This is a genomic window from Sphingomonas sp. 2R-10 (genome assembly GCF_030062225.1).
Classification (GTDB): Bacteria; Pseudomonadota; Alphaproteobacteria; order Sphingomonadales; family Sphingomonadaceae; genus Sphingomonas.
In genome coordinates this window covers 1-115,343 of the sequence record NZ_JASCXF010000001.1, presented here as the reverse complement: position 1 = coordinate 115,343, position 115,343 = coordinate 1, and the positions used below count along the sequence as shown (strand labels likewise).

98 protein-coding genes and 1 pseudogene (1 of these 99 running past the window's edge) are annotated in these 115,343 nt (G+C 67.8%); 53 read left to right on the top strand and 46 right to left on the bottom strand.

The genetic code is table 11. The annotated features are described in order from the left end of the window. From QLH51_RS00485 to QLH51_RS00475, 3 genes are all read left to right on the top strand, one after another. A protein-coding gene (locus tag QLH51_RS00485) for a phosphoserine transaminase (protein WP_125654885.1) crosses the window boundary here: on the top strand, positions 1 to 359 show its 3' end. It extends 772 nt beyond the left edge of the window; only the last 359 of its 1,131 coding nucleotides appear in the window; its start codon lies off the left edge, out of view; it ends in the stop codon at positions 357 to 359. Positions 360 to 445: 86 nt separating this feature from the next. Continuing rightward, entirely contained in the window at positions 446 to 2,023 is a 1,578-nt protein-coding gene (gene serA / locus QLH51_RS00480) for a phosphoglycerate dehydrogenase (protein ID WP_125654887.1), read from the top strand. Between the two features lie 316 nt (positions 2,024 to 2,339). After that, on the top strand, positions 2,340 to 3,446 hold the full coding sequence (locus QLH51_RS00475) for an ATP phosphoribosyltransferase regulatory subunit (RefSeq protein WP_125654889.1): 1,107 nt from the start codon (positions 2,340 to 2,342) through the stop codon (positions 3,444 to 3,446). A gap of 35 nt (positions 3,447 to 3,481) precedes the next feature. On the opposite strand, the gene QLH51_RS00470 is transcribed toward QLH51_RS00475, so the two are convergent. Beyond that, positions 3,482 to 3,988 (bottom strand): MucR family transcriptional regulator, encoded by a 507-nt coding sequence (locus QLH51_RS00470; protein WP_125654891.1) that lies wholly within the window; start codon positions 3,986 to 3,988, stop codon positions 3,482 to 3,484. 264 nt (positions 3,989 to 4,252) lie between these two features. Here QLH51_RS00470 and QLH51_RS00465 point away from each other — a divergent pair, with 264 nt between their 5' ends. Beyond that, a complete protein-coding gene (locus QLH51_RS00465) occupies positions 4,253 to 5,593 on the top strand; it encodes a sensor histidine kinase (RefSeq protein ID WP_125654893.1) in 1,341 nt (446 codons plus the stop codon). Between the two features lie 118 nt (positions 5,594 to 5,711). On the opposite strand, the gene QLH51_RS00460 is transcribed toward QLH51_RS00465, so the two are convergent. Beyond that, on the bottom strand, positions 5,712 to 8,426 hold the full coding sequence (locus QLH51_RS00460) for an Rne/Rng family ribonuclease (RefSeq protein ID WP_125655082.1): 2,715 nt from the start codon (positions 8,424 to 8,426) through the stop codon (positions 5,712 to 5,714). Positions 8,427 to 8,958: 532 nt separating this feature from the next. Here QLH51_RS00460 and QLH51_RS00455 point away from each other — a divergent pair. Further along, a complete protein-coding gene (locus tag QLH51_RS00455) occupies positions 8,959 to 10,188 on the top strand; it encodes an N-acetylmuramoyl-L-alanine amidase (protein WP_125654895.1) in 1,230 nt (409 codons plus the stop codon). 104 nt (positions 10,189 to 10,292) lie between these two features. Here the strand turns inward: QLH51_RS00455 and QLH51_RS00450 are convergent, their stop codons facing one another. The 4 genes from QLH51_RS00450 to QLH51_RS00435 form a co-directional block, all read right to left on the bottom strand. Then, positions 10,293 to 11,021: an energy transducer TonB family protein gene (locus tag QLH51_RS00450; protein ID WP_283514177.1), complete on the bottom strand. Its 729-nt coding sequence runs from the start codon at positions 11,019 to 11,021 to the stop codon at positions 10,293 to 10,295. Between the two features lie 11 nt (positions 11,022 to 11,032). Further along, complete coding sequence (locus QLH51_RS00445; protein ID WP_125654898.1) at positions 11,033 to 13,534, bottom strand: TonB-dependent siderophore receptor; 2,502 nt, start codon at positions 13,532 to 13,534, stop codon at positions 11,033 to 11,035. Positions 13,535 to 13,658: 124 nt separating this feature from the next. Continuing rightward, on the bottom strand, positions 13,659 to 14,636 hold the full coding sequence (locus QLH51_RS00440; protein ID WP_125654900.1) for a FecR family protein: 978 nt from the start codon (positions 14,634 to 14,636) through the stop codon (positions 13,659 to 13,661). Between the two features lie 90 nt (positions 14,637 to 14,726). Beyond that, positions 14,727 to 15,236: an RNA polymerase sigma factor gene (locus QLH51_RS00435; RefSeq protein WP_164516061.1), complete on the bottom strand. Its 510-nt coding sequence runs from the start codon at positions 15,234 to 15,236 to the stop codon at positions 14,727 to 14,729. 352 nt (positions 15,237 to 15,588) lie between these two features. On the opposite strand from QLH51_RS00435, the gene QLH51_RS00430 reads away from it, so the two are divergent. After that, positions 15,589 to 17,688 (top strand): TonB-dependent receptor, encoded by a 2,100-nt coding sequence (locus tag QLH51_RS00430; protein WP_164516062.1) that lies wholly within the window; start codon positions 15,589 to 15,591, stop codon positions 17,686 to 17,688. 124 nt (positions 17,689 to 17,812) lie between these two features. On the opposite strand, the gene QLH51_RS00425 is transcribed toward QLH51_RS00430, so the two are convergent. Both QLH51_RS00425 and QLH51_RS00420 read right to left on the bottom strand, forming a co-directional pair. Next, entirely contained in the window at positions 17,813 to 18,952 is a 1,140-nt protein-coding gene (locus tag QLH51_RS00425; RefSeq protein WP_125654906.1) for a sensor histidine kinase, read from the bottom strand. Then, positions 18,942 to 20,189: a sigma-54-dependent transcriptional regulator gene (locus QLH51_RS00420; RefSeq protein ID WP_125655084.1), complete on the bottom strand. Its 1,248-nt coding sequence runs from the start codon at positions 20,187 to 20,189 to the stop codon at positions 18,942 to 18,944. The genes QLH51_RS00425 and QLH51_RS00420 overlap by 11 nt, the downstream gene beginning before the upstream one ends. Before the next feature lie 147 nt (positions 20,190 to 20,336). Between QLH51_RS00420 and QLH51_RS00415 the strand changes: the two genes are divergently transcribed. From QLH51_RS00415 to QLH51_RS00385, 8 genes and pseudogenes are all read left to right on the top strand, one after another. After that, positions 20,337 to 21,572, top strand: coding sequence for an efflux RND transporter periplasmic adaptor subunit (locus tag QLH51_RS00415; protein WP_125654908.1), 1,236 nt, complete (start codon positions 20,337 to 20,339; stop codon positions 21,570 to 21,572). A gap of 11 nt (positions 21,573 to 21,583) precedes the next feature. Further along, entirely contained in the window at positions 21,584 to 22,261 is a 678-nt protein-coding gene (locus QLH51_RS00410) for an ABC transporter ATP-binding protein (protein ID WP_125654910.1), read from the top strand. Positions 22,262 to 22,274: 13 nt separating this feature from the next. After that, positions 22,275 to 22,805: a GIN domain-containing protein gene (locus QLH51_RS00405; RefSeq protein WP_125654912.1), complete on the top strand. Its 531-nt coding sequence runs from the start codon at positions 22,275 to 22,277 to the stop codon at positions 22,803 to 22,805. Positions 22,806 to 22,830: 25 nt separating this feature from the next. Next, positions 22,831 to 25,248 carry an ABC transporter permease gene (locus QLH51_RS00400; RefSeq protein ID WP_125654914.1) on the top strand — a complete coding sequence of 806 codons (2,418 nt, stop codon included), beginning with the start codon at positions 22,831 to 22,833 and terminating at the stop codon, positions 25,246 to 25,248. Beyond that, positions 25,241 to 26,491 carry a TolC family outer membrane protein gene (locus QLH51_RS00395; protein WP_125654916.1) on the top strand — a complete coding sequence of 417 codons (1,251 nt, stop codon included), beginning with the start codon at positions 25,241 to 25,243 and terminating at the stop codon, positions 26,489 to 26,491. The genes QLH51_RS00400 and QLH51_RS00395 overlap by 8 nt, the downstream gene beginning before the upstream one ends. Positions 26,492 to 26,709: 218 nt before the next feature. Continuing rightward, on the top strand, positions 26,710 to 27,132 hold the full coding sequence (locus QLH51_RS19905; protein ID WP_443018806.1) for an aspartyl protease family protein: 423 nt from the start codon (positions 26,710 to 26,712) through the stop codon (positions 27,130 to 27,132). Then, positions 27,033 to 27,416 (top strand): annotated as a pseudogene (locus QLH51_RS00390) (N-acetylmuramoyl-L-alanine amidase family protein); the annotation flags it as partial. The gene QLH51_RS19905 and the pseudogene QLH51_RS00390, both read left to right, overlap by 100 nt. 547 nt (positions 27,417 to 27,963) lie before the next feature. After that, on the top strand, positions 27,964 to 28,386 hold the full coding sequence (locus QLH51_RS00385) for a hypothetical protein (RefSeq protein ID WP_125654923.1): 423 nt from the start codon (positions 27,964 to 27,966) through the stop codon (positions 28,384 to 28,386). Positions 28,387 to 28,683: 297 nt separating this feature from the next. Here the strand turns inward: QLH51_RS00385 and QLH51_RS00380 are convergent, their stop codons facing one another. From QLH51_RS00380 to QLH51_RS00370, 3 genes are all read right to left on the bottom strand, one after another. Then, positions 28,684 to 29,217: a SixA phosphatase family protein gene (locus QLH51_RS00380; protein ID WP_125654925.1), complete on the bottom strand. Its 534-nt coding sequence runs from the start codon at positions 29,215 to 29,217 to the stop codon at positions 28,684 to 28,686. Then, positions 29,214 to 31,916 (bottom strand): ATP-dependent DNA helicase, encoded by a 2,703-nt coding sequence (locus QLH51_RS00375; RefSeq protein WP_125654927.1) that lies wholly within the window; start codon positions 31,914 to 31,916, stop codon positions 29,214 to 29,216. The genes QLH51_RS00380 and QLH51_RS00375 overlap by 4 nt, the downstream gene beginning before the upstream one ends. Before the next feature lie 85 nt (positions 31,917 to 32,001). After that, positions 32,002 to 32,895, bottom strand: a complete 894-nt coding sequence (locus tag QLH51_RS00370; RefSeq protein ID WP_125654928.1) for a bestrophin family protein — start codon at positions 32,893 to 32,895, stop codon at positions 32,002 to 32,004. A gap of 81 nt (positions 32,896 to 32,976) precedes the next feature. Here QLH51_RS00370 and QLH51_RS00365 point away from each other — a divergent pair, with 81 nt between their 5' ends. Continuing rightward, positions 32,977 to 34,545, top strand: coding sequence for a lysine--tRNA ligase (locus QLH51_RS00365; RefSeq protein WP_125654930.1), 1,569 nt, complete (start codon positions 32,977 to 32,979; stop codon positions 34,543 to 34,545). A 266-nt stretch (positions 34,546 to 34,811) separates the two neighbouring features. Here the strand turns inward: QLH51_RS00365 and QLH51_RS00360 are convergent, their stop codons facing one another. Beyond that, positions 34,812 to 35,675, bottom strand: coding sequence for an LOG family protein (locus QLH51_RS00360; protein ID WP_125654932.1), 864 nt, complete (start codon positions 35,673 to 35,675; stop codon positions 34,812 to 34,814). Positions 35,676 to 35,735: 60 nt separating this feature from the next. Next, positions 35,736 to 36,428: an extensin family protein gene (locus QLH51_RS00355; protein WP_125654934.1), complete on the bottom strand. Its 693-nt coding sequence runs from the start codon at positions 36,426 to 36,428 to the stop codon at positions 35,736 to 35,738. A gap of 218 nt (positions 36,429 to 36,646) precedes the next feature. On the opposite strand from QLH51_RS00355, the gene QLH51_RS00350 reads away from it, so the two are divergent. The 3 genes from QLH51_RS00350 to QLH51_RS00340 are packed head-to-tail and all read left to right on the top strand — an operon-like array spanning position 36,647 to position 38,623. Next, positions 36,647 to 37,300 (top strand): GntR family transcriptional regulator, encoded by a 654-nt coding sequence (locus QLH51_RS00350; protein ID WP_125654936.1) that lies wholly within the window; start codon positions 36,647 to 36,649, stop codon positions 37,298 to 37,300. Between the two features lie 43 nt (positions 37,301 to 37,343). Beyond that, the gene (locus QLH51_RS00345; RefSeq protein ID WP_125654938.1) at positions 37,344 to 38,198 is read left to right on the top strand and encodes an SGNH/GDSL hydrolase family protein; all 855 of its coding nucleotides are present in this window, start codon (positions 37,344 to 37,346) and stop codon (positions 38,196 to 38,198) included. Further along, complete coding sequence (locus tag QLH51_RS00340; RefSeq protein WP_125654940.1) at positions 38,198 to 38,623, top strand: c-type cytochrome; 426 nt, start codon at positions 38,198 to 38,200, stop codon at positions 38,621 to 38,623. Before QLH51_RS00345 ends, QLH51_RS00340 begins: the two co-directional genes overlap by 1 nt. Positions 38,624 to 38,676: 53 nt before the next feature. Here QLH51_RS00340 and ribA read toward each other — a convergent pair whose 3' ends face one another. The 4 genes from ribA to glpX form a co-directional block, all read right to left on the bottom strand. Further along, positions 38,677 to 39,738, bottom strand: a complete 1,062-nt coding sequence (gene ribA, locus QLH51_RS00335; RefSeq protein ID WP_125654942.1) for a GTP cyclohydrolase II — start codon at positions 39,736 to 39,738, stop codon at positions 38,677 to 38,679. Next, positions 39,735 to 40,529: an exodeoxyribonuclease III gene (locus tag QLH51_RS00330; protein ID WP_125654944.1), complete on the bottom strand. Its 795-nt coding sequence runs from the start codon at positions 40,527 to 40,529 to the stop codon at positions 39,735 to 39,737. The genes ribA and QLH51_RS00330 overlap by 4 nt, the downstream gene beginning before the upstream one ends. A 292-nt stretch (positions 40,530 to 40,821) precedes the next feature. Next, on the bottom strand, positions 40,822 to 41,454 hold the full coding sequence (locus QLH51_RS00325; protein ID WP_206428829.1) for a LolA family protein: 633 nt from the start codon (positions 41,452 to 41,454) through the stop codon (positions 40,822 to 40,824). A gap of 329 nt (positions 41,455 to 41,783) precedes the next feature. Further along, a complete protein-coding gene (gene glpX / locus QLH51_RS00320) occupies positions 41,784 to 42,743 on the bottom strand; it encodes a class II fructose-bisphosphatase (RefSeq protein ID WP_125654946.1) in 960 nt (319 codons plus the stop codon). Between the two features lie 113 nt (positions 42,744 to 42,856). Here glpX and QLH51_RS00315 point away from each other — a divergent pair, with 113 nt between their 5' ends. After that, the gene (locus QLH51_RS00315) at positions 42,857 to 43,216 is read left to right on the top strand and encodes a hypothetical protein (protein ID WP_125654948.1); all 360 of its coding nucleotides are present in this window, start codon (positions 42,857 to 42,859) and stop codon (positions 43,214 to 43,216) included. A gap of 65 nt (positions 43,217 to 43,281) precedes the next feature. Next, positions 43,282 to 43,554, top strand: coding sequence for a hypothetical protein (locus QLH51_RS00310; RefSeq protein WP_125654950.1), 273 nt, complete (start codon positions 43,282 to 43,284; stop codon positions 43,552 to 43,554). Between the two features lie 164 nt (positions 43,555 to 43,718). Here QLH51_RS00310 and QLH51_RS00305 read toward each other — a convergent pair whose 3' ends face one another. Both QLH51_RS00305 and hisN read right to left on the bottom strand, forming a co-directional pair. After that, on the bottom strand, positions 43,719 to 44,234 hold the full coding sequence (locus QLH51_RS00305; RefSeq protein ID WP_125654952.1) for a YciE/YciF ferroxidase family protein: 516 nt from the start codon (positions 44,232 to 44,234) through the stop codon (positions 43,719 to 43,721). Between the two features lie 72 nt (positions 44,235 to 44,306). Then, the gene (gene hisN, locus QLH51_RS00300; RefSeq protein ID WP_125654954.1) at positions 44,307 to 45,089 is read right to left on the bottom strand and encodes a histidinol-phosphatase; all 783 of its coding nucleotides are present in this window, start codon (positions 45,087 to 45,089) and stop codon (positions 44,307 to 44,309) included. A 101-nt stretch (positions 45,090 to 45,190) separates the two neighbouring features. Between hisN and QLH51_RS00295 the strand changes: the two genes are divergently transcribed. From QLH51_RS00295 to QLH51_RS00285, 3 genes are all read left to right on the top strand, one after another. After that, on the top strand, positions 45,191 to 46,198 hold the full coding sequence (locus QLH51_RS00295) for a phospholipase A (RefSeq protein ID WP_125654956.1): 1,008 nt from the start codon (positions 45,191 to 45,193) through the stop codon (positions 46,196 to 46,198). A gap of 68 nt (positions 46,199 to 46,266) precedes the next feature. Continuing rightward, the gene (locus tag QLH51_RS00290) at positions 46,267 to 46,818 is read left to right on the top strand and encodes a peroxiredoxin (RefSeq protein WP_125654958.1); all 552 of its coding nucleotides are present in this window, start codon (positions 46,267 to 46,269) and stop codon (positions 46,816 to 46,818) included. 120 nt (positions 46,819 to 46,938) lie between these two features. Then, positions 46,939 to 48,066, top strand: coding sequence for a GGDEF domain-containing protein (locus QLH51_RS00285; protein WP_125654960.1), 1,128 nt, complete (start codon positions 46,939 to 46,941; stop codon positions 48,064 to 48,066). Between the two features lie 343 nt (positions 48,067 to 48,409). Here the strand turns inward: QLH51_RS00285 and QLH51_RS00280 are convergent, their stop codons facing one another. Then, positions 48,410 to 50,035, bottom strand: coding sequence for an NAD(P)/FAD-dependent oxidoreductase (locus QLH51_RS00280; RefSeq protein WP_125654962.1), 1,626 nt, complete (start codon positions 50,033 to 50,035; stop codon positions 48,410 to 48,412). Positions 50,036 to 50,116: 81 nt separating this feature from the next. On the opposite strand from QLH51_RS00280, the gene QLH51_RS00275 reads away from it, so the two are divergent. After that, a complete protein-coding gene (locus QLH51_RS00275) occupies positions 50,117 to 52,513 on the top strand; it encodes a DUF3772 domain-containing protein (RefSeq protein ID WP_125654964.1) in 2,397 nt (798 codons plus the stop codon). After that, complete coding sequence (locus tag QLH51_RS00270; RefSeq protein ID WP_125654966.1) at positions 52,510 to 53,262, top strand: dienelactone hydrolase family protein; 753 nt, start codon at positions 52,510 to 52,512, stop codon at positions 53,260 to 53,262. The genes QLH51_RS00275 and QLH51_RS00270 overlap by 4 nt, the downstream gene beginning before the upstream one ends. Positions 53,263 to 53,560: 298 nt before the next feature. On the opposite strand, the gene QLH51_RS00265 is transcribed toward QLH51_RS00270, so the two are convergent. Together QLH51_RS00265 and QLH51_RS00260 are read right to left on the bottom strand one after the other, a co-directional pair. Further along, positions 53,561 to 53,983 carry a CoA-binding protein gene (locus QLH51_RS00265; RefSeq protein WP_125654968.1) on the bottom strand — a complete coding sequence of 141 codons (423 nt, stop codon included), beginning with the start codon at positions 53,981 to 53,983 and terminating at the stop codon, positions 53,561 to 53,563. A gap of 1 nt (position 53,984) precedes the next feature. Next, positions 53,985 to 54,956 (bottom strand): Mrp/NBP35 family ATP-binding protein, encoded by a 972-nt coding sequence (locus QLH51_RS00260; protein ID WP_125654970.1) that lies wholly within the window; start codon positions 54,954 to 54,956, stop codon positions 53,985 to 53,987. Between the two features lie 69 nt (positions 54,957 to 55,025). On the opposite strand from QLH51_RS00260, the gene hflK reads away from it, so the two are divergent. The 5 genes from hflK (at position 55,026) to QLH51_RS00235 (ending at position 61,378) form a co-directional block, all read left to right on the top strand. After that, positions 55,026 to 56,177 (top strand): protease modulator HflK, encoded by a 1,152-nt coding sequence (hflK, locus tag QLH51_RS00255; RefSeq protein WP_125654972.1) that lies wholly within the window; start codon positions 55,026 to 55,028, stop codon positions 56,175 to 56,177. Next, a complete protein-coding gene (gene hflC, locus QLH51_RS00250) occupies positions 56,174 to 57,043 on the top strand; it encodes a protease modulator HflC (RefSeq protein ID WP_125654974.1) in 870 nt (289 codons plus the stop codon). Before hflK ends, hflC begins: the two co-directional genes overlap by 4 nt. Before the next feature lie 93 nt (positions 57,044 to 57,136). Continuing rightward, positions 57,137 to 58,666: a Do family serine endopeptidase gene (locus QLH51_RS00245; RefSeq protein WP_125654976.1), complete on the top strand. Its 1,530-nt coding sequence runs from the start codon at positions 57,137 to 57,139 to the stop codon at positions 58,664 to 58,666. A 111-nt stretch (positions 58,667 to 58,777) separates the two neighbouring features. Beyond that, a complete protein-coding gene (locus tag QLH51_RS00240) occupies positions 58,778 to 60,445 on the top strand; it encodes a helicase HerA-like domain-containing protein (protein WP_125654978.1) in 1,668 nt (555 codons plus the stop codon). A 6-nt stretch (positions 60,446 to 60,451) separates the two neighbouring features. Beyond that, positions 60,452 to 61,378, top strand: coding sequence for a helix-turn-helix domain-containing protein (locus QLH51_RS00235; RefSeq protein WP_125654980.1), 927 nt, complete (start codon positions 60,452 to 60,454; stop codon positions 61,376 to 61,378). 154 nt (positions 61,379 to 61,532) lie between these two features. On the opposite strand, the gene QLH51_RS00230 is transcribed toward QLH51_RS00235, so the two are convergent. The 3 genes from QLH51_RS00230 to queF all read right to left on the bottom strand — a co-directional run bounded on the left by QLH51_RS00230 (position 61,533) and on the right by queF (position 65,703). Next, the gene (locus QLH51_RS00230) at positions 61,533 to 62,813 is read right to left on the bottom strand and encodes a glycoside hydrolase family 130 protein (protein WP_125654982.1); all 1,281 of its coding nucleotides are present in this window, start codon (positions 62,811 to 62,813) and stop codon (positions 61,533 to 61,535) included. A gap of 37 nt (positions 62,814 to 62,850) precedes the next feature. Then, complete coding sequence (locus QLH51_RS00225) at positions 62,851 to 65,118, bottom strand: glycosyltransferase family 4 protein (protein WP_125654984.1); 2,268 nt, start codon at positions 65,116 to 65,118, stop codon at positions 62,851 to 62,853. Between the two features lie 141 nt (positions 65,119 to 65,259). Further along, entirely contained in the window at positions 65,260 to 65,703 is a 444-nt protein-coding gene (gene queF, locus QLH51_RS00220) for a preQ(1) synthase (RefSeq protein WP_125654986.1), read from the bottom strand. A 29-nt stretch (positions 65,704 to 65,732) separates the two neighbouring features. Between queF and QLH51_RS00215 the strand changes: the two genes are divergently transcribed. The 5 genes from QLH51_RS00215 (at position 65,733) to QLH51_RS00195 (ending at position 71,962) form a co-directional block, all read left to right on the top strand. Continuing rightward, positions 65,733 to 67,280 (top strand): cryptochrome/photolyase family protein, encoded by a 1,548-nt coding sequence (locus QLH51_RS00215; RefSeq protein WP_125654988.1) that lies wholly within the window; start codon positions 65,733 to 65,735, stop codon positions 67,278 to 67,280. A 184-nt stretch (positions 67,281 to 67,464) separates the two neighbouring features. Continuing rightward, positions 67,465 to 68,295: a sulfurtransferase gene (locus QLH51_RS00210; protein ID WP_125654990.1), complete on the top strand. Its 831-nt coding sequence runs from the start codon at positions 67,465 to 67,467 to the stop codon at positions 68,293 to 68,295. Further along, positions 68,292 to 69,485, top strand: a complete 1,194-nt coding sequence (gene metC, locus QLH51_RS00205; RefSeq protein WP_125654992.1) for a cystathionine beta-lyase — start codon at positions 68,292 to 68,294, stop codon at positions 69,483 to 69,485. The genes QLH51_RS00210 and metC overlap by 4 nt, the downstream gene beginning before the upstream one ends. Before the next feature lie 17 nt (positions 69,486 to 69,502). Beyond that, a complete protein-coding gene (locus tag QLH51_RS00200; protein WP_443018805.1) occupies positions 69,503 to 70,762 on the top strand; it encodes a mechanosensitive ion channel family protein in 1,260 nt (419 codons plus the stop codon). A 69-nt stretch (positions 70,763 to 70,831) separates the two neighbouring features. Next, positions 70,832 to 71,962 (top strand): GNAT family N-acetyltransferase, encoded by a 1,131-nt coding sequence (locus QLH51_RS00195; RefSeq protein WP_125654994.1) that lies wholly within the window; start codon positions 70,832 to 70,834, stop codon positions 71,960 to 71,962. 148 nt (positions 71,963 to 72,110) lie between these two features. Here the strand turns inward: QLH51_RS00195 and QLH51_RS00190 are convergent, their stop codons facing one another. Genes QLH51_RS00190 through QLH51_RS00180 form a run of 3 tightly spaced genes read right to left on the bottom strand, consistent with a single transcriptional unit; the run spans position 72,111 to position 75,892 of the window. Continuing rightward, a complete protein-coding gene (locus QLH51_RS00190; protein WP_125654996.1) occupies positions 72,111 to 72,437 on the bottom strand; it encodes a hypothetical protein in 327 nt (108 codons plus the stop codon). Next, entirely contained in the window at positions 72,437 to 74,080 is a 1,644-nt protein-coding gene (locus tag QLH51_RS00185; RefSeq protein WP_206428831.1) for a hypothetical protein, read from the bottom strand. Before QLH51_RS00185 ends, QLH51_RS00190 begins: the two co-directional genes overlap by 1 nt. 9 nt (positions 74,081 to 74,089) lie before the next feature. Continuing rightward, positions 74,090 to 75,892 (bottom strand): hypothetical protein, encoded by a 1,803-nt coding sequence (locus QLH51_RS00180; RefSeq protein ID WP_125654998.1) that lies wholly within the window; start codon positions 75,890 to 75,892, stop codon positions 74,090 to 74,092. A 94-nt stretch (positions 75,893 to 75,986) separates the two neighbouring features. On the opposite strand from QLH51_RS00180, the gene QLH51_RS00175 reads away from it, so the two are divergent. Further along, on the top strand, positions 75,987 to 77,189 hold the full coding sequence (locus QLH51_RS00175; protein WP_125655000.1) for a glycosyltransferase family 2 protein: 1,203 nt from the start codon (positions 75,987 to 75,989) through the stop codon (positions 77,187 to 77,189). A 30-nt stretch (positions 77,190 to 77,219) separates the two neighbouring features. Here the strand turns inward: QLH51_RS00175 and QLH51_RS00170 are convergent, their stop codons facing one another. Continuing rightward, positions 77,220 to 78,437 (bottom strand): argininosuccinate synthase, encoded by a 1,218-nt coding sequence (locus QLH51_RS00170; RefSeq protein ID WP_125655002.1) that lies wholly within the window; start codon positions 78,435 to 78,437, stop codon positions 77,220 to 77,222. Between the two features lie 139 nt (positions 78,438 to 78,576). On the opposite strand from QLH51_RS00170, the gene QLH51_RS00165 reads away from it, so the two are divergent. Beyond that, entirely contained in the window at positions 78,577 to 78,909 is a 333-nt protein-coding gene (locus tag QLH51_RS00165) for an EF-hand domain-containing protein (RefSeq protein WP_125655004.1), read from the top strand. Between the two features lie 61 nt (positions 78,910 to 78,970). Here QLH51_RS00165 and QLH51_RS00160 read toward each other — a convergent pair whose 3' ends face one another. From QLH51_RS00160 to QLH51_RS00145, 4 genes are read right to left on the bottom strand one after another with little or no spacing between them, the layout of a single operon-like run. Continuing rightward, positions 78,971 to 82,435, bottom strand: a complete 3,465-nt coding sequence (locus tag QLH51_RS00160) for a chromosome segregation SMC family protein (RefSeq protein WP_125655090.1) — start codon at positions 82,433 to 82,435, stop codon at positions 78,971 to 78,973. Between the two features lie 46 nt (positions 82,436 to 82,481). Further along, positions 82,482 to 83,210: a thioredoxin domain-containing protein gene (locus tag QLH51_RS00155; protein WP_125655005.1), complete on the bottom strand. Its 729-nt coding sequence runs from the start codon at positions 83,208 to 83,210 to the stop codon at positions 82,482 to 82,484. Positions 83,211 to 83,235: 25 nt separating this feature from the next. Further along, positions 83,236 to 83,910 carry a thioredoxin domain-containing protein gene (locus QLH51_RS00150; RefSeq protein WP_125655007.1) on the bottom strand — a complete coding sequence of 225 codons (675 nt, stop codon included), beginning with the start codon at positions 83,908 to 83,910 and terminating at the stop codon, positions 83,236 to 83,238. After that, the gene (locus QLH51_RS00145) at positions 83,910 to 84,443 is read right to left on the bottom strand and encodes a DUF721 domain-containing protein (RefSeq protein WP_125655009.1); all 534 of its coding nucleotides are present in this window, start codon (positions 84,441 to 84,443) and stop codon (positions 83,910 to 83,912) included. Before QLH51_RS00145 ends, QLH51_RS00150 begins: the two co-directional genes overlap by 1 nt. 28 nt (positions 84,444 to 84,471) lie before the next feature. Between QLH51_RS00145 and QLH51_RS00140 the strand changes: the two genes are divergently transcribed. The 3 genes from QLH51_RS00140 to nudC are packed head-to-tail and all read left to right on the top strand — an operon-like array spanning position 84,472 to position 87,703. Beyond that, on the top strand, positions 84,472 to 85,503 hold the full coding sequence (locus QLH51_RS00140) for an A/G-specific adenine glycosylase (protein ID WP_206428833.1): 1,032 nt from the start codon (positions 84,472 to 84,474) through the stop codon (positions 85,501 to 85,503). Between the two features lie 14 nt (positions 85,504 to 85,517). Further along, positions 85,518 to 86,831, top strand: coding sequence for a serine hydrolase domain-containing protein (locus QLH51_RS00135; RefSeq protein ID WP_164516063.1), 1,314 nt, complete (start codon positions 85,518 to 85,520; stop codon positions 86,829 to 86,831). Next, a complete protein-coding gene (nudC, locus tag QLH51_RS00130; protein ID WP_125655015.1) occupies positions 86,828 to 87,703 on the top strand; it encodes an NAD(+) diphosphatase in 876 nt (291 codons plus the stop codon). Before QLH51_RS00135 ends, nudC begins: the two co-directional genes overlap by 4 nt. 105 nt (positions 87,704 to 87,808) lie before the next feature. On the opposite strand, the gene QLH51_RS00125 is transcribed toward nudC, so the two are convergent. Next, positions 87,809 to 88,699, bottom strand: a complete 891-nt coding sequence (locus QLH51_RS00125) for a prephenate dehydratase (protein ID WP_125655017.1) — start codon at positions 88,697 to 88,699, stop codon at positions 87,809 to 87,811. Positions 88,700 to 88,814: 115 nt separating this feature from the next. Between QLH51_RS00125 and QLH51_RS00120 the strand changes: the two genes are divergently transcribed. Then, positions 88,815 to 89,510, top strand: coding sequence for a c-type cytochrome (locus QLH51_RS00120; protein WP_125655019.1), 696 nt, complete (start codon positions 88,815 to 88,817; stop codon positions 89,508 to 89,510). A gap of 902 nt (positions 89,511 to 90,412) precedes the next feature. Here the strand turns inward: QLH51_RS00120 and QLH51_RS00115 are convergent. Beyond that, positions 90,413 to 91,096 carry an HAD family hydrolase gene (locus QLH51_RS00115; protein WP_125655021.1) on the bottom strand — a complete coding sequence of 228 codons (684 nt, stop codon included), beginning with the start codon at positions 91,094 to 91,096 and terminating at the stop codon, positions 90,413 to 90,415. 13 nt (positions 91,097 to 91,109) lie between these two features. Next, complete coding sequence (locus tag QLH51_RS00110) at positions 91,110 to 91,769, bottom strand: YggS family pyridoxal phosphate-dependent enzyme (protein ID WP_125655023.1); 660 nt, start codon at positions 91,767 to 91,769, stop codon at positions 91,110 to 91,112. A 22-nt stretch (positions 91,770 to 91,791) separates the two neighbouring features. Here QLH51_RS00110 and QLH51_RS00105 point away from each other — a divergent pair, with 22 nt between their 5' ends. Both QLH51_RS00105 and QLH51_RS00100 read left to right on the top strand, forming a co-directional pair. Next, entirely contained in the window at positions 91,792 to 92,328 is a 537-nt protein-coding gene (locus QLH51_RS00105) for a thiamine phosphate synthase (RefSeq protein WP_125655025.1), read from the top strand. A gap of 49 nt (positions 92,329 to 92,377) precedes the next feature. Further along, on the top strand, positions 92,378 to 93,442 hold the full coding sequence (locus tag QLH51_RS00100; protein ID WP_125655027.1) for an AI-2E family transporter: 1,065 nt from the start codon (positions 92,378 to 92,380) through the stop codon (positions 93,440 to 93,442). Here QLH51_RS00100 and QLH51_RS00095 read toward each other — a convergent pair. The 5 genes from QLH51_RS00095 to crtY are packed head-to-tail and all read right to left on the bottom strand — an operon-like array spanning position 93,433 to position 97,985. Beyond that, positions 93,433 to 94,359 carry a phytoene/squalene synthase family protein gene (locus tag QLH51_RS00095; RefSeq protein ID WP_125655029.1) on the bottom strand — a complete coding sequence of 309 codons (927 nt, stop codon included), beginning with the start codon at positions 94,357 to 94,359 and terminating at the stop codon, positions 93,433 to 93,435. The two genes, QLH51_RS00100 and QLH51_RS00095, sit on opposite strands and share 10 nt — an antisense overlap. After that, a complete protein-coding gene (locus QLH51_RS00090; RefSeq protein WP_125655031.1) occupies positions 94,356 to 94,937 on the bottom strand; it encodes a TIGR00730 family Rossman fold protein in 582 nt (193 codons plus the stop codon). The genes QLH51_RS00095 and QLH51_RS00090 overlap by 4 nt, the downstream gene beginning before the upstream one ends. Further along, the gene (locus QLH51_RS00085; RefSeq protein ID WP_125655033.1) at positions 94,934 to 95,350 is read right to left on the bottom strand and encodes a surface-adhesin E family protein; all 417 of its coding nucleotides are present in this window, start codon (positions 95,348 to 95,350) and stop codon (positions 94,934 to 94,936) included. Before QLH51_RS00085 ends, QLH51_RS00090 begins: the two co-directional genes overlap by 4 nt. Then, entirely contained in the window at positions 95,347 to 96,825 is a 1,479-nt protein-coding gene (locus QLH51_RS00080; RefSeq protein WP_125655035.1) for a phytoene desaturase, read from the bottom strand. The genes QLH51_RS00085 and QLH51_RS00080 overlap by 4 nt, the downstream gene beginning before the upstream one ends. After that, on the bottom strand, positions 96,822 to 97,985 hold the full coding sequence (crtY, locus tag QLH51_RS00075; RefSeq protein ID WP_125655037.1) for a lycopene beta-cyclase CrtY: 1,164 nt from the start codon (positions 97,983 to 97,985) through the stop codon (positions 96,822 to 96,824). The genes QLH51_RS00080 and crtY overlap by 4 nt, the downstream gene beginning before the upstream one ends. Before the next feature lie 230 nt (positions 97,986 to 98,215). On the opposite strand from crtY, the gene QLH51_RS00070 reads away from it, so the two are divergent. From QLH51_RS00070 to QLH51_RS00060, 3 genes are all read left to right on the top strand, one after another. Then, positions 98,216 to 99,025 (top strand): sterol desaturase family protein, encoded by an 810-nt coding sequence (locus QLH51_RS00070; RefSeq protein ID WP_125655092.1) that lies wholly within the window; start codon positions 98,216 to 98,218, stop codon positions 99,023 to 99,025. Then, positions 98,970 to 99,380, top strand: a complete 411-nt coding sequence (locus QLH51_RS00065) for a DUF2141 domain-containing protein (protein WP_125655041.1) — start codon at positions 98,970 to 98,972, stop codon at positions 99,378 to 99,380. Before QLH51_RS00070 ends, QLH51_RS00065 begins: the two co-directional genes overlap by 56 nt. 68 nt (positions 99,381 to 99,448) lie before the next feature. Continuing rightward, positions 99,449 to 100,315: a MipA/OmpV family protein gene (locus tag QLH51_RS00060; protein ID WP_206428835.1), complete on the top strand. Its 867-nt coding sequence runs from the start codon at positions 99,449 to 99,451 to the stop codon at positions 100,313 to 100,315. 13 nt (positions 100,316 to 100,328) lie between these two features. On the opposite strand, the gene ppk2 is transcribed toward QLH51_RS00060, so the two are convergent. Next, positions 100,329 to 101,087 (bottom strand): polyphosphate kinase 2, encoded by a 759-nt coding sequence (gene ppk2 / locus QLH51_RS00055; RefSeq protein ID WP_125655043.1) that lies wholly within the window; start codon positions 101,085 to 101,087, stop codon positions 100,329 to 100,331. Between the two features lie 448 nt (positions 101,088 to 101,535). On the opposite strand from ppk2, the gene QLH51_RS00050 reads away from it, so the two are divergent. Continuing rightward, positions 101,536 to 101,814, top strand: a complete 279-nt coding sequence (locus tag QLH51_RS00050; RefSeq protein WP_206428836.1) for a helix-turn-helix domain-containing protein — start codon at positions 101,536 to 101,538, stop codon at positions 101,812 to 101,814. After that, a complete protein-coding gene (locus tag QLH51_RS00045; protein WP_125655047.1) occupies positions 101,814 to 103,142 on the top strand; it encodes a type II toxin-antitoxin system HipA family toxin in 1,329 nt (442 codons plus the stop codon). Before QLH51_RS00050 ends, QLH51_RS00045 begins: the two co-directional genes overlap by 1 nt. A 299-nt stretch (positions 103,143 to 103,441) precedes the next feature. On the opposite strand, the gene QLH51_RS00040 is transcribed toward QLH51_RS00045, so the two are convergent. From QLH51_RS00040 to QLH51_RS00030, 4 genes are all read right to left on the bottom strand, one after another. After that, entirely contained in the window at positions 103,442 to 103,531 is a 90-nt protein-coding gene (locus tag QLH51_RS00040) for a hypothetical protein (RefSeq protein WP_283514196.1), read from the bottom strand. Positions 103,532 to 103,566: 35 nt separating this feature from the next. Then, positions 103,567 to 103,953, bottom strand: a complete 387-nt coding sequence (locus QLH51_RS00035) for a hypothetical protein (RefSeq protein WP_206428840.1) — start codon at positions 103,951 to 103,953, stop codon at positions 103,567 to 103,569. 146 nt (positions 103,954 to 104,099) lie between these two features. Then, entirely contained in the window at positions 104,100 to 104,264 is a 165-nt protein-coding gene (locus tag QLH51_RS19900; RefSeq protein WP_443018804.1) for a DUF6538 domain-containing protein, read from the bottom strand. Between the two features lie 364 nt (positions 104,265 to 104,628). Beyond that, positions 104,629 to 106,113, bottom strand: a complete 1,485-nt coding sequence (locus QLH51_RS00030; protein WP_283514132.1) for a sigma-54 interaction domain-containing protein — start codon at positions 106,111 to 106,113, stop codon at positions 104,629 to 104,631. A 257-nt stretch (positions 106,114 to 106,370) separates the two neighbouring features. Here QLH51_RS00030 and QLH51_RS00025 point away from each other — a divergent pair, with 257 nt between their 5' ends. Genes QLH51_RS00025 through QLH51_RS00005 form a run of 5 tightly spaced genes read left to right on the top strand, consistent with a single transcriptional unit; the run spans position 106,371 to position 114,939 of the window. Beyond that, the gene (locus QLH51_RS00025) at positions 106,371 to 109,619 is read left to right on the top strand and encodes a DEAD/DEAH box helicase family protein (protein ID WP_164516064.1); all 3,249 of its coding nucleotides are present in this window, start codon (positions 106,371 to 106,373) and stop codon (positions 109,617 to 109,619) included. Next, entirely contained in the window at positions 109,616 to 111,091 is a 1,476-nt protein-coding gene (locus tag QLH51_RS00020) for a type I restriction-modification system subunit M (protein WP_125655053.1), read from the top strand. Before QLH51_RS00025 ends, QLH51_RS00020 begins: the two co-directional genes overlap by 4 nt. Further along, on the top strand, positions 111,088 to 112,290 hold the full coding sequence (locus tag QLH51_RS00015) for a restriction endonuclease subunit S (protein WP_206428838.1): 1,203 nt from the start codon (positions 111,088 to 111,090) through the stop codon (positions 112,288 to 112,290). The genes QLH51_RS00020 and QLH51_RS00015 overlap by 4 nt, the downstream gene beginning before the upstream one ends. 1 nt (position 112,291) lies before the next feature. Then, positions 112,292 to 114,019: an AAA family ATPase gene (locus QLH51_RS00010; RefSeq protein ID WP_125655055.1), complete on the top strand. Its 1,728-nt coding sequence runs from the start codon at positions 112,292 to 112,294 to the stop codon at positions 114,017 to 114,019. Beyond that, entirely contained in the window at positions 114,019 to 114,939 is a 921-nt protein-coding gene (locus QLH51_RS00005) for a hypothetical protein (RefSeq protein WP_125655057.1), read from the top strand. The genes QLH51_RS00010 and QLH51_RS00005 overlap by 1 nt, the downstream gene beginning before the upstream one ends. Positions 114,940 to 115,343: the final 404 nt, after the last annotated feature.

Here is a 115,343-nt window from a genome sequence, read left to right as displayed (position 1 = left end):
TCTTCAGCCTCGAATGGGCCAGGTCGCTGGGTAAGGATGGCCTGATCGCGCGCAGCGACGCCAATGCCGCCGCGCTCGACGCGATCGTCGAGGCACGCGACTGGTTGGGGCACCTCGCCGCCGATCCGGCCACCCGGTCGAAGACCAGCGTCTGCCTGACCGTAGAAGGTGCCGACGAGGCGCTCATCAAGAAGATGGCGGCGCTGCTGGAGGCCGAAGGGGCCGCCTATGACGTCGCGGGCTATCGCGATGCTCCGGCTGGCCTGCGCATCTGGTGCGGCGCGACGGTCGATACCGCCGATATCGAGGCGCTCGGGCCATGGCTCGACTGGGCCTACGCGACCGCCAAGGCGGCTTAAAGCCCCCTCCCCTTCAGGGGAGAGGGTTGGGAGAGGGGCTGTCGCGCTACCTCTCCCCTGAAGGGGAGAGGGAGAAGGAACGAAACATGCCTAAAGTTCTGATTTCCGACAAGATGGACCCGAAAGCCGCCCAGATCTTCCGCGAACGCGGGGTCGAGGTGGACGAGATTACCGGCAAGACGCCCGAAGAACTGATCGCCATCATCGGCGACTATGACGGCCTCGCCATCCGCAGCTCGACCAGGGTGACGAAGGCGATCCTCGACGCGGCCACGAACCTCAAGGTCGTCGGCCGTGCCGGCATCGGTGTCGACAATGTCGACATTCCCGCCGCATCGGCCGCCGGTGTCGTCGTGATGAACACCCCGTTCGGCAATTCGATCACCACCGCCGAACACGCCATCGCGCTGATGTTCGCGCTCGCCCGCCAGCTGCCCGAGGCCGATGCCTCGACCCAGGCGGGCAAGTGGGAGAAGAACCGGTTCATGGGCGTCGAGCTGACCGGCAAGACGCTCGGCCTGATCGGCGCGGGCAATATCGGGTCGATCGTCGCCGACCGGGCGCAGGGGCTGAAGATGAAGGTCGTCGCCTTCGATCCGTTCCTGAGCCCCGAACGCGCGATCGAAATCGGCGTGGAGAAGGTCGAGCTGGACCAGCTGCTGGCCCGCGCCGATTTCATCACGCTGCACACACCGCTGACCGACCAGACCCGCAACATCCTGTCGGCGGAAAATCTGGCGAAGACCAAGAAGGGCGTGCGCATCATCAACTGCGCGCGCGGCGGGCTGATCGACGAAGCGGCGTTGAAGGCGGCGCTCGACAGCGGCCATGTCGCGGGGGCCGCGCTCGACGTGTTCGTGTCCGAACCGGCCAAGGAATCGCCGCTGTTCGGCACGCCCAACTTCGTGTCGACCCCGCACCTAGGCGCCTCGACCAGCGAGGCGCAGGTCAATGTCGCGATCCAGGTCGCCGAGCAGATGGCCGATTTCCTCGTGTCGGGCGGCGTCACCAACGCGCTGAACATGCCGTCGCTGTCGGCGGAAGAGGCGCCGCGCCTGAAGCCGTACATGGCGCTGGCCGAAAAGCTGGGCTCGCTGGTCGGGCAACTCACCACCGGCGCGATCGCCCGCGTTTCGGTGCACAGCGAAGGCGCGGCGGCCGAGCTGAACCAGAAGCCGATCGTCGGCGCGGTGCTCGCCGGGTTCCTGCGCGTGCAGTCGGACACGGTGAACATGGTCAACGCCCCGTTCCTCGCCAAGGAACGTGGGATCGAGGTGCGCGAAGTGCGCAACGACCGCGAGGGCGACTACCACACGCTGATCCGGGTCAGTCTCAAGACCGATGCCGGCGAACGTTCGGTCGCGGGCACGCTGTTCGGCAACGCCCAGCCGCGGCTGGTCGAACTGTTCGGCATCAAGGTCGAGGCCGATCTGGCCGGCCACATGCTGTACGTCGTCAACGAGGACGCGCCGGGCTTCATCGGCCGTATCGGCACGACGCTGGGCGAGGCGGGCGTGAACATCGGTACCTTCCACCTCGGCCGCCGCGATACCGGTGGCGAGGCGGTGGTGCTGCTGTCTGTCGACGAAGCGGTGACGCCGGAACTGGTCGCAAAGGTCCGCGCGCTGCCGGGCGTCAAGACGGCGATGCCGCTGAAGTTCTGATCGGACTACTACCGTGAGCGGACGGGCTGTCGGAGCGATCCGGCAGCCCGTTTGCGTATCTGCCACCCGCCGAACAGTTTCCCGAAGCCGTCGCCTGAAACGTCGTTTCAAAAAGCCGCCCCGATCGTCGCCCCAGCGAAGGCTGGGGCCTCTCTCTCGGCTACAGCGCATCGTGCCATCATGGGGATACCCCAGCCTGCGCTGGGGTGACGAAAATGGCGAACGGCAACTGAAACCTGCGCCGGGGTGACCTGTGTGGCGGACGGCGTTCCGTCCGTGCTTCCCCGCCCGCCTCGCACCCGCTAGGGGAAACGCCATGAACGACACCGGCCTCCTGCCCGAAGGGTTTCACGACCGCCTGCCCCCCGCCGCCGACGGCCTGCGCCGGTTCGAAGGGGCGGTGCTGGGTGTCGCGCATGGCTATGGCTATGAGCAGGTCGACCCGCCGCTGGCCGAGTTCGAGGCGGGGCTGGTGGGGCGTCTGAAGGGCACGGCGGCGACCGATGCGGTGCGTTTCGTCGATCCGGTCAGCCAGCGTACACTGGCCATCCGCCCCGACGTCACCGCGCAGGTCGCACGCATCGCCGCGACGCGCATGGGCCACCATCCGCGACCGGTGCGATTGTCCTATGCCGGGCCGGTATTGAAGCTGCGCGCGGGCGAACTGGCCCCGCGCCGGGCGCTGCGCCAGATCGGCGCGGAGTTGATCGGGCTCGACAGTGTCGGCGCCGCGACCGAGATCGTGACCGTCGCGGTCGAATCGCTGCGCGCGGCGGGCGTGACCGGCATCTCGATCGATTTCACCCTGCCCGATCTGGTGGCGACGCTGGCGGGCGATCCGCCGGGCCCGCATCACGACGCGCTGATCGCCGCGCTCGACGGCAAGGACGCCGGGCGCGTCGCGGCGATCGATCCCGCCTATCTGCCGCTGGTGGAGGCCGCCGGACCGTTCGCCACGGCGCTGCCGCGGCTGCGCGCGACCGACACCGCCGGGCGGCTGACGTCACGGCTGGACGCGATCGAGGCGGTGGCGGCGGCACTCCCGGGCGATGTCGGCGTCACGCTCGACCCGACCGAACGCCATGGCTTCGAATATCAGAGCTGGCTGGGCTTTTCGTTGTTCGCGCAGGGCGTGCTGGGCGAGGTAGGGCGCGGTGGCACCTATGCCGTATGCCATGCCGACGGGCGCGAGGAACCGGCGGTCGGATTTTCGCTCTATGCCGATGCGCTGCTGGATGCGGGGCTCGGCACGCAGGAGCGGCGGCGGCTGTTCCTGCCCGCCGGGACGGCACCGGCGGTGGCGGCCCGGCTGCGCGGCGAGGGCTGGGTGACGGTCGCGGCGCTGACCGCCGACGATACGCCGCAGGCGCAGCTATGCACCCACAGGTGGCACGGCGACACGGCGGTCGCGATCGCCGGATAGAGAAAGGGGCGACCGATCGGCCGCCCCTTCCTCGTTTACTCCGCCGCCTTGGGCTTGCGTCCGCGACGGCGCGGCGCGTCGCCCGCGTCGTCGGCGACATCCGTCGTGGCTTCGGTCGTGCGAGCCTTGCGACCCAGGCCGATGCGCTTCGCCATGTCGCGACGGCTCTGCGAATAGGTTTCGGCGACCATCGGATAGTCGGCACGCAGGCCATAGCGCTCGCGATAGGTTTCCGGGGTCAGGCCGTGGCCCGCCAAGTGACGGCGCAGCGTCTTGTACGACTTGCCGTCGATCATCGAGATGATGTGGTCCTTCGACGCCAGCGACTTGCGCACCGACACGGCCGGAACATGGTCCTGCTGCGGCGCCGCTTCTTCCGGCTCCGACGCACCGGACGCCAGTCCCAGAACGGTCGCGTGCATCGTCTGCAGGAATGCCGGAACATCCTCCGCCGCAACGCGGTTGTTGCCGTTGTTCAACCAGGCGATGGTAAGTTCAGTGGCCAGTTCGATCGCGTTCAGTTCGGAACCGTCTTCGGTCATGGAAATCTCCCTTGATTGTTGCGAAATGCGGCGTACCCGACGGCAGGTCAATAGAGATGAATCCAGTATTGGCCCTTTTTCGATAATTAATCTTCGAAAGCGCATTGATGTGGTGGTCGGATACGAACTGTTTATCATCGATCTTGCCCGATCGTCGCGAAGTATGGCGTGCGATATCGGGACGCCACGATATGGCGATGGCGCGACGTTTGCAGGCTTTCCGGCAGCACATCACCGTGCGGTCGATGTTGGACGGATGATGTGATGACCGAAACCGTCGCGATCGATGCGACCGATCCGATCTGGCACGATATTGCCGAAACGCTGCCGATATTGGCCTGCATCGTCGGTGACGACGGGCAATTATTATGGGCCAACCGGTGCTGGCGGATCGATATCGGTGTCGAAACGCCTGATAATCTTTGGACATTCTGCCCCGATGTCGACCGGGACGACGTGCGCGCCGACTGGCGGACGGGGGTGGCGACCGGCCGGCCCTTCACATTGGCGTTGCCGCTCCCGGCCGGGACGACGGGCTTCGCCGTTCGACCGGCTGGCGCCGGGCGCTGGATCGCGATCGGATCGGACGCGGAGACGCAGCGACGGGCCGAAACCGCGCGCGAAGCGACCCAGGCCGAACTCGACACGTTGACCAACGCTATGCCGCAAATGGTGTGGGCGACGCGGCCCGACGGCCATCACGACTTCTACAACGCCCAATGGTATCGCTTCACTGGCATGCCCGAAGGATCGACCGACGGCGAAGGATGGAACGGCATGTTCCATCCCGACGACCAGGAGCGCGCACGGGGCCGCTGGCGCCAGAGCCTGACGACCGGCGAGGATTACGAGATCGAGTATCGACTGCGCCACCGCAGCGGGCAATATCGCTGGGTGCTGGGCCGGGCGCTGCCGGTGCGCGACGCCGACGGCGCGATCGTCCGCTGGATCGGGACCTGCACAGATATCGATTCGGCGAAGCGTGCCGCCGAACAGAACGACATCCTCAGCCGCGAGCTGAGCCACCGTATCAAAAACATCTTCGCGATCGTCAGTGGCCTCGTCCGCATGTCGGCGCGGCAGATGCCCGCGGTGCGCGGCTTCGCCGACGATCTGGCGCGGCGGATCGCGGCGCTGGGTGCGGCGCACGATCTCGCGCGACCGCATAGCGACATCTCGCGGCCGGTGATCGGCGATGCCACGCTGCACCACATCCTGCGCGAGCTGCTGTCGCCCTACGCCACCGACCAGTGGCGGATCGAGGGCGACGACGTACCGATCGACGATCGCGGCGCGACGCCGGTCGCGCTGATCTTCCACGAACTGGCGACCAATGCCGCCAAATACGGCGCATTGTCGACGCCCGAGGGGCAGGTTTCGGTCCGTACGGTCCGCCACGACGGCATGCTCGGCATCGACTGGCGCGAGGTCGGGGGGCCGGCCATCCCCGGTGCGCCGCAGGCTACCGGCTTCGGCACGCGGCTGGCAGCGCTCAGCATCGAACAGCAGCTCGCAGGCCGGATCGAGCGCGACTGGCGGCCCGAGGGACTGGCGGTGCGGATCGAGGTCGCGTGCGACGCACTGGTCCGCGACGCCCCGACCTGACATTTGCTTCGGTCGATTCGATCCAGAATCGTCCCGGCGCAGGGCGGGTGGCACGGACAAACAAAAAGGGGCGGCATCCGTCGGGATGCCGCCCCTTTTGCGTTCTGCACCCCGGCGATCAGTTGCCGAAGGTGCGCTGCCACCAGCCCCGGCGCGGCGACGGCGTTTCGCCATCGGTCGCGTCGCCGGCATTGTCATCCGCCGGTTCGGCCGCTTCGGGTTCGGCGACTGCCGGCTCCGCGACGGGTGCTTCCTCGACCGGAGCCGCTTCGGCTGCCTTGCGGCGCGGCGCACGGCGCTTCTTGGGTGCAGGTTCTGCCTCGGCCTCGGCCGGCGCGGGTTCGGCGACCACCGGTTCCTCGACAACCGCTTCGACATCGGCCTTGCGACGGCGGGTGCGCTTGGGCTTGGGCGCTTCGGCGGCGGCTTCGACCGCGACCTTCGGCGTCTCGACCGGCTGCGGCGTCACGATCGGCGCGGCATCGCCGGCTTCGACCGTGACCGGTTCGGCAGGGGCGGCGTCGACGGTCGGTTCGACCTTGGCGCGGGCGCTCGGCCGGCGGCGGGTGCGCTTGGGCGCCGGGACCGGTTCGGCCTCGGGTTCGACCGCATCGGCTTCGACCGGGGTTTCGACGACCGCGTCGGTCGCCACATCGTCCTCGGCCGGCAAGTCGGCGACGGTGCCGGCGCCATCGGCCGCGTCGAACGCGCCCTCGCCGCGACGTCCCCCACGCCGGCCGCGACGGCGGCGCTTGCGCTTGCCGCTGTCGTCGCCCTGCGCGGCATCCGGCGCATCGCTCGCCCCGTCGCTGTCGACCGTCGCGTCGGTATCGGCGTCGTCGGCGACCTCGTCCTCACCGTCGTCGCTGTCGTCGGCCTCGCCGGTTTCGGTTTCGTCCTGGCCGTCCTCGTCCCGGTTGCGACCGCGACGCCCGCGGCGGCGGCGGCGGCGCTTGCCGCGGCCTTCGCCGTCCTCGTCGCTGCGGGCCGGACGTGCGGTCTCCTCGACCGCCGCGTCCTCGACCTCCTCGTCGATCTCGTCCTCGACATCGTCATAGGCGTCGTCCTCGTCGTCGACGACGACCAGCGGCTCGATGCGGGGCGGGTGCGCCGGCGGCGGGCCCGACGCCTCGACCGCCATGCGCGCGCCCTCGATCTCGGCATCGGGCACGATCTCGACGGTCACGCTGTAGCGGTCCTCGACCTCGGCGATGTCGGCGCGCTTCTTGTTCAGGACATAGAACGCTGCCTCCTGGCTGGCGCGCAGCACGATCAGCGACCCGCGACCGCGTGCGGCCTCGTCCTCGATCAGGCGCAGCGCCGACAGCCCGGCCGACGACGCCGTGCGGACGAGGCCGGTGCCCTCGCAATGCGGGCACTGGCGGGTCGATGCCTCCAGCACGCCGGTGCGCAGTCGCTGGCGGCTCATTTCCATCAGCCCGAAGGCGGAGATGCGGCCGACCTGGATGCGGGCGCGATCGTTCTTCAACGCCTCCTTCATCGCCTTCTCGACCTTGCGGACGTTGGACGAGTGATCCATGTCGATGAAGTCGATCACGACGAGGCCCGCCATGTCGCGCAGCCGCAGCTGGCGCGCGATCTCCTGCGCCGCTTCCAGGTTGGTCGCGGTCGCGGTCTGCTCGATATTGTGTTCGCGGGTCGACCGGCCCGAGTTGATGTCGATCGACACCAATGCCTCGGTCGGGTTGATGACCAGATAGCCGCCCGATTTCAGCTGCACGACCGGATTGTACATCGCGGCCAGCTGGTCCTCGACATGTGCCCGCTGGAACAGCGGCACCGCGTCGGCATATTGCTTCACCCGGCGCGCATGCGCGGGCATCAGCAGCCGCATATAGTCCTTGGCGTGGCGGAAGCCGCCCTCGCCCTCGACGATCACCTCGTCGATATCCTTGTTGTAGATGTCGCGGATCGCGCGCTTGATCAGGTCGCTGTCGCCATAGACCAGCGCCGGCGCCGACGACGTCAGCGTCTGGTCGCGGATACCGTCCCACAGCCGCGCGAGATAATCGAAGTCGCGCTTGATCTCCTGGCGCGAGCGCTGCAGCCCGGCGGTGCGGACGATACAGCCCATCGACGCCGGCAGCGTCAGTTCGGCCATGATCGACTTCAATCGCTTGCGGTCGGCCGCCGAGCTGATCTTGCGGCTGATCCCGCCGCCATGGGCGGTGTTGGGCATCAGCACGCAATAGCGGCCGGCCAGCGACAGGTACGTGGTCAGCGCCGCGCCCTTGTTGCCGCGCTCTTCCTTCACGACCTGCACCAGCAGCACCTGCCGGCGGCGGATGACGTCCTGGATCTTGTAGCGTCGGCGCAGGTTCAACCGGCGCTGGCGCAGCGCCTCGACCGCGGCATCGTCGCCCCCGCCCTTGCGCGCGGGACGGGCCGGGGCCTCGCCTTCCTCGTCGTCGTGATGGTCGTCCTCGTCCTCGTCGCGTTCGACGATCTCGACGCCGCCTTCCAGCTCGTCGTCATGATCGTCGTAATCGACGTCGTCGTCATGGTCGCCGGCGCGCAGTGCGGCTTCCTCGGCGGCGTGCGCGGCCTCCTCGGCCAGCAGCGCGTCGCGGTCTTCCTTCGGGATCTGGTAGTAATCCGGGTGGATTTCCGAAAAGGCGAGGAAGCCGTGGCGGTTGCCGCCGTAATCGACGAACGCCGCCTGCAACGACGGTTCGACCCGGGTCACCTTGGCAAGGTAGATATTGCCCTTGAGCTGCTTGCGCTCGGCCGATTCGAAATCGAATTCCTCGATCCGGTTACCCTTGACGACGGCGACCCGGGTTTCCTCCCGGTGGCGTGCGTCGATCAACATCCGCGTGGTCATGATAGTGTCTCCGGGCGCGCGGGACGGCTCGGCCAGTCGGCGCGCCTAAACGCGCGGCGGGGGACATGCCCGGTGCCTGCGCGCGATTGCTGGGATATGCGTCTGCTGGCATGGGCAGTCCGGAAAGCTCCGGACGGACAATCGTCGCCCCGACGCCGGCCGCGACAGCGGCACAGGCGGTACGGGACGGAACTTGCCACATGCAAACATCAACCTGATTAGACCCCCCCGGGGCGGGTACGCTTTGGGGGGGTGTCGCATCGGTTTCCCCGAACCAGGTTCGGGACCGACGTAACCGGGGGCGTAGCACCCGGCATCGCTAACGGCAACAGCCTCGGCGGTTCGTTACGCTAGCGGTGCAAGCTGCAATAAATGGTTAAAATCGGATTCAGCGTGTTGGTTCACCGTAGGTTGAGCCCCCCGGGCATAGCGTTGCCGCTCGAAAACAAACGAAGATCGGGCTGTATTTCCCATGGATTCGCGCTGGACCGGAACGGCGGTTGGAAGGCATAGCGCGCCGATGGGCGCGTTCCTGGCCTTTCTGTCGATCTGGTTCGGCGTGCCCGTCGCGGCCCAAAGCGTCGACGCCGTCGATGTCGGGCGCGACCGCATCACCATCCGCCTCGACACGCCTGCCGCCGGTGCTGCCAGCTTCGCGCTGGGCGGTCCCGACCGGCTGGTCGTCGACCTCGACGGCGTCGGGCCGGGCGGGCGCAGCGACCCCGGCGGGGTGGTCCGCGCGGTGCGGCAGGGCGCGCGCAGCGGCGGCAGCCGGATCGTGTTCGACCTGGACGTGCCCTCGGTCGTCACCGAAGGGCGGTTTTCCGACGACGGCCGAAAGCTGACGCTGACCCTGCGGAGCGTGGCCCCCGATCGCTTCGCGCGCGCGACCACCGCCGGGCGGATGCGGTTCCGGCCGCACCTGGCGCTGGCGACGATCGTGCCTGCATCGTCGTCGGCGGCGATGATCGTCGACCGGCGGCAGCGGGCGACGGCTTCGGTCCCGGTCCCGCGCAGCCGCCGCGGACAGCGGCTTCCCCGGGTCGAGGGCGATGCCGACCGGCCGCTGGTGGTGATCGATGCCGGGCATGGCGGGCACGATCCCGGCGCGATCTCCCCGCATGGCGGCATGCGGGAAAAGGACCTGACGCTGAAGACCGCGCGCGCGATCCGCGATTCGCTGCTGGCCAGCGGGCGGGTGCGGGTGGCGCTGACCCGCGACCGCGACGAGTTTCTCGTGCTACAGGAACGCTATGCGATCGCCCGGCGGCTGGGGGCCAGCCTGTTCATCTCGGTCCATTGCGACAGCGCCGAGAATCCGGACGCGACCGGTGCCAGCATCTACACCCTGTCGGAGGTCGCATCCGACCGCGAGGCCGCCCGGCTGGCCGCGCGCGAGAACAAGGCCGATATCCTCGCCGGGGTCGATCTCGGCCGGCAGAGCGCCGACATTTCGTCGATCCTGATCGACCTGACCCAGCGCGAGACGATGAACGCCTCGGCCGGGTTCGCCCGGCTGCTGGGGCGCGAGGCGACCGGGGTGATCCCGCTCAAACCGAACTATCACCGCATGGCGTCGCTGATGGTGCTGAAAGCGCCTGACCTGCCCTCCATCCTGTTCGAAACCGGCTATCTGTCGAACGATGCCGATGCCCGTCGGCTCGATTCCGCCGAAGGCCGCCGCGCCATCGCCAGGAGCGTGGAGCGCGCCGTCGAGGTGTATTTCGCGCGGCGGCTGGCGGCGCGTTGACGCGGGCGGTTTCCCGGAAAAGAATGGTATTCTGGGAGACGGGTGTTTTCCCCGAAACCCGTCAAACATGATGTTGCGGGAAAGCGGTCCTCGTTGAACATGCCTCAATGCATGAAGAACTCGACCGGTACGACCAGTTCGATCGTATTCCCTCGAACCTCTTCCGGCGGCCTGGGTAGTGGTTCCGCACGCTTGGGCAGGCTCATCGCCTCACTGTCGAGCGAGCGGATGCCGGATGGCCGCTCCAGCCTTGAAGACAACACTCGGCCGTCGCGGTCCATGACGAACCGGATGTATGGCACGCCTTGCTGCCGCCGCAAGCTCGCGTCGCGCGGGTAGCGGCGGACCTTGTTGAGCGCGGCCAGAACCTGCCCCTGCCACGTCGGCACGGCGTTCGACGACTGCGGGGCGGGTGGAACGGGCTTCGCCTCGGGTGCGGTCGTTTCCTTGACCTGGGTGTCAGGATCGGGCGCAGGCTTTGCCACCGTGGCCGGGGGCGCGGTTGCGATCGGCATCCGCACCACTGGCGGCTCCCTCCTTGGTTGCTGTGCTTGCGGTTGAGAGCGTTCCTTGCGCTGCTGCTTGGGGCCTGGTTTCGCCTCACGTGCCGGTTCGGGCGGGGCGGCGGGCGGTGCCACGTCGAATACCGCCAGCGCCGGAGCCGATTGCGCTGCCCGATAGGTCGTCCAGGTGAGCAGCGCGCCCGCGATCAGGGCAAGCGCGACGATCGCCACGCCGCAAGTCGCGAACAGCCGGGCACGCAGGCTGGTCGGCTGATCGGAATAGCGGCTGGTACTTCGCTCCGAGACGGCCGCGTGGCACTGCTCGATCAAGGCGGCGACTGCTATTGCAGACGGTAGCGAAGCGTCGCGAGAACGTTACGCGGTGCGCCAAAAATCTCGTGCGCCGAGAATCGATATCCTTGCCCGATGCTGCGATAATATGCCTTGTCCAGAAGGTTGTTCACTTCCAGTTGCACGCTCAGCCGCTGCGCGGGGCGGTAGGTCGCGGACAGATCGATCACGGCATAGGCCGGTTGCTGATTGCGCACGGCGACCCCGCTGACATTCTCGAAGTCGTAATAAATCCGGCTCTGCCAATTCACCCTGCCGCCCAGTGTCAGGCGGTTCAAGGCACCCGGAAGCCGGTACTGGGTACTCAGCTTGAACTGCGTGGTCGGGCTACCGGTATCCAGCCGATCCCCCGCCGCACCATAATCCTCGTCCCTGACGTATCGCGTGTCGGCGAAGGTGAAGCCTGCGCCGATCTGCCATCCGGGAGCAACTTCGCCCTGAACCTCGCTGTCTATACCCCAGGTACGCACCAGTCCGGTCGCCGCAGAGCATTCGGAGATCGGCGCGGTCACGCAACCGTTCTGATCGAGCAGCAGGACGGCACGGTTGGTTTCGTCGGTGCGGAACAGGATCAGACCCGTGTTGAGCGCACCGTTCAGATACTCGCCCTTGATCCCGGCTTCGTAATTCCTGCCGATCACGGGCGGCAGGAGGCTGCCATCGATGCCGGTGATCGCCTGCGGCTGGAACACGTCGGTATAACTGACATAGGCGGAATGGTGCGCTTCGAAATCCCAGGTCAGGCCGGCATATTTGGTCAGCCGTCCGTCGACCGATCCACCGCCAGCATAGAAAACGGTGCGGTCGTACCAGTCGAGCCGTGAGCCGAGCACCAGGGCGAGCCGGTCGAGAATGCTGAAACGGCCGGACGCATAGAGACTGTCCTGATTGTTGTGCGTCCTGTCGCGGAACGTGGGTTCGCCGATGTTCGGATAGCGTGCGCGGTGATTCCACGCCGCCAGATCGACGCCGGTCGTCAGCACATCATCGAACCCCCTGAACCACTGGACATCGCGACTTGTTTCGCGATCGACGGTGCCGCCGAACACGATCTGGTGGTCGCGTCCGAACAGCGAGAGCGGCCCCGACGCATAGGCGTCGACCGCCTTCTGGTCCCGATCCTTGTTCACCTTCCACCACGCATGGCTGAGCGTCGCGACGCTGTCGTCCAACGGGCGGAAGTTGGTGGCCAGCATGTCCGTCGCGCTGTCGACGTAGGTGGCGTTGACCTGAAGCGACCATCCCGCGCCGAAGTCATGCGCCAGACTGGCATAGACCGTGTGCACCCGGTTATCGCCATATTCCCAATCGGTGCCGGGGTAGGTCGATCGTGGCAGGGAGCGGTGCGTCCCATTGGGGTTGAGCGGGATGGCACCCCATATCGAATTCTGATGCGTGTAGAGATAGGAATAGCCGATGTTCATCGTGGTGCGATCGGCCAGATCGATATCGACCGTCAGATAGCCGAGCCGGCTGTCGTTGAACTCGATGTCCCGAAAGTTTCCGGCCTCCTGAAAGAAGCCCACGGCTCTCGCCCGGATCCGGCCGTCCGCCGTAAGCGGGCCGCCGATGTCCGCGGTCAGGCGATAGTCGTTCCAGCTTCCGGCGCTCGCGGAAGCCATCGCCACGAACTGGCGCGTGGGGCGTTTGCGGATCAGGTTCAGCGCGCCGGATGGATTGCCGCCGCCCTGCATCAGCCCGGTCGCCCCGCGAACGACCTCCACCCGGTCCTGCATCGCCATATTGCCGAGCGAGGATGGGATAGTCGTATCATGCAGGATCGGAATGCCATTCTGCGTCAATCGGTCGATCTCGCGTCCGCGCGCCGTGAACACCGGCCGCGCGTTGAAGTAATCGACGAAGACGCCGGGAACGATGGTGGCGATATCCACCAGATCGACCAGATTTTCCTGTTCGATCCGGGCGTTGGTGATGACCGTCACGGCTTGCGGCGTTTCCCGTAACGTAAGCGGCATCTTCGTCGCGCTGGACATGCGCCGGGTGGTGAACGAGCCTGTGGCCTCGGTAGCGTCCGGGTCGGACGTAACGCTGGCGGCGATGCCTGAACCTGCGATGCCGTTCGTGTCGCCTTCGACCCGCACCGGGCCAAGCTGGATCGCATCGCCGGTAACCTGAGGTGCGCGTTCGAGGGTCACCGTGTTGGCCCCCGTGAAGCGATAGGTCAGGCCTGTGCCCGTCAGCAGACGCGAGAGTGCCTCGGCCGCGCTGAACGATCCCCGGACGGTCGCGGTCGTGATGCCCTCCCCGATCTCGCTCGGAAAGCCGACCTGGACGCCGGATTGCCGCATATAGTCGCGCAGAGCGCTTCCCAATGGCTGTGCCGGAATATCGTAGGACCGCGCGACCTGACCCGATCCCGACTGCGCCCGCGCCGGCAAAGCGCCACCGGCAAGTGTTACGAGCAACGCGCCTGACGCCATAAGGAAAATGCGGGTGGCACCGGTACGGCAGCCAATGGATTCATGCTTCATCTATATCTTCCCCCACGCCTGGACGCAGGATGCGGCGCCCCAATGTGAGAGTGCGCCGCAATAGCGACACCCTCTTCCTTATCTGACGATGGCGGGGCCAGTGTTCCTAACACCTCGCCTGAAATTATTCGTGGTGGGCTGGACGTAGCACGGCGACACTGCCGAGCCGGTAGACGGCAAGACCGTTCATGCCGGCAATCGCATCGATGGCCTCCTCCGGGCGGTGGATGCGGAAGGCGCCGCTGATGCGGCGGGGGGACGGGGGTGTTCCCATGATGAAGACAGGGCCCGAGCGATAGCGGCCGATCGTGGCGATGGCGCTGCGCACATCGGCCCGGTCGAACAGGATTTCACCCTTTCGCCACGCCGCGATCGTATCGGGAGCAGCCTTTGGCATTCTGACTGGTGCCGCACCTTCGGTGTAGCGGGCGCTCTCGGAAGCGCGCAGCGACATGCTGCCGGCGACGCCCGATGAACGCACCTGGACACTGCCTTGTGTCACGGCGACCGAAACGGCGGCGTCCTCGCGCCGGACCTCGAAAGCGGTGCCGACATCCTGCGTCTCGCCGCCCAATGCCGCGACCCGGAATGGACGCCGATCGCCATGGGCGACCTCGAACCAGGCGTCGCCGCGCAGCAGCTCGATCCGGCGCTTGTTTCGGTCGTAGGAGACGGCGATCGCAGTATCGGCATTGAGCACCGCCCGACTTCCGTCCGCCAGCGTGACGCTCTCAACGGTCGTGCCGGTGCGATGATCGGCGCGCAGCATCACCGACAGATCGTCTCCCAAAATCAGCCCTGCCACGATCGCGGCAGCTGCGCCTGTCATGGCCATTCGGTGGACGGGACTCCTGAAGAGCCGCCGCCGGGTCCACCCAGAATGACTTGGCAAGGGCAATGCCCTGCCATTCGGGCTACCTGCCGCGACGCGCCAGATCGCGCGAGCTTCCTCGAAGGCGCGATCATGAAGTGGATCACCGGCGCGCCAGGCCTTGAACTGATCGAGTTCCTCGGGACGCATATCGCCGGACGCCATACGCACGATCCATCGTCTCGCCTGTTCGGCCGCCCGCTCCTCTCGATCGCGCACGCTTTCAGTCATGCCGCATCCTGACTGCCGACCGTGAATGGGCGGCTATAAGGTTCGACGGTTGGAAACAGGCTCTTCCTAACAGGACGGTCGAAAATAAAGTCACTCCGCCATGCGAACATCGGAAAGGATGCGCAGCGCACGGCGGATGTGGCGTTCCACGATCGTCGTGGAGATGTCGTAGCGCGCGGCGATTTCGCGTTGCGTCGTGCCGTGGACGCGGTTCAAGCGGAAAATGCTGCGCGTCGGTTCGGGAAGCGCTTCCATGGCTGCCCAGATTCGTGCGACCATGTCACGGCCCAGTACGATCCTGTCCTGTGCAGGGCGGTCGTCCTCAACCCACAGAAGCTGGTCGATCTCTTCCTTCGCTTCCTCCTTCCGTCGAGACGCTGTGCGAAGCTCGTCGGTCGCGGCGTTGACAGCCAGGCGATGCAAATAGGCGCGGGGATCGTCGATCGGCGGATCGTCGCGCACCGTCTGCACCTTGAACCACAGCCCTTGGGTGACATCCTCGGCAGCCGACCTGTCCCGCACGACGCGCTCCACCGTGCGAAGCCAGGTCGAGTGTTCGCTCAACAGCAAGCGAGAAAGGGCAATGGCGTTGGTCGGCATCGAACATGCCCATAGCGCGAGATGCGAATTACTCGCAATAGAGTGCCTTCGTCTGTCTTCCCCATTGGGAACAGCAAGCGAGGCGGCATCCGCGTTCTCGGAATCGATAGTGGAGAATGCTCGGATCGGGCCGCCATCCGCAGATTGCCGAGAGCGGAACGCTGACAGCTGGCGCATCGCTTGTAATGATACGTTATATCGATATCTGTCGGTGGTAGAGTGGGGTCGTACCGGGCAGGGGCACAGGATGAATTACGGGAACCATGCACATAACAAGTATGTGCGTTCCGCGGCCTTGGCGGTGGTTGCCTGGATGATCGTTGCGTCGTCACCTGCATGTGCGCAGCAAACGATGAATGCCGATCCACGTGATACCACCACGACCGCCGAATCGACGACGGTCGATACCGATCCTGCAACGATCGTCGTCACCGCCCGGCCACTGAACGACGCATTCGAGGTGAACGTCGGCGCGTTCGGCGACAAGGATCCGCTGGACGTGCCGCTCGCCATCCAGCTCTACGATGCCGAGGTGATCCGGTCGATCACCCCGCGGACGGTGCGCGACGTGCTGGTGCTCGATCCGGCGGTGCAGAGTTCGGCCTATGGCGGTGGCTTCGACAATTTCCGTCTGCGCGGCTTCGCGATGGACAATTTCAACACGATCCGCCGCGACGGCCTCGCGCTCGCGCCCCATTACGACATGCCGGTAGAACTGGTCGAGCGGATCGACGTGCTAAAGGGACCGTCCGGGTTCCTCTACGGCTTCAACTCGCCGGGCGGCACGATCAACTACATCTCCAAGCGGCCGACGCGCGATCCGTTCGCGACCGTGACCGTACGGGGGTCCACGCTGCGCAGCGGCTATGTCGCGCTGGATGCCAGCGGTTCGACCCTAGGCGGGGCGCTTGGCGTGCGCATCAACGCTGGCCATGAGAAGGTCGGCGGTTTCGACCATCTGGGCGACCTCGAACGGAGTTTCGTCGGCGTCGCCGCGGACGTACGGCTTGGTGAGCGGGCGCTGCTCCAGCTCAACGCCGACTGGGCGCGCAAGAGCAACATGAGCGATCCGCTGCTGCGCGCCGACCAGAGCCCGCGTGCCGACCCGCTCGATCCTGCCACCTATATCCTGCCGCCGCGCATCGATCGCCGCGATTCGTTGTCACCCTCATGGTATCGGCATCGGACCGAAGCCTACAACGTCGAGGGCAAGTTCGATTACGACCTCGGCGGTGGCTGGACCTCGATCACCCAGGCAAATTATTCGCAGGTCAATCGCCACGGCGGCTACATGGACCTGTTCGACATTCGTGCCGACGGCGCGATCGGTCGCGCCAGTCTGTACCAGTCGCGAGGGGAGGTCTTCACCACCTGGTCGGTCCAGTCGTATCTGTTAGGGCGGTTCGATATCGGCCCGGTCTCCCACCAGATCTTCGCCGGCGCTTCCCATCGCCAATTCCGCGACAAGAGCCCGTTCTGGGACTTCATCGAGAGCGGCAACGGCATTCCGGTAAGCCGCATCTCGGTCGGCAACGTGCTGCGCCCGGTGCAGCCGCCATCCTGGAATTTCGGTCCCCGCAACACGATCGAGTTCCACTCGCGCATCGAAGAGACGTCGATCTTCGCCAGCGACCTCATCAGGCTGACCCCGCAATTCGAGGTGCTGCTGGGGGGACGAAACATCTGGTACAAGGCGCGCGACCTGTCCGCGACCGCGGCGCCGCAGGACAGGACCGTGTTCGTTCCGACCGGTGCCGTCTTGTACCGCCCGGCACGCGGCGTCATGGCGTACGGCAGTTACTCGCGTGGTCTCGAAAAGGGCGACTACGCTCCCTTCAACGCCGTAAACGCCAACCAGCCCACCGGTACGATCGAATCCAACCAGGTCGAACTCGGGTTCAAGGCGACGCTTCGCGAAGGCCTGAACGCCGGCATCGCACTGTTCCGGATCGAGCGCGACGCGAGCTACCTCAACGGTGCGAACGTCTTCGTGAACGACGGTCGCTTCCGCCATCGCGGTGTCGAGGTGGACATCAACGGACAGGTGACGTCCGACCTGACGATACTGGGCGGTCTCGCCTTCCTCGACACCCGGCTTCGCGACGTGATCGACCCGACGACACTGGACAAGCGCAGCGAGGGCGCGCCGCGGTGGAAATGGTCGCTCGGCGCCCGTCACGCGATCACCGCGGCACCCGGCCTGTCGGTCGATACCCTGGTCAACTATGTCGGCCGGCGCCCGGTGGACGCGCAGAACAGCGGCTTTGTCCCGCGATATGCGACATGGGACGCGGGGATCGCCTACGACACGCGCATCGGTGGCACTCCGGTGAACGTCCGGCTTCACGGTAAGAACCTGACCAACGCCTATTACTATCCCGGTGTGTCGTTCGGCGGCCTCGACGTAGGACGCACACGCGAGGTCTTCCTGTCGGCCGCCACCACCTTCTGACGCGATGACGGCTTCGGAAGGAGTGACGCGCTGTTTCTCGATTGAGGATGCTATTTCGGGGAAACAGAAGGCTTTTCAAAAGCCGTTCATGCCAGTGCATGAGAATATCGCCGGGACCAAACATCTAAGGCCGTGCGCCAGGCACTTGCGCGCGGAACGTCGCCGGAAACGGGTGAACCAGTGTCAGCGTACCGCCATGTGCCTGCAAGACCTGACGCGCCAAGCTAAGTCCGATACCGCTCCCACTGAGTTTGGAGGTGTAGAACGGGCGGAATATGCCATGTGTGCGATCCGCCGGAACGCCAGGTCCGTTATCACTTATCTCGATTGTGAGAACGGCATCGTTTGAGTTGACTTGGATGTCGACCTTTCCGGATGATACGGTGCCCTGCTCGATCGCCTCGACGGCATTCTGCAACAATGCCCACAGCGCCTGGTTCATCTGGTCGCGGTCGATCTCGCCGGACAAGCCGGGTTCGATCTCGATCGAAAGACCGATTTCCGGCCAACGGCTGGCGAACAGCCGGGCAAGATCGTCGATCATCTCTCCGATCGACACGATCTGGCGCATGGGAGGCGGCAGGCGCGCGAGTTCGCGATAGGCTTCGGTAAACCGTCGCAGCCCGTCGGCTCGCCGGGCAAGCGTCGTGAGGATCTCTGACAGCAGTGCCGGATCGTTGTCACGGGCTTCAGCCGCTGCGATGCCGCACTCGGCCAGCGACACGATGGGCACCAGCCCGTTGAGCATTTCATGGCCGAGCACCTGGATCATCTCGGCGCTGGCGCGTGCCTCGGCGGTGCGCTCCTCGCTTTCAACATCGATCAGCGCCACCACCGATCGATCGCCAACCTCGACCCTGTCGGTGCGCCAGTTCCTTCCGGCGTGGCTCAGGTGCGTCGCGTCGCGATCGAACAGCGGTGCGGGGGGTGGCAATATGCGATCGTCGGTCGCGAAGAGCCGGCGTGCCGCCCGGTTCATCGTACGCGCGGTAGCTCCGTTGACCAGTACGAGCGGGGTAGGCGAGGCATCGAGCAGCAAGTGATGCGCGATCTGCGCTTCGTCGGGCGGGCCTGGCCGCGTAACCGGCACCGCCTGGTGATGCCTGACCAGCAGTAGGTTGGCGGCGATCAGCCACAGCAGCAGCAGGATCGTGCCGCACAACGCCAGCCACAGACCATGCGCCGCAGCCGCCCCGGTCGCGGCTCCACACAGGCCCAGCGCCGACGCTATCAGGAGGGCGTTACGATCCCGCCTAGAGACCATGCTGCGCCATGCGTCGGTAGAGGGTGCCCCGGCTCAGTCCCAATGCCGCAGCTGCCCGGGACACGTTGTGGCGATGCTCCTTCAGCGCAGCCTCGATCATCAGCTTCTCGGCATCCTGCATCGCGAACGTCGATGTGGCTTCGCCCACTGGATCGATGACCTGCGTGGCCGGTCGGATCGCGGCGACGTCGATCATGCCGTCGTCGGACAGCAGTACCGCGCGCTCGATCGCCAGCGCCAGTCCGCGGACCTCATCGGGCCAGTCGGCGATGGCGACGAACGCCTCCGCCGCCGGCGTGAGCCGCGGCGTGGCGCGGCCGTAGGTTTCACCGGCGACGCTGGCGAAGTGTCGCGCGAGCAGCACCGCGTCGTCGCGTCGTTCCGCGAGCGGCGGCATCGCGATCTCGACCGTACAGAGCCGCCGGCGCAGCGCGGGCGAGAGCGGCATGACGCTATCGACGATGGTGATGCAGCGCAGGCCTGGCACCAGCCGGTCGAGCAGCCGCGCTTGTGCCTGCGCGTCCAGGCGATCGACGTGGCGCAACACGATCGTATCGGCGGCATGGTCCAGCGCGGACCATTGATCGGGATCGGTCAGGTCGATCCGTGCCGCAATGGTTCCGGCGGTCGGCGACACCGCGTGCAGCGCCTCGGCGACCAGCGAGCGTCCGACGCCGGATACCCCGGTGATGCATACCGAGGCGACCGTCGGTCCGACCCGTCGTACGAGCGCACGGACCCGCTCGATCGCAGCCGACGTACCGAGCAGGGCGCTGCCCCCCGACGTGCCGACGGCGGCGGGTCGGTGTACCGCGCCACCGCCGACGCTGCGCATGATCGCGGCATCGACCTTGGCGAGCAGATCGTCCTTGCGCCACGGCTTCATGATGAAATCGCGCGCGCCAGCCTGCATCGCCGCCACGGCGATCCTGATGCCGCTGTGCGCCGTGATGACCACGACGCAGGCGTGGGGGTCGTCCGCGACGATCCGGGCGAGACAGGCCAGCCCCTCCTCGCCGTCCGACCGCCCCGGCGTGAAGTTCATGTCGAGCAGGATCGCGTCGTAGCGACGCCGCGCGAGCAGCGAGAAGGCACCGGCGGGGTCGGTCACGATCTCGAGACGGTGCCCGGCAAGGCGGAAGAGAATCTCCGTTGTGCGTGCGACGACCGCATCGTCCTCGATCAGCAAGATCTCGCGGGGGCTTGACTCGCGATCGGCGTGTCCGCCGGCGGACATATTGTTCAACGGCGATCGATCATCTGTCCGCGACGCCGGTGAAATCGGTTCATTCATAACGACTTGGCTTTTTGTTTCGTGGGCAGTGACATGTTCCCCATCATGACCGAACAGCCCGCATACGCAACACCCGCACCCGGCGCCGCGATGGATAGCAGGATCCAACGCACCCGGCGGCCGTGGTGGCGGGGTCGACCGGCGATCATCCTGCTGGTCCTGTCGATCGTCGCGCTCGCGATCTGGCGCTTCCTTCCCGAAAGCGGATCGACCGACATCGCCGCCGCCGACGTGGAGACGGGCGCGGTTGTGCGGGCGCCGTTCGACGATTACCTGCCGGTGCGGGCCACGGTCGCGCCCGAGATTACCACGCTGGTCGGCGTGCTGTCGGGCGGACAGGTCGAGCGGCTGCTGGTGCAGGACGGCGCGATCGTGACGGCAGGGGATTCGCTTGCGACGCTCGCCAATCCCGAACTGAAACTCGACGTGCTGACTCGCGAGGCGCAGATCGCCAGCCAGCTGGGCCAGGTCGCTGGCGAGGGGCTGGGGATCGAGCGCAATCGCCTCGACCGGGCGGGGCAGGTGGCACAGGCCGAGTACGACCTCATCAAGGCCCGCCGCGACCTCGCCATCCGTCAGCAGCTCCACGATCAGGGCTTCCTGTCCGACACCGGGGTGAAGAGCTTCCAGGAAGAGGCAGCCTATCAGGAGAAGCGGCTGAATCAGCTTCGCGCAGGCCGCAGTACCGAGGCCGGGATCACCGCCACGCAGGGGCGGCGGCTGGCCGATACGCAACGGCGCCTGTCGGGCAATCTTGCGGCGGTCCGCGCGGGGCTCGACGCGCTGACGGTCCGCGCGCCGGCGACCGGCCGCCTGACCAACTTCACACTGCAACCGGGCCAGACGCTCAAACCCGGCGATCCCGCCGGCCAGGTCGACAGCGAAGGCGCGTGGAAGCTGACCGCCGATGTCGACGAATATTATCTGGGCCGCGTCGCCGTGGGGCAAAGCGCGCGGGCGGGCGATACGCGCGCGACGGTCAGCAAGGTGCTGCCGGCGGTCAAGGACGGACGCTTTCGCGTCGAGCTGACCTTCGATGGTCGCGCTCCGACCGGGCTGAACCGGGGGCAGACGCTGGACATCCGTATCACGCTCGGCGCCGCATCACGCGCGATCGTGGTGCCGGTCGGTGGCTGGCTGGAGACCGGCGGCGGCGCGTCCGCCTTCGTGGTCGTCGATGGTGGTGACCATGCGCGTCGCCGGACCATCCGCACCGGACGCCGCAACCCCGACCAGGTCGAAATCCTGTCCGGCCTCGCGCCGGGCGACCGCATCGTCACCTCGAACCTGTCGTCCGTGAAAGGTGACACCCTCAACCTCCGCTGAAAGGCCCGTCCATGATCCGTCTCGAGAACATCCAGCGCCGCTACGTCTCCGACGAAGTGCAGACCACCGCGCTCCACGATATCGACCTGCATGTCGCGGAAGGCGAATTCCTCGCCATCATGGGGCCGTCGGGCTGCGGCAAGTCGACGCTGCTCAACACGCTGGGCACGGTCGATCGCCCGACCGGCGGACGTTACCTGTTCGGCGAGCGCGACTTGGCCGCCATGGACGAGAAGGAACTGGCGAAGTTCCGCGGCAGCACGCTCGGCTTCGTGTTCCAGAGCTTCAACCTGATCGACGAACTGACGATCGAGGAGAATGTCGCGCTCGGCCTCGCCTATCGCGCCGACGCTGGGGACCGACGCACGCGTGTCGCCGCGGCGATGGACAAGGTCGGCATCGCCCACCGCGCCCGTCACTATCCGCACCAGCTGTCGGGCGGCCAGCAGCAGCGCGCCGCCATCGCCCGCGCGATCGTCGGCGCGCCGAGGCTGATCCTGGCGGACGAGCCGACCGGCAACCTCGACACCGCAAATGGCGAGCAGGTGATGAACATCCTCGCCGGCCTCAACGAGGAAGGCGCGACGATCGTGATGGTCACCCACTCGCCCAGCCACGCCGACATGGCGAAGCGCCGCATCGACATGCTCGACGGTCGCATCGTCGCCAGCGCCCTGCGCGCGATCTGAAAGGAGCAAGGACATGAAGATTCCTCCCCCCGTCATCCTGCCCGCGCTCGCGCTCATCGCCGCGACCTTCGCCAGTGAAGAGCGACGCTATCCCGTGACGTCGTTCCGGACCGTGGATGTCGCCAGCGCCGATGACGTGACGATCCGCCGCGGCCCGACCGCATCGGTCGTGGCGAACGGCCCGCCCGATATACTGCGCGACGTGAACGTCGCAGTACGCGACGACACGTTGTTCATCCCGCGCGGTGCCGGGGCGCATCGGCGCGGCGTTCGCGTCGCCGTGACGGTGCCGGACCTGGCGTCCGTCCGGGCTGCCGGGGCGGGCGTCGTCACCGTCGTGGTCGCGAAGGGGCAACCGTTCGCCGGCGAGATGGCGGGGACGGGACGGCTGGTCGTCACCGGATCGGAACGAACCGATGCCTCGTCGGCGTCACGCGGCGATGACGCGCGCGTACCGGCGACCGGCTCCGATCGCGTCGCCATCACCGACGGCGCGCGCTGCACCGTCGAAGGCGGCGCGACCACGCGCGTCACGTGCGGCTGACCTTCCTCCTGTCCGGATATTCGCGATGAACCGCTTCGCCCTGACCTCGCTCTACCGCTCGCTCACTCGCCACAAGCTCTATTCCGCGCTGAACATCGGCGGACTGGCGGTGGGGATCGCCGTCTTCCTCGTCCTGTCGCTCTACGTCCGGTTCGAGACCGGCTACGAGAAATGGCTGCCCGATCACGACGGGATCTACCGCGTCCGGAGCGAGTGGAACATTCCTGGCAGCCCCTTCGACGGGGTGACGCCGCAGACGGCGGGCGGGGTGCTCGACATGATGAAGGAGGATTTTCCCGGCCTCCGGGGAACGCGCATCAGCACGGGCGGCAAGGTCATCCGGGGTGGGATCGGTGCGGAGGAGAAGATCGCCCGCGTCGATCCCGATTTCCTCGACGTGTTCCGCCTCGACGTGGTGCAGGGTGATGCGCGCAGCGCGCTGCGCCAGCCCTCGGACATGGTGCTGACGCAGGCCGCGGCGCGCCGGTATTTCGGATCGGCGGACCCGATCGGTCGCACGCTGACGATCCAGACGGGCAAGGAGCCTGCCGTCTACCGCGCGGTCGCGGTCGTCCGCGACCTGCCCGCGAACACCGACCTCGACGTCGCGATCCTGATCCCGATCAGGCAGCCGCCACCCGCCGGACAGGCGCTGTGGCGCAATCTCGGCGCACCCAGCCTGGAAACCTGGCTGCGGTTCGACACGCCCGACGCCGCGCGTGCCTTCGCACGGAAACTGCCCGGTTTCGTCGACCGCCACGGCGCCGATCTCGGGAAGGCGCCGTCCGATACGCTCCGCCTGCCGCTCACGCCCATCGCCGACATGCACCTCGCGCCGGTCGGCAAGGGGCAGGACAGCCGGCGGCTGACGGTGGCGACGCTGGGGATCGTCGGCATGCTCACTCTCCTGATCGCGATCGTCAACTATGTGAATCTCGCGACCGCGCGCGCCGGCCTGCGCGCGCGAGAGGTAGCGATGCGCAAGGTGCTGGGGGCCGACCGGGCGGCGCTCGTGCGCCAGTTCCTCGGCGAGGCGATGCTGATGGTCGGCGTCGCCGCGCTGATCGGCGGCATCCTTGCAGAGCTCGGGTTGCCGCTTGTCAACGCCGCGGGCGGGCTGTCGCTGTCCATGCCCTATGGCGTCGTGGTGCCGGGGCTCGTCGCTCTGACGATCGTGGTCGGGCTGCTCGCGGGCTTCTATCCGGCGTTGCTGCTGTCGCGCTTTCCCGCCGCCAGCGTACTTGCCTCTTCCCGCACGCCGGGCGGTGGTCGCGCGGGCACCCGGACACGCGAAGCGCTGGTCGTCTTCCAGTTCGCGCTCGCCATCGCCTTCATGATCGGAACGGCGGTGCTGTTCGCGCAGATGCACCACGTTCGCCAGACCGACCTGGGCTTCGATCGCGAGGGATTGATCGTCGTTCCCGCGATGACCGATTCCGGTCTGACCCCCGCCGACCGCGCCTCGCTGATGGCGGCGTTCCGCGAGATGCCGAACGTTACCAAGGTCACCGCCGCCACGATCGCGGCCGGGGGGTCGTTCAGCCATGCGGCGGTCAACATGCCGGTGCCCGGGCGTCCCGGCGACGGCCCGACCCTCAGGATGATCGAGGTCGGTCCGGACTTCTTCGACACCTACGGCATGCGCCTGCTCGCGGGCCGGGTTTTCGATCCGCGCTACGGCGGTGACGACTCCACCGACAAGAATGACGGCGGATCCTACAACATCATCATCAGCCGCAAGGCGGTGTCCGCGCTGGGCTTCGCCTCGCCGCAGGCGGCGATCGGCAGGACGGTGGGTGCGGGCGACCGGCTCCGCACCATCGTGGGCGTGGTCGACGATGCCCGCTTCCTGTCGCCGCGCGTCGCGATCGACCCGACCTTCTATGCCTACAAGGCGCGCCTGCCCGACTGGGCGATCGCGACGCTGCGTGTTCACGGTGACCCTCGCGCCGTCATGGACCGCATTCGCGCCAAGTGGCGGCAACTGGCACCGGCGGTGCCATTCGAGGCCGCCTATGCCGACCGCCGGGTCGCCCAGATGTACGCCGACGACGACCGCGCAACACGGCTGTTCGGGATCGGCGCAGGACTTGCCGTGCTGATCGGCTGCGTCGGGCTGTGGGGTCTCGCCTCGTTCAACACCGCGCGACGCGTCAAGGAGATCGGCATCCGCAAGACGCTCGGCGCGTCGTCGGCGGACATCGTGAAGCTGCTCGTCGGCCAGTTCCTGCGACCGGTGCTGATCGCCAACCTCGTTGCCTGGCCGCTCGCCTTCGTCGCGATGCGGACATGGCTGACGGGGTTCGACGACCGGATCGCGCTGTCGCCACTGTTCTTCGTCGGGGCGGGGCTGCTCGCGCTCGTCATCGCGGTCGTGACCGTGCTCGGCCAGGCGCTGCGCGCGAGCCGCGCCGCCCCCGCCTGGGCGCTGCGCCATGACTAGGCGCTGGCTGTTCGTGGCGGCGCTGCTGCTATGCGCCGCCCCCGCATCGGCGCAGACGCTGCGCGAGGCGATTGCGCAGGCATATGTCAGCAATCCCGAGCTCGCCGCCGCCCGCGCCCGGCAGGAGGCATTGGAAGAGACACCCGAACAGGCCCGCGCCGGCGGCCGCCCCGTCGTGGCGGTGACGGGGAACGGCGGTTACGATCGACTGGGCCTGGGGTCCGCCGCCTCCGCCACGGTCACCGGCACGATGCCGATCTGGACCGGCGGGCGTGTGTTGTCGGCGGTACGTGCCGCGAACGGCGACGTGGCGGCGGGGGCGGAAGCCCTGCGCGATGTCGAGGCGGTGATCCTTCAGCGCGTCGTCGGCGCCTATGCCGATCTGTTGTTCAGCCAGCAGGCCGTCGACGTGGCGCGGGTCGGGATCGAGCGGCTCGATCGCCAGGTCGCCGAGGCCCGCTCGCGCTTCGGCCTGGGGCAATCGACACGGACCGACGTCGCCCAGCTGGAAGCACAGCGTGCCAGCGTCGTCGCCAACCTGGCCGATGCGGAGGGCGCGCTGGCAACGGCAGCGGCCGTCTATCGCGCGACGGTGGGGCAGGATGCCGGCACCTTGTCGGCGGAGGTGGCGGCGCCGACCGCGCTGCCAACGACGCTGGCGGATGCGCGCGCGCAGGCCGAAACGAATAATCCGTTGCTGATGCGCCAGCGCCGCATCGTCGCAGCGGCCGGTGCCCGCATCGATCTGGCACGCGCCGAACGTGCGCCGTCGCTCGATCTGACGGGCAGCTACGGTCGCGGCACAGGGCTCGTCGATGGCGACATGCGTGGCTTTCCGGCCGCCACCTCGGCGGGGTTGGTCCTGCGCGTGCCACTGCTTACCGGCGGCCTCGTCTCCTCCCGCGTGCGCCAGGCGCAGGCGACCGCACGCGCCGAACGGTATCAGGCCGATGCCGCTTCCCGCGAGGCCCGCCGCGACGCCGATACCGCCTGGGCCGCCTTCACCGCCGCGCAAGGCCGCCTGCGCGCCTCGATTGACGGGCTGGCGGCGGCCGAGCTCGCGCTTCAGGGTGTGCGCGCCGAATATGGTTTCGGCCTGCGCTCGACCATCGACATCCTGGTCGCCGACCAGAGCCTGCGTGCCGCACAACTCTCGGTCGCGTCATCCCGTGCCGATGTTCTCGTGGCACAGGCGGCGTTGCTTCGGGCAACCGGTACGCTCAGGCCTGCTGCCTATGGATAAGCGTGGTAGCTGCCACTCTAAGTTGGGATCGAATTTCGGGAACGTCTGAGGCTGTGCATTATCAGCATTAACTGCGCTTCTGGATCGCGATCGACGCCGGTCGAGCGGCAGCGAGGCCGCCTAACACCCGGGCGGAGAGCGATGGTTGAAACTGCCGGTCGAGGCGCTAGCTTCGACGAGGAGTTTGGAGGGGCGATCACGTGGCTGGCAGCACCGGGATGCGACTCATTGCGCTGCTCGCCTTGGTCTGTGGCGCGCCCGCCATCGCACAGCCCGATGCGCCGCTTGTGACGCCGGCCACCGGGGAAGGCTGGATACCCTTCGATGATTCCACTGACGCAATCATCGTAAGGATCATGGTGGACGGTCGCCCGCTCGATGCCGTCGTCGACACGGGCGCACCAACGACGGTGATCGACCGCGCCTGGGCGTCTCGGAATGGCCTCACCGTGGAACCGTTTGAAGCTGCCGCCACGCGGGGGGCGGCGGCGCAACGCCGAACGGGGTCACGCGATTTCGCTGTTTCACGCTGGGTCGGTTCGAACAGGCGGCCGCCCGGCTGGCCGCGCGCAAGAACAAGGCCGATATCCTCGCCGGGGTCGATCTCGGCCGGCAGAGCGCCGACATCTCGTCGATCCTGATCGACCTGACCCAGCGCGAGACGATGAACGCCTCGGCCGGGTTCGCCCGGCTGCTGGGGCGCGAGGCGACCGGGGTCATCCCGCTCAAACCGAACTATCACCGCATGGCGTCGCTGATGGTGCTGAAAGCCCCCGACCTGCCCTCCATCCTGTTCGAAACCGGCTATCTGTCGAACGATGCCGATGCCCGTCGGCTCGATTCCGCCGAAGGCCGCCGCGCCATCGCCAGGAGCGTGGAACGCGCTGTCGAGGTGTATTTCGCGCGGCGGCTGGCGGCGCGTTGACGCAGGCGGTTTCCCGGAAAGGATGGTGAAACGGGAATGGTCTGGGGCGTAATGAACGGTATTGATACGTATTCACCCTGTGGTTTGATGCCACTTTAGCAACGTGTCCGATTCAATGGAGCTGGGGCTGATATGGTTCGATTTTCCATCGCCTTGTGTGCTCTTCTGTCTTCAACGATGGCAGCGTTCGCCCAAAATGCCACAGACCGGCCGGCATCAAACGCGGCAATTGTAACGCAAGATCCTGACCGCACGTCGCGTGCTGATGCCGCGTCTGAGCAGGTAGATATCGTTGTCGTGGGAAAGCGCCCCGGCGCGAACGTCGCTTCACCTCCGGTCCCGCCTCGCTGCGTGAAGAGACCCGGTGATCCTGCCGATCTGGTGCAGGTCAGCCTGTCCAAAACATCTCAGCGTGTGATTGCTCCTGATCGCAAAGGCATACTGGCTTTGCGAGATGACAGGGGAGGAGATATCCGGACCTATCTGGCAGCGTGCTGGCACTGGTGTAGGCCAATACGTCTTTAGAGTTACCGATGACGGAACACCTATGTGTATCGGTGCGGCCAAAATCAAACCTGACGGATGGGGGCAGCTACGCCAGATCTTAAAGACTACGAGGGACATGCGTGGTCGTTATGTGCATTTCACGACTCTCGTTGCAGCGCGGGACGCAGACTTGATCCGATTTTGGGTCGCTATAGGCGGAACTGGCGCACGCGTGATGGGTGGCGATACGAATCAGACACCAGTGCATGGAACATTTAGGTGGCTTCAGGCCGATATCGTGGTTGGACCGGTTCCACTCGGCGCCGATCATATCAGCTATGGCTTTTTACTGTGGGGAAAGGGCGACGTATGGGTTCTTGATCCCCACATCGAAGTGAATACACATGACGAAGTACGCAACATCCCCACTCTTCCAGTGACATTGAAAACTCCGTTAGGCGAGCAGACGCATGATCCCTTTTGATTGCAGACGCACTCCGATGATCGATTGATTGGGGCGTGGTCGTCTAGTTTGTATCCGGCAGCTGCTTACCGACCTTTCCCGATTGGGAACCCGTGACGGGACCCCGGTCGCACCGATCGCGTTGACGGTCGCCTGCGGGTTCCACTTTCCCGAAATGCCGCGTCGGACATGGCGTTTCGGGAACGTTGCAAGACGTCTGCTGCGGCGGCGTTCGGGGTCTGTAACGGGTCGGACGGGGCAACGCAGACGTTCGTCCAGTTCGCAGCCGCCCATGCAGCACGCTTTCGGAATCCGCCTTCAATCGTGCCCCGGCCCGAGCGACGGGTCGAGGTCGCGCGGGCGGACGAAGGTCGTCAGGTGTCCGCATCCGTCGCAGGCGCTCGCCCAGTCGCCGTCGAGTTCGAGCACCGCGACGCTGGCGGTCGGGAATTTCTCCTCCACCGCGCCGCGCAGCGGATTGCTCTCCGCCGACAGCAGCAGCACGAGGTCCTCGAGCCCCGGATTATGCCCGACCAGCAGCGCGCGGTCGGCGTCCGCCGGCAGCGCGCGGATCGCGTCGAGCAGCGTGCCGGCAGAAGCGAGGTAGAGCGTGCGGTCGTGCCGCGCCTCGGGCAACGTGCCGTACCCGCGGCGGAAATGGTCGAGCGTCTCGACTACGCGACGGGCCGAGCTGGCCGCGAGATGATCGAATTTCAGGCCCAGATGCCGGACCTGCGCGCCCATCGCGGTCGCGGCGCGCGCGCCCTTGGCATTCAGCGGCCGTTCGTGGTCGCTGAGTGCCGGATCGTCCCAGCCCGACTTGGCATGGCGCAGCAGCGTCAGCGTCTTCATATGGGCGGCTCCATCGGCAGGGCGTGAGCGCCATGCCCGACTTCGGCGTCCAAGGAAAGGGCGCGCGCGACCGCTTCGTCCAGCGTGCAGCGCGTGATCGGCGTTCCTTCCGGAAACGCGCCCAGCAGCCGCGACGGCATGGCGGCGGACAGCAGCACGAACAGCCCGCGATCGTCGGCGCGGCGGATCAGCCGGCCGAACGCCTGCGCGAGGCGCGCGCGCACCATCCGGTCGTCATAGGCGCTGCCCCCGCCCGCCAGCCGCCGCGCGGCGTGGAGCACGCCCGGCTTCACCCACGGCACCCCCTCCATCACCACCATCCGCAGCGAATGGCCGGGCACGTCCACCCCGTCGCGCAGCGCATCGGTCCCGATCAGCGACGCGCGCGGATCGTCGCGAAAGATGTCGACCAGCGTGCCGGTATCGATCGGGTCGACATGCTGGGCATAGAGCGGCAGCCCGTCGCGGGCGAGGCGGTCGGCGATCCGCGCATGGACGCCGCGCAGCCGCCGGATCGCGGTGAACAGCCCCAGCGTGCCGCCGCCCGCCGCGACGATCAGCCGGCCATAGGCATTGGCGAGCGCGGGCAGGTCGCCGCGCTTCACGTCGGTGACGATCAGCACCTCGGCCTGGGCGGCATAGGCGAACGGGCTCGCCGCCTCGAAATGGCTCGGCGGACGCATCAGGTGCGGCGCGCCGACCCGCGCATCGGCCATGTCCCAGTCGCCGCCGGCACGCAGCGTCGCCGACGTCACCAGCACGCCATGCGCCGGTTTGAGCACCGTTTCGGCGAACGGGCGGGTGGGGTCGAGCCAGTGGCGGTGCAGCCCCATGTCGTATTCGCGGCCCTCGACCCGGTCGACCGTCAGCCAGTCGACGAAATCGGGATCGACCGGCCCGCCGATCCGCGCGAGCAGCCGGCCCCATGCCGCGACCGTTTCCGCCCGCCAGCCCAGCGACGCGATCGCGCCTTCGATCCGGGCGCGCGCGGGACCGTCCATCCAGTCCGGCCCCTCGGTCAGTACTGCCTCCAGCCGCTTGCCGAGCGCGATCAGCGGGCGCAGCAGCGCATCCAGCGCCTGTGCGGCCGGGCCGGCGGCGTCGATCAGCTCGGCCGGCGGTTCGCTCAGTTCGGTTTCCAGCCCATAGCCCGCCTCGCCATCCTTGGCCCGCGCGAACACCGCGCCGCGCACGCACGCCAGCAATTCCTCGACCGGACCGAACGGATCGCCCTCCTGAATCCGCGCCAGCCAGCCATCGGCGGGCAGCGCGCGCGCGGCATCGACGGCGGCGGCGACCGCCTCGCCCCCCGCCGCATCATAGCTGGCGACGTCGGACAGCCGCGCGGCAAGGCCCCGTCGCCGCCCGCGCCCGCCGCCTTCGGGGCCCAGCACCCAGCGGCGGATCTCGATCGCCTCCATGCCGGTCAGCGCGGCGGAGAACATCGCGTCGGCCGCCTCGAACAGATGATGGCCCTCGTCGAAGACGTAGCGGGTCGGGCGCGTGCCGGTTTCCCGCCCCCGCGCGGCGTTGACCATCACCAGCGCATGGTTGGCGATGACGATATCGGCCTGCGCCGACGCCCGGGCCGCGCGTTCGATGAAGCATTTGCGGTAATGCGGGCAACCGGCATAGATGCACTCGCCGCGCCGGTCGGTCAGCGCGGTCGATCCGTTGCGGCGGAACAGCGTCGGCAGCCATCCGGGCAGGTCGCCGCCGATCATGTCGCCATCGGCGCTGTATGCCGCCCAGCGCGCGACCAGCTGCGCCAGCACCGCCGCCCGCCCCTGGAACCCGCCCTGCAGGGCATCCTCGAGGTTGAGCAGGCACAGATAATTCTCGCGTCCCTTGCGCGTCACCACCTTGGCACGGCGCTCGGCGTCGTCGGGAAACACGCGGACGCTTTCCTGCGCCAGCTGGCGTTGCAACGCCTTGGTAAAGGTCGACACCCACACCGCGCCATCCGCCGCCGCCGCCCACAGCGAGGTCGGCGCCAGATAGCCAAGCGTCTTGCCGATGCCAGTTCCAGCCTCCGCCAGCACCATGTTGGGCGTATCGCGCGCGGCGCGCGGCGCGAATGCCTGCGACGCGGCGGCGGCGAAGGCGCGTTGCCCCGGCCGCGCCTCGGCCGTGCTGCCGGTCAGCTCGGCCAGCCGTGCGGCGACCGCGTCGGGCGCCAGCGTCACCGTGCGCGGGTTGGCGCGCGGCGGCGCCTCTTCCCATTCGGGCAGCTTGCTGAACAGCCAGCGCTCGGCGGTCTCCGGTTTGGGCAGCACCTGCCCCAGCGCCGGCGCCCATGGCCAGCGCAGGCGGAACAGCGATTGCGCCGCGGTCCACGCCCCTTCCTGTTCGGGCCATGGCTTCGACGCGGTCGCGATCAGCGCCGCCGCCGCCCGGCGCAGCAATTCGGCCACATGCGCCTCGTCGGTGGGCGGGGGCAGCGCCAGCGCCTGCGCGATCCCCTTGGGCGTCGGCACCGCGAATCGCGCGGGATGGACGAAGGCGAACAGTTCGAGCAGGTCGAGCCCCGACAGCTCGGCATAGCCCAGCCGCTGCCCGATCAGCGCGGCGTTGAGCACGATCGTCGGCGTGTCCGCCACGCACGCGATCGCTTCCCCCCGGCTGACTTCGCGCGTGCCGTCGGCGGTCGCGATCCAGACGCCCGAATGGCTGGCGTGGAGGGCAGGGTAGGGGAGCATCGAACTGCCTTACCGCCACGCGCTCGGGAACGGAAGTGGAACGCGCCGGATCCATCCCATATCAGGGGGAGGATTCAGCGCGCACTCACCACAGCACGCCCTTGACCGGTTTGAGCGGTTCGGGCGCCGGATCGCCGATCGCCTGCAACAGGTCGATCTCGATCGTCCGGCACATCGCGGTCAGCGGCAGGTCGTGCACCGTATCGGCGAACGGATCGGCCAGGTCTTCGCCGATCTGCAACACGGCGAGGAACATCAGTCCCGCCAGCCCGGAACCCAGCGGCGTGGCGATGCCCAGCGTCTCGACCAGGCCGATGGGCAGCACGACACAGAACAGCCGGGTGAACAGCGACGGCAGGAAGCGATATTGCACCGGCAGCGGCGTGTTCTTGATCCGCTCCATGCCACCTTGCGCATTGGCGATGTCGATCATCACGCTTTCGAGGCTGGTCTGCTGGATGCTGTCGATCCAGCCGCGGCGCTGCGCCTCCGCGACGCGCTCGCCGGTCCCGTCGAGCAGCCCGTTGGCGACGTTTGTCCGGCCCAGCGGATCGCCCGCCTCGTCCCGCGACAGGAAGCGGTGGACCTCGTCCTTCGAATCCTGCCGCCGCAACTGGCAACGCAGCGCGTGGACATAGGCGATGTGGCGCAGCACGATCGACCGCTTGAGATCGCGCTTCTGTCCGCTGTCCTCCGGCCCGATGAACGCGATCGCGGCACGCGCCAGGTTGCGCGACGCGTTTATCATCAGGCCCCACAGCGATCGGCCCTCCCACCAGCGCGCATAGGCCGAATTGACGCGAAAGCCGAGGAACAGCGCCAATGCCGAACCGAACAGCGTCAGCGGCAACGATGGTGCCTTGAACGGCCATACGAGGAAGATGACGGTGACGATCACGTCCCAGATGAACAGGCCCAGTGCGGGCTTCCAGACTTCCGAAACGATGCGGGACAGGCGGGGTGCGTCGGATACGATCATCGACCACGCCTACGTCCAGCGCGGCAATAGGTTGCATCGCAACAGGTGGAAATTATGCGCCCGACCGCGTATCGGAAAGCGATGACCGACCCCGATATCCGCGATGCAGCATTGGTTTCAAAGGCTTGGCCGTATGAAGAGGCGCGCAAGCTCCTGAAGCGCTATCCCGACGGAAAGCCGGGCGGCGCGCCGGTCCTGTTCGAAACCGGTTATGGGCCGTCCGGTTTGCCGCATATCGGCACGTTCAACGAAGTGCTGCGCACGACGATGGTGCGCAAGGCGTTCATGGAACTGTCGGACCAGCCGACCCGGCTGATCGCGTTTTCGGACGACATGGACGGCCTGCGCAAGGTGCCGGACAATGTGCCGAACGGCGACCTGCTGCGCGAACATCTCGGCAAGCCGCTCAGCGAAATCCCCGATCCGTTCGGCACGCATGGCAGTTTCGCCGCGCACAACAACGCCCGGCTCCGCGCGTTTCTCGACCAGTACGGCTTCGACTATGAATTCGCGTCGTCGACCGACTATTATCGGGGCGGCCGGTTCGACGATGCGCTGCGGAACGTCCTGCGCAACATGGCTGCGATCCTCGACATCATGCTGCCGACGCTGGGTGCCGAACGCCGCGAAACCTATTCGCCGGTGCTGCCGATCTCGCCGACCAGCGGCATCGTGCTGCAGGTGCCTGTCGAGGTGCTCGACGCCGACACCGGCATGGTGGCGTTCATGGACGGCGACACCCGCGTCGAACGATCGGTCCTGTCGGGTGGGGCCAAGCTGCAATGGAAGGTCGACTGGGCGATGCGCTGGGCGGCGCTCGGCGTCGATTACGAGATGGCGGGCAAGGACCTGATCGATTCGGTCACGCAATCGTCGAAGATCGCCCGCGTGCTGGGCGCACGCCCGCCCGAGGGCTTCAATTACGAGATGTTCCTCGACGAACAGGGCCAGAAGATTTCGAAGTCGAAGGGCAACGGCCTCAGCCTCGAACAATGGCTGACCTATGGCCCGCCCGAAAGCGTCGCCTTCTACGCATATCGCGAACCGAAAAAGGCCAAGCAGCTCCATCTGGGCGTGATCCCGCGCGCGATCGACGAATACTGGCAGTTCCGCGCCAACTATGCCGGCCAGCCGGTCGAACAGCGGCTCGGCAACCCGGTCCACCACATCCATGGCGGTCCGCCGCCGGCCGAGACGCTGCCGGTGACGTTCGGGTTGCTGCTCAACCTCGTCGGCGTGATGGGCGACGCGACCAAGGCGCAGGTGTGGGGCTATCTCGCCAACTATGTCGCGGATGCGTCGGCCGGGCGTTATCCGGCGCTCGACGCGCTGATCGACCATGCGCTGGCCTATGTCCGCGACGTCGCCGACAAGCCCGAGCGCCGCGCCCCGACCGGGGTCGAGCGCGCCGCGCTGGAACGGCTCGATGCCGACCTCGCGGCGATGCCGGCGGACGCCACGCCCGAGGATATCCAGAACGCGGTGTACGAGATCGGCAAGACCGCCGGGTTCGACAGTTTGCGAGACTGGTTCAGGGCCTGCTACGAAACGCTGCTCGGCACGCCCCAGGGCCCGCGCATGGGCAGCTTCATCGCGCTCTACGGCATCGACAATAGCCGGAAACTGATCGCGGAGGCACTGGCGCGGTAGGGGCCGGGGCAATCCCGGCGATGCCGTTCGATTGTCGTCATTCCCGCGCAGGCGGGAATCCTTAGCCGCCGAGGTTTCGGCTCGATTCGCGACGACAGTGCATATGGACTCCCGCCTGCGCGGGAGTGACGCGGTTGGCGAAGGAGAGGGGGAGCCCCCGGAATCGTCACCCCAGCGCAGGCTGGGGTCTCCCGCGGCTCCTGCGGTGCCCTCTTACACGGAGACCCCAGCCTGCGCCGGGGTGACGTTGGGGCGGGAAGAGCCCCCTACTTCCGCTCCTCGTAGAACGTCTTCACGACATTCCACCCTTCCTCCGCCGTCTCGACGAAGGTGATGAGGTCGAGGTCGCGGGCCGAGATCACCCCCTCTTCGACCAGCGCGTCCCAGTTCACCACCCGCTCCCAGAATTCGCGGCCGTAGAACAGCACCGGGATCGGTTCGATCTTGCCGGTCTGGATCAGCGTCAGCAGCTCGAAGCTTTCATCGAACGTGCCGAACCCGCCGGGGAACACCGCGACCGCGCGGGCGCGCAGCAGGAAATGCATCTTGCGCAGCGCGAAATAGTGGAACTGCATCGACAGCGCCGGGGTGACGTACGGATTGGGCGCCTGTTCGTGCGGCAGGACGATGTTCAGCCCGATCGATTCGGCACCGGCCTCGTTCGCGCCGCGATTGGCGGCTTCCATGATCGACGGGCCGCCGCCCGAACACACGACGAAGTGCCGCTTGCCGTTGACGTCGTTGGGAAACTGGCTGGCATGGAACGCCAGTTCGCGTGCCACGTCGTAATAATGCGCCTTGGCGACGATCCGTTCGGCGATGGCGCGCGATGCGTCGTCCTGCGCCAGGTCGAGCAGCATCTCGGCCTTGTCGGGCTCGGGAATGCGCGCCGAGCCATAGATGACGAAGGTCGAGGCGATGTTCGCCTCGTCGAGCAGCAGCGAGGGTTTCAACAGCTCCAGCTGGAACCGCACCGGCCGCAGGTCCTCGCGCAACAGGAACTCCATGTCCTGGAACGCCAGTCGATAGGCGGGGTGTTCGGTCTGGGGGGTCGACAGCTGCGCGCGGGCCGCTTCGGCTTCCTGCTTGGCCCCGCGGAACACGCGGGACGGTACTTTTGTATCGGTCATAGGTGACAGGGTTGTAGGCACGGCCGCGAAAACCGGCAAGCGGGATGCGTCGGTGGCAGATCAGCGGCACAATGGCCGCCCGCCCATGTCGAAATGAAAATGGTTGTGGTGCGCGGCGTTGTAGTCGGGACCGAGCGTGGTGACGAACCGCTTGCACGCCGACCGGTGGACGATGCGCAGGAATTCGCGGACCTGCGGGTCGGCGCTGTTCCAGTCGCGTTCCAGCACGATCCGCCGTCCGTCGGCCAGCGTGAAGCCGCCGATATCGATCGCGTTGGCAAGGCCGTGTTCGGACACCCGCCCGGCCGAGCGCGCACCGCCGCCGATGATCCCGCGACAGGCATAGGTGCCGTAGCTGTCGATGCGCGTCACCTCGCTGCCCAGTATCTGTCGCGCGGCGGGGCGCACGCCGTGGCGGACCCAGCCGACCAACGCACGGGCGGCGGGGCAGCGAATCGCCTTGAGACCGTTTACCGGCACGCCGATGTCGAGCAGCTGCACCGCGCCCAGCACGACGCAGCCCGACCCGTAATCGCGGTCGGGCAACGGGCTGAAACGGACATCGGCCTTCGACAGGTCGGCGAAGCATTGCTGCGTATCGCGCGAGGTGATCGTCGGCAGCGTCACCGGCCCGGGTGGCCGCGGGGCTGCCGGCCGGGCACGCGGCGGCGGTGCCGCGCGGCGGTCGTCGCCACCGACGCAGCTCGCCAGAATCAGGCAGCAGGACAGGAGCAGCCGGCGCGGCAGGGTCATCGGATGGCCGGCTCCCACGTCGCGTCGCGACCGGCAAGCGGCGATGCGACGGATCGTGCTTTCCCCCGGTGGAACACGAATAAGGTAACCGCTGTCACGGAAAGGATTGCTCGCACTAGTAGTTTTTGAATATGTACTACTTTCGTATGACCCGGCAGCGGGTCGCCATCCTCACCTCCACGTTCCGGCAACGGACCGCTTCGCAAAGGGAATGCAGCGTGACCATCGTCGTTCGAACCCTGTCTGACCGTGTGTTCGAGATCGTGCGGGAGCGGATCGTCAGCGGGGCGCTCGCCGAAACCGTGCCGATCCGGCAGGACGCGCTCGCCAGCGAATTGGGTGTCAGCAAGATCCCGCTGCGCGAGGCGCTGGCGCGGCTGGAACAGGAAGGGCTGGTCGCCGGACAGGCGAATCGCGGCTATACCGTACGGCCGATGTCGGCGTCGCAGGCCGACGAGATCTACGAGCTGCGCCTCGCCGTCGAACCCAGTGCCGCCGCCTATGCCGCGCGCCATGCCGACGACCGGTACCGCGCGGCCGCCGTCGAGGCGTTCGAGCGGATCGGGGAGGGGGCGGGCGACGACCTGCTCGACGCCGCGGCACGCAACCGGGCGTTCCATGCGGCGCTGGTCGCCGCGGCCGGGCGCGACCTGACGATCGAGCTGGTGCAGCGCCTGTCGGTGCTTGCCGAACGCTATGTGGTTGCACATCTGCGTCCCGCAGGCCGCAACAACCGCGCCCACACCGAACACCGCGCGCTGCTCGACGCGTGGCTCGCCCGCGATGCCGATGCGGTGCGGGCGATGCTCACCCGTCACCTGCTGATGACGATCGAGGACCTGCGCAGCGAATTCGCCGCCGCTGCCGCCTGACCTGCGGGTGGGCGGGGTGCGATCGATCGGGTAGGGGGTGCCCATGGTCCGTTTCGTCCTCAGCCTCTTCGCGCTGTCGCTTGCCGCCGCCCCCGCCGCGGCACGCGACATCCTGTTCGTCGGCAACAGCTTCACCTTCGGCGCGGGCTCTCCGGTCGAGCGCTACCGACCCGACAGTGTCACCGACCTGAACGGCGAGGGGATCGGCGGCGTGCCGGCACTGTTCCGTGCCTTCGCCGAACAGTCCGGGCTCGACTGGACGGTGTCGCTCGAAACCTCGCCGGGCAAGGACCTGGCGTTCCACTATGCCCGCAAGCGCGCCGCGATCGACCGGCGCTGGGACGTGGTAATCCTGCAGGGCTATTCGACGCTCGATGCCGAACGTCCGGGCGATGCCACCCGCCATGGCGAGGCGGCGGGAAGGCTCGCGGCATTGGTGCGGGCGCGCAATCCGCAGGCGTCGGTGAAGCTGGTCGAAACCTGGTCGCGCGCCGACCTGACCTATCGCCCCGGCAGCCGCTGGTCGGGCAGGCCGATCGTGGCCATGGCGCAGGACCTGGCCGACGCCAACCGGCAGGTCGCCCGGACCACGCCCGGCATCGCCGGTACGATCCCCGTCGGCAGCGCGTGGAACCGCGCGATCGCGCGCCGGGTGGCCGACGCCAATCCTTATGACGGGATCGATCCGGGCAAGCTCGGCCTCTGGGCCGACGATCATTATCATGGCAGCAGCGCGGGCTATTATCTCCAGGCGCTGACGATCTTCGGCAGCGTCACCGGCTACGACGTCCGTCGGCTGGGCACCGGCGAGCGCGCCGCCGCCGACCTCGGCCTGACCGGCGATCAGGCGGTGGCGCTGCAACGGATCGCGTGGAAGACCCTGCGCGCACACCGTTGATGCGGGTCGTGGTCGCGGCGTTGTTGCTGGCGGGGTGCGGCGCTGGCGACGGTGATCGCGCGGCCCGGCTGGCCAGTGCCGGTCCGAACCCAGACCTGCCCGCGCTGCTGCGCGCCGCCGATGTCGGTGCCGGGCGGCGGGCATTCGGACAGTGCGCCGCCTGCCATACCATCGGCAAGGGGCGGCAGGCGCTGGCCGGCCCCAATCTGCACGGCATCCTCGGCCGCGCGGTCGCGGGAGATCCGCGCTTTGGCTATACCCAGGCGCTCAAGGACCATGGCGGGCGCTGGGACGATGCGCGGATGGACGCATGGCTCGCCGCGCCGATGCAGGTGGTGCCGGGCACGCGCATGGCGTTCGCCGGCGTGCGCGACCCAATGGAGCGCGCCGACCTCATCGCCCATCTCCGGTCGGAGAGTCGGTAGGCGCACCACTCGCCCGATACGTCACCGGCCTGCGCCGGGATGACGCTCGCATCCTAAAACTGGTGGCCGGTGCGGTTGCGTTTGGTCGCCAGATATTCAATGTTGTGCGGGTTGGGCGGCAGGTGATGTGGCACCCGTTCGACCACGGTGATGCCGGCCGTGGCCAGCCCCGCGACCTTCGCCGGGTTGTTGGTCAGCAGGCGGATGCGGTCCTGTCCCAGCAGCGTCAGCATCCGCCCGGCCACGCCGAAATCGCGCGCATCGATCGCGAAGCCCAGCCTGATGTTCGCATCGACCGTATCGAACCCCTGGTCCTGCAAGGCATAGGCGCGCAACTTGTTGACCAGCCCGATGCCGCGCCCTTCCTGCCGCAGGTACAGCAGGATGCCCCAGCCAGCATCGGCGATGGCATGGATCGCGGCATGCAGCTGCGGCCCGCAATCGCATTTCAGGCTGCCCAGCACATCGCCGGTCAGGCATTCGCTGTGCAGCCGGACCAGCGGTTCGCGCCCGTCGGGCTGGCCGATGACCAGCGCGACATGCTCGCCCGCCGCATCGGGGGTGCGGAACGCCACGATCTGGCTGTGTTCGGCTCCGGCGACCGGCAGCTTCGCGCGCGCGACGATGGTCAGACGGTTCGCATCCTCGTGCGCGTCGATCGCCGCCGGCGTGATCGTCACCTCCGCACCCGTGCCCCCTGCGACGAACGCCGGCAGCAACCCGGCGATCCGCGCAAGGCGCAGCGCGGCGGCGGCGGCGAGCGGGGCGGGCGAGTCGATCCCGCGGAACGGCCCCTTCATCGGCGTGGCGAGGTCGAGCTGCGGATCGGCCAGCGCGGTCGCGGCGGCGAAGTCGGTCCAGCGCTCGCGCCGGATCGACACCGGCTGGTCGGGCTCGGCCGCCGCGCGCTGGTTGACGATGCGCAGCGTTTCCGCGCGGCCGAACGACAGCAGAACATGCGCCGTCCCCGCCGGATCGAACGCATCGAGCCGGGTCGCATCGGCGGTCTCGATCGGCAGCAGCGTCAGCGGCGGCTCGCCCGGCGCATGGATCGCGATGGCCCAGCCGCGGCGCAGGGCGTCTATCGCACGGGCAACGTCGCGGGTTTCACTCAAAACCGGAACTCCGTGACGATCGGGATATGGTCGCTGGGTTTGAGCCAGCTGCGCGCATGTTCGTACACGCGGTGCGCGGTCGCGCGGGCGGCCACGTCGCGGCTGGCCCACATATGGTCGAGTCGCCGCCCGCGGTCCGACGCCGCCCAGTCCTTCGCGCGGTAGCTCCACCAGGTATAGAGCCGCGCCGGTGCGGGCACGAAATGGCGGCCGAGATCGACCCAGTCGTTCGCCGCCTGCAACCTCGCCAGCGCCGCGACCTCGACCGGCGTATGGCTGACGACGTCGAGCAGCTGCTTGTGGCTCCACACGTCGCTTTCGAGCGGGGCGACGTTGAAGTCGCCGACCAGCAGCGTGGGCACGCCCGCCAGCCCCGCCGACCACGTCGTCATCCGCTCCAGAAAGTCGAGCTTCTGGCCGAATTTCGGATTCACCTGCCGGTCCGGCACGTCGCCGCCCGCCGGGATATAGACGTTCTCGATCCGCAGGCCGTTCGCCAGCCGCACGCCGATGTGGCGCGCCTCGCCATTGGCCTGCCAGTCGAACCGGTCGTCCTGCGCCAGCGGCACCTTCGACACGACGGCGACGCCGTGATGCATCCGCTGCCCGTTGATCGCAATGTGCGTATAGCCCAGCCGGCGCAACGGATCGTGCGGGAAGTCGCGGTTCTCGACCTTCGTTTCCTGCAGGCACAGGATGTCGGGTTGCGCGTCGCGCAGGAACTGTTCGACGATGTCCATGCGGAAGCGGACCGAATTGATGTTCCACGAAGCGACCGAAAGCGTGTCCATGGCGATGCCTGTATCGTCGTCAGCGCGGCGGCGCCAGATGGCGGGCGGCAGGCCGGACCGGCGCCGTGGGGCCGGACATGGAAAGGCCCCCGCTCCGGGGGCATGGAGCGAGGGCCGACCTAGCGTTGGTCACGCAGGCGGGCGTTGGAGACCCGGGCAACAGGGGGGAAAATCCCGGACGCGCCCCAACGCCGCGTCAGCAGCAATAGGGCCGCGAACCTGTCGCCAACATGAACGCATACGGTTTTCTTGAAATTCCGTATTCGATTGGTCGCATTCCGACCACGGATCGTCAGCGCCGGACGCGGCGCGGTTCGTTGAAGCGGAACGCGCTGTCGGCGACGGGCACGTTGAAGCGCTGGTTGGTCAGCCGCACCGTCGTCCGGTTCGCCTGCGCATCGAGCGCGACCCAGCCTTGCAGCATCAGCCCGGCGGGGGCGGAGGGCTGGCGGGCGAAGATCATCGTGATCCGGCCATACTCGGGACGCTTCGGGTCGTACGCCTCGACGCTGACGATGCGCGGATCGTTCGACGGCACGACCCGCGCGAATTTCGACGCATCGCGTTCGGGGTTGAGCAGGATGCCGAGCGGCGAATTGCCGATCGGCCAGCGCTGCTTCTGTCCGACCTGATAGTCGAGGAAGTAGAGCGACTTGCCGTCCGACACGAGCAGGATCGGCACGTTCTTTTCATACTGGAAACGGATCTTGCCCGGCTTCTTCAGCGTGAGCTGTCCCGACAGGACGCGCCCGTTGCGGTCGGTCTGGGTGAAATCGGCGGTCATCGTCTGCGTCGCGGCCAGATGGCGCTGGACCGACGCGAGGTCGTTCTGCGGTGCCTGCGCATGCAGCGCGACCGACGCGGAGAAAGCGAGCACGGGGGCGAGCGCGAGGGCGATCGGGCGGATGGGACGTCTCCAGGTCATGCAGTCGGGGTAGGTTCGCGCCATTGAACGCGGGGTGAACCCGCGGGTTGCGTGGGGCGCGCCGTAACGCTCGGCTCGCACCTTCCCCGACGTCGTCATTCCCGCGCAGGCGGGAATCCATATGCGCCGCCGTCTGTGCAGGGGTCGCGACCCTTGGCGTCCATTGATCCCCGCCTGCGCGGGGATGACGGAAGTTGGAGCGTCGCGCTACGCAATTAGCGTACCCCGGCGCAGTCCGGGGTCCAGGGCTTCACCCGCAGCGTTGCGTTCGTGGCCCTGGACCCCCGCCTTCGCGGGGGTACGGCGTCCGTGGGGCTCGCTCCCGACCCTTACAGCCGATGCTCGCCCTTCACCCAGCGCACCGTGCCCGAGCTGGCGCGCATCACGACGCTTTCCGTGGTCATCTTGCCGGCGAGGCGCTTGACGCCGGCGAGCAGCGAGCCGTCGGTGACGCCGGTCGCGGCGAAGATGCAGTCGCCGCGCGCCAGTTCGGTCAGGTCGTACTGCTTGTCGAGGTCGGTGACGCCCCATTTCGCCGCACGGGCGCGTTCGTCGTCGTTGCGGAACAGCAACCGCCCCTTGAACTGCCCGCCGACGCAGCGCAGCGCCGCGGCGGCCAGCACGCCCTCGGGCGCGCCGCCCTGACCCATATACAGGTCGATGGTGGTGGCCGGGTCGCTGGTCGCGATGACGCCCGCGACGTCGCCGTCGCCGATCAGCATCACGCCGCAGCCGACCGCGCGCAACTCGGCGATCATCGCCTCGTGGCGCGGGCGGTTGAGGACGCAGACGATGATGTCGTGCGGGTCGACGCCCTTGGCCTTCGCGATGGCGGTGACGTTCTCGGTCGGCGACCGGTCGAGATCGATGATCCCGTCCGGATAGCCCGGACCGCAGGCGATCTTGTCCATATACACGTCGGGGGCGTTCAGCAGGCCGCCCTTTTCGGCGATCGCCAGTACCGCGAGGCTGTTCGGACCGGCGGTGGCGCAGATGGTGGTGCCCTCCAGCGGGTCGAGCGCGATGTCGATCTCCGGTCCCTTGCCGATGCCGACCTTCTCGCCGATGAACAGCATCGGCGCCTCGTCGCGCTCGCCCTCGCCGATCACGACGGTGCCGTCCATGTAGAGCTCGTTCAGCGCGGCGCGCATCGCCTCTACCGCGGCGGCGTCGGCAGCCTTTTCGTCGCCCCGCCCGACCAGCGTCGATGCGGCGATCGCCGCCGCTTCGGTGACGCGCACCATTTCGAGGACGAGCACGCGGTCGAGGGTGTTGCTGACAGGCTGCATGGGTCGAAGCTCCTAGCCGTTAAACGGATTAAACGCGCGATAGGCGACATGGTCTTGCCGGGCAAGTCGCCTCGTAGGATAAGTGGCGCCTATCGTTCCCGGAAGGCACAGGCATGACGGCATGGATGCTGCTATTGGCGATGGCGCAGGACGCGACCGCCGCGACGGCGATGATCGCCCGCGCCCGTGCGGCGACGCAGGTCGTCCAGCCGTGCCGCAGCGATGCCGAGGCCGACGAGATCGTGGTATGCGCGGCGCGGAACGCCGACCGTTACCGCGCGCCGCTGGTCCTGCCGCCGGTCGAGGGCGATCCGAAGGCGGTCGACGCGGCGGGCGAGCGCGAACGGTTGCTGGCGGTGCCGACGGCGTCGTGCGGCACGGGAGCGTTCCTGCAAGGCTGCGGCTTCGTCGGCGTCACCGGCTCGACCAGACGCGGCGGGACCGTCGGCCGGGCGCGGCCGCTGGCGCGGTAACCGCCGGGCAACCTATGGCGGGCAGGATCGTTCGGAACGAACGGTACTTGCAGGGGGGAAGCCTTATGTCCGCACTGTTGCTGCTGCTGATGGTGCAGGCGGCGCCCGCGCCGACGAAGCTGGGGGTCGCCGATCCGGTAAATTGCGTGCTGACGCCGCGCGCCCTGGGCTGCCCCGAACGGCGCAGCGAGCGTTTCCGGCTGGGCGACGACGACGAACCGGCGTTCGATCGCAAGGCGGACGGGCTGAAGCAGGACGGCCGGCAATGCGGGCTGCTGGGGTCGCAACAATATTGCACCCGCAAGCCGCGCACGATCCTGTCGGCGCCGACGGGATAGGGTTTGATCCATCCGTATGGAAACGGGCGTTATCCCGGCGAAGACCGGGATCTCCCGGTGGTAGCGCGCAGCAGGAGCCGATGGAGACCCCAGCCTTCGCTGGGGTGACGTTTCCATGTTGCATGCACAAGAACGGGGCGGCACCACGCCGCCCCGCCCGGGCGTTACGCCTCGGCCAGTTCGGCCTGCGCATTGACCTTGTGCTCGGCCATCGTCGTCAGCTTTTCGTCGGTCGCGCGTTCCTCGGCCAGCGTTTCGGCGAGCAGCGCGGCGCAATCCTCGCGGCCCAGCTGGCGCGCCCATGCGATCAGCGTGCCGTAGCGCGTGATCTCATAATGCTCGACCGCCTGCGCCGAGGCGATCAGCGCCGCGTCGAGCACCTTCTTGTCGGCGATCTCGCCCGCGACCTCGTTCGCTTCTTTGATAATGCCGTCGATCGCCGGGCAGGTCACCGCCTTCTTGGTCGCGCCATGCAGCTGGAACACCTGCTCCAGCCGGCGGATCTGGCCTTCGGTCTCGCCCAGATGCTGTTCGAACCCGGCCTTCAGCTCGGGATCGGTCGCCTTCTCGATCATCCTGGGTAGCGCCTTGAGGATCTGGTTCTCGGCGTAATAGACGTCCTGCAACTGGTGGACGAACAGGTCGTCGAGCGTCGCGATGTCCTTGGAAAACAGTCCCATGGGTATTCCTTCGCTTGATGGGTGACGTGCATCCCCAACGATGCGCACCCGCCCCGGTTGCGAAGAAAATGGTCAGTGGTCGCGACACCCGAGCAGTTCGACGACATCCTCGAGTCGCGCCGCATCGCCCAGCGCGATGACCTCGCCGATGCTGCCGGCGTGGAGCGGGTCGCCCGACCAGTCGCTCATCGTGCCGCCCGCCCCCTCGACCACCGGCACCAGCGCGGCGAAATCGTGGAGCTTCAGCCCGGCCTCGACCACCAGGTCGATATGGCCCGACGCGAGCGTGCCATAGGAATAGCAGTCGCCGCCCAGCACGGTCGACTGCACCTTCGCCTCGACATGTTCGAACCCGTGGAGCTGGCCGTCGTCGAACAGCGCCGGGCTGGTCGTCGCCAGCAGCGCATCGGCAAGGGTGCGGCAGCGGCGGGTCCGTGCCGGCTGGCCGTTGAAGGTCGTCGCCCGCCCGACCGCGCCGACCCAGCGCTCGTGCAGGATCGGCTGGTCGATGACGCCCAGCACCGGCCAGCCATCCTCGACCAGCGCGATCAGCGTGCCGAAGATCGGCCGGCCGGCGATGAACGACCGCGTGCCGTCGATCGGGTCGAGCACCCACACGCGGCCGCTGGTCCCCTCGCGCACGCCATATTCCTCGCCCTGAATGCCGTCCGCCGGGCGTTCGCGTTCGAGGATGCGGCGCATCGCCGCCTCCGCCTCGCGGTCGGCAAGGGTGACGGGCGAGGCGTCGTCCTTGATCTCGAGGCCAAGGCTGTTGCGGAAGCGCGGGCGGATCGCCGCGCCGGCGGCATCGGCCAGCAGGGCGGCAAGGGTCAGGTCGGCGGCGGTGACGGGCATGAGCGGGCCTCTGGCTGGGGATCGGCGTCAGATAGGCGGAGCGACCGCCAAAGCGCAAACGATGCTCGCGATCGTCGCGAATGGCTGGCACATGCAGGGGCATGATCGCCCTCGCCCTGCTGCTCGCCGCGCAACCGCAACTGCGCATCGTCGCCGAACCGCCGGCCTCCGCCGCCGCTGCCGAGGCGGGGGTGAGCGTCTTCGTGCTGAACGAAGGGACGACGCCCGCCGACGCCGAACCGAGAGCGATGGAGGTGGTGACCGCCGATCGCGCCACGCTCCGGATCGAGCCGGTCGACGCCGCCCCGACCCGGATCGCGCCGGGCGGCTTCGCGAAGCTGCGCTATCGCATCGTTCCGGTGCAGCAGGCCGCGACCGGCGCGCCGGTTCGGCCGACACCGGCGGGCGAGACGCAGGTCGCCACCGCGCAGGGGAGCCGGGCGGGGCTGCTCGACCGCTTCGAGGCGCACGAGCCGATCTATGGCGCGTTCGGGACGGGATCGGACGGGGCGAAGCTGCAGGTCAGCCTCGCCTTCCGCCCGTTCGACGGGGCGGGGCTGCTCGACGATGTGCGCCTTGCGTGGACGCAGACGATGTTCTGGGCGATCGACCGGTCGTCGGGGCCGTTCCGCAGCACCAACTACAGCCCCGAGGTCTATTATCAGCGCCGCGTCACCGACCGGATCGTGGCGGGCGGCGGCTATGCGCATGATTCGAACGGGCGCGATGCCGGGTCGATCGACGTGAACCGCCTCTTCGCCGCGGTGACCTACACGCTGCCGGTCGGCGATGGCTGGCAGGTGGAGGCGACGCCCAGGCTGTGGACCTATGTCGGCACCGGCTATCGCGACCTCGACCGGTATTGGGGCAACATGTCGCTGGGGGCGGCGATCGGGCAGGTCGACGGGCTGCGCGTCGCCGCGACGCTGCGCAACCCGACCGGACAGCGGCGGGCGGGCGAGCTGTACCTGTCCTATCCGCTGGCGCGAATCGGGGCGGGCACCGGCTTCTACCTCTTCGGACAGGCGTTCACCGGCTATGGCGAGGCGATCGACGATTACGCGCTGCGCAGTTCGTCGGCGCGGCTGGGGATCGCCTTTACCCGTTGACGTACATCCGCTGGCGCGGGTCACCGAAGCTGGTAGGGTGCGGCGACTTTCGATCTAAGGAACCGCCGATGCGTATCGCCCTGTTCGCCGCCGCCCTGACCCTGCCGTTCGCCGCCCCGCTGTCCGCCGCGCTGGCACCGGGGGCACGGGCACCCGATTTCACCACCCGGGCGGCGATCGGGGGCAAGGCGTTCACGCTCAACCTGCGCTCGCAGCTGCGCAAGGGGCCGGTGGTCCTGTACTTCTTCCCGGCGGCGTTCACCGGCGGCTGCAATGCCGAAGCGAAGGCGTTCGCCGACGCGGTCGACGACTTCAAGGCGGCGGGTGCGACCGTGATCGGCATGTCCGCCGACGGAATCGACAAATTGCAGGAATTTTCCAAGGCCCATTGTGCGGGCCGCTTCGCCGTCGCCAGCGCCACGCCGCGCGTGATCGAGGGGTTCGACGTGGCGCTGAACCGGCCGGCGGGCACCGATGGCAAGGCACGCACCATGACCACCCGCACCAGCTATGTCATTGACCGGACGGGACGGATCGCGTTCGTCCATTCGGACATGAACCCGGCGGACCATGTGCGGACCACGCTGGCGGCGGTGCGCGGGCTCGCCGCCCCCCGCTGACCGCCGTCCGCCAATCGTGGATGGGGGATTAACGTCGTCGCAACGCGATTTTAGCACTCGCGGGATTAGTCCGGCGTCATCAACCTGTGCGGGGCGCGCAGAAGGGCGGCGGAGGACGGCGTGTATATCGAAAAGATCGGCGAGGGGCAGGTATCGGTCGCGGGCGGCCTGATCCACGCGATCCTCGCCTTTCTCGAGGACCAGCGGCTGGAGCCGACGCCGCTCAACTACAGCTTTGCCTATGCCGTGATGCACGATCCGGCGGGGCCGCTGGCGCAGGAGGTCGCGCGGCGGACCGATGGCGGCATCCGCCTGACCAGCGGCGAGGTCGAGGCGCTGGGCATCCTGATCGAGGGGGCGGCTCATGCACCGGTAACCGTGGCATCGACGATCCAGCCCGATCCCTTCCCGCCGGTCGTCGCCATGCTGGTCGATCCCGCCCGCCCGGCCGAACCGGTCGATCCGGCGGTGGAGGCCGCCGCGGTCGCCGCGGCGCTGGTGGTCGAAACCCGGCGGCAGGTCGCCGGGTTCGAGACGATGGTATCGGCGATGCGCAGCGAAACGCGCGATTTCGGTCGCGATCTCGCGGCGAGCGAAGACGCGCTGCGCCGGTCGGCACCCGCCGCCGGCACCGACATTCCCGGCTCCGAACTGGCGCGGATCGCCGCGGCGATGCGCGCCCGGGTCGAGATCGCCGAGGCGCGACTGGAACAGGCGACGCGCGAGGCGAGCGACCTGCGCCGCCAGCTGGCCGAGGCGCACGACGATGCCCGGCGCGACCCGCTGACCGCCCTGCCCAACCGTCGCGCGTTCGAGGAAGCGCTCGACAACCGCGAGGACGGACCGTTCCATGTCGCGATGTGCGACGTCGACCATTTCAAGACGGTCAACGACCAGCACGGCCATCCGGTCGGCGACCGGGTGCTCAAGGCGATCGCCGGCACGCTGGCGCGCGAATGCGCGGGGCATCTGGTCGCGCGATATGGCGGCGAGGAATTCGCGCTGCTGCTGGGCGGAATCGACGCCGCCGACGCGCAGGCGCTGCTCGAACAGGCGCGGCGGGCGGTCGGCGAGCGGCGCTATCGGCTGCGCGAAAGCGATACGCTGATCCAGGGCATCACCCTGTCGGCCGGACTGGTGACGATCCTGCCCGGCGAAGCGCTGCGCGATGCGATCGCCCGTGCCGATGCGCTGCTGTATGCGGCGAAGCGGCAGGGACGCGACCGGATGATTGGCGAAATTTGCTGATCCGTGGTGGTTCGTACCGGTAAATCTTACCAATCCGGATATCTCCGGTTTGAAAATGCCTGTTAAAACACAAACTTAATCAACTGGCACGCCCCCTGCAAAGCTCCTGGCATAGCCGGCGAGATGGTTCGCACGGTAACAGGGAGTGACCCCATGATCCGTACCCCAGCCCTTCGCCAGCATGTCGCCGCCGTTTTCGGGGCACTGTTCGTTTCCGCCGTCCTGCTGTCGGCCGCCGCGCCGGTCATGCCGATCGCCTGATGCGTCGGGGTTGTTCGAAAACGCACGAAAGCGCGAGTTCGGGTGCCGCGCAATCCGTCTCGACGCATCTGCGAACGGCCGTTCAGGCCGCGATCATGGCGCGGGCCGCCGCCTCGGCGACCTTGATCCCGTCGACCGCCGCCGACAGGATGCCGCCGGCATAGCCCGCGCCTTCGCCCGCAGGAAACAGGTTGGCGGTATTGATGCTCTGGAAATCCTCGCCGCGCGTGATGCGCACCGGGGACGACGTCCGGGTCTCGACGCCGGTCATCACCGCATCCGGATGGTCGTAGCCCGGGATCGTCCGCCCGAACGCGACCAGCGCCTCGCGCATCGCCGTAACCGCGAATTCCGGCAGGCAGGTGCCGAGGTCGGTCGGGTGTACGCCGGGGCGGTAGGACGGGATCACGCTGCGCAAAGCCGTCGAGGGCCGGCCGGCGAGGAAGTCGCCGACGAGCTGCGCCGGCGCGTGGTAGTCGCCGCCGCCCGCGACATAGGCGCGCTCTTCCCAATGGCGCTGGAACGCGATGCCGGCCAGCGGATGGCCGGGATAGTCGCGCGCCGGGTCGATGCCGACGACGATGCCGGAATTGGCGTTGCGTTCGTTGCGCGAATACTGGCTCATGCCGTTGGTCGCGACGCGGCCGGGTTCGGAGGTCGCGGCGACGACGGTGCCGCCGGGACACATGCAGAAGCTGTAGACGGTGCGCTGGTTGGCGCAGTGGTGCGACAGCGTATAGGCCGCCGCCCCGAGGTCGGGATGGCCGGCGCACGCGCCGAAGCGGGCGTTGTCGATCCAGCTTTGCGGATGTTCGACCCGCACCCCGATCGAGAACGGCTTCGCCTCCAGCGCGACGCCGCGGTCGTGGAGCATGTGGAACGTGTCGCGTGCGCTGTGCCCCAGCGCCAGCACGACCGGACCGTCCGCCGCCAGCGTCTCGCCGGTCGACAGCCTCAGCCCGGTCAACCGCCGCGTACCGTCGGCGCGCTCCTCCAGTTCCAGATCGTCGACCCGGTGCGAGAAGCGATATTCGCCGCCCAGTTCCTCGACGGTCGCGCGCATCGATTCGACCATCTGCACGAGGCGGAAGGTGCCGATATGCGGATGCGCCTCGGTCAGGATTTCCGGCGGCGCGCCGGCCTTCACGAATTCGGTCAGCACCTTGCGGCCCAGATGGCGCGGATCCTTGATCTGGCTCCACAGCTTGCCGTCGGAAAAGGTGCCGGCACCCCCTTCGCCGAACTGCACGTTCGATTCGGGGTTCAGCTCGCTGCGGCGCCACAGGCCCCACGTGTCCTGCGTTCGTTCGCGCACCACCTTGCCGCGGTCGAGGATGATCGGGCGAAACCCCATCTGCGCGAGGATGAGGCCGGCGAACAGCCCGCACGGGCCGGCGCCGACGACGATCGGGCGCGGGCCGGCATAGTCGGCCGGCATCTTCGCGACGAGGCGGTAACCGGTATCGGGCGTCGGCCCGACATTGCGGTCGCGGCGGGTGCGGGCGAGCACCTGCCCCTCGTTCTTCACCGTCACGTCGACCGAATAGACGAGCTGGATATCGTCCTTGTCGCGGGCATCGTGCGCGCGGCGCGCGATGGTGTAGCGGACGAGGTCGCGCGGGGTGATCCGCAACCGTTCGCGGATCGCGGCCGCCAGCGCTTCCTCGGGATGGTTCAGCGGCAATTTCAGTTCGGCGATACGAAGCATCGCCTCCTGTAACGCCGGTCCGGGCGGATCGCCATGGGGGCGATTCTTGTCGTCGTAGTCGAAGCACGATAGGCGGGGGCGATGATCCGGTCGCTGCTCCGTAGCCTGTCGTCGCTGCTGCTGATCGTGGCGGCGGTTCCCGCCTTCGCGCAGGCGGGCGGCGCGCCCGACCAGGCCGCGCAGCTCGACAAGGCGACCAGCGAGCTGGGGCTGGTCGACGGCGCGCTGGACGCGCGGCTGGAACGCGGGCAGCGCGACGACCTGCGCAGCCGGGCGCAGGCGGTGCGCGCGACGACGCTCGACGCCGCGCAGCAGCTGACCGGCGACCTCGCGCGGATCGATGCGCGGCTGGCGCAGCTGGGCCCGGCGGCGTCGGGCGAGGACCCGGCGATCCGCGACGAGCGCACCGCGCTGGCGAGGCAGCGCACCGCGCTGGATTCGGCGACCAAGCGTGCCAAGCTGCTGTCGGTCGAGGCCCAGCAGCTGATCGACGAGATTCAGGAGGGGCAGGCGGCCGAGCTGAGCCAGAAATGGTTCGGGCGCGGCAATTCGCCGCTGACCCCGGCGTTCTGGAGCGCGATCCTGCGCGCCGTGCCGCGCGACGTCCACCGCGTCGAACGCTTCGTCGCCGCCGGGGTCGACGCGATCGGCGGCGCCGCGCCGGGGCGGATATGGCCCGCGCTGCTGGGCTTCGCGGTTGCGATCCTGTTGCTGGGGCCGGCGCGGCTGGCGGCGGGGCGGGCGGCGCAGCGGCTGCTGATCGAGGGTGCGCCGGGCCGCCGGGTGCGGCGTTCGGCCAACGCGCTGGGCCGGGTGGTGGTCGGCACGCTGGCGCCGCCGCTGGCCGCCGCGGCGCTGCTGACCGGGCTGCGCTGGGCGGGGTGGGTCGCGCCGGGCTGGGACATGATGCTGAACCAGTGGTGGGTGGCGGTCGGCATCGCCGCCTTTTCCAGCTCGGTGCTGGGCGCGGTGCTGATGCGCGGCAGTCCCAGCTGGAGGATCGCGCCGATCGGCGATGCCGTGGCCAGCCGGTTGCGGCCCTATTCGTTCCTGCTCGCGCTGCTGGCGGGGGCGGCCATCGCGCTCGATGCCGCCAATGTCGCGATCGGGACCAGCGCCGCCGCGCGTGCCGCCACCGCCGCGCTGGAGGCGCTGGCGCATATCCTGCTGATCGCCGGCGGCCTGTTCGCGCTGGGCCGGATGCGCGCCGAGGCGAATACGGCCGACGATGCCCCGGCGCAGACCGGGCTGGCGGCGATCACGCTGTTCGCGTGGGGCATTGCCGGGGTCGCGCTGCTGGCGCTGGCGGCGGGCTATATCGGGTTCAGCCTGTCGGTCGGGCAGATGGCGGCGTGGACGCTGGTGCTGGGCGCGGCGGTCTATATCGTGCTGGTCGCGATCGACGACGTGGCGACGTCGGTGTTCGAACGCGGCAGCCGGCTGGGGCAGGCGCTGACCCGGGGGCTGGGGCTGCGCGGCGGGACGGTCGACCAGTTCGGGGTGCTGCTGTCGGGCGTGCTGCGCGTGCTGCTGGCGGTGCTGGCGCTGGCGCTGTGGCTGTTGCCGCTGGGGGGCAGCGGCGTCGCCGACATGTTCACCCGGCTGGGCGATCTGGCGCGCGGGGTGCAGGTCGGCGGGGTGACGATCTCGCCCGGCGCGATCCTGCGCTCGGTCGCGGTGCTGGCGATCGGGCTGACGCTGGTGCGCGCGTTCATGCGCTGGCTGGAGGGGCGGTATCTGCCCGCGACCGACCTCGACGGCAGCGGGCGCAATTCGGTCAGCCTCGTCGCGCGCTATGTCGGGATCGCGCTGGCGGTGATCTGGGCATTGGCGTCGCTCGGCATCGGGATCGAACGGATCGCGCTGCTGCTGTCCGCATTGTCGGTCGGCATCGGCTTCGGGTTGCAGGCGATCACGCAGAATTTCGTGTCGGGCCTGATCCTGCTGGCGGAACGGCCGATCAAGATCGGCGACCTGATCCGCGTCGGCACCGACGAGGGCGACGTGAAGCGCATCAGCGTGCGATCGACCGAGATCACGCTGGCCGATCATTCGACGCTGATCGTGCCCAATTCGGAACTCATCACGAAGTCGGTGCTGAACAAGACGCTGGCCAGTCCGCTGGGGCGTATCCAGATCCAGTTCTCGGTGCCGCTGGGGACCGATGCCGCGCGGGTGCGGCAGCTGGTGCTCGACGCCTTCGCCCGCGAGGAGGCGGTGCTGGCCGATCCGGCGCCGTCGGCGTTCGTCGACGCGATCACCGACGGCAAGATCGCGTTCAACTGCTTCGCGCATGTCGCGTCGCCGCGCGCCGCCTATGGCGCGCGCAGCAACATCCTGCTCGAACTACTCACCCGGTTCCGCGACGGGGGGATCGAGATGGGCACGGTGCCGCAGCGGCTGGAGCTGGTGACGTCGCCGGGCGATCCGGTTCCGCCCTTGCCGGCTGCACCGGCGCCCGGCACAGGGCAGCCATGATCCTGCACGCGCACGAATTCACCGACCTGCCCGCCGCGACAAGTGGCGTGATGCGCACCCACGTCTTTCGCCCGGTCGCGGAAGGCCGGTTTCCGGGCGTGGTGCTGTATTCCGAAATCTATCAGGTGACCGCGCCGATCCGGCGGCTGGCGGCGTTCATCGCCGGGCACGGCTATGTCGTGGCGGTGCCCGAGGTGTATCATGAATATGAAGCGCCGGGGACGGTGCTGGCCTATGACAAGGACGGCACCGATCGCGGCAACGACCTGAAGTTCACCAAACCGGTGGCCGGGTTCGATGCCGACGCGACGCGGGTGATCGACTGGCTGACGGCGCATCCGGCGTGTTCGGGGCGGATCGGGGTGGCGGGCGTGTGTCTCGGCGGGCATCTCGCCTTTCGCGCGGCGCTCGATCGGCGGGTCCTGGCGGCGGCCTGCTTCTATCCGACCGACATTCATTCGGGGACGCTGGGCGCGGGTCGCTCCGACGACAGTTTGTCGCGCATCGGGGAGATCGGTGCCGAGATGCTGTTCGTGTGGGGGCGGCAGGACCCGCATGTGCCCTATGCCGGGCGGGAAGCCATTCGGGCTGCGCTGGAGGCGGCGGGGACCAGCTACGCATGGCACGAGGTGAATGCGCAGCATGCGTTTCTGCGCGACGAGGGGCCGCGCTATGACCCGGCGTTGTTTGTGACGGCGACAGGGTGGATGCTGGCGTTGTTCGCGCGGGTGCTGGGCGGGCGGGTTTGAGGCGGTCCCAGTCATCTGCTCCGTTTGCTTCGAGCCTGTCGAGAACCGAAGTCGAGAAGTAGTTGCCCCAAAGGCCCCGTTCTCGACTGCCGCTTCTCGACAAGCTCGAAGCTGCTCGAACCAAACGGATCGAAATCAGTTTTGGATTCCCCAAACCGTTCGTCCTGAGTAGCCATTGAGCTTGTCGAAAGGGCGTATCGAAGGACCGTGGGTGACCCGGTGCTTCGATACGGGTCTTCGACTGCGCTCAGCCCCTACTCAGCACGAACGGTGGGGTATCAGGGATAGCCTCCTTATCCTACCCGACCGCCGCGACGCCCAGCCGCGGGATTTCGATCTTCGGGCAGCGGTCCATCACCACCTGCAACCCCACCGCCTCGGCGCGTTCGGCGGCGGCTTCGTTGACGACGCCCAGCTGCATCCACACCGCCTTCGCCCCCGCCGCGATCGCGGCGTCGACGACCTCGCCGGCGGCGGCGGAGTTGCGGAAAATGTCGACGATGTCGATCGGCTCCCCGATCTGGTCGAGGTCGCGAAAGACGAATTCGCCGTGGAGATGCTCGCCGGTGATCTGCGGATTGACCGGGATCACGCGGTAGCCCTGCGACTGGAGGAACGCCATCACGCCGTAAGAGGCGCGGTCGGGGCGGTCCGAGGCGCCGACCAGCGCGATGGTGCGCGCTTGCGTCAGCAGGGTGCGGATGCCGTCATCGTCCAGCATGTCAGTTCCTCGTCAGCCAGTCGCCGACCTTCGCGGCGATCGACATGAACGGATCGGCGTCGGCACCGTTCCCGGCGGCGGGCGGCACGCCGGCGTCGGAGGCGGTGCGGATCGCCAGCGTCAGCGGCACGCGGCCGAGGAACGGGATGCCGAGCGCCTGCGCCTTCGCCTCCGCGCCGCCATTGCCGAACGGGTCGGACGCCTCGCCGCAATGGGGGCAGACATAGCCGGCCATGTTCTCGACCAGTCCAATGATCGGCACGCCGGCCTTCACGAACAGGTCGATCGCGCGGGTGGCGTCGATCAGCGCGAGATCCTGCGGCGTCGATACGATCACCGCGCCGGCGGGGCGGTGTTTCTGCATCATGGTGAGCTGCACGTCGCCGGTGCCCGGCGGCATGTCGACGACCAGCGTGTCGGCGCCCTGCCAATGCGCGTCGACCAGCTGGGTCAGCGCGCCGGCCGCCATCGGCCCGCGCCATGCGATCGCCTGTCCCGCCGGCACCAGCTGTCCCATCGACAGCAGCGGCACGCCGTACGGGGTGGCGACCGGCACCAGTTTCTTGTCGTGCGCCTCGGCCTTGATCCCCTCGACGCCCAGCAGGCGCGGTTGCGAGGGGCCGTAGATGTCGGCGTCGACCATCCCGACCTTGCGTCCCGATCGGGCCAGCGCGATGGCGAGGTTGGCCGACAGCGTCGATTTGCCGACCCCGCCCTTGCCGCTGGCCACCGCGACGATGCGCTGTGCGACGCGCTCGCTGGTCTGGGCGATGCGCACGGTGGCGATGCCGGGAGCGGCGGCGGCGGCGGCGCGGACATCGGCCTCCAGCGCGTCGCGCGCGGCGGGCGGCAGGCCGTTGACGTCGAGGATGATGCTCGCCTGGTCGCCGGTCACGCGCGCCGTGGCGCGCCCGGCGGCGACGGGGCCAAGCAGCGCATCGAGCGCGGCGGCGGGGTTCGAAGCGGAAGCCATGGCGGCGATGTAGCGTCGCCCAAGCGCGTTACCACTGTAAAACGGACGGATGCCCCCTATAAAGGATAGATGCGATGGATCATGGGGCGGCGCGTGCGCGCGCAGGTGCTGGGGATGAGCGACAAGGGCCCATGGGGCGGCGGCGGCGATTCCGGGAACGGGTCGGGCGGTGGCGGGGGCGATGACGGCCCGCGCAACCCGTGGTCGATGCCGCCCGCGGGCAAGCGGGGCAAGATCGGCGGATCGACCTCGCTCGACGATTTCCTGAAGCGGGCGCGCACCGGCGGGCCCGGCGGCGGGCCGTCGTTTCCGGCCAATGCCGGGCGGCTGTGGCTGGCCGCGGTGGCGGCGCTGGTGCTGGTGTGGATCGCCTTCACCAGCTTCCATTCGATCGGCCCGCAGGAACGCGGCGTCGTGACCATGTTCGGAAAATATGCCGGCACGCTCAATCCCGGCATCCAGTTCACCCTGCCCGCACCCATCATGCGCGTGCAGGTGGAGGATGTGCAGAACACCCGGACCGAAGGCTTTCCGGCAAGCGGCAACCAGGCGAACCTGATGCTGACCGGCGACCAGAACATCGTCGACCTCGCCTATTCGGTGCGCTGGAACATCAAGTCGCCGGAAGATTACGTGTTCGAGATCAAGAACCCGCAGGAAACCGTCCGCGCCGTCGCCGAGAGCGCGATGCGCGCGGCGGTGGCGAGCAAGACGCTGACCGAGGCGATCGGATCGGGACGCGGCGAGATCGAGAGCGACGTGCAGGTGCGGATGCAGACCCTGCTCGACGAATATCAGTCGGGCGTGCGCGTGCTGGGCGTCAGCATCCAGAAGGCGGCGGCCCCGGCCGAGGTCGACGACGCGTTCAAGGCGGTGACGGCGGCGCAGCAGGAGGCGCAGTCGAACCTCAACACCTCGCGCGGCTATGCGCAGCAGGTGATCGCGCGGGCACAGGGCGACGCGACCGAATTCGACAAGCTGTACGAACAATATCGCCTGGCGCCCGACGTCACCCGGCGGCGGCTTTATTACGAGACCATGGAGCAGGTGTTGAACCGCGCCGACAAGACGATCGTCCAGCCCGGCGTGCAGGCCTATCTGCCGCTGCCCGAAGTGCGCCGCCAGCAACAGGCGACGCCCGAACCGGAGGCGCCGGCCCCGGCGCCACAGGCACAGGGTTCGCAGCCCCAGACCTCGCAGGCAGCGGGAGCGGCACGATGAACCGTACGCTACGCAATCCGATGGGGATCGGCATCGCCCTGCTGGTGCTGGTCATCCTGTTGTTCAGTACCGTGGTGATCGTGCCGGAAACGCGGCAGGCGGTGATCCTGCGCTTCCAGAAGCCGGTCGGCATCCTCAACCCCTATCGCGCCGACCAGCCGTTCGGGCGGACCGGGGCGGGACTGGTCGCGAAGATCCCGTTCCTCGACCGGGTGGTGTGGATCGACAAGCGCGTGCTCGACATCGAGCTGAACAACCAGCCGGTGCTGTCGACCGACCAGCTGCGGCTGGAGGTCGACGCCTTTGCCCGGTTCCGCATCGTCGATCCGTTGCAGGCGGTGATTTCCACCGGTTCGACCGCGAATACCGAGGAGCGCGTCGCCAACCAGCTCGAACCGCTGCTGTCGTCGGCGCTGCGCGCCGAACTGGGCCGGCGGACGTTCGCGTCGCTGCTCACTCCCGAACGCGGTGCGGTGATGGACAATATCCAGAATGCGCTGCAGCGGACCGCGCGGCAATATGGCGCGGAAATCGTCGACGTGCGGATCAAGCATGCCGACCTGCCCGATGGCAGCCCGCTGCAATCGGCGCTGACGCGGATGCGCTCGGCGCGCGAACAGGAGGCGGCGACGATCCGGGCGCAGGGGCAGCGCGACGCACAGGTCGTACGCGCCAATGCCGAGGCGGAAGCCGCGCGCATCTATGCCGCGAGCTTTGGCAAGGACGCCGATTTCTATGCGTTCTGGCGGGCGATGCAGTCGTATCGCACCACCTTTGCCGGGGCGCCGGGACAGGGCGGATCGACGTCGATCATCCTGTCGCCGGAGAACGGGTATCTGCGCGAATTCGGTGGCCGGGAACGCTGAGGCGCTTCCGGACATTCAATCCGCGTTCAGCAACGTAGTGGCAGGTTCGCCCCCGAAGGGGTTGTGAGCCAAATTCGAGAGGACCATCCAACCGTGCGTTACGCCTACGCCATTACATCCGCACTTTTGCTGGGCGGCGCTGCCGCCACCCTGACGCTCAACCCGTCGGATGCGCAGACCGCGCAGAACGAGCCGGGCGCGATCAATGCGATCTCCGCGCCGCGCGCGGGCGCGCCGATGAGCTTTGCCGACATGGTCGCGCGGCTGTCGCCGGCGGTCGTCAACATCTCGACCACGCAGCGCATCACCGTGGCGCAGCAGGCCAATCCGTTCTCGGGCACGCCGTTCGAACAGTTCTTCGGCGGTCGCGGCGGCGGCGGCGGTGCGGCCCCGCGCACGCAGGAGGCGCAGTCGCTGGGGTCGGGATTCCTGATCTCCAACGACGGCTATATCGTCACCAACAACCATGTCGTGTCGGCCGGTGCGGAAGGCGCGACGGTCGAATCGATCACGGTCACGCTGGCCGACCAGAAGGAATACAAGGCGCGGCTGATCGGGCGCGACGAACTGTCCGACCTTGCGGTGCTCAAGATCGACGGCGCGAACTTCCCGTACGTGCGCTTCGGCGATTCGCGCCAGACCCGCGTCGGCGACTGGATCCTGACGATCGGCAACCCGCTGGGCCAGTCGGGCACGGTCACCGCCGGCATCGTCTCCGCGCTGAACCGCGTCGGGCAGGGTCCGTACGACCGCTTCATCCAGACCGATGCCGCGATCAACCGCGGCAATTCGGGCGGCCCGATGTTCGACATGCAGGGCAACGTCATCGGCATCAATTCGCAGATCCTGTCGCCGACCGGCGGCAATATCGGCATCGGCTTCGCGATTCCCGCCGAACAGGCCAAGCCGATCGTCGACAAGCTGATGAAGGGGCAGTCGGTCTCGCGCGGCTATCTGGGCCTGACGCAGCAGGAGATTACCGCCGACATCGCCGCCGCGCTGAACATCACCAAGGATCGCGGCGCGCTGGTCAACGGCGTGTCGCCGGGCGAGCCGGCGGCGCGTGCCGGCGTCCGTCCGGGCGACGTCATCCTGACCGTCAACGGCAAGGAGATCACCGCCCAGCAGTCGCTGACCTATCTGGTCGGCAACGAGGCGCCGGGCAGCCGCGTCACGCTGGACGTGCTGCGCGACGGCAAGCGGCAGCAGATCCCCGTCACGCTGGGTACGCGTCCGACCAACGACCAGCTGGCGGCGCAGAACGAGCGGTTCGATCCCGATACCGCGCCGACGACGCCGCGGGCGACCACCAACCTGGCGGCGACCGCCGGGCTGGTCGTGCAGCCGCTGACCCCGCAGATCGCGCGGCAGCTGCGGCTCGATTCGACCATCCGCGGCGTCGTCGTCGCCGATGTCGATCCCAACAGCGACGCGGCGACCAAGGGGCTGCGCCGTGGCGTTGTGATCCAGAGCGTCAACCGCCAGCCGGTCACGACCGAAGCCGAACTGATCCGTGCGATCCAGCAGGCACGCGCGAGTGGTGCCAAGCAGGTGCTGATATACGCACAGCTGCCCGGATCGCCATTCGCCCAGTTCGTGCCGATCGGCATCGAGGCCAAGTAACGACAGCAACGAGGGCGGTGGAAATTCCACCGCCCTTTTTCCTGCGTCCGCTGCGAAGATTGCCTGTACCTGAAACCCGGTCCATATCCCGTGCATGATCTGGGACAGGCCATGACCGACACCGAACTCTTCCTCGGCGCTACCGCAGACGGCCTCCGCCAGTCGCTGGTGCTGAAACGTGCCAATCGCCACGGGTTGATCGCGGGCGCGACCGGTACCGGCAAGACCGTGACGTTGCAGGGGCTGGCCGAGAATTTCTCCGCCGCCGGGGTGCCGGTGTTCGTGGCGGACGTGAAGGGCGACCTGTCGGGCATCGCCATGGCGGGCAGCGCGACGGCCAAGGCGCACGCCGCCTTTGCAGAGCGGGCCGCGGCGATCGGTGACGGCGACTGGCAATATCGCGACACGCCGGTCGTGTTCTGGGACCTGTTCGGCGAGAGCGGCCATCCGATCCGGGCGACGGTGTCGGAAATGGGGCCGCTGCTGCTGGCGCGGATGCTCAACCTGAACGACGTGCAGGAAGGGGTGCTCAACATCGCCTTCCACGTCGCCGACGCGGACGGGCTGCTGCTGCTCGACCTCGACGATCTTCAGGCGATGCTGGCGCATTGCGCCGAGCGCGCCGACGAACTGACCACCAGATACGGCAATGTCGGCAAGCAGTCGGTCGGCGCGATCCAGCGCGCGCTGTTGCAGTTGCGGACGCAGGGGGGCGACCGCTTCTTCGGCGAACCGGCGCTCGACCTCGCCGATTTCATGCGGGTCGCCGATGACGGGCGCGGCATCGTGTCGGTGCTCGCCGCCGACAAGCTGATGGCGTCGCCGCAGCTCTACGCCACCTTCCTGTTGTGGCTGCTGTCCGAATTGTTCGAGACGCTGCCCGAGGTGGGCGATCCCGACAAGCCGAAGCTCGTCTTCTTCTTCGACGAGGCGCATCTGCTGTTCGACGATGCGTCGGACGCCCTGGTCGACAAGGTCGAACAGGTCGTGCGGCTGATCCGGTCGAAGGGGGTCGGCATCTATTTCGTGACGCAGAACCCGATCGACATTCCCGATGCGATCGCCGGGCAGCTTGGCAACCGGGTGCAGCACGCGCTGCGCGCGTTTACGCCCAAGGAAGCGCGCGCGATCAGGGCCGCCGCCGAAACCTTTCGCCCCAATCCGAAGCTGGACGTCGCGCAGGCGATCACCGAGTTGAAGACCGGCGAGGCGCTGGTGTCGGTGTTGCAGGCCGACGGATCGCCGAGCCCGGTCGAACGCACGCTGATCCGCCCGCCGCGGTCGCGCGTCGGGCCGGTCACCCCGGTCGAGCGCGGCGTGCTTACCCAGACCGACGCGATCGGCGAGCGCTACGACACCGCGATCGACCGCGAATCGGCGGCCGAACTGCTGGGTGCCAAGGCCGAGGAAGCCGCCGCTGCCGCTGCCGCCGCCAGGGCGCAGGTCGCGGCGGACAAGGAGGCGGCGCTCCGGGCGAGGGAAGACGCGCGCGCCGCCAAGGAGGCCGAGCGCCAGCGCCTTGCCGAACAGCGTGACGCCGACCGGGCGAGGCGCGAGGACGAAAAGGCGGCGCGTGCCGCCGAACGCGAGGCGGCGAACAATCCGTGGAGCCGCGCCACCCAGTCGGCGACGCGGTCGGCCGGGTCGGCGGTCGGGCGGATCGTCGTCAACGAGATCGGCAAGCAGGTGTTCGGCACGACGCGCGGCGGCCGGGCGAAGGGTGGCGGAGTCGTCGGCGGGCTGCTGCGCGGCGTGCTGGGCGGATTGTTCCGCGGGTAGCACGGCGTGACGATCCAGCATGTAACCGGCGGGACCGAGACGCCCGGCATCCCGCGCACGCTGTTCGCGATGCCGCCGGGCATGGCGATCCGCTACGACCAGCCCGATGCGCGGCTGGCCGATTACATCACCGGCTATCACCTCTATGCCGCCAGCGGGCCGGCGGCGACGGGACTGGAGAACTGGTTCCTGCCGGGCACCGCCAATGTCCGCGTGACGCTGGACGCCGGGCCGATCGCGGTGTCGATCGGGCGCTTCACATGCGAATCCCTTCCGCAGGCCAGTCTGTTCGGGCCGACCAGCCATGCGATCCACACTGTCACGAACGGCGGGGTGATGATCGGGTTCGGCATCAGTGCGCTGGGCTGGTCGCGATTCTTCGACGGCGGGGCGGATCGCCATGCCGACCGGATCGTGCCGCTCGACGATGCGGCGCCGGGGTTCGGGCAGCGGCTGGTCGCGACGCTGTCGGCGGTGCGCGACGAACGGGGGGTGAAGCCGACGCTCGACCGGTTCCTGCTGGACGAGATCGGTCCGCCCTCCGCGGACGAGGAGCAGATCCGGGCGATCGCGCGGCTGGTGACCGACGACACCCCCGATGCGATCGCCGAGGTGGCGGAACGCTGGGGGATGTCGCCCGAGCGGCTGCGGCGACTGTGCAAGCGGCATTTCGGCTTCGTGCCCAAGACGCTGCTGATCCGGTCGCGCTTCCTGCGTTCGCTGGTGCCGCTGATCGAGGCGAAGGGCGAGATCGACTATTCGAACATCGATCCGGGCTATGTCAGCGCATCGCACTTCCTGCGCGATGCCCATGCCGTGCTGGGGACGACGCCGCGCCGGTTCCTGCATGCGCAGACCGAGTTCCTGGTGGCGAGCCTGCGGGCGCGGGCGGCGGTGCTGGGCAGCGCGACGCAGGCGTTGCACCGGTTGTAGGGGCGAGTTCTTACCTTCTGTCCACAAACGTCATTCCAGCGCAGGCTGGAATCTCCCGTGGCAGGCAGACCGCCCTTGCAACGGGGATATCCCAGCCTGCGCTGGGATGACGTGCGTTGCAATGGAAGGGACGGCGTGACCCGCTCGCCCCGCGTCACATCGCCGCCAGCAGCGCCTCGATCGTGACGAAGGCGAAGGCTACCGAGCTGTCTGCCACGCCATAGGGAATGAATATGCGGTCGCCGTGGCGCAGCGCGCCGCATGAATAGACGACGTTGGGGACGTAGCCCTCGCGGTCCTCGTTCGCCGCCGCGAGGATCGGTTCGCGGGTGCGGCCGATCACCCTCGACGGATCGTCCTTGTCGAGCAGCACCGCGCCGATCGCATATTTGCGCATCGCGCCGACGCCATGGGTCAGCAGCAGCCAGCCCTGGTCGATCTCGATCGGCGGGCCGCAATTGCCGATCTGCACCAGCTCCCACGGATAGACGGGCTTGAGCAGCAGCTCGCCCTCGTCCCAATGGGTCAGCGTGTCGGATTTGATGAGGAACAGGTTTTCGCCGTCCTGCCGGCCGATCATCATGTACTGGCCGTTCACCTTGCGCGGGAACAGGCCCATGCCCTTGTTCCGCGCGGCGCTGCCAGTCATCGGGACGAGGTCGAACGCGCGGAAGTCGCGGGTGCGCAGCAGCTCCGACTGGATCATCGAGCCATTATAGGCGGTGTAGGTGCCGAGCCATTCGGACGTGCCGTCGTCATGGGTGAAGTGGACGAGGCGCATGTCCTCCAGCCCCTTCGACTGCGCCTGCGTGATCGGGAAGATCACCGTGCCCGACAGCGTCGAATCGCGGTGGCGGAAGACGGTGACCTCGCCCTCGGGCGCCTCGTCCTCCTCGCCGATCGCGTCGGCGGCGGTGGCGAAGGGCGGCTCGGGCGCCAGCACCAGTTCGTTCTCGTCGGTGATGATGCCTTCGCGGAAGGCGACCGACGAGATATGCCCTTCGCCGACCGCGCGCAGCGACATCAGGATGCGCAGGGATCCGTCGGGCATGCCGGTCTGGTCGAAATGCGGCACCGCGCTGGGGTTCATCAGCGCGGCGGCGGCATAGCTGTATTCGTGGCAGAAATAGGCACCGATCAGCTGGCGCTTCTCGTCGCTGATCGTGCTGCCGTCGAGGCCGAGCACCGTCTCGATCTCGTCATAGCGGGTCATGAACACGCGGCGCGTCTGCCAATGGCGCGCCTCGAAGTCCTTGAGCACGGTTTCGAGCTGGGCGCGGGTTTCCTGGGCCGACATGGCCAGCACTTCGCCCACCAGCCGTTCGGTCCGGCTGGGGGCCGAACCGTTGCGCTGCCATGCGATATGAAACGGGCGCACCACCACGCGCGAAGGGTCGGCGTAGAGCCGCATGGGGTGGTTGTAGATATCCAGCATTCGCGCGTCCAATAGTCCCGGCAAATGCCGCGGCCGGTCAGGCCACGGCGCGGCGCGGGTCTGCCACGGATGCGCGTCCCTTTGAAAGGGCGGAAATCGCACAGGACGCCAATTGCAGCGCCAGAATCGACTCCGCCCCCTGATTGCGGTTCAATCCGGTGGGCATCAGCCCGTCGAAACAGCCGCCGTCGCCGACCGTCGCCAGCGGCAGGTCGAGATCGTTGGCGCCGAGATACCAGTTATACGCCTTGATCGCCTCGTCGCGCCAGCGGACGTCGCCGGTCGCTTCCCATGCGGCGGCGCAGGTTTCGACGGTCGCCTGTGCCTCCAGCGGCTGCTGGTCGAAGGGCAGCGGCTCGGCATAGGGGCGGCCGAAGCTCTCGGTCCCGACCGCGCGGAAACGGCCCTCGGGCGAGGTCTGGCGCTCGACGATCCAGTCGAGCGTGTCGAGCCCGACCTGCAGGAAATCGTCGCGCCCGAGCGCCTTGCCCGCACGGATCATCGCTTCGGGCAGGCGGGCATTGTCATAGGCCAGCACGATTTCGAACCAGCGCCATTCGGGCCGCCGCGCGGCATCCAGCAGCGTCACCAGTTCGTCGCCGAAGCGGGTCGCGATCTCGGTCGAGAGCGCATGGCCGGGATTGATGTCGAGCATCGCGACGGCGCCCAGCATCGCAAAGGCGCGCGCGCGCGGGCTGCCGAGGTCGAGCGCGATCGATGCGGTCTGTTCGTACAGCGACATCGCCCAGTCGCGGTGCTTGCGCGACTGCGCATCGCGCGCGGTGATCGCCAGCGCCCACAGCGTACGGCCGTTGGAATCCTCCGACCCCTCGTCCTCGCACCAGGTACGGTCGAAATTCATGAAGTTGCGGAAGCGGCGGCGATCGGGGTTCCACGCATATTGCAGGAACGAGGCGTAGATCGTCGTCCACTTGTCGCGCAGGACGGGATCGATATCCTCGATCTGCGACATCAGGATCAGCGCGCGGGCATTGTCGTCGATGCAATAGCCGTGGCGACGATCGGGCACCGAATAGATCGAATGCTGCAACATGCCGGTCGCGTCGCTCATCCGTTCGACGGCGGCGAAATCGGGCTTGAGCGCGGTCAGGTCGGTGCCGGGGCGCACCCGCCGGGGGCGGGTGGCCACCGCCTGCACGATTTCGGTCATCGCCGCGTGAGCAAGGCACGGGAACAGCATCGTCCGGCCGCGGGCATAGGCGCGCGATGCCAGCGTGTTGCGGCGTGCGTCATTGCCCAGCAGGTCGACGATCTCGCGCGCGAAGGCGGCGGCATCGCCGAAGTCGACGATCACCCCGTGCCCGTCGGCAAGGATTTCGGTCGCATGGACATAGGGGGTCGATACCACGACCTTGCCCACGCCCACCGCATAGGACAGCGTGCCCGACGTGATCTGCGCCGGGTTGCTGTACGGCGTGACGTACAGGTCGGCCGCCTGGAGATAGTCGAGCAGTTCGTCCTGTTCGACGAAACCGTCGAGGAAACAGACATTGTCGGCGACGCCCAGTTCGGCGGCCTGCGCCTTCAGCCGGTCGCGATACGCCTCGCCCTCATGCGCTACCAGATGCGGATGGGTCGCGCCCAGTACGACGTAGAGCGCGTCGGGGTGCGATGCGGCGACGGTCGGCATCGCCTCGATCATCGTTTCGATCCCCTTGTTCGGGGCAAGCAGGCCGAAGGTCAGGATGACCGGGCGATCGGTCCAGCCGAAGCGGCCCTTCATCGATCCGGGTTCGACGAACGGGCGGTCGTGGACGCCGTGCGGGATCGTCACGATCTTGCGCGCGTCGGTGCCATGGACGCGCATCAGGATCTCGCGGCCCTTGTCGGCCATCACGATCACCTTCGCGGCGCGGCGCAGCAACGCTTCGAGCACGCGACGCTCGTCGGCATTGGGATGTTCGAGGATGGTGTGCAGCGTGATGACGACGGGGACGTTCACCCGGTCGAGCAACGCGACGATATGTTCGCCCGCCGACCCGCCATAGATGCCGTATTCGTGCTGCACCCACACCGCCTGCGCACCGCTCGCCTCGATCCGGCGGGCGGCGTCGAGATAGGCGATGCGATCGTCCTGCGCGATGGCATGGGTGACTTCGGGCGGATAGGCATAGGCGCCGGGGCGGTCGTCCATCGCATAGACGTCGACGGCAAGATCGGGGTAACGATCGCGCAGCGCATTGAACGTGTCGGTGGTGAAGGTCGCGAGCCCGCACTTGCGAGGCAGGAAATTACCGATCAGCGCGATGCGATCGAGCGATTCCGAGGCGACCGTCCGGTCCATCTGCGTTCCTTTTGTGGCGTTGCGGGAACGACCGGCAAAGCGCGGTGTCCGCAAATGGAAACATTTCGACACGCTGAATGGTTGCAATAATTGTGCAGTGCGACACGATTCGCGTGGCGAGTTGCCCCGGGCGTGCGACGATCAGCCGCGCCCGCGATATCCCGGCACGTCCTGATCGGGAATCCATACCGCCCGGGGCGGTTCGCCCGATTGCCAGAACACGTCGATCGGGATGCCGCCCCGCGGATACCAATAGCCGCCGATGCGCAGCCACACCGGCCGCATCTCCGCGACCAGCCGCTCGGCGATGCCGACGGTGCAATCCTCGTGGAACGCGGCGTGGTTGCGGAAGCTGCCGAGGAACAGCTTCAGCGATTTCGATTCGACGATCGTCGCGGCCGGTACGTAATCGATCACCAGATGCGCGAAATCGGGCTGGCCGGTGACCGGGCAGAGCGAGGTGAATTCGGGCGCGGTGAAGCGCACCAGATAGGGCGAGGCGCGCGGATTGGGAACATAATCGAGTTCGGCGGCTTCCGGAGTTGCGGGAAGCGGGCTGGCCTGGCCAAGGAATTTCGGGTCCATGGCCCCCATGTAGAAGGGACGGCGCACGAATGGAACGGGTGCTGATCCCGGTGCTGGGCGATCAATTGTCGCCGGGACTGTCGTCGCTGGCCGATGCCGACCCCGAACACACGACGATCCTGATGATGGAGGTGGTCGAGGAAGCGACCTATGTCCGCCATCATCCCAGGAAGATCGCGTTCCTGTTCGCCGCGATGCGCCATCATGCCGCGGCGCTCAGCGAAAAGGGCTGGAGCGTGGATTATGTCCGGCTGGACGATCCCGACAATGCCGGCAGCTTCACCGCCGAGGTCGCGCGCGCGGTCGAGCGCCATGATCCGAGCCGGATCGTCGTCACCGAAGCCGGCGAATGGCGCGTACAGGCGATGCTGGACGCGTGGGAGACGCTCTTCGGCATACCGGTGTCGATCCGCCCCGACACCCGGTTCCTGTGTTCGCACGACCGCTTCACCCAGTGGGCCGACGACCGGCGCGAGCTGCGCATGGAATTCTTCTACCGCGAGATGCGGCGCGAGACCGGGCTGCTGATGGACGGGGACAAGCCGGTCGGGGGCAAGTGGAATTTCGACCACGACAACCGCAAGCCGGCCACGCGCGACCTGCTGATGCCCCGCCCGCTGTCGTTCAAGCCGGACGACGTGACGCAGGAGGTGCTGGCGCTGGTCGGCGAACGGTTCGGGCACCATGCCGGGACGCTCGACGGGTTCGACTTCGCGGTGACGCGCAAGGACGCCCTGCGCCAGCAGCGCGCGTTCCTCGCCCATGCCCTGCCCGGTTTCGGCGACAATCAGGACGCGATGCTGACCGACGAGCCGTATCTGTGGCACGCGGTCCTCTCCCCCTACATCAATGCCGGGCTGCTCGATCCGATCGACCTGTGTCGTGCGGTCGAGAAGGAATATGCCACGGGCAAGGTGCCGATCAACGCGGCGGAAGGCTTCATCCGCCAGATCATCGGCTGGCGCGAGTTCGTGCGCGGCATCTACTGGCGCGAGGGGCCGGACTATGTGACGCGCAACTTCCTGAACGCGAAGCGCGACCTGCCGGGCTTCTACTGGACCGGCGAGACCGACATGCACTGCCTTTCGCAGGCGATCGGGCAGACGCTGTCGAACGCCTATGCCCATCATATCCAGCGGTTGATGGTGACCGGCAATTTCGCGCTGCTGATCGGTGCCGAGCCGCAGCAGGTGCACCGCTGGTATCTGGAGGTCTATGCCGACGCCTATGAATGGGTCGAGCTGCCCAACACGCTGGGGATGAGCCAGTTCGGCGATGGCGGGCTGCTGGGGTCGAAACCCTATGCGTCGTCGGGCGCTTATATCGACCGGATGTCGGATTATTGCGGGCATTGCCGCTACGACGTGAAGCAGCGCACCGGGCCCGATGCATGTCCGTTCAATGCGTTGTACTGGGACTTCCTCGTCCGCAATCGCGGGAAGTTCGGCAACAATCCGCGGATGGCGATGCCGTACCGGACGTGGGACAAGATGGCCGGGGATACGCAGCGCGAATTGCGTGGGCAGGCGAAGGGGTTCCTGAAGGCGCTGGACGAATTGCCGCGGTACGAAGGGTGAGTTCACCCCCCTTCGTCATTCCCGCGAAGGCGGGAATCCATAGCCGCAACGCTCACCGCTCCAGCCGAAAGGCCGGCGCATATGGATTCCCGCCTCCGCGGGAATGACGAACGACAGCTGCCGTCAGGCGGCGAAGCACAACCCGGCGCTTGACCCTCGGGTGGCGCGGCCTAAGCCTTGCCCCATGCAATCGCTCGTCTCCACCGCATGGCTCGCCGACCGGCTCGGCACCCCCGGGCTGATCGTCCTCGATGCGACCTTCGTTCCCGTCCAGCCCGATCCGCCGCGCGACGAGGCCGCCGAATATCGCAGCGGTCATATTCCCCGCGCGCGTTTCCTCGACCTGCGGGCGCTGTCGACCGGGCAGGCGACGTCGCTGCCCGCCGCCGACAAGCTGGCCGGGCGGCTGGGGGCGATCGGGGTGGGCGACGATGCGCAGGTCGTGCTGTACGACAACTCGCCGCACCATAGCGCGGCGCGGGCATGGTGGCTGCTGCGCCGGTTCGCGCGCGGACTGCCGGTCGCCATTCTAGATGGCGGTTTCGCCCGATGGCGGGCCGAGGGGCGGCCGGTGGAGGCCGGCGTCGATCGGCCGACACCGACCCGCTTCGGCGCCGATCCCGACCTTGCCGCCGTCCGGACCAGGGCGATGGTGCTGGCGGCCCTCGACAAGGACGGGGCGCAGCTGGTCGATGCACGATCGCCGGCGCGGTTCGACGGCAGCGAGGCCGATCCGCGCGGGCTGCCGTCGGGGCATATTCCGGGGAGCATCAACCTGCATTACGCGCGCTTCTTCCGCGACGACGGGACGTGGCGGTCGCCCGGGGAACTGGCGGCGCTGTTCGCGGCTGCGGGCGTCGATCTCGACCGGCCGGTCACGACGACCTGCGGGTCGGGCATCACCGCGGCGATCCCCGCCTTCGCGCTGCACCTGCTCGGCCGCGATGCCGCGCTGTACGACGGCAGCTGGGGCGAATGGGCCGCCGATCCGCAGACGCCGAAGGTGACGGCATGAGCGCGTCCGACACGCCGCGATCGCCCGCGACCCGCGTCGTCACCGGCGGGCGGCGCGACGCATGGACCGCGGGCGTGGTCAACGTCCCCGTCTGGCGCGCGTCGACGATCCTGTACGACGACGTCGCCGCGCTGCGTGCGGCGGCCGGCGCGGACACGCATCACAAGCTGTATTACGGCCGGCGCGGCACGCCGACGCAATGGTCGCTGGCCGAGGCGCTGACCGAACTGGAGCCGGGGGCGGAGGGCACGCTGCTCTATCCGTCGGGGGTGGCGGCGATCACCACCGCGCTGCTCGCCTTCCTGAAGCCCGGCGATCACCTGTTGCTGCCCGACAGCGCCTATGACCCGACGCGGGCGTTCGCGCTGGGGATGCTGCGCACCATCGGGGTGACGACGACGCTGTACGATCCGGTGATCGGCGCGGGCATCGCCGGGTTGATGACCCCGGCGACCAGAGTGCTGTTCCTCGAAAGCCCCGGCAGCCTCACCTTCGAGGTGCAGGACGTGCCGGCGATGACGCGGATCGCGCGCGAACGCGGCATCACCACGATCCTCGACAATACGTGGGCGACGCCGCTGCTGTTCCCGGCGATGGCGCACGGTGTCGATGTGACGATCATGGCCTGTACCAAATATGTCGTCGGCCATTCGGACGCGATGTTGGGATCGGCGACGGCGGTCGCGTCGCACTGGCAGGCCTTGCGCGACGCGACCTATCAGCTGGGGCAGCATGTCGGCCCGGACGATGCCGCATTGGGCGCGCGGGGGCTGCGCACCATGGCGGTGCGGCTGAAGCAGCATGGCGAATCGTCGATCCGCATCGCGAAGTGGCTGGCCGGACAGGACGGCGTCGCGCGGGTGCTGCACCCGGCGCTGCCCGGCTGTCCGGGACACGACATCTTCACGCGCGATTTCCGGGGGAGCGCCGGGCTGTTCGCCTTCGTCCTTGATGGGGGCAGCGATGCGGGGCGCGTCGCGCTGATCGACGGGCTCGACCTGTTCGGCATCGGCTATAGCTGGGGCGGGTTCGAAAGCCTTGCGCTGCCGATCGATCCGCATCGCTATCGCAGCGTCACCCGCGCCGAACCGGAAGGGCCGATGATCCGGTTGCAGATCGGGCTGGAGGACACCGACGACCTGATCGCCGATCTCGCCGCCGGGCTCGCCTGTTACCGGGCGGCGCGGTGAGCGAGGCCGCCGCATGGCTGGCCGCGCGCGGCCTGCCGGTGGGGGATGGATGGCAGCTGGCCGAGGGCGGCATCGCGTTCGCCCTCGTGCTGCTGTCGCTCGCGCTCGGCTGGTTCGCCGGGCGCTGGGCCGGGCCGCATCTGACCGCGCTGTGGCGCGAGCGGGTGCCCGACCATGCCGTCGGCCTCGCCACGCGGATGTGCGACATCGTCCGCCATCTGGTCGCGGTGCTGGCGCTCGCGCTGGTGGCGCACGGGCGCGACTGGGGGGCGCTGGCCGATATCGTCGTCGGCGTCGCGCTGGGCGCGGCGGTCGCGCGGCTGGCGATGCAGCTCTTGCGCGGGGTGAACCTGACGCGGTGGCTGGCATGGGCGGTCGCCGCCATCCTGTTCGTCGCCGTCCTGTCGGGATCGGTCGGTGGGCTGAAACCGATCACCGCGACGCTCGATGCGATCGGTTTCTCGGTCGGGCGCTGGCGATTGTCGCTGCTGGCGCTGGTCAGCACGCTGCTGACCGCGGTCGTGCTCTACGCCGTGGTCCGCATCGCCAACAAGCTGGTCGAACATGGCGTCGGGCAGGCGAAAGGCCTCGACCCCGCGCAGAAACTGCTGGCGCAGAAGCTGGCGTCGATCGCGGTCATCATCACCGCGTTCTTCTTCGGGATCGACCTGCTCGGCATCGACCTGACGACCTTTGCGATCTTTTCGGGCGGGCTGGGGCTCGCGGTCGGGTTCGGGTTGCAGAAGACGGTCGGCAACCTGATCGCGGGCATCATCCTGTTGATGGACCGGTCGATCAAGCCGGGGGACGTGATCGTCGTCGGCGACAGCTTCGGCTGGGTCAACAAGATCGGGGTGCGCGCGGTGTCGGTCATCACCCGCGACGGCAAGGAACACCTGATCCCCAACGAAAACCTGATGACGCAGGAGGTGGAGAACTGGTCCTTTTCCGACCGCAACGTCCGCATCCGCATCCCGGTGGGGATCGGCTATGAGACCGACCTGCGGCTGGCGCAGAAGCTGATGTTGCAGGCCGCGACCGAAAGCCCGCGCGTGCTGCGCAGCCCGGCGCCCAACGTCTGGCTGATCTCCTACGGCGAATATGCCGTGGAGCACGAGATACTGGCGTGGATCAGCGATCCCGAATCCGGCGTCGGCAATGTGCGGTCCGACGTGCTCAACCGGCTGTGGGACCTGTTCGCGGAGCATGGGATCAGGATTCCGGTGCCGCGGCGGGAGGTGATGTTTCACGACGGGCTGAAGGTGACGAAGGGGTAGACCGTCTGGGGTGACGTATCGAAGCGAGGGGACTACCGGACCCACGCCGCACCCCCTATCTTCCCTCCCGTGACGACCATCACCGCCCGCATCGCCGAGGGCGTCCGCGCCGTTCCCGCCGACCAGTGGGATGCCTGTGCGGGCACGGGCAATCCGTTCCTGTCGCACGCCTTCCTGTCGGCGCTCGAAGAATCGGGCAGCGTCGGCGGCGCGTCCGGCTGGCAACCGCTGCCGATCATCGTCGACGATGCGCATGGCGTGCCGCAAGCGATCGCGCCGGCCTATGCCAAGGGGCACAGCCAGGGCGAATATGTGTTCGACCACGCCTGGGCCGACGCATGGGAGCGTGCCGGGGGCGATTATTACCCGAAGTTGCAGGTCGCGGTGCCGTTTACCCCGGTGCCCGGCCCCCGGCTGCTGCTGCGCGACGCGGCACAGGCGCCCGCGCTGATCGGTGCGATCGAGACGGTGGTGCGACAGAACGGATTGTCGTCGGCCCATGCGACCTTCGTCGACGACGCGCAGCTGGCGGCGTTCCGGGCGGCGGGGTGGCTGGTACGATCGGGTACGCAGTTCCACTGGGCCAATCGCGGCTATGCCGGCTTCGACGATTTCCTGAACGACCTCGCCAGCCGCAAGCGCAAGGCGATCCGCAAGGAACGCGCCGCCGCGCTCGACGGGCTGACGGTCCGCCACCTGACCGGCCGCGCGCTGACCGAGGCGCATTGGGATGCGTTCTGGGCCTTCTATCAGGATACCGGCAACCGCAAATGGGGCCGGCCGTACCTGACGCGGCGGTTCTTTTCGCTGCTGTCGCAGACGATGGCGGACCGGGTGCTGCTGATCCTTGCCGAGCGCGACGGGCGGCCGGTCGCCGGGGCGCTGAACCTGATCGGCGACGATGCGCTGTACGGGCGCTACTGGGGCGCGGTGGAGGAGGTGCCGTTCCTCCATTTCGAGCTGTGCTATTATCAGGCGATCGACGCCGCGATCGCACGGGGATTGCAACGGGTCGAGGCCGGGGCGCAGGGCGAGCACAAGCTGGCGCGCGGCTATGTGCCCGTCCCGACATGGTCGGCGCATTTCCTGCCCGACCCCGGATTTCGTGCAGCGGTCGCCGACTATCTGGAGCGCGAACGGGCGGCGGTCGGACAGGAACAGGCGTTCCTGCAGGAAATGACGCCGTTCCGGCGGGGCTAGATGTTTGATCCCGGCCAACAGGCCGTTTGTGCCGAGTAGGGGCTGAGCTTGTCGAAGACCCGTATCGAAGCACCTGCCCCAAACGGTCCTTCGATACGCCAGTTCGACAAGCTCGATGGCTACTCGGGACGAACGGCAAAGGGGGCGGCTATTTGCGCCCCGGCAGCCCGCCTAGCCCGCCCGGCAACACATCCCCGATGCCGCCGCGCGCTGCGGGGTCGACGTCGAGGCCGAACGCCTGCGCAAACTGGCCCAGCGCGTCGGGGCCGCCGACTTCCGACAGGATCGCCTCGATCTGATGGCGCGACACGCCGCTATGGTCGGCGGCTTCCTGCGCCGGATCGGCATGGCCGGCGAATTTGGCGAGCAGGCCGAGCACCGTCTGCACCTGTTCGGCCGAGATTCCCGCCTTTTCGGCGATGGCGGGCAGGTCGACGCGCCCGGCAAGGTTCAGGGCATTGTTCGACAGGTCCATCAGCGTCTCCTTACCGGATCGTTTGCCGCCATCTGTCGCGACGCGCGGCGGCGGGGCTTTGCGAACGGACGATTGCCCAGATCGCTCCATGTCAGGTCGGGCGGCGGCACGCGGTGGTCGATGCGGAACACCGCGCTGGTGCCGCTGCGCCACACCGGCACCAGCCCCTGTTCGAGCCGGCGGTCGTATTTCGGCGGCCGGATCAGCCAGACATAGTCGAACGCGTCGCGCGGGAACTTGTACAGCGCGCCGGCGATCGGCCGCCAATATTCGCGCGGGCATTTGACGTCGGTGACCAGCTCGGACGGGTCGTGCGAGAAGCCGCGCGCCGCCTTGTACCTCACGGTCAGCAGCTGTCCGCCGGCCATCGACCACTGGTCGTTGGCATAGGCCAGCCGCCGGGTCAGCGCCATGCCGGGCAGGTGCTGCAGCCGGGTCATGCGCCATTCGTTGTAGCACGTCTCGCCCACGAAGGTGACCAGCCGGGCACCGACCGGCACATGGTCGAGCGCCGCCAGCTCGCGATCGTATTCACGGTCGTACAGCCAGAAGCTGGCGGTCGTCGCGCCGATCCGCCCGACGAAGATGGCAAGGCCGATGCCGGCCAGCACCGACGCATGGCGGATCGACGTGCCGGGTTTCGGCCTGAGCGCGATCAGGCAGATGCCGAACAGATACGGGACCAGCCGCATGTCGGCATAGGCCGATCCGAACACGATGCGCGGCAGCAGGATATAGACCGCGATCAGGAACAGCGCCGACAGGCCCAGATTGCGCGAATAGCCGATATTCGGGTCGCGCAACCCCTTGAACAGCACGAGGTAGAAGACCGCGACCGAGGCGAGGTCGTAGAGCTGCCAGCGGTCCCGCAGGGTCATGGTCATCCACAACATCTTCGCGCGCCAGTTGAACCAGTCGGCGGTCTGTCCACCGACATGCCCGCCCGAGCGCCACAGTAGCATCAGCAGCGCCGGTGGTGCCAGCACGAGGCAGTGGAGCCCGGCATGGAAGGCGGCGGCGAGCCAGTTGCGCCGTTTGTCATGTTCGCGGATCAGCTCGGCCGAGGCGGCGAGGACGCCCAGCGTTCCCCAGCCGAAGGTGTGCGTCAGCCACACCAGTCCGGCGATGGGCACGAACACCACCCCGCGCAGCACCAGCCGCCCCTGCCGCCCCAGCCGCAGCCAAAGTGCGAAGGCGTTGAGCGCCAGCGCCATCGACAGCACGAAATTGGCGAAGCCGAAATGGAACGGGAAGCTGTAGACGATCGGCAGCGCGAACAGCGCGGTCGCCGGGATGCGGCCATGCACCTCGCGCGCGATCCACAGCAGCCCGACCGCGGTCAGCGCCGGGATGGTCAGGATGATGAGCTTGACCGCGGGTTCGAGGCCGATCAGCGGTTCGAGCAGCCAGACGAGCAGGTCGACGCCCAGATTGCCGATCAGGCTCCAGTCGAAATTATACCAGTCGTGGAACCACGGTGCCTGTCCGGTGTCCCACAATTGCTGCACGCGGTACCGGCCCATGTGACCGGGCAGGTCGACCATCGGCGGAATATCGGGCCATACCAGCGGCACGACCGCCAGCAGCGCCATCAGCGCGACGAACCACCGCGTCTGCCACCAGTTGAGCCTGTCCCCCTGCATCGGCCGCTTTTAGAGGCGGTCGGTACGATCCGGCAAGCGTTCGCGTAACCGGAAGAACAGCATCGATCCGCCGACGGGAACCGGTTCCAGCCAGTCGGGAACATGGCCGGATTGCAGCGCTTCGACGAGACTGCCGGGGCGATAGGGTTCGAGGACGTTCTCGCGCATGTTCGCGGGACACAGCGCGACATAGTCCACGCCCAACCGCCGCGCCATGGCCGCCGACCGCGCTGGTGGGCTCAGGAAGAAGCGATAGGCCGCCATGTTGCCGTCGTTGTTGCGGTGATAGCCGGCCGCCAGCGCGCGGTGCGGCGTCATCCCGATCAGATAGGAACCGAGGTCGATCGGTGCCGCGACCAGCCCCGCGGGCTGGCGGGCGATCGCCACGAATTGTTCGGCGTTGGTGCAGCGGCGTGCATCGACGCGTGCCGCCTCGATCGGTTTGGCGAGTGCAAGGTCCATCTGCCGTGAAATCGCCAGATAGGTGACGCCCGCGCCCAGCACCCAGAGCATCAGCCGCGCCGCCATCCGTTCGGGTCGTCCCTGCGCCCCGGCGATGGCGACGGCGAAGGGGATCGATCCCAGCCCGGCGAGGATATAGGTGACGCGGATCTGGAGGATCGCCGCGACCGCGCTGATGACCAGCACGATCGCGAAGGCGACCGCCGGGCGCGCGCGCCAGCCGCCGCGCACCGCCTGCATCACCGCCAGCGCGCTGCCGAGCAGCGACAGCGCGCCGTAGGCGAGGATGGTGCCAGGCGTATCCTGTCCGACGAACAGCCCGCGTGCCTCGCTGACGTTGCTCATCCACACCTCCTTCAGAAAGGGGGTGAGCGCGTCGTACGGGCCGGCGAGGCACACCATCGACGTCTGCGACACCGACAGCAGGACGGCGATGCCGACCGCTGCGCCCGCTGCGAGCCGTCGGGGCAGGGTCGGCAGGCGTGCCCCGGCAAGGCCGAGCACGCTCCAGCCCACGCCCAGCGCCAGCGTCGCACGGGTGGAGGCGGGGGTGAAGCCGTCGCACCATTCGCGCGGCCACGCATCGGGGTGCATGAACACCAGCATGAGGCCGGTCGTGCCGGCCAGCGCGATGCCGAAGCCCAGCGCGCGGCGATCCCCGGCGGCGTCGCCGGTCAGCCACAGCCAGCCCAGTGCCGCCATCACCGCGACCAGCTCGGGTGCCGATTCGAGGCCGATGGCGAGGCTGGCCGCCGCGATCACGCCCATCGCCGCGCCGGTCGCGAGCGACGGCCGGCGGACGAGGCCGTCGACCAGCGCGAGCATCAGCACGATCTGCAACGCGTGATGGTCGATCCGGCCGGGGATGAACAGGCTGATCGTCGGAAAGGCGAGTGCGGCCAGGATCACCGCGACCGGCCGCGCGGCAGGGCCGGACAGGCGATGCGCGATCCGGGCGGCGAGCAGCAGGTAGCACAGGAACAGCAGCGCCGGCCACGCGATCACCATCGCCAGCTCGGCGGCATGGGTGCCGAACAGCGGCGTCAGCACGAGGACCATGGCGGCGGGCACGGCATCGGCAAGACGCGACCAGTGCATCGGCGCGCCGCCGGGCGGGCCCAGGCGATATTGCATCAGGTCGTTGAAGCGCTGTCCGCCGATCCAGTCGCGGATCTCGGCGATGCGCATCATGTCGTCATTGTCGGGCAGCCGCAGGAGGCTGAGCGTCGCCCAGTCCTTGATCGTCCACGCGCTCGTCAGCAGTACGGTCAGCCCCAGTGCCAGCAGCAGCACGGACCAGGGGAAACGGGGGTGCGATGCGGCGTTGGCGGGCGTCATGGCCGTCGACATGCCCGGATCATGCTTAATTTCCGGTATAGCGTTAACCGAGTCTTCGTCGTTCGAGGCGAAAACGGTCGCATCAGCCCGCCCGATGGAGCGCCCGATGTCCGCCGTCCGCCTGCCCCTTGCCCCCAGCGACGCCGAGCGCGCCGACCCCGCCGTCGAACTGTCGATCGTCATGCCGTGTCTGAACGAGGCCGAGACGCTGGCGGTGTGCATCAAGAAGGCGAAGGCGTTCCTCGACACGCACGGCATCGCGGGCGAGGTCATCGTGGCCGACAACGGATCGACCGACGGATCGCTGCAGATCGCCAATGCGATGGGCGCGCGGATCGTGGCGATACCGGTGCGCGGCTATGGCGCGGCGCTGGCCGGCGGGATCGCGGCGGCGCGCGGGCGGTTCGTGGCGATGGGGGACGCCGACGACAGCTACGACTTCGGCAGCCTGTTGCCCTTCGTCGAACGGCTGCGCGGCGGTGCCGATCTGGTGATGGGGAACCGGTTCCGGGGCGGGATCGCGCCCGGTGCCATGCCGGTGCTGCACCGCTTCCTCGGTAATCCGGTGCTCAGCCTGCTCGGCCGCGCATTCTTCGGCACGCCGGTCGGCGATTTCCATTGCGGGCTGCGCGCGTTCCGCCGCGACCGCGCGCTGGAACTGGGCCTCACCGCGCCGGGGATGGAATTCGCGAGCGAGATGGTGGTCAAGGCATCGATCGCGCGCCTTGCCATCGTCGAGGTGCCGACGACGCTGGTCCCCGACGGCCGTTCGCGCCCGCCGCACCTGCGCACATGGCGCGACGGGTGGCGGCATCTGCGGTTCCTGCTGCTCTATGCGCCGCGCTTCCTGTTCTTCTACCCCGGCCTCGCGCTGCTGGTCGCCGGGATGCTCGCGACCGCCATTCTCGCGACCGGCGACGTGCGCGTCGGCGGCGTCGAGTTCGGGCCGCACACGATGATCTTCGCGGCGATGGCGGCGATCATTGGCGGGCAGCTGGTCGGGCTGGCGCTGCTGGCGCGCCAGTACGGCATCCTTGCCGGCATGTGGCCCGAAAGCGGGGCGATGCAGCGGATTCGCGGCGCGCTGACCGTCGAGCGCGGCTGCATCGGCGGGGGCGTGCTGCTGCTGGCGGGGCTGGGTGGCGCCGCGGCCTCGACCTGGCTGTGGGCGCAGGCCGGGTTCGGGCCGCTGGTGCCGGGGGAGCTGATGCGGCTGACCATCCCGTCGATGCTGCTCGCCTGCCTTGGCGTACAGGTCGCGGTCACGTCCTTCTTCGCCGCGCTGCTCGACCAGCCGCGCGCACGGTAACGGGCCGGGTCGCCCCGGCCCGTCCGGTCCTTACCGGTCGCGGCGGCCCAGCAGGCGCAGGCGCAGCGCGTTCAGCTTGATGAAGCCCGCCGCGTCGCGCTGGTCGTAGGCGCCCTGATCGTCCTCGAACGTCACGACCTTTTCGCTGTAGAGCGAATTGGGCGAACGCCGGCCGATGACATGGACCCCGCCCTTGTAGAGCTTCAGCCGGACTTCGCCCGACACCTTGAGCTGGCTGTGGTCGATCGCGGCCTGCAGCATCTCGCGCTCCGGCGAGAACCAGAAGCCGTTGTAGAGCAGCTCGGCATAGCGCGGGGCCAGTTCGTCCTTCAGGTGCGCGGCGCCGCGATCCAGCGTGATCTGTTCGATCGCGCGGTGCGCGGCGTGCAGGATCGTGCCGCCCGGCGTCTCGTACATGCCGCGCGACTTCATGCCGACGAAGCGGTTCTCGACCAGGTCGAGCCGGCCGATGCCGTGCGCGCGGCCGAGGTCGTTGAGCTTCGCCAGCAGCGTGGCGGGCGACATCCCCTCGCCATCGATCGCCACCGCGTCGCCGCGCTCGAACGCGACGGTGACGACCTGCGGCGCGTCGGGCGCGTCCTCCGGGCTGACCGTGCGCGAGAACACGTATTCGGGCACCTCGTCCCACGGATCCTCCAGCACCTTGCCCTCGCTGGAGGTGTGCAGGAGGTTCGCATCGGTCGAGAAGGGCGATTCGCCACGCTTGTCCCTGGGCACCGGAATCTGGTGCTGTTCGGCAAAGGCGATCAGCGCGCTGCGGCTGGTCAGGTCCCATTCGCGCCACGGCGCGATCACCTTGATATCGGGTTGCAGCGCGTAATAGCCCAGTTCGAAGCGGACCTGATCGTTGCCCTTGCCGGTCGCGCCATGGCTGACCGCGTCGGCATTCACCTGACGCGCGATCTCGATCTGGCGCTTGGCGATCAGCGGGCGGGCGATCGACGTGCCGAGCAGGTACAGCCCCTCGTACAGGGCGTTCGAGCGCATCATCGGGAACACGAAGTCGCGGACGAATTCCTCGCGCAGGTCGTCGATGAAGATATGCTCGGGCCTGATGCCCATCAGCTCGGCCTTCCTGCGCGCCGGCTCCAGCTCCTCGCCCTGCCCCAGATCGGCGGTGAAGGTCACCACCTCGCACTTATATTCCTGTTGCAGCCATTTCAGGATGACGCTGGTGTCGAGGCCACCCGAATAGGCGAGCACGACGCGGTTGATGGACTCGGCCATGGGGCAGGCTCCTTGATGTGCAACGGTTCGGCGCGCGGTTAGGCGACGCAGCCGCGCCGCGCAAGGACACGCGCTTGCGCTTCGGCATGGGCGATGCGATCCTGTGCCGATCGTCCTCCAGCGGAAAGAAGCTGCCCCGATGTTGTTCGCGCTCCTCGCCCTCGCGTTCCAGACCGCCCCGGCCCCCACGCCGGCCCCGGCGCAGCCGACGCCCGCGCCGGTCGTCGAACCGGCAGCGGATGACGAGGCCGAGTTCTTCGCGATGTTCGACACCGACAAGGACGGCGCGATCGCCAAGGCCGAATTCGACGCGATGAGCCTGAAGATCGACGCGGAGGCGGCAAAGCAGGACCCGTCGCAAAAGGGGCAGGCCGCCGCCGGCCTTGCCACCGCCTTCGCGCTGATGGACCAGAACAAGGACGGCAGGATCACCCGCGAGGAGTTTCGCGCGATCGTGAAGGCGGGGCAGTAGGGGTTCTTTGATCCGCTTGCGCGGATGCGGTGCCGGCCCGCTCCCCCTCCCCGCCACCCAGTCAGGATACGCTGTGGGTTGCGGGGAGGGGGAGCGGGCCGGCACCGCGCCGATCCGGCGCAGCCGGGTCGGCTCCAAGCAGCGTCGTCGCCCCGCCCAGGTCGACCGACACCAGCCGGCTGACGCCGCGTTCGACCATCGTCACGCCGAACAGCCGGTGCATCCGGCTCATCGTCGCGGCATTGTGGGTGACGATCAGGTAGCGGGTGTCGGTATCGGCCGCCATCCGGTCGAGCAGGTCGCAGAACCGGTCGATATTGGCGTCGTCCAGCGGCGCATCGACCTCGTCCAGCACACAGATCGGCGCGGGGTTGGTCAGGAAGAGCGCGAAGATCAGCCCGACGGCGGTCAGCGCCTGTTCGCCGCCCGACAGCAGCGTCAGCGATTGCAGCCGCTTGCCCGGCGGCTGGGCAAGGATTTCGAGGCCCGCCTCCAGCGGATCGTCGGCATCGATCAGTTCGAGCCGAGCCTCACCCCCTTCGAACAGGGCGGCGAACAGCCGGCGGAAATGCGCATCGACCGCCGCGAACGCCGCCAGCAGCCGCTGCCGCCCCTCGCGGTTCAGCGTACCGATCGATCCCCGCAGCCGCTGCACCGCCTCGGCCAGTTCGGCGCGTTCCGCCGCGGTTTCGCCCTGCGCGGCTTCGAGTTCGGCGAGGTCGCTCTCGGCGATCAGGTTGACCGGGCCGATCCGGTCGCGGTCGGCGAGCAGGCGGTCGAAGGCGGCACTCTCCGCCACCGCCTCGCCGACCTCGGCACCGACGAAGCCGATGCGCGGCAGCAGCGGCGGCGGACATTGGAAGCGTTCGCCCGACAGCCGGCCCATCTCCAGCCGGCGCTGTTCCTGCGCCTCGGCCCGGGCGCCGGCCCCGGCGCGCGCCTCGCGGGCGGTGGCAAGGGTTTCGGCAAGGCCGCTGGCCTGTCGCTCGGCGGTGCGCAGGCGCGCGTCGGCGGCCTGTTCGGCGGTGGTGGCGTCGGCGACCTGCTGGCGCAGCGCGCGCAGCGCGCCATCGACCTGCGCCAGTTCGGCGGCGAGTTGCGCGGGGCGGTCCTGCAGCGCGGCGCGATCGGCCGCGATCGTCGCCACCCGGGCGTCGATATCGCCGACCCGCCGGTCGGCGTCGGCGGCGCGCGTTCGCCACGACGCGATCTCCGCCGTTGCGGCGGCATCGCGCTCCCGGTCGCGGGCGCGTGCCGTGTCGAGCGTGGTGCGGGCGGCGCGGGCATCGGCGACCGTTGCCCGCGCCGTGGCGGCATCGGCAGCCAGCGTCGCGACGCGCCCGGCGGTGGCGCTGCGATCGGGGAGGCAGGCGACGGCCGCTTCGGCACGCTCGGCTTCGTCCTCCGCCTCGATCCGGTCGCTGCGGGTGCGCGTCAGCCGCGCCGAGACATCGTCGGCGCGGGCCTGCGCGCGTTCGATCGCGGCGGCGGCGCGATCTTCGGTGCGCAACGCCTCGCGCGCGGTCGCATCGGCTTGGTCGAGCGAGCGGCGGGCTGCGCTCAGCGCCCCGCGCGCCGCGCCGATCGCGGCATCGGCAGCGGCCAAGGCGGCATCGGCGGCATCGCGGCGCGCGAGGCGTGTCGGGCGATCCTGGTGCAGGCTGCGCAGCCGGTTGGCGCGCGCCAGCCGCTCGGCCGCCGCCGCGCCCGATCCGGCGCGGCTGCGCAACCCGTCCCAGCGGCGCATCGCCCCGTCCAGCGTGACCAGCCGTTGCCCGACCGCCAGCGGGGTGCCGTCGTCGCGCTCGACCACCAGCACCTGCGCCAGTCGCCGGGCGAGTGCCGGCGCGGCGACCTGCGCCGACAACCGGCCGACCCCGATCGGCACCGCCGGGCCGTCGTCGGTCGCGGGCGCGCCGTCCCAGTAGCGATCGTCGGCAGGGTCGGTCCCGGCGTCGAGATCGTCGCCGAGCGCGGCGGCCAGTGCCGCCTCGAACCCCGGTTCGACCACCACCGAATCGATGATCCGCGCGCGGCCGGTCCGCCGCAACGCCCGGTCGAGCGCGGCGATCTCCGCATCGATCGCCGCCAGTTCGGCGGCGGCGGTGGCGCGGTCGGCCTGTGCCCGGCCCCGCGCCTCCTGCGCCGCGCGTTCGGCGGCGTCGGCGGTCGCGATCGCCGACCGGGCGGCGTCGGCGGCGGCCAGTGCTTCGCCGCGCTTCGCCGCTGCGGCGTCGCGTTCGGCGGTCAACGGGCCGATCGCGGGCAGCGCCGCCTGTTCGGCCAGCAACCGCGCTTCGTCGCGCTGTACCCGGTCGAGGCGGGACCGCGCCGCGTCGCGCGCGGCGGTGGCGACGCGGGTTTCGGCCAGTTCGGCGGCCTGCCGTGCCAGCGCATCGGCATGGGCGGCATCGGCCTGCGCCGCCGCGCCGGTCACCGCCGCCAGCGCCGTATCGAGCAGCGGCAGGCGCGTCGCGGCATCGGCCAGCGCCGCCGCCAGCGCACGGCGTTCGCCCGCCAGCCGCGCGATGGCGGACGTGGCATCGCCCGCCAGTGTCGCCTCGCGCGCGCGATCCTCGGCCAGCCGCGCGGCCTGCGTCGTCAGGTCGGTCAGGCGGCGGGTGGCGGCCTGCGCCTGTGCCTGCAACCGTTCGCGTGCATGGCCGGCGTCGCTGGCGCGTTGCCGCAGGTCCTGCGCGGCGGCACGCGCGGCGGCGAGTGCCTGCGTCGCCGCGGCCTGTTCGGCGATGGCGGCACCCTGTGCCGCGCCGTGATCGGCCACCGCCGCGTCGGCCGCCTTCGCCTCGGCCCGTGCCCGGTCCCCGGCCGCGGCGGCGTCGCGCCAGCGGGCGAAGATCGCCCGCGCTTCCGCCACGCGGATCGCATCGGTCAGTTCGCGGTAGCGCGCGGCGACCCGCGCCTGTCGCCTGAGCGTCGCGGCGCGGGCGTCCTGTTCCTGCGCCATCTCGCCCAGCCGGTCGAGATTGGCCTCGGTCGCGCGCAGTTTCGATTCGGCATCGCGGCGGCGGACGTGCAGCCCGGCGATGCCGGCGGCTTCCTCCAGCATCGCGCGGCGTTCGGCGGGGCGGGCGGCGATGACCGCGCCGATCCGGTTCTGGCTGACCAGCGCGGGCGAATGTGCGCCGGTCGCGGCATCGGCGAACAGCAGCGACACGTCCTTCGCCCGCACGTCGCGGCCGTTGATGCGATAGGCGGAGCCCGCGCCGCGTTCGATCCGGCGGACGATCTCCACCTCGTCGCCTGCCGCATCCTCGGCGAGGATCGCGACCTCGGCGAAGTCGCGCTGCGGGCGGGTTTCGGTGCCGGCGAAGATGACGTCGTCCATGCCGGCGCCGCGCAGCGACTTCGCGCTGTTCTCGCCCATGGTCCAGCGCAGCGCCTCGAGCAGGTTCGACTTGCCGCAGCCATTGGGGCCGACGACCCCGGTCAGGCCCGCCTCGATCACGAGGTCGGCGGGGTCGACGAAGCTCTTGAACCCGCTGAGCCGCAGTCGCCGGAGCGTCAGCCCCGGCGTGGCGAGGTCGGCCGCGTCCCCGTCCGCGGCCATGGGGTCAGGCGCCGGCGCCCTTGAGCGCCGCTTCGATCTGCGCCCAGGTGACGGCGTTCTCGACGCGCTCGCCGTTGATGAGGAAGGTCGGGGTGCCGGTGACGGTCGCGCCGCCCTCTTCGGTGATCTTGACCACCTGTTGCAGCAGCTTCTGGTCGGCAAGGCACTGGCGCGCCTTCGCCTCGGGCACGCCGCGCTGCTTGACGAAATCGACGAAGCCCGCCGCTTCGGCCCAGCCGGTCACCGCCTGCAACGGCGGGATCGACTGGAGCCGCGCCTGTTCGGCCTGCGGGATCGCCTGCATCCGGTCCAGCGTCGCCAGCTGGTCCTGGTACATCGCCTCCAGCAGCGGGAAGAAGGTCGCCGTGCCGTTGCAGCGGCCGAGCACCGCGGCGGCGAGATCGGGGGCGCCGTGGACCGCGAAGTCGCGGAATTCGAAGCTGACCTTGCCGGTCGAGACATAGTTGGCGATCAGCGGTTCGTTGCCCTCGCGCGCGAACGCGCCGCAGGTCGGGCAGGTGCGCGAGCCGTATTCGACCAGCTTGACCGCGGCATCGGGGTTGCCGATGCGATAGCCGCCCTCGGGCGTCACGGCGACCATGTCGGTCCATTTCTGTCCGGCGGGGGCGGCGACGTTGGCGACCGGCGCGGCGGCGCTGCCATTGGCGCCGCTATCGCCGCCGCCACAGGCCGTCAGCAGGCCGAGCGCGATCAGGGGGAGTGCGAGACGCATGGGATAGACTCTCTGTTGCGAAGGATCAGGAGGCGGTCAGGAGCGGCTTGAGCGTCGCCCAGTCATGGGCGGCGACCTTCTTGCCGTTCACTTCGAAGGCGGGCGTGCCGTCGACCCCGGCGGCCTGCGCCGCCCCGGCGATGGCGATCGCGCGCTTCTGTCCGGCTTCGTCGTTCAGGCAGCGGGTCATCTGCGCATCGTCGACGCCGTGGCCGCGCAGCAGCGCGCGCAGCCCGGTGGCGTCGGCCAGCTGTTCCAGCCGCTTGCCGATCGTCGCGGTCGGCTGCTGCGCGGGCGGCGTCGCGGCGAAGGCCTCGGCCTTGTCGAGCATCGCCTTTTGCTGCGCGAAGATCGCGTCGTGCGCGGCTAGGAACCGGTTCGGCCCGCCGCAGCGCGCCAGCACCACCGCCGTCAGGTCCAGCGCGTCGCGCGGCAGCGTGCGATATTCGACCCGCACCTTGCCCGAACGGATCAGCGCGGTCAGTTCGGGCTTCGCCTCGCGCGCGAAGGTGGCGCAATGCGAACAGGTATAGCTGGCCCATTCGACCAGCTGCACCCGCGCCATCGGGTTGCCGACCGACACGCCGCCGCCCGGCAGCATCGCGACCGTGTTGGTCCAGTTGCGGGCGGGCTGCGCCTTGGCCGGCGGCATGCCGAACAGCGCGAACAGGAACGAAACGACGAGGATGACGATACGCATCAGCGGACCTTGCCCAGGATCGGAATGGCAGGAGGAGGCGGTGCGGCGACCGCGCCCGCCAGCGCGGTGAGCACCGCGCGCAGTTCGGGGTCGGCGATGTCGCGCAGGCTGTCGTGCATGTCGGCGGGCAGCGGCGGCGGTTCGCGCCGGACCGGCGCCACGCGCCGCGCGCGCACCTCGCCATGGCGGAACTGCAACCGGGCGACCGCCGGATAGCCGAAGAAGCGGTTGACCCGCTCGACGATCTCGGGCGCGATATGCTGCATCATCGTGCCGTGCGCGCCCGACACGATCAGCGTCAGCGTGCCGTCGCCGCGCTTGCCCGGCGGGAAGCGGATCGATTCGGGGGCGGAGACGCGGGCGAAGCGTTCGCCGACGATCTCGCCCCAGCGGCTGACCACTGCCGACTGCACGAAACCGAACTTGCGGAACGCCGCGCCGCCGATGTCGGGCAGCAGTTCGGCGACGGCGCGCGCGCCGCCACGGCGGCGGGGTTCGGGAATCGTCGTATGGGGGCGGGGACGCGTCGTCATTGTCGGCACTCCATGCCATAGAGCCGGCGTGGACGCCAAGCATCTCTCTGTCGCCGAACGGTTGCTCGACTGGTACGACCGCAACCACCGCAGCCTGCCGTGGCGCAGCCCGCCGGGCACGCCCGCGCCCGATCCGTACCGGGTGTGGCTGTCGGAGGTGATGCTGCAACAGACGCAGGTCGCGAGCGTCCGTCCCTATTTCGACGAATGGACCGCGCGCTGGCCGTCGTTCGCCGCGCTGGCGGCGGCCGACGATGCCGACGTGATGGCGGCGTGGGCGGGGCTTGGCTATTATGCGCGGGCGCGCAACCTGCTGGCCTGCGCCCGGATCGTCGCGGCGCGGGGCGCCCTGCCCGATACCGAAGGCGAGTTGCGCCGGCTGCCCGGCATCGGCGACTATACCGCCGCCGCCATCGCCGCGATCGCGTTCGGGCGGCGGGCGGTGGTGGTCGACGCCAATGTCGAACGCGTCGTGTCGCGCCTGTTCGCGGTTGAACATCCGCAACCCGACGCCCGCCCAACAATCCGCACCGCCACCGACACGATCACGCCGGACGAGCGGGCAGGCGATTTCGCGCAGGCGATGATGGATCTGGGGTCGATGGTCTGCACCGCGCGATCACCGCGCTGCCTGTTGTGTCCGCTGCGCGACGGCTGTTCCGCCTACACGATCGGCACGCCTGACGCGTTTCCAGTAAAGCCGGCGAAGAAGGCGAAGCCGCGGCGCCATGGGACGTTGTTCTGGGCAGAACGCGACGGACGCGTGCTGCTGGTCCGGCGTCCGGACAAGGGGCTGCTGGGCGGTATGCGCGCGCTGCCGACCGGGCCGTGGGTCGAACAGGCGCCGGGGGTGCAAGGCGCGCCGTTCGCCGCGGACTGGCGTACCGTCGGCGTCGTTCGCCACGGCTTCACCCATTTCGATCTTGCCTGCACCGTCATGGTGGCGGATGCAGCGGACGACACCGCGCCGGGCGAATGGTGGCCGGTCGCGGATATCGCCGCCGCTGGGCTGCCGACGCTGTTTGCGCGGGCGATATCGGTCGTGGAGGGAATGCGATGACGAAGCCTGGCAGGATGCGGAATGTCCTGGGCCTGACGACGGCGCTGCTGCTGGTGCAACCGGCGACATTGTGGGCACAGGCCGCGCCGCCGCGCGCGCCGGCCCGCCCGGCGACGCGGACGCTGCCGGCGACCGATGCGATGGTGCGCAGCTATGTCACGCAAAAGAAGGTGCCGGGCATGGTCGTGGTCGTCGGCGGCCCCGACTGGACCAGCGCGGATGCCGCCGGCCGACTCGGCACCGAAGTGACCGCGGCACCGGCGACCGTCGATTCGCTGTGGCGCGTCTATTCGATGACCAAGCCGATCACTGGCATGGCGGCGATGATGCTGGTAGAGGACGGCAAGCTGAAGCTCGACCAGCCGGTCAGCGACTTCATCCCCGGCTTCAAGTCGATGCAGGTGCTGACCGACCCCGACACCAGCCTTGCCAGTCGTCCGGCGACGAAACCGGTCACGGTGCGCAACCTGCTGACCCATACCGCGGGCCTCGGCTACAGCATCGTCACCAAGGGGCCGCTGCTCAAGGAGTATGAGCGGCTGGGCATCGTCCCCGCCGCGGTCAATGCGCAGGCCGAGGTCGCGATGGCGCAGGCCCGGCCGAAGTCGCTGAAGGAATTCGCCGACCGCGTCGCCACGCTGCCGCTGATCGCCGAGCCGGGGACGAAATGGAGCTATTCGATCGGGCTGGACGTGGTGGGCCGGGTGATCGAGGTGGCGTCGGGTATGTCGTTTGAACGCTTCTTGCAGACGCGGATGTTCAACCCGCTGGGCATGACGTCGACCTATTGGACGGTGCCGCAATCGGAAAAGGGGCGGTTCGCGACCAATTACGCGTGGGCAGGCGACAATCTGGTGCCCGTGGATCCGGCGGCGACGTCGGTGTGGCTGTCGCCGCCCAGCTTTCCCTATGGCGGGGCGGGGCTGGTCATGTCGGCCGGCGATTACGACCGTTTCCTGCACATGCTGCAAAATGGCGGGACGCTGGACGGCAGGCGGGTGATGAAGCCCGAGACGGTTGCGCTGGGCATGTCGAACCTGCTGCCCGCCGGTGTCACCTTCGGCGGGGTCGATGGCGCGACCGGCGGACAGGCCGGGCCGAAGATGGGCTTCGGCGCGGGCGGTTCGGTCTATCTCGAAACGCTGCCCGGACGGCCGGCCAGGGGCACCTATGGCTGGGGCGGCGCGGCCGGCACCGTCGGGTTCGTCGATCCGGTGCGGCAGCTGCGCGGCACGGTGATGGTAAATTACTTTCCCGCCGACAGATATCCGCTGCGCGAGGATCTGGTGAAGGCACTGGCCAGCGACCTGGCGCAGCCGCTGCGATGATCGGGTTCACCGGCGCGGCGCTGGTGCGCGCCGATCACGAGCGCGACGATCCGGCCGCGTTCGCGCGAGCGCTGGCCGATCCGGCGGCGCGGCTCCTGTCGCTCGCCGGGCTCGAACCGCCGGTGGCCGGGGACGGATCGCTGGTGCTCGTCCCCATGGACCCGGCGCGCGGCGATGCGCTGCTGCTCGGCTATCTGGATGGCGCACCGCTGTTCGCGATCGGTGACGGCGTGGCGACCGCCCCGGCGATGCGGTCGCCGACGCTGATGACCGCGCTGGCGGCGATGCCCGCGGCCGATGCCGCGCTGTACGGCGTCGCACGCAGCCTGATCGACTGGCACGCGCGCCACGGCTTCTGCGCGCGCTGCGGCACGCGCAGCGTGGTCGATCGCGCGGGATGGGCCCGGTCGTGTCCGGGGTGCGATGCGCAGCATTTCCCGCGGACCGACCCGGTGGTCATCATGGCGGTGGAACATGGCGACCGGGTGCTGCTGGGGCGGCAGCCGGGCTGGCCGCAGGGCCGCTATTCGGCGCTGGCCGGGTTCGTCGAGGTCGGCGAATCGATCGAGGAAGCGGTCGCGCGCGAGGTGATGGAGGAAGCGGGCGTGCCGGTCGGCACGGTACGCTATGTCGCCAGCCAGCCCTGGCCGTTTCCGTCGCAGCTGATGATCGCGTGTATCGCCACGGCGGGGCACGACACGTTGCGGATCGACACGACCGAGCTGGAGGATGCGTTCTGGGCGACGCGCGACGAGGTCCGCGCGGCGCTGTCGGGCGAAACGGGGCGGTTCATCGCGCCGCCGGCGCATGCGATCGCGCGGAGTCTGCTGGTGGCGTGGGTCGATCCGCAATCATCCGTTCGTCCTGAGTAGCCGCTGAGCCTGTCGAAGCGGCGTATCGAAGGACCGCTCGCCAGATGCTTCGATACGGGCTTTCGACAAGCTCAATCCCTACTCAGCACGAACGGGGATGTAGTTTCAGCCCCGCTCCCGCGCCCGTCCGTAGCTGCCCAGCAGCCGCACCCATTTGCTGTGGAAGCGCAGTTCCTCCAGCGCGCGGTCGACAGGCGGTTCGCCGGGGCGTCCCTCGATATCGCAGAAGAATTCGGTCGCGGCGAAGGTGCCGCCGCGCTGGTAGCTTTCCAGCTTCGTCATGTTGACGCCGTTGGTCGCGAAACCGCCCATCGCCTTGTAGAGCGCGGCGGGCACGTTCTTCACCTCGAACACCAGCGTCGTCATGCACGGGCCGGCGGGCGGTTCGGGCGGCGCGGCGCGGGCCAGCACCACGAAGCGCGTCGTATTGTGGTCGGCATCGGCGATGTCGTCAGCCAGCAGTCGCAGCCCGTAGAGTCCGGCCGCGGCGGGCGGGGCCAGCGCCGCGACGCCCGGGTCGCCCATCGCCGCCACCGATGCCGCAGCACCCGCCGTGTCGGGGTGCGCCACCGGCTCGATCCCGCGGGCGCTGAGCCAGTGGCGGCACTGGCCCAGCGCCTGTTCGTGGCTCATCGCCTGGCGAATGCCCTCGACCGGGCCCAGCCCCATCAGCGCGTGGCGGATCGGCAGGAAATGTTCGCCGGTGATGACCAGCCCCGATTCGGGCAGCAGGAAATGGATGTCGGCGACGCGGCCGTGCAGCGAATTCTCGATCGGGATGATCGCGCAGTCGGCCTGTCCGGCGCGCACCGCATCGATCGCATCGGCGAAACCGAAACAGGGCAGCGGCAGCGCGTCGGGGAACGCCTGCACCAGCGCGACGTGCGAATTGGCGCCGGGTGCGCCCTGGAACGCGACCGCGCGATGGGGGGCGCGTGCGGCGTCTTCGATCATCCGCGCCACCAGCGGGCGCGCCGGAGCGGCATATTTGTGCATGGGGGTCGGCGATTATCGGTCCGGGCCCCAAGCGGCAAGCCTGTCTTGCCAGTATCGGAAGCCGCCTCTAAGCATGGCCCCAAACAAAACCATCTTAGGTGAGACGGCTCAGGGCATGGACGACCGGACGAACACCATCGCAGGTTGGGTATTGGCCGGTTGCGCCGCCGCCCTCGGACTGGGCATCGCCAGCGGAATGGTGTTCCATTCCGGCGCCCCCGAAAAGCCGGGCTACCCGGTCGAGGGTGCCGCCGAAGCCGGCGGCGGCGCGGCGGCGGCCGTGCCGATCGCGACGCTGCTGGCCAGCGCCGACGTGACCAAGGGCGCCGAGGTCTTCAAGAAATGCGCCGCGTGCCACACCGTCAACCAGGGCGGGGCGAACGGCATCGGCCCGAACCTGTGGGGCGTGCTGGGCAAGAAGCACGGCCATATCCCCGGCTTCGCCTATTCGAGCGCGCTGACCGGCATCCCGGGCAACTGGGACTTCGACACGATGAACGCGTGGCTGACCAGCCCGCGTAAATATGCATCGGGGACCAAGATGACCTTTGCCGGTCTGGGCAGCGCGGAAGACCGGGCGAACGTGATCGCCTATCTCAATGCGCAGGGTTCGAACCTGCCGCTCCCGACCGCACCTGCCGCCGGCGCGGAACCCGCCGCCGGTGCCGAGGCGGCGACGGCGGCCGAGGGCAATGTCGCCGAAGGGGCGACCGCCAACACCGCCGACGTGGTGAACGCCGCGACCCCGGCCTCGGGCGCACCGTCGGTCGATCCGGCGGCGGCGGAACAGGCGGCGAAGAAGGGCGAGTGATTTCGCGGGCCTGACGTCGCGTCGCGTCCGGTGACTGGATTCGCGCGAAGGCGCGATGCGGCGAAGAAGAAGGCGAAAGTTGGATTTCGCGCGGAGGCGCGGAGGCGCAGAGAGGTGGCGTTCGCTGCCACCTTGCCTTGCGATCGGCAGACATCTGTACCCGGCTGCGTCGAAGACAAGGCCGCTGGCGCGGACAAGGTTGCAACGGGCGCAACCTCTCCGCGCCTCCGCGCCTCCGCGCGACCAACTCCTTCTGAGCCTTGGCTACGACGCATCGCCATTCGGCAATCGGGTGAACGACAGCTTCACCCCGGGCGTGACCGGGGGGTTCTGCTTTCCAGAGTTTAATCCATCCCGATTGAAACGGGCGTCACTCCAGCGAAGGCTGGAATCTCCCGGTGGTAGCGCACAGCAGGCGCCGATGGAGACCCCAGCCTTCGCTGGGGTGACGGTTCCATACGGATGGATTGAACGCTGACGCCGTTGAGAGGAAGCGGGACCTGGGGCCGATCGACATTCAGGCCGTACCCCCGCGCAGGCGGGGGGCCAGAGTAACGGCAGGGCGACATTCGTGGCTCTGGACCCCCGCCTGCGCGGGGGTACGCGATGTTCGTCCAATGCGTTTCGCCCCGCGATAGCTGGACCCCCGCCTGCGCTGGGGTACGTGAACCAGAAAGGCTCCTGATCCTGCTGGATGGCGCTCCAATTCGCTGAATGTCGATCGGTCCTGAATCATGTCGGCGATGACGGAAGAAGCGGATCGTCCGGGCGCAAACGCCGATGGTCCGCGGGGACGGCTGAACGTAGATCTGCCCTCGCGACAGGCGGGCGGCGGACGGCAACCGCTGCGCGTCTGTGCGCCCTTGCGTGAAAACGGTCTTCGTTCCGGCGCGACCCGACGGTCAGGCGCCGACCGGCTCCAGCCCGAGCATCCGCGCCACATCGTCGAACCCGTGCGCGATCTCGGTCACGCCCAGCGCGCGCAGGCGGTCGTCATGGCCGATCCCGCAATGGCTGCCCGCGCACAGCCCGATGACGCGCGCGCCCGAGGCGACCGCACCGGTGACGCCGACCGGTGAATCCTCGAGGATCGCGCAGCGTTCGATCGGTACGCCCAGACGGGCGGCACCGTAGCGGTACAGGTCGGGCGCGGGCTTGCCGTTCGCGACATGCTCCTTGCCGCTGTAGATATGGTCGCCGAACGCATCGCGCAGCCCGAGATGGTCGAGATGCGTCGCGATCCAGTGCGTCGTGCTGGACGACACGATCGCGCGCGGCAGGCCGGCGGGAAGCGAACGGACGAAGGCGATCGCGCCGGCCACCGCCGCGACGCCCTCTTCCAGCACCCGTGCATCCTCGATCGCGCGCGATTCGTGGAATCCGTCGGGGATCGGCCCGCCGACCCAGCGTTCGATCGCCTGCGTGAAGTGCGTGCCCGACAGCCCCATGAAATTGGCCATCGAATCGGCGGCGCTGGTGGGGTGGCCGGCTGCGGTCAGGAACTCGGCGATCTGGCGGTTGCCGGCGAATTCGCTTTCCAGCAGCACGCCGTCGAAATCGAACAACAGGGCGAGGGGTCGGGTCATGGTCTCTTCCTTATCAGCCGCGCGCGCCGAACAGCGCCGATCCGACGCGGACATGGGTGGCGCCGAGCGTCACGGCGGTTTCGAAATCGTCCGACATGCCCATGCTGAGCCCGGACAGCCCATGGTCGCGCGCCAGCCTGGCGGTCAGCGCGAAATAGGGGGCGGCGTCGAGGCCGGCGGGCGGCACGCACATCAGCCCGGCGATCGGCAGCCCGGCGGCCTGCGCCTCGGCGAGCAGGGCGGGCAGGTCGGAAATGGCGCAGCCGCCCTTTTGCGGTTCCTCGCCGATATCGACCTGGATGAAGCAGGCGGGGGCGCGGCCGACCTTTTCGACCGCCTTGGCCAGCGCCGCGACCAGCGACGGGCGGTCGACCGAATGGATCGCGTCGAACAGCCGCACGGCATCCTCGGCCTTGTTCGACTGAAGCTGTCCGACGAGGTGCAGTTCGATGCCCGGCGTCGCATCCATCAGCGCGGGCCATTTCGCCTGCGCTTCCTGTACGCGATTCTCGCCGAACACGCGCTGTCCGGCGTCGATGAGCGGCTGGATGGCGGCGGCGTCGTGCGTCTTGCTGACCGCGATCAGCGTGGTCGCCCCCCGGTCGCGGCGCGCGATCGATTCGGCATGGGCGATCCGGTCGCGCAGGGCGGCAAGCGTGTCGGTTTTGGTCATCGCGCGCGCTATAGAGGCGGGCATGGATCGCCGCCACCCTTTGCCGCATCGCTGGCTGATGACCGACGAGCGGCTCGGTGCGCGGTTGCCGGCGATCGTCGCCGCGCTGCCGCGGGGCAGCGGGATCGTGTTCCGCCATTATGCCACGCCGCCGCCGGCGCGCCGGGCGCTGTTCGACCGGGTCCGGCGGATCGCGCGGGCGCGCGGCCATGTGCTGCTGGTCGCCGGACCGCCGCTGCGCGGGGGCGATGGCGTGCATGGGCGGGACGCGCGGCGCGGGCGGGGGCTGGCGACGCGGCCGGTCCATTCGATCGCCGAACGGATCGCCGCCGAACGCGCGGGGGTCGATGCGATCTTCGTTTCGCCGGTGTTCGCCACCGCTTCGCATCCCGGCGCGCGGAGCCTTGGCCGGGTGCGGTTCGGCGTGCTGGTGCGCGGATGCCGGGTGCCGGTGATCGCACTGGGCGGCATGACCGGTCCGCGCGCCCGCGCGCTGCGACCGTTCGGCATCGCCGGCTGGGCGGCGATCGACGCGTGGGCGCCGCACGGTCGCGCCTGACGGAACGTCGTCCGGTTCCGTCCGTTCACGGTCCAAAGGGGGAAAAGACATGGACAGCAACGCGCAGCGACCGACGCCCGGCTATGGCCGGGTCGCGGCGATGACGGTAATGGTGGTGGCGATCGTCGGCACCGGATTCCTCCTGATTACCATGATGCGCCTCGTGCTGCTGGTATTCGCCGCGACGGTGCTCGCGGTGCTGTTCAGCGCGGTCGCGAATCGCATTCAGCGCTGGACGAAGCTGCCGCGCGGCCTCGCGCTCGCGCTGTCGGTCGTGCTGTTGCTGGGCACGGTGATCGGCATCTTCTTCGGTTTCGGCGCGCAGCTGGTCGAACAGTTCGACACGATCCGCCAGCAGATCCCGGCGGCGTTGCAGGCGATCCAGCGGCAGCTGGACGGCTGGGGGCTGGGCGAACCGGCGCGCGATCTGCTCTCGCAGGGCAGCAGCGACCTGTCGACGATCATGTCGCGCGCGGGCACCTATGTCCTGTCGATCGGGTCGGGGCTGTCGGATGCAGTGCTGGTCCTGGTCGGCGCGATCTTCCTCGCGGCCGATCCCGAACTCTACCGCCGCGGTCTGGTGAAGCTGGTGCCGCCGCCGGCCGAGCCGGTGGCGCGACAGGCGGTCGACGATGCCGCCGGCGGCCTGCGCGGCTGGATGAAGGGGGAGGCGGTGGCGATCGTCGTCGTCGCGGTGCTGACCGGCGGCGGGCTGTGGCTGCTGGGCGTGCCGGCCGCGATCGGGCTGGGGCTGATCGCCGGGCTGATGGACATCGTGCCGTTCGTCGGGCCGATCATCGCCGGCGTGCCCGCGGTGATGCTGGCGTTCACCCAGTCGCCTTCCACCGCGCTGTGGACGATCGTGCTGTTCCTGATCGTACAGCAGATCCAGGGCAATATCCTGCAGCCGATCGTGCAGAAGCATGCGGTCGACGTGCCGCCCGCGGTGCTGCTGTTCTCGGTCATCGGCATGGGGCTGTTGTTCGGGTTCATCGGCGTGCTGCTGGCGGCGCCGCTGACCATCGTCATGTTCGTGCTGGTGCAGCGCATCTACGTCCAGCACCTGCTGGGTCGCGACATCACCGTCGCAACCGACAAGGCCGATCAGGAATGACGCGTCCATAGCAGGCGCGCGCGCGGCGTATCGGGCACGGGGCGCCAGCGGGCGGCGACGAAGGCACGGGCGATCGCGGCGAGTTTTTCCGCCTTCGACGTCGTCTGCCGCGTGTCCCATGCGGCGGGACCGGCGGTGGCGACCTTGCGCGCGATGCCGCCATAGATGTCGGCGGCAGCCAGTACCGCCCATGCCGAGCGCCACGGCAGCCGCGCCGCACCGACGCGCGCGCTGTCCTCGTGGAGCGCGGCCCGCGCCGCCATCCGCCGGGCCAGCACCGCTACCCGGTCCGGTGTCGCCATCGGATCGGCCGGGTCGATACCCTGTTCGACCAGCCAGTCGCGCGGCAGGTAGCAGCGGCCCGCGCCGGCATCCTCGGCCACGTCGCGCGCGATATTGGCGAGCTGGAACGCCAGCCCCAGATCGCAGGCGCGGTCGAGCGTGTCGGTGTCGTGCGCCGGCACCCCCATCACCACCGCCATCAGCCCGCCGACCGCGCCGGCGACGTGATAGCAATATTGGTAGAGATCGGCCTCGGTCACCGGTTGCCAGCCATCGGCGTCGAGCTGGAACCCGTCGATCACGTCATGCACGAGCGCCGGCGGCAGCCCGACCTCGGCCGCGACCACGCCCAGCGCGTCGAACGCCGGATCGCCGGTCGGCTCGCCCGCCAGCGCCTGCGCGGTGCGCGACCGGATCAGCGCCAGCCGGTCTTGCGCATCGTCGACCCGCTGCATCCCGTGGCCCAGATCCTGCCCGTCGGCGAGGTCGTCGCACGCCCGGCACCACGCATAGAGCAGCCATGCGCGTTCGCGGGTCTGGCGGTCGAACAGCTTGCTCGCCGCCGCGAAACTTTTCGATCCGCGCGCGATGGTGTCGCGGGCGTGCGCGACGAGGTCGGCGCGGGGCGGGATCAAAGGTCGGTAGCGGCCATGTGGATGATCGCCTGCACCGGCCTATGCGCCGCCATCCTGTCGAGCAGCATGTCGAGCGTATCGGCGATCAGCAGGATGTCGCGGTGCATGGGGCGCATGAACCCGACCTCGGCCATCTTGTCGACGAACGCGATCAGGTGGTCGTAATAGCCCGCGGTGTTGAGCAGCCCGACGGGCTTGGCATGATAGCCGAGCTGCGCCCAGCTCATCGCCTCCCACAACTCATCCATCGTGCCGGTCCCGCCGGGAATGGTGACGAAGCCGTCGGACAGGTCGGTGAACGCCTGCTTGCGCTGATGCATCGTGTCGACGACGTGCAGTTCGGTGAGGCCCCGGTGCGCGGCCTCCGCCTTCACCAGCGCGGTCGGGATCACGCCGATCACCTCGCCCCCGGCCTCGATCGCGCCATCGGCGACCGCGCCCATCAGCCCCAGCCTGCCGCCGCCATAGACGACGCCGATGCCGCGTTCGGCAAGGGCACGGCCGACGGCGCGGGCGGAATCGATATAGACGGGATCGGCGGGGGTCGCGGACCCGCAATAGATGGCCAGACGCTTCATTTTTCAATCAACACTTCGAAAGGGCAAGCGGCCAACATGATGCCATGCATTACGGTTTCCGGAATAATTGGCTTATAAGACGAGTAAGAAGGGGATAAATCAACCAAAATTGATCCATCGGCGCGATACTTGACGAGGGTTGTAGTTTTTGCCTGCTCTTCATTGCAATTTATAAAGATTAATGCCTTTGCCTCTCGCGCAGGCTCATTCCTAACTGCACTGTAATCCGTTTTTACCCAGACTTTAATTGCGTCTCGATCTAATGTTCCAGTGGCACGTTTGATCGTATCTGTGTCGATATACCAAATAGAACCATCCGTGCCGGATGTAGCTTTAGTCCAGCTTGTGGCAGAAGCGGGCGCGCTGATTAGACAATGCATCGCTAGAACACCAACAACCACGATCTTTTTCACTGTTCCCCCCCCAGCATCAACCCGGCCGTCGCCTTCGCACTGCCGACCACGCCCGGGATCCCCGCGCCCGGATGCGTACCCGCCCCCACCACGTACAGGTTCGGGATATCGTCGTCGCGGTTGTGCGCGCGGAAATAGGCGCTCTGCGTCAGGATCGGCTCCAGCGAGAAGGCCGAGCCGTGATAGGCATTCAGGTCGTGGGTGAAGTCGCTCGGCATATAGCTGAACTTCGTCACGATCCGTTCGTGGATGTCGGGAATCAGCCGGCGGCCGACCTCGTCGAGGATGCGCTTTTCGAGGATCGGGCCGATCTGGTCCCAGTCGACCGGGAACTTGCCGGTGTGGGGAACCGGGCACAGCGCGTAGAAGGTCGAATGGCCTTCGGGCGCCATCGACGGATCGGTGACGGTCGGATGGTGGAGATAGAGCGAGAAGTCCTCCGACAGCACGCCATGGTCGTAGATGTCGGCCAGCAGCCCCTTATAGCGCGGGCCGAACAGGATCATGTGGTGCGGGATGCCCGGCCACGTGCCCTTGATGCCGAAATGGACGACGAACAGCGATGGCGAGAAGCGCTTCTTCTCCAGCTTCTGCGCCCGGCGCTGGCCGCTGCGCGATCCGGACAGCAGGTCGCGATAGCTGTGGACGATATCGGCGTTGGTCGCGACCATGTCGGCGCCGATCACCACCCCGCTTTTGGTCGTGACGCCGGTCGCGCGGTCGCCCAGCGTGTCGATGCTCCTGACCGGATCGCCCAGCGTGATCGTGCCGCCCAGCTTCTCGAACAGGCGCACCAGCCCCGCGACCAGCTTGTTGGTGCCGCCCTGCGCGAACCACACGCCGCCGTCGCGCTCCAGCTTGTGGATCAGCGCATAGATGCTGCTGGTCTTCATCGGATCGCCGCCGACCAGCAGGGTGTGGAACGACAGCGCCTGCCGCAGCTTCTCGTTCTTCACGAACGACGACACGATCGAATAGACCGAGCGCCACGCCTGATACTTCGCCAGCGCCGGCGCGGCTTTTATCATCGAGGCGAAGTCGAGGAACGGCACATGGCCGAGCTTCACATAGCCTTCCTCGTACACGCCCGCCGAATATTCGAGGAAGCGGGCATAGCCGGCAAGGTCGCCGGGATCGAGCTTGGCGATCTCCGACCGCAGCAGCGTGTCGTCGTTGGTATAGTCGAAATTCGTGCCGTCGGGCCAGTTGAGCCGGTAGAAGGGCGACACCGCTTCCAGCGTCACGTCATCGGCCATGTCGCGGCCGGTCAGCTGCCACAATTCCTGCAATGCTTCGGGCGCGGTGATGACGGTGGGGCCGGCGTCGAAGACGAAGCCGTCGCGTTCCCAGTAATAGGCCCGGCCGCCGGGCTTGTCGCGCCCTTCGACCAGGGTGGTCTGTACGCCGGCCGACTGCAGCCGGATGGCGAGCGCGAGGCCACCGAACCCTGCGCCGATAACGACTGCCGTCTTCACGCCCGTCTCCCCATCAAGGCCCGTATCGCCCGGCCGACCGGCACCGGCGGTTTGCCGATCAATACCCGTGCCTGATCGAACAGGACCGATTGTCCCGCATAGAAGCGCCCGATCAGCCCCGCGTCCAGCCGGTAGAAGCGTTCGAGCACGCGGTAGCGTTCCGCCGGTTCCGCCGCACGGAACAACATCGTCGCCAGCATCCGGTAGAAGCGCCGCTTCTTCCACAGCGACGCGGCGAAGTCATGCGTCAGCGTGTGCAGCGCCCCGCCGCTCCAGTCGCCGGCATCGGCGACCAGATGCGCCAGCCGCACCGCGTCGGGCAGCGAATAGCCGGTCAGCGGATGGAACAGCCCTGCGCGCATCCCGCCCTTCGCCACGCGGTTGCCGCCCGATCGCCAATAGGCTTCGAAATCGCCGCCCATCGCGACCGGCAGCACGCCGGTCTCGCTGCGCCCGACCGACGCCGCGTCCCACCCCTGCGCCGCGGCATAGGCGGAGATGCGCGCGGCCAGCGCCTGCGTATCGAGGTCTGGGGTGTCGCTGTAATAGGTATCCTCGACGAACAGCGTCGATGCGTCGAACGGCAGCGTGTAGACGAAGCGATAGCCGTCGATCTGTTCGACCGATCCGTCCATCACGATCGGGCGTTCGACGCCGTGGGGATAGGCGGTGCGCAGCTCCATCCCCATGAATTTCTGCCAGCCGAGGTCGAGATGCGCCACGTCGCCGGGACCGCGGCAGTCGATCACGCCCTGCGCCTCGACCCGGTCGCCATCGGCAAGCACCACCGCGGTCGGGCTGGTGCCGAGCACCCGCGTCGACGGCATCAGCGATTCGGGCGACAGGCTCTGGCGCAGCACGGTGTCGAGCCGTTCCGAGGTGATCGAATAATAGCTGGTGTCGAGCGTGCGGGTGAGCGCGGGAAAGGCGACGTCGTAGCCGCGCCAGCCATGCGCGACCAGCGGCGCCACCAGCGCACGGTGCGCATCCGACACGTCGCTGCCGAAGAACGACCAGACATGGTTGCCGCCGAACTGCGCCGCGCCGTCGATCAGGCGGATGCGCGCATCGGGCCGCCGCTTCGCCGCCGCCAGCGCGATCAGCGCGCCGGACAATCCCCCGCCGACGATGGCGAGGTCGCATTGATGGATGGTGGGCATCGGCCCGCCCTAGGGGAGCGGGACGGCAGTAGCAACGCCACGACTCACATCCTCCCCGGCACGGGGAGGGGGACCGTCGCCGAAGGCGATGGTGGAGGGGGATCGCCCCATAGCGCAGCCACATCGTATGCGGACGCCCCCTCCACCATCCTGCGGATGGTCCCCCACCCCGTGCCGGGGAGGATTTCCTGTCATCCGGACACGCAATCCGCTACACGACCGCCATGTCGATCCCGCTGGCCATCCTGCTGTCCGCCGTGGCGATGACGCTGATCGTGGGCGTACGCTATCTGCTCGCCTCGGCCGGCTTCGCCTTTGCCACGCGCGCGCGGCATCCCGGGCTGTACCGCGGCCTCGATGCGCAGATCGCGAAGGAAATCCGCTGGTCGCTGCTGTCCGCCGCGATCTACGGCATTCCCGCCGGTATCGTCGCATGGGGGTGGCAGCATCGCGGCTGGACGCAAATCTATGCGCAGATCGACGCATATCCGCTGTGGTATCTGCCGCTGTCGGTGCTGTTGTACCTGTTCGCGCACGACAGCTGGTTCTACTGGACGCATCGCTGGATGCACCGGCCGAAATGGTTCCGGATCGCCCATGCCGTCCACCATGCCAGCCGCCCGCCCACCGCATGGGCGGCGATGGCGTTCCACCCGATCGAGGCGCTGACCGGCGCTGTGGTAATTCCGCTACTGGTTTTCGTGATTCCGATCCACATCGGCGCACTGGCATTGGTGCTGACGATCATGACGGTTATGGGCGTTACGAACCACATGGGGTGGGAGATGTTCCCCCGGTTCATGTGGGCGGGGCGATTGGGCGGCTGGCTGATTACCGCCAGCCATCATCAGAGGCATCATGAACGCTATGGCTGCAACTTCGGACTGTACTTCCGTTTCTGGGACCGGGTGTGCGGCACCGACGGCGGGCTCGGCGACTTCGAAAAGGAACGCGCGCGCCTGGCGCGTCGGACGGCGCGCGGGCATGGCGGCGCTGGTGCTGGCGACGCTGCCGGGGGCCATGCCGACGGGCACGCTTGACGTCCGGGTCAGCGACCTGCGTTCGACAAAGGGCGTGATCCGCCTGTGCCTGACCGCCGATCCCAAGAATTTTCCGGGCTGCACCGACGATCGCAACGCCGTGACCCGCACCTTCGCCGCAGGGGATCGCGGTGTGCGTATCGCCGGGCTGGGGCGCGGCGATTATGCCGTGTCGATCATCCACGACGAAAACAACAATGCGAAGCTCGACACCTTTGCCGGCATCCCGCGCGAAGGCTTCGGCTTCTCGCGCAATCCTGCGATCCGCTTCGGGCCCCCCAAGTTCAGCGCGGCCGAGTTTCCGCTGGCAGGTGATGTAACGATGCAACAGGTGCGGATTCGCTACCTGCTGTAGTTTTCCATACGGACCGAAGCGTTCGGGACAGCGTTACGCTCCAGCAACATTCATCCGGAGCCACGCCCTTGCGCGCCATTCTCGCCGCCATCCTCGCCACGACCTTCGCCACGCCCGCCCTTGCCCAGGACGCGACGGGGCCGGCGGTGCCCGCGTCAGCGGTTCCCAATGAAGATACCGGCGGCGATTTCTACGTCGTCGGCCTGGGTGCCGCCGTGCTGCCCGATTACGAAGGGTCGGACGATTACAGCTTCTCGCCGGTCCCCGCCGCGACGGGACGCGTGTCGGGGTTCAACTTCCTGCTGGCCGGCAACCGCGCCAGCGTCGACCTGATCCGCGACGGCGTCGGCCCCACCTGGGACATCCAGGCCGGACCGATCGCGGTCGTCGGCCTCAACCGCAACTCGACCAGGGGCATCGATGACGCGCAGGTCCGCGCGCTCGGCACCGTCGGCACCGCGATCGAACTGGGCGGCTATGTCGGCATCGGCAAGACCGGCGTCATCACGTCGCAGTTCGACCGCCTCTCGGTCTCGCTCAGCTATCGCAAGGATGTCGCCGGCGGCCACAAGTCGACCGTCCTCGCCCCGACGATCAACTATGTCACCCCGCTCAGCCTGCGCGCGATCGCCGGGGTGTTCGTATCGGCCGAGCGGGTCGGCGAAGGCTATGCCGACCGGTATTTCTCGGTAAATCAGGCGCAGTCGCTGGCCAGCGGCCTGCCGATCTACAACGCGCGCAGCGGGTGGAAGAACTGGACGCTGGGCGCGCTGGCGGGTCATTCGATCAGCGGCGACCTGCGCTCGGGCTGGCAGCTGTTCGGCACGGTCGTCTATCGCAAAATGCTCAACGACTTCGCCGACAGCCCGCTCGTCGCGCGCAACGGGTCGAGCAACCAGTGGCTGGGTGCGGTCGGGGTCGCCTACAGCTTCTGAACGAGCGTCGGGATCAGCGCGCCAGCCGTCCGTCGGTCGTCGCGCTCTCCTCGAACGCGAACAGCACCTTCGGGTCGGGCAGGTCGTGCTCGCGCGCGATCGCGTCCGGCGCGATCCGCGCGACGACATGGGCGAGCGCGGCGATCCGTGCCGGTTTTTTGCTGTCGGCGCGGATGCAGTGCCATGGCGACAGCGCGGTATGCGTGCGCGACAGCATCCGGTCGCGCGCGGCGGAATAATCGTCCCAGCGTTCCTGCGCCACCGCGTCGAGGTCCGATACCTTCAGCTGCTTGAGCGGATCGGTCCGCCGCGCATCCAGCCGGTCCTTCTGCTCCTTGCGCGAGATGTCGAGCCACAGCTTGACCAGCCGGATACCGCTTTCGATCAGCATCCGTTCGAAATCGGGGGCATCGCGCAGAAACGCTTCCTGCTCGGCCGCGGTCGAAAACCCCATGACCGTCTCCACCCCGGCGCGATTGTACCACGACCGGTTGAGGATCACGAGCTCGCCCGCCGCGGGCAAGTGCGCGACATAGCGCTGGAAATACCATTGCGACCGTTCGCGGTCGGACGGCTTGGGCAGCGCCACGACGCGGGTCGCGCGCGTCCAGATATGCTCGACCATCCGCTTGATCGTGCCGTCCTTGCCCGCCCCATCGCGTCCTTCGAGCAGGATCACCACCCGCTCGCCACTCTCCGCCGCCGCGATCTGGGTCTGCACGAGCGCCAGCTGCAAGGCCTGCAGCCGCAATTCATAGACGTCTTTCTTCATCCCCGGCAGCATGACACGCAAGATGCGCGGCCGGAAGCGATTTGAAGATTCGGCGGATGGTATCGGAACGACGGTCCCGGCGACGAAGCGCGCCGGGAAAATGGTGCCCCACGGGGGACGAAACCGGGCACTCAGATCATTGGCAAATTTCGCTCCGCCCCAGCTAAGTTCGGCAGCGGGTAACAGATATCGCTGTGAGGGCAGCTACGGCGAGCGAATTAATCTGGTGAGAACCGGCCAGCGCCTCGAGCGTGATTGGCGATCGTTTGTCCCTATACCGCTTGATCCCGAGCCCGATCATTTCAGATCGGCTGCCCGTACGGCGTTCGAGATGCGATAAACAGCATAATATCGCTTTATGCGTTTAACAGCATAAAGCAATATTATGCGCGTTTGGACATAACATGATTATATGTGAGAAAGCGCATACTACTATCTTATGCGATTTATGGCATATACGCTCGTGGAGGCCGGTATGTTCCAGATCATCAGATCCCCGCTGCAACTGGGAACAGCCATCCGCAACGCCCGCAAGGGGCGGGGATGGACGCAGCACGATCTCTCTGCCCTATCTGGCCTGCGTCAGGAACTCATCTCGAGGATCGAGACAGGCCACGAGGGCACGAAACTTTCGTCGATCCACGCGCTGTTTGCAGTGCTCGACCTCGATCTAGTCGTCGAGGAACGAAACGCTCGCAATACGCAAGGCACCGAGGACATCTTCTGATGCCACGCAGGAGAGCACACGTCCCGCTCGACGTCTTCATCAACAACCGGCTCGTTGGCCATCTGGCCAAGGAGAACGACGGTGCTGTCCGGTTCGGCTACGACAGCCGTTGGCTCGAATGGCAGAATGCCTTCGCTGTCTCGCTGTCCCTGCCGCTGCGACCTACGCCATATGCCGGCGCACCCGTGGCCGCTGTTTTCGACAACCTGCTCCCCGACAATCCCGATATCCGCAGACGGGTTGCCGAGCGGACCGGTGCAGAGGGAACTGACGCATATAGTCTTCTGGAGGAGATCGGTCGGGACTGCGCAGGCGCCATGCAGTTTCTCCATAAAGGCGAACAGCCGAGCGCCCTGAGCGACGTTCAGGGAGAGCGGATTTCGGTCGAGGAAATCGAAAAGATCCTGGCTAATCTCGCACGGGCGCCTCTCGGCATGGATGCCGGGCAGGAATTCCGCATCTCGATTGCCGGAGCGCAGGAGAAGACGGCACTGCTCCACCATCGAGACAGGTGGCTGCGACCCAGAGGCACCACCCCGACCACACACATCCTGAAACCGCAGCTTGGACTAATACCGACCGCGATCGGGCCGATCGACATGGATGCGAGCGTAGACAACGAGCACTACTGCCTGACGCTTCTGGAGGAATTTGGCCTCAAGGTCGCTCAGACCCGCATCGACACGTTTGGGAAGCGCCGGGTCCTCGTGGTCGAGCGTTTCGATCGCCTGTGGCGGGGCGGCGCCGAGCTGCTGCGCCTGCCTCAGGAAGACTGTTGTCAGGCCCTCGGCATTCCGCCTGCCCGCAAGTATCAGAGCGAGGGCGGCCCCAGCGCAGCGAGCATTCTGAAGCTGCTGCAGCAGGCTGACGAACCCGTCAACGATCAGGCGGCGTTCTTCAGGGCCATCATTCTGTTCTGGCTTATCGGGGCGACCGACGGACACGGAAAGAACTTCAGCATCTTTCTCCGCCCTGGCGGTCGATATGCCCTGACGCCCTTCTACGACGTGCTTACCGCACAGCCCGCCTTCGACAAAAGACAGATCCCTCACAGAAGCTTCAGGCTGGCGATGTCGGCCGGAACGAGCCGGAAATACAAGATACTCGACATCTCCGGTCGCCATTTCGTTGAGACCGGTCTCGAAGGAGGAATGGGCCGCGCCATGATCTTCGCTGCAATTCGCGACGTGCTCGACAATGCGGTATCGGCTTCCGAGCGGGCACTTGCTAGGATGCCTGCGGATTTCGCAACCGAGATCCATGAAAGCGTGACGGCAGCCATCAAGGGACGGTTTGCGCAGCTCGAGGGCGGACTCGCGGAGATCTGAACCTTTCCGCAGAAACCGAGGCGACATGGCAAGGCTCTATGAACTGGCGTAGCAAATCGCTGGAGTGCTGGAGGCTGTGGCCAGCCCGAAAGCGCTGCCGGTCGACATGATCAACGAGACGCCAGCCGCGGCAGCGGTCCTCGTGAGGGCAGTGATGGATGCCGGGGCCCGAGCGCATCTATCGCAAGGGCATCGTCATTCCGCTTCATCTGTTAACCGGCATAATACCTCGGTGACAAACCGCGACGGGATATTCTTGCCGTGAAGAAAACGGACCTCATGGCGCGCCCGCGTGAATCCTACGTAAAAAGCCGCCGCGCCTCCCGCAGGTCGCTTGCACTCGGATTGTTTCGCGGCAACCGGCCTTCTTCCATCCCCACAAGGGTCACGACATCGAACTCGCGCCCCTTGGCACTGTGAAGCGTCAAGAGGTTGATGCGGTCGAGGCCTGTACCGATCCCGGCGAACTCTCCGAGCGACAGCCCATCGACGTCCCCTTCGGGGCCGAGCCGAGCGATGAGGCCGTCGAGCACCCGTCGACGATATCTGTATCTGGGTATTTGCCCTTGCCCTCATCGGCGCTGGCGTCGTCGCTGTACTCAACGGCCTGATTTCGGCTTTCTGATGCGCGGGCATCCTTGCCGTAGCGGGCTACCACAGCCGCAATCAGGGTATCCCGGTCTAAGTCAGCCTTCTCCCGCTCATCCACGATCAGGCGACGGGCTGCCTTGGCTATGTCAGCAGAGGAAACATCGATATCACCACCCTCAGCATTCGCATCCATGATCGGAAATAGGGCCTCAGCCTCCATGTCCGTTGTGAATAGCTCATCAGCTACATGGTCCGCTTGCTCTTGCTCCCGTTCCCATCGGGTCCGCTCCCGTTCTATCTGAGCAGGGGACTGGGGAGCTTTCGGCTTGGGGGCAGGCTTGCCAGCTAGGGACCGGGCAGCATCTGCTAGCAGCTTGTCCGTCTCGACAATGTGAGCAGGGCCTCAGCCCGTTCCTTGGGCCGTAGCGACAGCATAAACTCAGCCCGCCCGCCGAAGGCAGACCGTAGCTCGACAGGGATTGCCCGTCGAAAATAGTAGGTGGAACCGCACTTGGCGAGATAGGTACAAATGGCTTTCCGCCCCTGTTACATCTGTAACAGTCGCCTGTAAAAACCGTTGTTTCTCAGCTATTACCCAGGCCTTTCAATAGCCTAGGGTGAATGGTGCCCGGAACCCTCTAAAGCTGGGCACTGTAAGGAATGGGAAATTTCCGTTCCCCTGCCACGGACAGGTAGCATTCGAGCGGCATAAGCAGCAATCCACTGCACCAGGCGCTACCGACCACTCTTTGCCGTTCAGTATATCGTCGAGACTACCGACGTTTGGGCGACCGCCCACCTAGACGGACACCCCGCTGAACATGAGTGCCTCAGCCGCCCTTATGCCAGGCGTTGAATTGCCCCGGGCAGCAGCCAAATCCCTGGTCGGCAACCGCTACGTGAGAGGTCCGCGCGCCTCCGCTTCTTTGATCCAGTTGGTGAGATTTTGGCGGCTCGTCCCCAGCAGTCTTGCAGCCTGGCTTATGCCGCCCTGGGCCTCGTCAAGCGCGCGTTTGATATAATGGCTGGTGAGTTCCGCCTGGACCCGCTTGAGATCGAACGTTTCTCCAAGTGACCGGTCAAGGATGCCGGTTTCGGCAGGCACCCGCGCGGGCAGCAGAGCACTGTGGACGTGCTCGGCGGTGATTACCGCTGCGTCGGTCAGGAAGAGGAGGCGCAGCAGCGTGTTCTGAAGCTCGCGCACGTTGCCCGGCCATCGCTGAGCGAGAAGCAGCGCCCGAGCATCGGCCGACAATAGCCGCGGCGATGCCGCGGCTTCCGTCTCCACGGACATTCGTGCAAGCAGTCGGTCAATGAGAAACGATAGGTCGTCCCCGCGATCACGTAGTGGCGGCACAATCAGCCGAATGACACACAGCCGATAGAACAGGTCTTCCCGAAACCTTCCTGCGATGACCTCATCATGAAGCTCCCGATTGGTGGCGGCAACGATCCGGATGCTCACCTGCTTCGCTCGTGTGGCGCCTACCGGCAACACCTCCCCTTCTTGGAGCGCACGGAGCAGCTTGACTTGCACTGCCAGCGGCAGCTCGCCGATCTCATCGAGGAACAGCGTTCCCCCTCCCGCCGCCTCGAGAAATCCGACATGGTCGGACGTCGCACCGGTGAATGCACCCCTGCGATGCCCGAACAGCAGAGATTCGACGAGCTGCTCTGGCAGGGCTCCACAGTTAACTGTCACCAAGGGTGCGCCGGCGAAGGGCCCCGCCTTGTGGATCGCCTGCGCCAGTAGCTCCTTGCCGACCCCCGACTCGCCCTCAATCAAGACAGGAAGGCTGCTGCGAGCGGCCTTTCGAGCAAGATTGACGACGCGTTCCATCAGCTCGCTGCGGTGGAGAATGGCGTCGAACGCCGCATCAGGGGGCACAGCACCGCGCGCGCGGCGGGCGATCTGTTCGTCGGCGCTGCGCAGCACGTCGGGGAGGATAGTTGCCGCAAGTTGGAACGGCACATCCAGTCGCGAGACAATCCGTTGAGAAGACTCCAGAAAGCTGATCGGCAGCTGATGATAGCGCGTCTTGCCCAGGATCAGCCACGTCGCCGCCATGACCGGCGTTCCTGGTGAGAGGTAGAGCGCTACATCGACAGCGTCGCGTAGCTCGGCCAAATGACCATCCAAGACGCTTGCGACGCCCGCGAAAACTTCCGCAAAGGCGCTGGGGCCTGACAGCGGCACCGGGTGCGTAGTAATAAGAACGTGGGACGCTCTACCCCTCAGCCATGCGGCATAGTCCTCGACGGCGGCAGGCGGTTGATTGGCCAGCAGTAGAGCGCGGTCGAAGTTTTGCGCCTCCAGCGCGGCTCCGATCGGGCCGACGTCGTCGGGCGAACCCTCGCGAGAGGCGGCAAGGTCTGCCAAACCTATCCAGGACACAAGCACCCGCATACCGGCTGGTATGTGCAACGCTGATTGCTTATACGCAAGAAACTTTGCTGTAATTTGAGTGCTGCGCGGTATGTGCAAGGGCGTTTCCAACTTGGCATGGCTTTTGCTGACTACGCTACATGGCCGTGCCCCACGCGTTGAACCGAGCTGCTTCCTCTTTGGAGATGAGAGCGGTACTCCATCGTGGGAGCTGTCTCGGCAGTGGAAATGACAAGGAGCAGATCAAGGACATGGCCGCAGGACACGGCAACTTCGCAGCACTGAGTGAGCGCTGGCCTGCGCTGGCCGCCGCTGGCGCGTTCGCCGATCGGCATGCGGACTCCGAGCCGGTTGCTGCGGCGATCCAGTTGCGGCTGTTTGTCGAACAACTTGTGAAGCAGCTGTATCGGCGGTGGCAGCTGCCGCTGCCCGGTATCGGGTCGAACCTCTTCGATCTGATGAAGGCCGATCTGTTCGCGCGCGCCTTGCCGGAGCCGGTGATTGCTCGCCTGCATGCCTTGCGTCGCTTGGGCAATGATGCAGCCCATGGCGGCGAGCCCAGCGCCGAGCAGGTCCGTCTAGCCGTGCGCCAAGCACATGATGTTGGGCGGCTGTTGCTCGTGCTGGTCGGACAGCTTCCGGCAGACACTCTGCCGGGTTATGATCCCGCGCTGGCCCAGGAGGCCGAGCCCTCCGTCGCGCCCGCGTCAGCACCGCCAGCCGAACTCGAGCCGCTGCCTGCGGCCGAGGCGGTCGCACGTGCGGCCAGTGCAGTAGAGCTGGACGAGGCCGGCACGCGCACCGAGTTGATCGACGGGCTGCTTCTAGAATCGGGTTGGCGGGGTAACGCAATCGGCCGAGAGGTCCCGGTGGGCGCCGAGCGTGCTGATTATGTGCTGTGGGACGAGGACGCTCGCCCCCTTGCTGTTGTTGAGGCCAAGTGCACTGCACGGGACCCGCTCGCTGGCGCGGAACAGGCGCGTCGCTACGCTGACACGCTGGAAATCGCCTATGGGCAGCGGCCGGTGATCTTCCTCACGAATGGCTATGAGCTATGGATCTGGAACGATTCCCCAAACGCGGCTGGGCAGAGCGAAGCAATGCGGCCGGTTTGGGGCTTCTACTCCCGCGGCAGCCTCCGATCCCTGATTGCCCGCAGGGCCGAGGCGCAGCCGATCACGGCGCAGCCGATGCCCACGTCCGTCCACGCTCGCGCATACCAGCAGGAAGCGGTCGCGCGCGTCTCTGAACGGTTCGATAGCGGGCACCGGCGCGCATTAGTCGTGCAAGCAACCGGCACAGGCAAGACCCGCGTCGCCGTTGCCATAACCGAGCGGCTGCTGGCTGCAGGCCAGGCCAAGCGCGTGCTGTTCCTATGCGACCGGCGCGAGCTTCGTAAGCAGGCGCGCGACGCGTTCGCGGCGCTGCTACCTGCCGAGCCGCTTCGGGTTGTCGATGCTCGCCTGCCCGCTGATCCGCCCGAGCGCGTGTTCTTTGCGACCTATCAGGGCATGTACGACCTTTATCGCGCCTTCGATCCCGGCTTCTTCGACCTGATTATCGCCGACGAGTCGCACCGCAGCCTCTACAACGTTTATCGGGAGCTGATCGAGTGGTTCGACGCGCGCGCCGTTGGGCTGACGGCGACGCCGCTCGCCGCCTTGGCGCGGAATACCTTCGAGATGTTCGGCTGCGAGAATGGGCGCCCAACGTTCAGCTATCCACTCGACGAGGCTATCGCGGCCCGGTGGCTGGTCCCCTACGAGGTTTGGGAGGCCTCGACGCGCTTCTCGCGCGAGGGATTGCGCGAAGACATCTTTACCGCAGAGCAAGTGCGCCAGCTCGAGGAGCAAGGCGTCGACGTCCAGAGCCTCGACTATAGTTCAGACGAGCTCGACCGCGCGGTGTTCAACAAGGACACCAACCGTCAAGTGCTCCGCACGCTGGCAGAGAACGGCATCCGCGACGCCAATGGCGCCCAACTCGGCAAGACAATCGTCTTCGCCCGTTCCCAACGGCATGCTGAGCTGCTCCTACGCTTGTGGCTCGAGATGTACCCGCAATTTGGCGACGCGGCGCGCGTGATCACCAGCAGCGTTGAACGCGCCGACGAGCTGCTGGAGCGCTTTAAGGATCCGGCGGACGCCCTGCGCGTCGCCATTTCGGTCGATATGTTGGATACGGGCGTGGACGTGCCGGAGATCGTCAACCTAGTCTTCGCGCGGCCGGTGCGCTCGTTCGTCAAGTTCCACCAGATGATCGGCCGGGGCACCCGTCTCCGCCAGGACCTGTTCGGGCCGGGCAAGGACAAGACGCACTTCCGCATCTTCGATCACTGGGGAAATTTCGAGCGGTTCGGGCAACAGGCCACCGCCGCGACGGCGGACACCGCCGTGCCGCTGCTCACGCGATTGTTCCTCACCCGCGTCGAGCTTCTGCAGGCTGCGCGCTCCGCCGGGAACGCGCAGGCAGAGGCCATCTCCAGTGCGCTGATCGCGAACGATATCGCCGACCTAGACGAGCGCAGCCTGCCAGTTCGCGCGAAGCTGCGGCCCAAGCGGGAGGCGCAAAATCCTGGCCTCTTTGATCGGCTGACCCGTGAGGACGTCGCGCTGCTGCGCGAGGACATCGCCCCACTAATGGCGTGGCGCCCGCTGCCTAATCCCGCTGCCGCACGCTTCGATCTCCAGATCACCGCCGTGCAACGGGCGCGGGTCACTGGCGCGGCGGGTGCTGCCGACCTGGCGGCAGGTGTGCGCGAGCGCCTAGCCGAGCTGCCTGCCAACCTCGCCCAGGTGCAGGCGCAGGCTGCGCTGATCGGCCAAGCCACGACGCTCGCTTGGTGGGACTCGGCAGACACAGCCGCACTGGAGACACTTCGCCGGTCGGTGCGCGAGCTCATGCACCTAGCAGCGCCAGTGACGACCGGCGGGGCTCCTCGCGTTTACGACGTGACCGAGGACGAAGGCGGCCTGCGCCTGTCTCGCCGTGGTTCAGGCGTCAGCGCAGTCGATATGCGCCGATACGAAGCCGAGGTGAACGAGGAGCTGCGGCACCTGTTCGACACCGACCCGGCGCTCCGCCGTCTGCGCGCCGGTGAGCCCGTTGATCAGGCTGACATCGACCGCCTGGTCAAGCTGGCGTTGGTGGGGCGGCCGAGCATCGACATGGCCGTGCTGCGCGAGTTTTATGGCGAGACGGATGGCCTGCGCGCCTTCCTGCGCCAGGCAGTTGGTGTTGACCCGGCCGCCCTTCGCGACCGCTTCGCGGCTTTCGCCGCCGCGCATCCCGGCCTGACAGGCACCCAGCGCCGCTTTCTTCAGCTCCTTGAGGGACAGATCACGAGATACGGCGTGATTGGAGTGCCCGCCCTCTACGAACCCCCTTTTACCACCATCGACCAGGGGGGACTGGACGCGATCTTCCCCTACGAGACTGCTGACGCGGTGGTCGCGCTGATCCAGCCCTTCGCCCCCTTCACTCAGGACAACCTGCAATGAACCCTGCGCTTCGCAGCAACATCGATCGGCTTTGGACCGACTTCTGGACGGGCGGCATCACCAACCCGCTGACCGTGATCGAACAGATCACCTATCTTATCTTCCTTCGTCTGATGGACGCAGCGGAGGCGCGCGGGGAGGCCATCGAGCGGCGCACCGGCCGTGCCTTCAACCACCGCTTTGGCCCCGAGGCACAAGCGATCCGTTGGAGCCGGCTGCGTGAGCTGGGATCGAGCGAGGAGCTAATGCGCCGCCTGCGCGATGAAGCTTTCCCGCACCTGCGAAGCCTCGGCCGTTCCATGGCCGACGCGCAGTTCATGATTCCGAAGCCGAGCCTGGTCAAAACGGCCGTCGAGCTGATCGACCAGCTCCCGCTCACTGGCGGCGACGACAAGGGCGACATTTACGAGTATCTGCTCGGCAAGCTCACCACCGCCGGGATCAACGGTCAGTTTCGCACACCACGGCACATCATCCGCTTCATGGCCGATCTTCTGGAGATCGGCCCGGAGGATCGCGTCGCTGATCCGGCGTGCGGTACTGGAGGTTTCCTCGTTGCGGCGCTGGAGCGTGTTCTGCGCAAGTATAGTTCGGAAAACGGCGAGCATCCGACCGGCGATCTACTGAGTCCGGAACAGTGGGCGCACCTGGGCGGCGATTTCGCCACGGGCTTCGACTTCGACGTGACGATGCTGCGTATCGCGGAGATGAACCTAAAGTTGCATGGGCTGGAAGCGCCGCGCATCCGCTATCAGGACGCGCTGTCCGCAGGCTTCGCGCGCGGCGACAATGCGGCACTGGCATCCGATGCGTTCACCGCGGTGCTGGCTAATCCGCCGTTTAAGGGCAACCTAGACGCCGACGACGTCTCACCCGACCTGTCACGCACGGTGAAGACCCGCAAGACCGAACTGCTGTTCGTCGCGCTGATCCTACGCATGCTGCGCACCGGCGGCCGATCGGCGACGATCGTGCCCGACGGCGTGCTGTTCGGCTCATCCTCCGCGCATCGTGCCTTGCGCGAGCATCTGGTCGAGCGACACCAGCTCGACGGCGTGATCTCGCTCCCGGCGGGCGTGTTCAAGCCCTATGCTGGTGTCTCCACCGCCATCCTGCTGTTCACCAAAGGCGGGCAGACGCACGACGTGTTCTTCTATGATGTCGAGCGCGACGGCTTCAGCCTGGACGACAAGCGCGCGCCCCTATCTGCCGACCAGGACGACTTGCCCGCCGCGCTAGCGGCGTGGCGTGCTCGCGGCAGCGCGGATCTGACCGATCGCACCGCGGCGGGGTTCGTCGTGCCGGCCGAAGAACTGCGAGGCGCCAATTATGACCTCTCGGTCGGCCGCTGGCGCGAGCGGGTGCACGCGGAGGTGACGCACGAGGCGCCCGCCGCGATCCTCGCGCGCATGAAGGCGAACGAGCACGCGATCCTGACGGAGCTGGAAGAGCTCGAGGGGATACTGGCGTGAGCGTGGCGACTTCGTGGAAGACTGAACCTCTTAGCCAAGTGGTTGACTTCATCGGCGGCGGGACGCCGAGCCGGGCCGAGCCCTCTTTTTGGGGCGGCACTATCCCGTGGGCGACCGTCAAGGACTTCAAATCGACATCGCTCACGCGAACGGGCGAAAGCATCACGGAGGAGGGGCTTCGCAGTTCCGCTTCGCGCATCATTAAGCGCGGGACCCTGATAATGCCCACCCGTATGGCACTGGGCAAAGTTGCAGTCGCCGAAATCGACGTTGCCATCAACCAGGACCTTAAGGCGCTGTCGCCCCGTCGGCCGATCAATTCGCGCTTCCTACTGCACGCGCTCCTCGCCCGGCGGTCACAGATCGAGGCGCGTGGAAACGGTGCGACCGTGAAGGGCATCACAATTAGCGATCTTGGGGCTATATCGCTGCACTACCCCGCCGACGAAGCCGAACAGCGTCGGATCGCGGCCATCCTGGACAAGGCGGACGCGATCCGCGCCCGTCGCCGCGCCGCGCTAGCCGACGCCGATAAGTTTATCGCATCTGCATTCGCTCACCTCGTCGGCGAACTGGCGCCAGGCTACGAGCAATGGCCGCTGCGCACCATCGAGCAACTGGCAGAAGACAGGCCCGGCTCTATGCGTACCGGCCCCTTTGGTAGTGACTTGAGGCATTCCGAGTTTACGGACGAGGGCGTCACCGTGCTCGGCATCGACAATGCCGTTCAGAATCACTTTGCCTGGGGCGAGCGACGCTTCATCACAGCCGAGAAGTACCAAAAGCTGCAGCGCTATCGTGTTCTGCCGGGTGACGTGATCGTTACCATCATGGGAACGACGGGACGATCGGCAGTGGTACCCGACAATATACCGGTCGCAATCTCGACCAAGCATCTTGCAACGATCTCGCTCGATCGCGAGCAAGCAGACCCGCATTTCGTCTCTTGGGCACTCCACTCCGCTCCTGCGCTTCGCCGGCAGATCGCCGCAGCGAATAAGGGTGCGATCATGGACGGACTCAACCTGACGATCATACGCGGCCTGAAGATCCGCCGTCCTCCTCTGCCTGTTCAGCAACGCTTTGCCGAATTGGTGCGGCGACACTATGCTCTACTCGAGCAGGCCGGCGATCCAGTGCTGAACGGGGAGGCCCTTTACGCGTCACTTGCCACACGCGCCTTCCGAGGAGAGTTGTAGCATGGCGCGTCTGACCGGCATTACGCTTCGCAATTTCAAGGCGGTGGGCGACGTGCCAATCCACATCGACCTTGCGCCCGTGACCTTGCTCTACGGCCCCAATGGTGCAGGCAAATCGAGCATACTCCACGCGCTTCACTATGCCCGCGAGGTACTGGAGCGCGGCAACCTCGACCCCGATCGTACGCTTGCCGGCGGCACGCTCGACCTCGGCGGCTGGCGCGCCCTCGTCCACCAGCGCGACGCGGGGCGCGACATGGTGCTGGGCTTCGATTTAGCCTTGGACGATCTGGGCGCCAACTTCAACGTGGCCTATAACGACATGGGACCGGCGATCGATCCCGAGCGACTTCAAGCGCCGGACTTTGCGGACGAGGCGTCAGTTGAGCTTACCATTCGTTGGAGCCAGCCACGCGCGGCACCTTACGTCGCCCGGCTCGCTGTTTCAGCCTGGTCGGCGCCGTTTGCGGCCTTGGAGGCTTCGGCCGACGGTCGGAGCGTAGAGCTCACGGACCTTAACGCCGACCATCCGCTGCTGAACGACCCGGACTGGTCGGCACAGGAATCAGAATGGCCCGATGCGCCCGACGGGCATATCCAGACGCTGCTTTTCCCTCGCCGGACGAGCGATGGGGAGACGATCGCTCGCATCGGCGTGCTCAACACGGTTGATGCGCTGCCCCCCGCAGCCGGGTTTGTGGTCGACTGGGACGATCATCCGGTCGCTCCGCCGGACAGCTTCCCACGCGCGTTTCCCCGATCTTATCGCGGCGAAATCGTGCCGGGATCTGAGGAGCGCGGCTTCGTCTATTCCGCCGACATGGGGCGACGCGAACAGCTGGCTGTCGACGAATATCTTAACGCAGTAATGACCGGCGCCGTCAACGCTCTCCGGGAGACGCTGGCCAGCATGGTCGCGATCGGGCCGCTGCGCGAGCTGCCGCCACGCAACTTCTCCGCTCAGCGCTCGCCTGATCCCACTCGTTGGGCGAACGGGCTGGCGGCGTGGGACCGGCTGGCGACGCTCGACGAGGACACCGTGGCAGAAGTTGATGCCTGGATGTCAGGAGTGACCCGCCTCGGTTCAGGGTTCGGCTTACGGGTGGAGCGATTCCGCCGTGTGGCCATGGCCAATCCATTCGCCGAACTGATGGCCCGCGGACTGACACCGCTTGACCTCGGCGACCTGACACGGTTGTGGGAAGATATCCCCGAAGAACGCCGGATCACACTCCGCGACGTGGCGCGCCGCATCGATGTCGAGCCGGCAGAAATCGGAGTGGGAGTGTCTCAGCTGCTGCCAGTGGTCGTCGCGGCGCTTGATCGAAAGGCGAAGTTTGTCGCCGTGGAGCAGCCGGAGCTGCACGTGCACCCACGGCTCCAGACAGGGCTCGGCGATTTGTTCGCTTTTGGCGCCACGCCCCGGGCTGAGCCGAACGACACGGAGGACATCGCCGATCAGCTGTTCGGAACCGCTAACCGAACCTTTCTGATCGAGACGCACAGCGAGCATCTCGCGCTGCGCCTGTTGCGCCGCATCCGCGAGGCCAACGAAGGCGAGACTGATCCCGACGCGCCTACCGTCACACCGACGATGCTGAGCATCAACTATGCTTTGCCGGGTGAGGCGGGTCTCACACTGGTGCGCTTGCGCATTGATGAGACCGGCGAGTTTCTCGACCGCTGGCCACAGGGCTTCTTTGCCGAGCGCGAGGATGAGCTATTCTGATGTTCGAGGTATTTGCGGTCGATCCGGCAACGGTTGCGCGCAGCTGGGACACTTTCCGCGGCACTGTGGGCCGGATGGGCCCAGATGAAGGGCGGCTGATCGCCGACTTTCCCAGTGCGCAGGGTGGACAGAACTGGAGCACGGTCGTGCGCGCCATTACGCGCCAACTTCCCGACGTCGAGCGCAGTCGGATCATGGCCCGCTTGGCTCGTGTTCGCGCAGTCGGTGTGACGCATCGCTATGCCAGGGGAAAAAGCTGGCTAGAAAACGTCATCACCGCGCATGGCCGTGCGGCTTGGCATGCGGTGCTGACTGACGACGTGGCGTGCACATTGCCGGTCACACTGCGGCCTGCTGACGCTGAGGATCGAGAAGGCCTGTTCTCCGTTCCGCACCACGCAATTGTTCCCCGCGAGGCCACCGCCATCGTCGAGACACTCGCGCCGCTGCTACATGTCAGCCGGAGGTTGTTGCTGGTCGATCCGCATTTCATGGATCACGGGATCGCCCGGTGGACACCAATTCCCTCCGCGCTGATCGAGGAGGCGCGCAAGGGGCCGGCTCCCCTGGCGGAAACGATTGTCCACACCGCGGTCGGTCGCGATCGCAATGGAGATGTCCGTCATGGCCGCGGAGAGTGGCGGCAACGGCTCCATCAGGAATTGGCACCACGTCTGCCCCGGAACGTCCGCGTTCGCGTTGTCCGATGGGACCAAGTGGGGAAAGCGGATCCCATGCACGGGCGCTACGTCCTGACGGATCTGGGCGGCGTCCAGATCGATTGGGGGATCGATGAACGCATTGGTGGGCGCACGGATGTGCACCGTCTAACATCCGCAGGTTGGACCGAGAGAATGAATGAGTTTGATCCCGCGTTTGCCGGTGCCCCGTTCGATGATGTGACAGTAACGGCCAGCTAAACTCATTTCACGGCTACAAAAGAAACCGGCGCTCCGCTTCCCATCAACGACCTTCAATCCGACCCAATTTCCGGCTCGGCGAAGATTGATTACCGGTGCCACGCATCTCGCGCGGCTTGAACGTTTGCCGCACGAACCGCGGTCGATGTCGGCGAACGTGCAGGCTCCTCGCCAGTCACCCCGTTTTGAGCCTTCTTGACGGTATTTATCATCGCCGCGCGCGCGCGCGGGGATGCAGGGCGTAATCATGCAGCGCCTTTCGCAAGCGCGCGGAGAGCGTAAGCGTGGCCGGCAGGCCGCCTTGCGGTAGCATTGGCATCCGGGATGCTTGTCGCCTTTGACGAGGGCGCGGACGGTGCGGGAAGTTTTCGGTACGACGACTGGTCATACGAGCACTCGTATGA

Excerpts from the sequence above, each read along its gene's own strand:
- QLH51_RS00425 (WP_125654906.1), bottom strand. The coding sequence starts at position 18,952 with ATGGTCTCTAGGCGGGATCGTAACGCCCTCCTGATAGCGTCGGCGCTG.
- QLH51_RS00260 (WP_125654970.1), bottom strand. The coding sequence starts at position 54,956 with ATGGCTTCCGCTTCGAACCCCGCCGCCGCGCTCGATGCGCTGCTTGGC.
- QLH51_RS00380 (WP_125654925.1), bottom strand. The coding sequence starts at position 29,217 with ATGAAGACGCTGACGCTGCTGCGCCATGCCAAGTCGGGCTGGGACGAT.
- QLH51_RS00065 (WP_125655041.1), top strand. The coding sequence starts at position 98,970 with ATGGCGGCGCTGGTGCTGGCGACGCTGCCGGGGGCCATGCCGACGGGC.
- QLH51_RS00365 (WP_125654930.1), top strand. The coding sequence starts at position 32,977 with ATGACCGACCCCGATATCCGCGATGCAGCATTGGTTTCAAAGGCTTGG.
- QLH51_RS00210 (WP_125654990.1), top strand. The coding sequence starts at position 67,465 with ATGCAATCGCTCGTCTCCACCGCATGGCTCGCCGACCGGCTCGGCACC.
- QLH51_RS00175 (WP_125655000.1), top strand. The coding sequence starts at position 75,987 with ATGTCCGCCGTCCGCCTGCCCCTTGCCCCCAGCGACGCCGAGCGCGCC.
- QLH51_RS00415 (WP_125654908.1), top strand. The coding sequence starts at position 20,337 with ATGGATAGCAGGATCCAACGCACCCGGCGGCCGTGGTGGCGGGGTCGA.
- QLH51_RS00170 (WP_125655002.1), bottom strand. The coding sequence starts at position 78,437 with ATGGCCGAGTCCATCAACCGCGTCGTGCTCGCCTATTCGGGTGGCCTC.
- QLH51_RS00005 (WP_125655057.1), top strand. The coding sequence starts at position 114,019 with ATGTTCGAGGTATTTGCGGTCGATCCGGCAACGGTTGCGCGCAGCTGG.
- QLH51_RS00295 (WP_125654956.1), top strand. The coding sequence starts at position 45,191 with ATGATCGCCCTCGCCCTGCTGCTCGCCGCGCAACCGCAACTGCGCATC.
- QLH51_RS00345 (WP_125654938.1), top strand. The coding sequence starts at position 37,344 with ATGGTCCGTTTCGTCCTCAGCCTCTTCGCGCTGTCGCTTGCCGCCGCC.
- QLH51_RS00310 (WP_125654950.1), top strand. The coding sequence starts at position 43,282 with ATGTCCGCACTGTTGCTGCTGCTGATGGTGCAGGCGGCGCCCGCGCCG.
- hisN (WP_125654954.1), bottom strand. The coding sequence starts at position 45,089 with ATGCCCGTCACCGCCGCCGACCTGACCCTTGCCGCCCTGCTGGCCGAT.
- QLH51_RS00025 (WP_164516064.1), top strand. The coding sequence starts at position 106,371 with ATGGCCGCAGGACACGGCAACTTCGCAGCACTGAGTGAGCGCTGGCCT.
- QLH51_RS00265 (WP_125654968.1), bottom strand. The coding sequence starts at position 53,983 with ATGCTGGACGATGACGGCATCCGCACCCTGCTGACGCAAGCGCGCACC.
- QLH51_RS00460 (WP_125655082.1), bottom strand. The coding sequence starts at position 8,426 with ATGTTGATCGACGCACGCCACCGGGAGGAAACCCGGGTCGCCGTCGTC.
- QLH51_RS00445 (WP_125654898.1), bottom strand. The coding sequence starts at position 13,534 with ATGAAGCATGAATCCATTGGCTGCCGTACCGGTGCCACCCGCATTTTC.
- QLH51_RS00145 (WP_125655009.1), bottom strand. The coding sequence starts at position 84,443 with ATGACGACGCGTCCCCGCCCCCATACGACGATTCCCGAACCCCGCCGC.
- QLH51_RS00400 (WP_125654914.1), top strand. The coding sequence starts at position 22,831 with ATGAACCGCTTCGCCCTGACCTCGCTCTACCGCTCGCTCACTCGCCAC.
- nudC (WP_125655015.1), top strand. The coding sequence starts at position 86,828 with ATGATCGGGTTCACCGGCGCGGCGCTGGTGCGCGCCGATCACGAGCGC.
- QLH51_RS00435 (WP_164516061.1), bottom strand. The coding sequence starts at position 15,236 with ATGCCGACCAACGCCATTGCCCTTTCTCGCTTGCTGTTGAGCGAACAC.
- QLH51_RS00430 (WP_164516062.1), top strand. The coding sequence starts at position 15,589 with ATGAATGCCGATCCACGTGATACCACCACGACCGCCGAATCGACGACG.
- QLH51_RS00125 (WP_125655017.1), bottom strand. The coding sequence starts at position 88,699 with ATGCACAAATATGCCGCTCCGGCGCGCCCGCTGGTGGCGCGGATGATC.
- QLH51_RS00305 (WP_125654952.1), bottom strand. The coding sequence starts at position 44,234 with ATGGGACTGTTTTCCAAGGACATCGCGACGCTCGACGACCTGTTCGTC.
- QLH51_RS00290 (WP_125654958.1), top strand. The coding sequence starts at position 46,267 with ATGCGTATCGCCCTGTTCGCCGCCGCCCTGACCCTGCCGTTCGCCGCC.
- QLH51_RS00470 (WP_125654891.1), bottom strand. The coding sequence starts at position 3,988 with ATGACCGAAGACGGTTCCGAACTGAACGCGATCGAACTGGCCACTGAA.
- QLH51_RS00340 (WP_125654940.1), top strand. The coding sequence starts at position 38,198 with ATGCGGGTCGTGGTCGCGGCGTTGTTGCTGGCGGGGTGCGGCGCTGGC.
- QLH51_RS00395 (WP_125654916.1), top strand. The coding sequence starts at position 25,241 with ATGACTAGGCGCTGGCTGTTCGTGGCGGCGCTGCTGCTATGCGCCGCC.
- QLH51_RS00050 (WP_206428836.1), top strand. The coding sequence starts at position 101,536 with ATGGCATATACGCTCGTGGAGGCCGGTATGTTCCAGATCATCAGATCC.
- QLH51_RS00375 (WP_125654927.1), bottom strand. The coding sequence starts at position 31,916 with ATGCTCCCCTACCCTGCCCTCCACGCCAGCCATTCGGGCGTCTGGATC.
- QLH51_RS00135 (WP_164516063.1), top strand. The coding sequence starts at position 85,518 with ATGCGGAATGTCCTGGGCCTGACGACGGCGCTGCTGCTGGTGCAACCG.
- QLH51_RS00150 (WP_125655007.1), bottom strand. The coding sequence starts at position 83,910 with ATGCGTATCGTCATCCTCGTCGTTTCGTTCCTGTTCGCGCTGTTCGGC.
- QLH51_RS00465 (WP_125654893.1), top strand. The coding sequence starts at position 4,253 with ATGACCGAAACCGTCGCGATCGATGCGACCGATCCGATCTGGCACGAT.
- QLH51_RS00090 (WP_125655031.1), bottom strand. The coding sequence starts at position 94,937 with ATGAAGCGTCTGGCCATCTATTGCGGGTCCGCGACCCCCGCCGATCCC.
- QLH51_RS00045 (WP_125655047.1), top strand. The coding sequence starts at position 101,814 with ATGCCACGCAGGAGAGCACACGTCCCGCTCGACGTCTTCATCAACAAC.
- QLH51_RS00110 (WP_125655023.1), bottom strand. The coding sequence starts at position 91,769 with ATGACCAAAACCGACACGCTTGCCGCCCTGCGCGACCGGATCGCCCAT.
- QLH51_RS00325 (WP_206428829.1), bottom strand. The coding sequence starts at position 41,454 with ATGACCTGGAGACGTCCCATCCGCCCGATCGCCCTCGCGCTCGCCCCC.
- QLH51_RS00155 (WP_125655005.1), bottom strand. The coding sequence starts at position 83,210 with ATGCGTCTCGCACTCCCCCTGATCGCGCTCGGCCTGCTGACGGCCTGT.
- QLH51_RS00360 (WP_125654932.1), bottom strand. The coding sequence starts at position 35,675 with ATGACCGATACAAAAGTACCGTCCCGCGTGTTCCGCGGGGCCAAGCAG.
- QLH51_RS00225 (WP_125654984.1), bottom strand. The coding sequence starts at position 65,118 with ATGGACCGGACGGTCGCCTCGGAATCGCTCGATCGCATCGCGCTGATC.
- QLH51_RS00405 (WP_125654912.1), top strand. The coding sequence starts at position 22,275 with ATGAAGATTCCTCCCCCCGTCATCCTGCCCGCGCTCGCGCTCATCGCC.
- QLH51_RS00165 (WP_125655004.1), top strand. The coding sequence starts at position 78,577 with ATGTTGTTCGCGCTCCTCGCCCTCGCGTTCCAGACCGCCCCGGCCCCC.
- glpX (WP_125654946.1), bottom strand. The coding sequence starts at position 42,743 with ATGCAGCCTGTCAGCAACACCCTCGACCGCGTGCTCGTCCTCGAAATG.
- metC (WP_125654992.1), top strand. The coding sequence starts at position 68,292 with ATGAGCGCGTCCGACACGCCGCGATCGCCCGCGACCCGCGTCGTCACC.
- hflK (WP_125654972.1), top strand. The coding sequence starts at position 55,026 with ATGCGATGGATCATGGGGCGGCGCGTGCGCGCGCAGGTGCTGGGGATG.
- QLH51_RS00020 (WP_125655053.1), top strand. The coding sequence starts at position 109,616 with ATGAACCCTGCGCTTCGCAGCAACATCGATCGGCTTTGGACCGACTTC.
- QLH51_RS00185 (WP_206428831.1), bottom strand. The coding sequence starts at position 74,080 with ATGCAGGGGGACAGGCTCAACTGGTGGCAGACGCGGTGGTTCGTCGCG.
- QLH51_RS00180 (WP_125654998.1), bottom strand. The coding sequence starts at position 75,892 with ATGTCGACGGCCATGACGCCCGCCAACGCCGCATCGCACCCCCGTTTC.
- QLH51_RS00190 (WP_125654996.1), bottom strand. The coding sequence starts at position 72,437 with ATGGACCTGTCGAACAATGCCCTGAACCTTGCCGGGCGCGTCGACCTG.
- QLH51_RS00010 (WP_125655055.1), top strand. The coding sequence starts at position 112,292 with ATGGCGCGTCTGACCGGCATTACGCTTCGCAATTTCAAGGCGGTGGGC.
- QLH51_RS00440 (WP_125654900.1), bottom strand. The coding sequence starts at position 14,636 with ATGACTGAAAGCGTGCGCGATCGAGAGGAGCGGGCGGCCGAACAGGCG.
- QLH51_RS00475 (WP_125654889.1), top strand. The coding sequence starts at position 2,340 with ATGAACGACACCGGCCTCCTGCCCGAAGGGTTTCACGACCGCCTGCCC.
- QLH51_RS00355 (WP_125654934.1), bottom strand. The coding sequence starts at position 36,428 with ATGACCCTGCCGCGCCGGCTGCTCCTGTCCTGCTGCCTGATTCTGGCG.
- QLH51_RS00315 (WP_125654948.1), top strand. The coding sequence starts at position 42,857 with ATGACGGCATGGATGCTGCTATTGGCGATGGCGCAGGACGCGACCGCC.
- QLH51_RS00230 (WP_125654982.1), bottom strand. The coding sequence starts at position 62,813 with ATGCTGGATATCTACAACCACCCCATGCGGCTCTACGCCGACCCTTCG.
- QLH51_RS00385 (WP_125654923.1), top strand. The coding sequence starts at position 27,964 with ATGTGTATCGGTGCGGCCAAAATCAAACCTGACGGATGGGGGCAGCTA.
- QLH51_RS00215 (WP_125654988.1), top strand. The coding sequence starts at position 65,733 with ATGGAACGGGTGCTGATCCCGGTGCTGGGCGATCAATTGTCGCCGGGA.
- crtY (WP_125655037.1), bottom strand. The coding sequence starts at position 97,985 with ATGCCCACCATCCATCAATGCGACCTCGCCATCGTCGGCGGGGGATTG.
- QLH51_RS00420 (WP_125655084.1), bottom strand. The coding sequence starts at position 20,189 with ATGTCCGCCGGCGGACACGCCGATCGCGAGTCAAGCCCCCGCGAGATC.
- QLH51_RS00275 (WP_125654964.1), top strand. The coding sequence starts at position 50,117 with ATGATCCGGTCGCTGCTCCGTAGCCTGTCGTCGCTGCTGCTGATCGTG.
- QLH51_RS00270 (WP_125654966.1), top strand. The coding sequence starts at position 52,510 with ATGATCCTGCACGCGCACGAATTCACCGACCTGCCCGCCGCGACAAGT.
- hflC (WP_125654974.1), top strand. The coding sequence starts at position 56,174 with ATGAACCGTACGCTACGCAATCCGATGGGGATCGGCATCGCCCTGCTG.
- serA (WP_125654887.1), top strand. The coding sequence starts at position 446 with ATGCCTAAAGTTCTGATTTCCGACAAGATGGACCCGAAAGCCGCCCAG.
- QLH51_RS00105 (WP_125655025.1), top strand. The coding sequence starts at position 91,792 with ATGGATCGCCGCCACCCTTTGCCGCATCGCTGGCTGATGACCGACGAG.
- QLH51_RS00035 (WP_206428840.1), bottom strand. The coding sequence starts at position 103,953 with ATGGAGGCTGAGGCCCTATTTCCGATCATGGATGCGAATGCTGAGGGT.
- QLH51_RS00410 (WP_125654910.1), top strand. The coding sequence starts at position 21,584 with ATGATCCGTCTCGAGAACATCCAGCGCCGCTACGTCTCCGACGAAGTG.
- QLH51_RS00330 (WP_125654944.1), bottom strand. The coding sequence starts at position 40,529 with ATGGACACGCTTTCGGTCGCTTCGTGGAACATCAATTCGGTCCGCTTC.
- QLH51_RS00370 (WP_125654928.1), bottom strand. The coding sequence starts at position 32,895 with ATGATCGTATCCGACGCACCCCGCCTGTCCCGCATCGTTTCGGAAGTC.
- QLH51_RS00240 (WP_125654978.1), top strand. The coding sequence starts at position 58,778 with ATGACCGACACCGAACTCTTCCTCGGCGCTACCGCAGACGGCCTCCGC.
- ppk2 (WP_125655043.1), bottom strand. The coding sequence starts at position 101,087 with ATGAAGAAAGACGTCTATGAATTGCGGCTGCAGGCCTTGCAGCTGGCG.
- QLH51_RS00280 (WP_125654962.1), bottom strand. The coding sequence starts at position 50,035 with ATGCTTCGTATCGCCGAACTGAAATTGCCGCTGAACCATCCCGAGGAA.
- QLH51_RS19905 (WP_443018806.1), top strand. The coding sequence starts at position 26,710 with ATGCGACTCATTGCGCTGCTCGCCTTGGTCTGTGGCGCGCCCGCCATC.
- QLH51_RS00115 (WP_125655021.1), bottom strand. The coding sequence starts at position 91,096 with ATGACCCGACCCCTCGCCCTGTTGTTCGATTTCGACGGCGTGCTGCTG.
- QLH51_RS00455 (WP_125654895.1), top strand. The coding sequence starts at position 8,959 with ATGGGCGCGTTCCTGGCCTTTCTGTCGATCTGGTTCGGCGTGCCCGTC.
- queF (WP_125654986.1), bottom strand. The coding sequence starts at position 65,703 with ATGGACCCGAAATTCCTTGGCCAGGCCAGCCCGCTTCCCGCAACTCCG.
- QLH51_RS00120 (WP_125655019.1), top strand. The coding sequence starts at position 88,815 with ATGGACGACCGGACGAACACCATCGCAGGTTGGGTATTGGCCGGTTGC.
- QLH51_RS00100 (WP_125655027.1), top strand. The coding sequence starts at position 92,378 with ATGGACAGCAACGCGCAGCGACCGACGCCCGGCTATGGCCGGGTCGCG.